117 protein-coding genes, 1 tRNA gene and 2 riboswitches (2 of these 120 cut by a window edge) are annotated in these 115,343 nt (G+C 38.2%); of the genes, 97 read left to right on the top strand and 21 right to left on the bottom strand.

Annotated features, from left to right (window positions below; genetic code table 11):
• The 14 genes from IGJ19_RS05210 to IGJ19_RS05275 all read left to right on the top strand — a co-directional run.
• Positions 1-964, top strand: the 3' portion of a protein-coding gene (locus IGJ19_RS05210) for a cell division site-positioning protein MapZ family protein (RefSeq protein ID WP_430604459.1). The gene continues 1,091 nt to the left of window position 1, outside the view; the window shows 964 of its 2,055 coding nt (coding positions 1,092-2,055); its start codon lies off the left edge, out of view; its stop codon occupies positions 962-964.
• A gap of 287 nt (positions 965-1,251) precedes the next feature.
• Positions 1,252-2,115 (top strand): CvfB family protein, encoded by an 864-nt coding sequence (locus IGJ19_RS05215; protein WP_071866351.1) that lies wholly within the window; start codon positions 1,252-1,254, stop codon positions 2,113-2,115.
• A 105-nt stretch (positions 2,116-2,220) separates the two neighbouring features.
• On the top strand, positions 2,221-2,694 hold the full coding sequence (locus IGJ19_RS05220; RefSeq protein WP_023519469.1) for a Fur family transcriptional regulator: 474 nt from the start codon (positions 2,221-2,223) through the stop codon (positions 2,692-2,694).
• A 96-nt stretch (positions 2,695-2,790) separates the two neighbouring features.
• Positions 2,791-3,678 carry a site-specific tyrosine recombinase XerD gene (gene xerD, locus IGJ19_RS05225; RefSeq protein WP_071866352.1) on the top strand — a complete coding sequence of 296 codons (888 nt, stop codon included), beginning with the start codon at positions 2,791-2,793 and terminating at the stop codon, positions 3,676-3,678.
• Between the two features lie 19 nt (positions 3,679-3,697).
• A complete protein-coding gene (locus IGJ19_RS05230) occupies positions 3,698-4,066 on the top strand; it encodes a GNAT family N-acetyltransferase (protein WP_071866353.1) in 369 nt (122 codons plus the stop codon).
• On the top strand, positions 4,063-4,833 hold the full coding sequence (locus tag IGJ19_RS05235) for a segregation/condensation protein A (RefSeq protein ID WP_269149416.1): 771 nt from the start codon (positions 4,063-4,065) through the stop codon (positions 4,831-4,833). The genes IGJ19_RS05230 and IGJ19_RS05235 overlap by 4 nt, the downstream gene beginning before the upstream one ends.
• Positions 4,817-5,392 carry an SMC-Scp complex subunit ScpB gene (gene scpB / locus IGJ19_RS05240; protein WP_010735780.1) on the top strand — a complete coding sequence of 192 codons (576 nt, stop codon included), beginning with the start codon at positions 4,817-4,819 and terminating at the stop codon, positions 5,390-5,392. The genes IGJ19_RS05235 and scpB overlap by 17 nt, the downstream gene beginning before the upstream one ends.
• A complete protein-coding gene (locus tag IGJ19_RS05245) occupies positions 5,392-6,108 on the top strand; it encodes a pseudouridine synthase (protein WP_010735779.1) in 717 nt (238 codons plus the stop codon). Before scpB ends, IGJ19_RS05245 begins: the two co-directional genes overlap by 1 nt.
• Before the next feature lie 84 nt (positions 6,109-6,192).
• Positions 6,193-6,315: riboswitch (FMN riboswitch) on the top strand.
• Between the two features lie 127 nt (positions 6,316-6,442).
• Positions 6,443-7,054 (top strand): ECF transporter S component, encoded by a 612-nt coding sequence (locus tag IGJ19_RS05250; protein WP_019723230.1) that lies wholly within the window; start codon positions 6,443-6,445, stop codon positions 7,052-7,054.
• 554 nt (positions 7,055-7,608) lie between these two features.
• Positions 7,609-9,132 (top strand): YfcC family protein, encoded by a 1,524-nt coding sequence (locus tag IGJ19_RS05255; RefSeq protein ID WP_065096592.1) that lies wholly within the window; start codon positions 7,609-7,611, stop codon positions 9,130-9,132.
• A gap of 376 nt (positions 9,133-9,508) precedes the next feature.
• Positions 9,509-10,849, top strand: a complete 1,341-nt coding sequence (locus IGJ19_RS05260) for a M20 family metallopeptidase (protein ID WP_142433586.1) — start codon at positions 9,509-9,511, stop codon at positions 10,847-10,849.
• 222 nt (positions 10,850-11,071) lie between these two features.
• A complete protein-coding gene (locus tag IGJ19_RS05265) occupies positions 11,072-11,308 on the top strand; it encodes an addiction module antitoxin (RefSeq protein ID WP_065096590.1) in 237 nt (78 codons plus the stop codon).
• Positions 11,305-11,712, top strand: a complete 408-nt coding sequence (locus IGJ19_RS05270; protein ID WP_071866357.1) for a type II toxin-antitoxin system death-on-curing family toxin — start codon at positions 11,305-11,307, stop codon at positions 11,710-11,712. The genes IGJ19_RS05265 and IGJ19_RS05270 overlap by 4 nt, the downstream gene beginning before the upstream one ends.
• Positions 11,713-11,991: 279 nt before the next feature.
• The gene (locus IGJ19_RS05275) at positions 11,992-12,723 is read left to right on the top strand and encodes an alpha/beta hydrolase (RefSeq protein WP_086334500.1); all 732 of its coding nucleotides are present in this window, start codon (positions 11,992-11,994) and stop codon (positions 12,721-12,723) included.
• A 258-nt stretch (positions 12,724-12,981) separates the two neighbouring features.
• Here the strand turns inward: IGJ19_RS05275 and IGJ19_RS05280 are convergent, their stop codons facing one another.
• Entirely contained in the window at positions 12,982-13,203 is a 222-nt protein-coding gene (locus tag IGJ19_RS05280) for a ferredoxin (RefSeq protein ID WP_010735774.1), read from the bottom strand.
• 29 nt (positions 13,204-13,232) lie between these two features.
• On the opposite strand from IGJ19_RS05280, the gene IGJ19_RS05285 reads away from it, so the two are divergent.
• The 13 genes from IGJ19_RS05285 (at position 13,233) to IGJ19_RS05345 (ending at position 25,029) form a co-directional block, all read left to right on the top strand.
• Entirely contained in the window at positions 13,233-14,252 is a 1,020-nt protein-coding gene (locus IGJ19_RS05285) for a helix-turn-helix domain-containing protein (protein ID WP_142433585.1), read from the top strand.
• Positions 14,239-15,630 (top strand): RecQ family ATP-dependent DNA helicase, encoded by a 1,392-nt coding sequence (locus IGJ19_RS05290; RefSeq protein ID WP_065096586.1) that lies wholly within the window; start codon positions 14,239-14,241, stop codon positions 15,628-15,630. Before IGJ19_RS05285 ends, IGJ19_RS05290 begins: the two co-directional genes overlap by 14 nt.
• A gap of 84 nt (positions 15,631-15,714) precedes the next feature.
• Positions 15,715-16,350, top strand: coding sequence for an SAG1386/EF1546 family surface-associated protein (locus tag IGJ19_RS05295; protein WP_034688017.1), 636 nt, complete (start codon positions 15,715-15,717; stop codon positions 16,348-16,350).
• Between the two features lie 126 nt (positions 16,351-16,476).
• Complete coding sequence (cmk, locus tag IGJ19_RS05300; protein WP_142433584.1) at positions 16,477-17,157, top strand: (d)CMP kinase; 681 nt, start codon at positions 16,477-16,479, stop codon at positions 17,155-17,157.
• A gap of 133 nt (positions 17,158-17,290) precedes the next feature.
• On the top strand, positions 17,291-18,517 hold the full coding sequence (gene rpsA, locus IGJ19_RS05305) for a 30S ribosomal protein S1 (RefSeq protein ID WP_071866361.1): 1,227 nt from the start codon (positions 17,291-17,293) through the stop codon (positions 18,515-18,517).
• 212 nt (positions 18,518-18,729) lie between these two features.
• A complete protein-coding gene (der, locus tag IGJ19_RS05310) occupies positions 18,730-20,040 on the top strand; it encodes a ribosome biogenesis GTPase Der (protein WP_010735768.1) in 1,311 nt (436 codons plus the stop codon).
• A 246-nt stretch (positions 20,041-20,286) separates the two neighbouring features.
• Positions 20,287-20,562, top strand: coding sequence for an HU family DNA-binding protein (locus IGJ19_RS05315; RefSeq protein WP_002290178.1), 276 nt, complete (start codon positions 20,287-20,289; stop codon positions 20,560-20,562).
• A 244-nt stretch (positions 20,563-20,806) separates the two neighbouring features.
• Complete coding sequence (locus tag IGJ19_RS05320; RefSeq protein WP_142433583.1) at positions 20,807-21,853, top strand: hypothetical protein; 1,047 nt, start codon at positions 20,807-20,809, stop codon at positions 21,851-21,853.
• Positions 21,854-23,113, top strand: a complete 1,260-nt coding sequence (locus IGJ19_RS05325) for a tetratricopeptide repeat protein (RefSeq protein ID WP_071866363.1) — start codon at positions 21,854-21,856, stop codon at positions 23,111-23,113. It begins immediately after the preceding gene.
• A 5-nt stretch (positions 23,114-23,118) separates the two neighbouring features.
• Entirely contained in the window at positions 23,119-23,679 is a 561-nt protein-coding gene (locus IGJ19_RS05330; protein WP_071866411.1) for a YpiB family protein, read from the top strand.
• Positions 23,680-24,128: 449 nt separating this feature from the next.
• Positions 24,129-24,557, top strand: coding sequence for a GNAT family N-acetyltransferase (locus tag IGJ19_RS05335; protein ID WP_081277454.1), 429 nt, complete (start codon positions 24,129-24,131; stop codon positions 24,555-24,557).
• Between the two features lie 83 nt (positions 24,558-24,640).
• Positions 24,641-24,904 (top strand): hypothetical protein, encoded by a 264-nt coding sequence (locus IGJ19_RS05340; RefSeq protein WP_065096581.1) that lies wholly within the window; start codon positions 24,641-24,643, stop codon positions 24,902-24,904.
• Entirely contained in the window at positions 24,904-25,029 is a 126-nt protein-coding gene (locus IGJ19_RS05345) for a hypothetical protein (RefSeq protein ID WP_231112550.1), read from the top strand. The genes IGJ19_RS05340 and IGJ19_RS05345 overlap by 1 nt, the downstream gene beginning before the upstream one ends.
• Before the next feature lie 294 nt (positions 25,030-25,323).
• Here the strand turns inward: IGJ19_RS05345 and IGJ19_RS05350 are convergent, their stop codons facing one another.
• Positions 25,324-26,205, bottom strand: a complete 882-nt coding sequence (locus IGJ19_RS05350) for a YitT family protein (RefSeq protein WP_065096580.1) — start codon at positions 26,203-26,205, stop codon at positions 25,324-25,326.
• Positions 26,206-26,452: 247 nt separating this feature from the next.
• Between IGJ19_RS05350 and IGJ19_RS05355 the strand changes: the two genes are divergently transcribed.
• The 8 genes from IGJ19_RS05355 (at position 26,453) to IGJ19_RS05390 (ending at position 34,945) form a co-directional block, all read left to right on the top strand.
• Positions 26,453-26,791, top strand: a complete 339-nt coding sequence (locus tag IGJ19_RS05355; RefSeq protein WP_010735763.1) for a nucleotide pyrophosphohydrolase — start codon at positions 26,453-26,455, stop codon at positions 26,789-26,791.
• Positions 26,792-26,810: 19 nt separating this feature from the next.
• On the top strand, positions 26,811-28,016 hold the full coding sequence (locus tag IGJ19_RS05360; RefSeq protein WP_071866376.1) for a CCA tRNA nucleotidyltransferase: 1,206 nt from the start codon (positions 26,811-26,813) through the stop codon (positions 28,014-28,016).
• Between the two features lie 265 nt (positions 28,017-28,281).
• A complete protein-coding gene (locus IGJ19_RS05365) occupies positions 28,282-28,737 on the top strand; it encodes a hypothetical protein (protein WP_010735761.1) in 456 nt (151 codons plus the stop codon).
• A 229-nt stretch (positions 28,738-28,966) separates the two neighbouring features.
• The gene (locus IGJ19_RS05370; protein WP_071866377.1) at positions 28,967-29,242 is read left to right on the top strand and encodes a hypothetical protein; all 276 of its coding nucleotides are present in this window, start codon (positions 28,967-28,969) and stop codon (positions 29,240-29,242) included.
• 12 nt (positions 29,243-29,254) lie between these two features.
• A complete protein-coding gene (locus IGJ19_RS05375) occupies positions 29,255-31,351 on the top strand; it encodes a cation:proton antiporter (RefSeq protein ID WP_086334507.1) in 2,097 nt (698 codons plus the stop codon).
• Between the two features lie 222 nt (positions 31,352-31,573).
• On the top strand, positions 31,574-33,460 hold the full coding sequence (locus IGJ19_RS05380) for an ABC-F family ATP-binding cassette domain-containing protein (RefSeq protein WP_430604460.1): 1,887 nt from the start codon (positions 31,574-31,576) through the stop codon (positions 33,458-33,460).
• Between the two features lie 10 nt (positions 33,461-33,470).
• A complete protein-coding gene (locus tag IGJ19_RS05385) occupies positions 33,471-34,418 on the top strand; it encodes a thymidylate synthase (RefSeq protein WP_074801154.1) in 948 nt (315 codons plus the stop codon).
• A 14-nt stretch (positions 34,419-34,432) separates the two neighbouring features.
• Positions 34,433-34,945 carry a dihydrofolate reductase gene (locus IGJ19_RS05390; RefSeq protein WP_074801151.1) on the top strand — a complete coding sequence of 171 codons (513 nt, stop codon included), beginning with the start codon at positions 34,433-34,435 and terminating at the stop codon, positions 34,943-34,945.
• 135 nt (positions 34,946-35,080) lie between these two features.
• Here the strand turns inward: IGJ19_RS05390 and IGJ19_RS05395 are convergent, their stop codons facing one another.
• Entirely contained in the window at positions 35,081-36,376 is a 1,296-nt protein-coding gene (locus IGJ19_RS05395) for an ISL3 family transposase (RefSeq protein WP_430604461.1), read from the bottom strand.
• A 356-nt stretch (positions 36,377-36,732) separates the two neighbouring features.
• On the opposite strand from IGJ19_RS05395, the gene IGJ19_RS05400 reads away from it, so the two are divergent.
• The 6 genes from IGJ19_RS05400 to lepB all read left to right on the top strand — a co-directional run bounded on the left by IGJ19_RS05400 (position 36,733) and on the right by lepB (position 40,942).
• A complete protein-coding gene (locus IGJ19_RS05400; protein WP_071866381.1) occupies positions 36,733-37,575 on the top strand; it encodes a DegV family protein in 843 nt (280 codons plus the stop codon).
• Positions 37,576-37,819: 244 nt separating this feature from the next.
• Entirely contained in the window at positions 37,820-38,716 is an 897-nt protein-coding gene (locus IGJ19_RS05405) for an SGNH/GDSL hydrolase family protein (RefSeq protein ID WP_074801148.1), read from the top strand.
• Complete coding sequence (locus tag IGJ19_RS05410; RefSeq protein ID WP_071866383.1) at positions 38,709-39,365, top strand: YpmS family protein; 657 nt, start codon at positions 38,709-38,711, stop codon at positions 39,363-39,365. Before IGJ19_RS05405 ends, IGJ19_RS05410 begins: the two co-directional genes overlap by 8 nt.
• 32 nt (positions 39,366-39,397) lie before the next feature.
• Positions 39,398-39,916 (top strand): peptide-methionine (S)-S-oxide reductase MsrA, encoded by a 519-nt coding sequence (msrA, locus tag IGJ19_RS05415; RefSeq protein ID WP_430604462.1) that lies wholly within the window; start codon positions 39,398-39,400, stop codon positions 39,914-39,916.
• Entirely contained in the window at positions 39,913-40,140 is a 228-nt protein-coding gene (locus IGJ19_RS05420; protein ID WP_071866385.1) for a YozE family protein, read from the top strand. The genes msrA and IGJ19_RS05420 overlap by 4 nt, the downstream gene beginning before the upstream one ends.
• A gap of 250 nt (positions 40,141-40,390) precedes the next feature.
• Positions 40,391-40,942, top strand: coding sequence for a signal peptidase I (lepB, locus tag IGJ19_RS05425; RefSeq protein ID WP_071866386.1), 552 nt, complete (start codon positions 40,391-40,393; stop codon positions 40,940-40,942).
• Positions 40,943-40,993: 51 nt separating this feature from the next.
• On the opposite strand, the gene IGJ19_RS05430 is transcribed toward lepB, so the two are convergent.
• Both IGJ19_RS05430 and IGJ19_RS05435 read right to left on the bottom strand, forming a co-directional pair.
• A complete protein-coding gene (locus IGJ19_RS05430; RefSeq protein ID WP_086334563.1) occupies positions 40,994-41,392 on the bottom strand; it encodes a VOC family protein in 399 nt (132 codons plus the stop codon).
• Between the two features lie 88 nt (positions 41,393-41,480).
• Positions 41,481-41,948 carry a hypothetical protein gene (locus tag IGJ19_RS05435; protein WP_071866388.1) on the bottom strand — a complete coding sequence of 156 codons (468 nt, stop codon included), beginning with the start codon at positions 41,946-41,948 and terminating at the stop codon, positions 41,481-41,483.
• A gap of 212 nt (positions 41,949-42,160) precedes the next feature.
• Between IGJ19_RS05435 and IGJ19_RS05440 the strand changes: the two genes are divergently transcribed.
• From IGJ19_RS05440 to IGJ19_RS05495, 12 genes are all read left to right on the top strand, one after another.
• Positions 42,161-42,805: a helix-turn-helix domain-containing protein gene (locus IGJ19_RS05440; protein WP_071866389.1), complete on the top strand. Its 645-nt coding sequence runs from the start codon at positions 42,161-42,163 to the stop codon at positions 42,803-42,805.
• 773 nt (positions 42,806-43,578) lie between these two features.
• Positions 43,579-44,355: an aminoglycoside phosphotransferase family protein gene (locus IGJ19_RS05445; RefSeq protein ID WP_142433205.1), complete on the top strand. Its 777-nt coding sequence runs from the start codon at positions 43,579-43,581 to the stop codon at positions 44,353-44,355.
• Positions 44,356-44,475: 120 nt separating this feature from the next.
• Positions 44,476-45,336, top strand: a complete 861-nt coding sequence (gene ylqF, locus IGJ19_RS05450; RefSeq protein WP_074799739.1) for a ribosome biogenesis GTPase YlqF — start codon at positions 44,476-44,478, stop codon at positions 45,334-45,336.
• Positions 45,329-46,096 carry a ribonuclease HII gene (locus IGJ19_RS05455; protein WP_074799738.1) on the top strand — a complete coding sequence of 256 codons (768 nt, stop codon included), beginning with the start codon at positions 45,329-45,331 and terminating at the stop codon, positions 46,094-46,096. The genes ylqF and IGJ19_RS05455 overlap by 8 nt, the downstream gene beginning before the upstream one ends.
• 55 nt (positions 46,097-46,151) lie before the next feature.
• Positions 46,152-47,009, top strand: a complete 858-nt coding sequence (dprA, locus tag IGJ19_RS05460; RefSeq protein ID WP_142433204.1) for a DNA-processing protein DprA — start codon at positions 46,152-46,154, stop codon at positions 47,007-47,009.
• A gap of 126 nt (positions 47,010-47,135) precedes the next feature.
• The gene (topA, locus tag IGJ19_RS05465) at positions 47,136-49,214 is read left to right on the top strand and encodes a type I DNA topoisomerase (protein WP_086334565.1); all 2,079 of its coding nucleotides are present in this window, start codon (positions 47,136-47,138) and stop codon (positions 49,212-49,214) included.
• A gap of 22 nt (positions 49,215-49,236) precedes the next feature.
• The gene (gene trmFO, locus IGJ19_RS05470; RefSeq protein ID WP_023519489.1) at positions 49,237-50,562 is read left to right on the top strand and encodes an FADH(2)-oxidizing methylenetetrahydrofolate--tRNA-(uracil(54)-C(5))-methyltransferase TrmFO; all 1,326 of its coding nucleotides are present in this window, start codon (positions 49,237-49,239) and stop codon (positions 50,560-50,562) included.
• Between the two features lie 278 nt (positions 50,563-50,840).
• Positions 50,841-51,737: a tyrosine recombinase XerC gene (xerC, locus tag IGJ19_RS05475; RefSeq protein ID WP_074799737.1), complete on the top strand. Its 897-nt coding sequence runs from the start codon at positions 50,841-50,843 to the stop codon at positions 51,735-51,737.
• 24 nt (positions 51,738-51,761) lie between these two features.
• Positions 51,762-52,310 (top strand): HslVU peptidase proteolytic subunit, encoded by a 549-nt coding sequence (gene hslV / locus IGJ19_RS05480; RefSeq protein WP_010735740.1) that lies wholly within the window; start codon positions 51,762-51,764, stop codon positions 52,308-52,310.
• 11 nt (positions 52,311-52,321) lie between these two features.
• Positions 52,322-53,719, top strand: coding sequence for an ATP-dependent protease ATPase subunit HslU (gene hslU, locus IGJ19_RS05485; protein WP_010735739.1), 1,398 nt, complete (start codon positions 52,322-52,324; stop codon positions 53,717-53,719).
• Between the two features lie 15 nt (positions 53,720-53,734).
• Positions 53,735-54,526, top strand: coding sequence for a GTP-sensing pleiotropic transcriptional regulator CodY (gene codY / locus IGJ19_RS05490; protein ID WP_010735738.1), 792 nt, complete (start codon positions 53,735-53,737; stop codon positions 54,524-54,526).
• 66 nt (positions 54,527-54,592) lie between these two features.
• Positions 54,593-55,468 (top strand): aldose 1-epimerase family protein, encoded by an 876-nt coding sequence (locus IGJ19_RS05495; protein ID WP_430604463.1) that lies wholly within the window; start codon positions 54,593-54,595, stop codon positions 55,466-55,468.
• Between the two features lie 157 nt (positions 55,469-55,625).
• On the opposite strand, the gene IGJ19_RS05500 is transcribed toward IGJ19_RS05495, so the two are convergent.
• Together IGJ19_RS05500 and plsY are read right to left on the bottom strand one after the other, a co-directional pair.
• Positions 55,626-57,062, bottom strand: a complete 1,437-nt coding sequence (locus IGJ19_RS05500) for an IS1182 family transposase (RefSeq protein ID WP_430603680.1) — start codon at positions 57,060-57,062, stop codon at positions 55,626-55,628.
• Positions 57,063-57,149: 87 nt separating this feature from the next.
• A complete protein-coding gene (plsY, locus tag IGJ19_RS05505; RefSeq protein WP_071866395.1) occupies positions 57,150-57,785 on the bottom strand; it encodes a glycerol-3-phosphate 1-O-acyltransferase PlsY in 636 nt (211 codons plus the stop codon).
• A 97-nt stretch (positions 57,786-57,882) separates the two neighbouring features.
• On the opposite strand from plsY, the gene IGJ19_RS05510 reads away from it, so the two are divergent.
• The 7 genes from IGJ19_RS05510 to IGJ19_RS05540 all read left to right on the top strand — a co-directional run bounded on the left by IGJ19_RS05510 (position 57,883) and on the right by IGJ19_RS05540 (position 68,510).
• Entirely contained in the window at positions 57,883-58,308 is a 426-nt protein-coding gene (locus IGJ19_RS05510; protein ID WP_086334566.1) for a CoA-binding protein, read from the top strand.
• Positions 58,309-58,579: 271 nt separating this feature from the next.
• On the top strand, positions 58,580-60,625 hold the full coding sequence (parE, locus tag IGJ19_RS05515; protein WP_023519491.1) for a DNA topoisomerase IV subunit B: 2,046 nt from the start codon (positions 58,580-58,582) through the stop codon (positions 60,623-60,625).
• An 11-nt stretch (positions 60,626-60,636) separates the two neighbouring features.
• Positions 60,637-63,087: a DNA topoisomerase IV subunit A gene (gene parC / locus IGJ19_RS05520; RefSeq protein ID WP_074799735.1), complete on the top strand. Its 2,451-nt coding sequence runs from the start codon at positions 60,637-60,639 to the stop codon at positions 63,085-63,087.
• A gap of 272 nt (positions 63,088-63,359) precedes the next feature.
• The gene (gene pflB / locus IGJ19_RS05525; RefSeq protein ID WP_071866397.1) at positions 63,360-65,591 is read left to right on the top strand and encodes a formate C-acetyltransferase; all 2,232 of its coding nucleotides are present in this window, start codon (positions 63,360-63,362) and stop codon (positions 65,589-65,591) included.
• A gap of 196 nt (positions 65,592-65,787) precedes the next feature.
• On the top strand, positions 65,788-66,549 hold the full coding sequence (gene pflA, locus IGJ19_RS05530) for a pyruvate formate-lyase-activating protein (protein ID WP_019724233.1): 762 nt from the start codon (positions 65,788-65,790) through the stop codon (positions 66,547-66,549).
• 84 nt (positions 66,550-66,633) lie between these two features.
• Positions 66,634-67,560 carry a manganese-dependent inorganic pyrophosphatase gene (locus IGJ19_RS05535; RefSeq protein ID WP_019724232.1) on the top strand — a complete coding sequence of 309 codons (927 nt, stop codon included), beginning with the start codon at positions 66,634-66,636 and terminating at the stop codon, positions 67,558-67,560.
• 98 nt (positions 67,561-67,658) lie between these two features.
• Complete coding sequence (locus tag IGJ19_RS05540; RefSeq protein ID WP_074799733.1) at positions 67,659-68,510, top strand: DUF1803 domain-containing protein; 852 nt, start codon at positions 67,659-67,661, stop codon at positions 68,508-68,510.
• Positions 68,511-68,674: 164 nt separating this feature from the next.
• Here the strand turns inward: IGJ19_RS05540 and IGJ19_RS05545 are convergent, their stop codons facing one another.
• Together IGJ19_RS05545 and IGJ19_RS05550 are read right to left on the bottom strand one after the other, a co-directional pair.
• The gene (locus IGJ19_RS05545; protein WP_071866399.1) at positions 68,675-69,286 is read right to left on the bottom strand and encodes a hypothetical protein; all 612 of its coding nucleotides are present in this window, start codon (positions 69,284-69,286) and stop codon (positions 68,675-68,677) included.
• Between the two features lie 138 nt (positions 69,287-69,424).
• Positions 69,425-69,973, bottom strand: coding sequence for a DUF2179 domain-containing protein (locus tag IGJ19_RS05550; protein ID WP_019724126.1), 549 nt, complete (start codon positions 69,971-69,973; stop codon positions 69,425-69,427).
• A gap of 137 nt (positions 69,974-70,110) precedes the next feature.
• Between IGJ19_RS05550 and IGJ19_RS05555 the strand changes: the two genes are divergently transcribed.
• The 5 genes from IGJ19_RS05555 to IGJ19_RS05575 all read left to right on the top strand — a co-directional run bounded on the left by IGJ19_RS05555 (position 70,111) and on the right by IGJ19_RS05575 (position 74,358).
• A complete protein-coding gene (locus IGJ19_RS05555; protein WP_071866400.1) occupies positions 70,111-70,497 on the top strand; it encodes a hypothetical protein in 387 nt (128 codons plus the stop codon).
• Positions 70,498-70,505: 8 nt separating this feature from the next.
• A complete protein-coding gene (locus tag IGJ19_RS05560) occupies positions 70,506-71,267 on the top strand; it encodes an alpha/beta fold hydrolase (RefSeq protein ID WP_142433202.1) in 762 nt (253 codons plus the stop codon).
• A gap of 160 nt (positions 71,268-71,427) precedes the next feature.
• Positions 71,428-72,396 carry a LacI family DNA-binding transcriptional regulator gene (locus tag IGJ19_RS05565; protein ID WP_010735724.1) on the top strand — a complete coding sequence of 323 codons (969 nt, stop codon included), beginning with the start codon at positions 71,428-71,430 and terminating at the stop codon, positions 72,394-72,396.
• A 62-nt stretch (positions 72,397-72,458) separates the two neighbouring features.
• Complete coding sequence (locus IGJ19_RS05570) at positions 72,459-73,151, top strand: hypothetical protein (protein WP_142433201.1); 693 nt, start codon at positions 72,459-72,461, stop codon at positions 73,149-73,151.
• A 151-nt stretch (positions 73,152-73,302) separates the two neighbouring features.
• Positions 73,303-74,358: a zinc-binding alcohol dehydrogenase family protein gene (locus IGJ19_RS05575; protein WP_086334569.1), complete on the top strand. Its 1,056-nt coding sequence runs from the start codon at positions 73,303-73,305 to the stop codon at positions 74,356-74,358.
• Positions 74,359-74,437: 79 nt separating this feature from the next.
• Here the strand turns inward: IGJ19_RS05575 and IGJ19_RS05580 are convergent, their stop codons facing one another.
• The gene (locus tag IGJ19_RS05580) at positions 74,438-75,103 is read right to left on the bottom strand and encodes a YitT family protein (protein WP_071866403.1); all 666 of its coding nucleotides are present in this window, start codon (positions 75,101-75,103) and stop codon (positions 74,438-74,440) included.
• Between the two features lie 511 nt (positions 75,104-75,614).
• Here IGJ19_RS05580 and IGJ19_RS05585 point away from each other — a divergent pair.
• The 8 genes from IGJ19_RS05585 (at position 75,615) to IGJ19_RS05620 (ending at position 84,125) form a co-directional block, all read left to right on the top strand.
• Positions 75,615-75,830 carry a hypothetical protein gene (locus tag IGJ19_RS05585; protein ID WP_010735720.1) on the top strand — a complete coding sequence of 72 codons (216 nt, stop codon included), beginning with the start codon at positions 75,615-75,617 and terminating at the stop codon, positions 75,828-75,830.
• A gap of 129 nt (positions 75,831-75,959) precedes the next feature.
• Positions 75,960-77,498 (top strand): ABC transporter permease/substrate-binding protein, encoded by a 1,539-nt coding sequence (locus IGJ19_RS05590; RefSeq protein ID WP_071866404.1) that lies wholly within the window; start codon positions 75,960-75,962, stop codon positions 77,496-77,498.
• The gene (locus tag IGJ19_RS05595; protein ID WP_074799730.1) at positions 77,495-78,442 is read left to right on the top strand and encodes an ABC transporter ATP-binding protein; all 948 of its coding nucleotides are present in this window, start codon (positions 77,495-77,497) and stop codon (positions 78,440-78,442) included. Before IGJ19_RS05590 ends, IGJ19_RS05595 begins: the two co-directional genes overlap by 4 nt.
• A 413-nt stretch (positions 78,443-78,855) precedes the next feature.
• Positions 78,856-80,349 (top strand): helix-turn-helix domain-containing protein, encoded by a 1,494-nt coding sequence (locus tag IGJ19_RS05600; RefSeq protein WP_142433200.1) that lies wholly within the window; start codon positions 78,856-78,858, stop codon positions 80,347-80,349.
• A gap of 322 nt (positions 80,350-80,671) precedes the next feature.
• Positions 80,672-82,144, top strand: a complete 1,473-nt coding sequence (locus tag IGJ19_RS05605; protein ID WP_086334571.1) for a helix-turn-helix domain-containing protein — start codon at positions 80,672-80,674, stop codon at positions 82,142-82,144.
• 375 nt (positions 82,145-82,519) lie between these two features.
• Positions 82,520-82,858: an LPXTG cell wall anchor domain-containing protein gene (locus tag IGJ19_RS05610; RefSeq protein ID WP_065096554.1), complete on the top strand. Its 339-nt coding sequence runs from the start codon at positions 82,520-82,522 to the stop codon at positions 82,856-82,858.
• A gap of 41 nt (positions 82,859-82,899) precedes the next feature.
• Entirely contained in the window at positions 82,900-83,502 is a 603-nt protein-coding gene (locus IGJ19_RS05615; RefSeq protein WP_071866408.1) for a hypothetical protein, read from the top strand.
• A gap of 98 nt (positions 83,503-83,600) precedes the next feature.
• Entirely contained in the window at positions 83,601-84,125 is a 525-nt protein-coding gene (locus IGJ19_RS05620) for a hypothetical protein (protein ID WP_071866409.1), read from the top strand.
• 113 nt (positions 84,126-84,238) lie between these two features.
• Here the strand turns inward: IGJ19_RS05620 and IGJ19_RS05625 are convergent, their stop codons facing one another.
• Both IGJ19_RS05625 and IGJ19_RS05630 read right to left on the bottom strand, forming a co-directional pair.
• Positions 84,239-84,853, bottom strand: coding sequence for a LysM peptidoglycan-binding domain-containing protein (locus IGJ19_RS05625; RefSeq protein WP_086334572.1), 615 nt, complete (start codon positions 84,851-84,853; stop codon positions 84,239-84,241).
• A gap of 400 nt (positions 84,854-85,253) precedes the next feature.
• Positions 85,254-85,466, bottom strand: a complete 213-nt coding sequence (locus tag IGJ19_RS05630; protein WP_010735711.1) for a DUF378 domain-containing protein — start codon at positions 85,464-85,466, stop codon at positions 85,254-85,256.
• A gap of 210 nt (positions 85,467-85,676) precedes the next feature.
• On the opposite strand from IGJ19_RS05630, the gene IGJ19_RS05635 reads away from it, so the two are divergent.
• The 3 genes from IGJ19_RS05635 (at position 85,677) to tnpA (ending at position 87,495) form a co-directional block, all read left to right on the top strand.
• Positions 85,677-86,369, top strand: coding sequence for a DNA-directed RNA polymerase subunit omega (locus IGJ19_RS05635; protein WP_071867155.1), 693 nt, complete (start codon positions 85,677-85,679; stop codon positions 86,367-86,369).
• Between the two features lie 97 nt (positions 86,370-86,466).
• A complete protein-coding gene (locus IGJ19_RS05640) occupies positions 86,467-86,742 on the top strand; it encodes a hypothetical protein (protein WP_019724534.1) in 276 nt (91 codons plus the stop codon).
• A 297-nt stretch (positions 86,743-87,039) separates the two neighbouring features.
• On the top strand, positions 87,040-87,495 hold the full coding sequence (gene tnpA, locus IGJ19_RS05645) for an IS200/IS605 family transposase (RefSeq protein WP_100917284.1): 456 nt from the start codon (positions 87,040-87,042) through the stop codon (positions 87,493-87,495).
• Between the two features lie 156 nt (positions 87,496-87,651).
• Here the strand turns inward: tnpA and IGJ19_RS05650 are convergent.
• A tRNA-Leu gene (locus IGJ19_RS05650) sits at positions 87,652-87,734 on the bottom strand.
• A gap of 64 nt (positions 87,735-87,798) precedes the next feature.
• On the opposite strand from IGJ19_RS05650, the gene IGJ19_RS05655 reads away from it, so the two are divergent.
• From IGJ19_RS05655 to nagA, 4 genes are all read left to right on the top strand, one after another.
• Positions 87,799-87,960: a hypothetical protein gene (locus tag IGJ19_RS05655; protein ID WP_169823223.1), complete on the top strand. Its 162-nt coding sequence runs from the start codon at positions 87,799-87,801 to the stop codon at positions 87,958-87,960.
• Positions 87,961-88,094: 134 nt separating this feature from the next.
• On the top strand, positions 88,095-89,312 hold the full coding sequence (locus IGJ19_RS05660) for a pyridoxal phosphate-dependent aminotransferase (RefSeq protein ID WP_019724414.1): 1,218 nt from the start codon (positions 88,095-88,097) through the stop codon (positions 89,310-89,312).
• Positions 89,313-89,747: 435 nt separating this feature from the next.
• Positions 89,748-90,584, top strand: a complete 837-nt coding sequence (locus IGJ19_RS05665) for a helix-turn-helix domain-containing protein (RefSeq protein ID WP_071867154.1) — start codon at positions 89,748-89,750, stop codon at positions 90,582-90,584.
• A gap of 74 nt (positions 90,585-90,658) precedes the next feature.
• A complete protein-coding gene (gene nagA, locus IGJ19_RS05670; RefSeq protein ID WP_071867153.1) occupies positions 90,659-91,807 on the top strand; it encodes an N-acetylglucosamine-6-phosphate deacetylase in 1,149 nt (382 codons plus the stop codon).
• A gap of 94 nt (positions 91,808-91,901) precedes the next feature.
• On the opposite strand, the gene IGJ19_RS05675 is transcribed toward nagA, so the two are convergent.
• Entirely contained in the window at positions 91,902-92,690 is a 789-nt protein-coding gene (locus tag IGJ19_RS05675) for a MerR family transcriptional regulator (RefSeq protein WP_430604464.1), read from the bottom strand.
• A gap of 162 nt (positions 92,691-92,852) precedes the next feature.
• Between IGJ19_RS05675 and IGJ19_RS05680 the strand changes: the two genes are divergently transcribed.
• A complete protein-coding gene (locus tag IGJ19_RS05680; RefSeq protein ID WP_430604465.1) occupies positions 92,853-95,444 on the top strand; it encodes an HAD-IC family P-type ATPase in 2,592 nt (863 codons plus the stop codon).
• Between the two features lie 211 nt (positions 95,445-95,655).
• Here the strand turns inward: IGJ19_RS05680 and IGJ19_RS05685 are convergent, their stop codons facing one another.
• The 4 genes from IGJ19_RS05685 to IGJ19_RS05700 all read right to left on the bottom strand — a co-directional run bounded on the left by IGJ19_RS05685 (position 95,656) and on the right by IGJ19_RS05700 (position 98,615).
• Positions 95,656-96,528, bottom strand: coding sequence for an IS3 family transposase (locus IGJ19_RS05685; RefSeq protein ID WP_142433158.1), 873 nt, complete (start codon positions 96,526-96,528; stop codon positions 95,656-95,658).
• Positions 96,528-97,223 (bottom strand): helix-turn-helix domain-containing protein, encoded by a 696-nt coding sequence (locus IGJ19_RS05690; RefSeq protein WP_115357196.1) that lies wholly within the window; start codon positions 97,221-97,223, stop codon positions 96,528-96,530. The genes IGJ19_RS05685 and IGJ19_RS05690 overlap by 1 nt, the downstream gene beginning before the upstream one ends.
• Before the next feature lie 195 nt (positions 97,224-97,418).
• The gene (locus tag IGJ19_RS05695) at positions 97,419-97,793 is read right to left on the bottom strand and encodes a hypothetical protein (protein ID WP_074799723.1); all 375 of its coding nucleotides are present in this window, start codon (positions 97,791-97,793) and stop codon (positions 97,419-97,421) included.
• A gap of 9 nt (positions 97,794-97,802) precedes the next feature.
• On the bottom strand, positions 97,803-98,615 hold the full coding sequence (locus IGJ19_RS05700) for a DNA/RNA non-specific endonuclease (protein WP_086334574.1): 813 nt from the start codon (positions 98,613-98,615) through the stop codon (positions 97,803-97,805).
• 126 nt (positions 98,616-98,741) lie between these two features.
• Between IGJ19_RS05700 and IGJ19_RS05705 the strand changes: the two genes are divergently transcribed.
• Together IGJ19_RS05705 and IGJ19_RS05710 are read left to right on the top strand one after the other, a co-directional pair.
• Positions 98,742-99,266 (top strand): NfeD family protein, encoded by a 525-nt coding sequence (locus IGJ19_RS05705; protein ID WP_034690200.1) that lies wholly within the window; start codon positions 98,742-98,744, stop codon positions 99,264-99,266.
• 13 nt (positions 99,267-99,279) lie between these two features.
• On the top strand, positions 99,280-100,761 hold the full coding sequence (locus tag IGJ19_RS05710) for a flotillin family protein (protein WP_071867147.1): 1,482 nt from the start codon (positions 99,280-99,282) through the stop codon (positions 100,759-100,761).
• A 49-nt stretch (positions 100,762-100,810) separates the two neighbouring features.
• On the opposite strand, the gene IGJ19_RS05715 is transcribed toward IGJ19_RS05710, so the two are convergent.
• Positions 100,811-101,407, bottom strand: coding sequence for an FUSC family protein (locus tag IGJ19_RS05715; protein WP_071867146.1), 597 nt, complete (start codon positions 101,405-101,407; stop codon positions 100,811-100,813).
• A 109-nt stretch (positions 101,408-101,516) separates the two neighbouring features.
• Here IGJ19_RS05715 and IGJ19_RS05720 point away from each other — a divergent pair, with 109 nt between their 5' ends.
• The gene (locus IGJ19_RS05720; protein ID WP_115357529.1) at positions 101,517-102,476 is read left to right on the top strand and encodes an aromatic acid exporter family protein; all 960 of its coding nucleotides are present in this window, start codon (positions 101,517-101,519) and stop codon (positions 102,474-102,476) included.
• 64 nt (positions 102,477-102,540) lie between these two features.
• Here the strand turns inward: IGJ19_RS05720 and IGJ19_RS05725 are convergent, their stop codons facing one another.
• Positions 102,541-103,500, bottom strand: coding sequence for a Gfo/Idh/MocA family protein (locus IGJ19_RS05725; RefSeq protein WP_260697436.1), 960 nt, complete (start codon positions 103,498-103,500; stop codon positions 102,541-102,543).
• A 196-nt stretch (positions 103,501-103,696) separates the two neighbouring features.
• On the opposite strand from IGJ19_RS05725, the gene IGJ19_RS05730 reads away from it, so the two are divergent.
• The 9 genes from IGJ19_RS05730 (at position 103,697) to purB (ending at position 112,077) form a co-directional block, all read left to right on the top strand.
• Complete coding sequence (locus IGJ19_RS05730; RefSeq protein ID WP_071867143.1) at positions 103,697-104,233, top strand: hypothetical protein; 537 nt, start codon at positions 103,697-103,699, stop codon at positions 104,231-104,233.
• A gap of 14 nt (positions 104,234-104,247) precedes the next feature.
• Positions 104,248-105,048 (top strand): M15 family metallopeptidase, encoded by an 801-nt coding sequence (locus tag IGJ19_RS05735; protein WP_071867142.1) that lies wholly within the window; start codon positions 104,248-104,250, stop codon positions 105,046-105,048.
• Positions 105,049-105,057: 9 nt separating this feature from the next.
• Positions 105,058-105,672, top strand: a complete 615-nt coding sequence (locus IGJ19_RS05740; protein WP_071867141.1) for a glycoside hydrolase family 73 protein — start codon at positions 105,058-105,060, stop codon at positions 105,670-105,672.
• 24 nt (positions 105,673-105,696) lie between these two features.
• Positions 105,697-106,374 (top strand): hydrolase, encoded by a 678-nt coding sequence (locus tag IGJ19_RS05745; protein WP_071867140.1) that lies wholly within the window; start codon positions 105,697-105,699, stop codon positions 106,372-106,374.
• Positions 106,375-106,650: 276 nt separating this feature from the next.
• Positions 106,651-106,748: riboswitch (purine riboswitch) on the top strand.
• An 85-nt stretch (positions 106,749-106,833) separates the two neighbouring features.
• Positions 106,834-107,415 (top strand): xanthine phosphoribosyltransferase, encoded by a 582-nt coding sequence (locus tag IGJ19_RS05750; RefSeq protein ID WP_019723458.1) that lies wholly within the window; start codon positions 106,834-106,836, stop codon positions 107,413-107,415.
• Between the two features lie 2 nt (positions 107,416-107,417).
• Entirely contained in the window at positions 107,418-108,722 is a 1,305-nt protein-coding gene (locus IGJ19_RS05755) for a nucleobase:cation symporter-2 family protein (protein WP_019723457.1), read from the top strand.
• 440 nt (positions 108,723-109,162) lie between these two features.
• Complete coding sequence (gene purE, locus IGJ19_RS05760) at positions 109,163-109,651, top strand: 5-(carboxyamino)imidazole ribonucleotide mutase (protein WP_010735688.1); 489 nt, start codon at positions 109,163-109,165, stop codon at positions 109,649-109,651.
• Positions 109,644-110,768, top strand: a complete 1,125-nt coding sequence (purK, locus tag IGJ19_RS05765) for a 5-(carboxyamino)imidazole ribonucleotide synthase (RefSeq protein WP_181880044.1) — start codon at positions 109,644-109,646, stop codon at positions 110,766-110,768. The genes purE and purK overlap by 8 nt, the downstream gene beginning before the upstream one ends.
• 13 nt (positions 110,769-110,781) lie before the next feature.
• Positions 110,782-112,077 carry an adenylosuccinate lyase gene (purB, locus tag IGJ19_RS05770; RefSeq protein WP_074799714.1) on the top strand — a complete coding sequence of 432 codons (1,296 nt, stop codon included), beginning with the start codon at positions 110,782-110,784 and terminating at the stop codon, positions 112,075-112,077.
• A 142-nt stretch (positions 112,078-112,219) separates the two neighbouring features.
• On the opposite strand, the gene IGJ19_RS05775 is transcribed toward purB, so the two are convergent.
• The gene (locus tag IGJ19_RS05775; protein ID WP_071867138.1) at positions 112,220-112,597 is read right to left on the bottom strand and encodes a hypothetical protein; all 378 of its coding nucleotides are present in this window, start codon (positions 112,595-112,597) and stop codon (positions 112,220-112,222) included.
• A 256-nt stretch (positions 112,598-112,853) separates the two neighbouring features.
• Between IGJ19_RS05775 and purC the strand changes: the two genes are divergently transcribed.
• The 4 genes in view from purC to purL are tightly spaced (at most 3 nt apart) and all read left to right on the top strand, a layout consistent with a single transcriptional unit that may run on beyond the window.
• Positions 112,854-113,585 carry a phosphoribosylaminoimidazolesuccinocarboxamide synthase gene (gene purC, locus IGJ19_RS05780; protein WP_430604466.1) on the top strand — a complete coding sequence of 244 codons (732 nt, stop codon included), beginning with the start codon at positions 112,854-112,856 and terminating at the stop codon, positions 113,583-113,585.
• Between the two features lie 3 nt (positions 113,586-113,588).
• Positions 113,589-113,843, top strand: coding sequence for a phosphoribosylformylglycinamidine synthase subunit PurS (gene purS / locus IGJ19_RS05785; protein ID WP_074799713.1), 255 nt, complete (start codon positions 113,589-113,591; stop codon positions 113,841-113,843).
• Position 113,844: 1 nt separating this feature from the next.
• Positions 113,845-114,519, top strand: coding sequence for a phosphoribosylformylglycinamidine synthase subunit PurQ (gene purQ, locus IGJ19_RS05790; RefSeq protein WP_019724081.1), 675 nt, complete (start codon positions 113,845-113,847; stop codon positions 114,517-114,519).
• A protein-coding gene (gene purL, locus IGJ19_RS05795) for a phosphoribosylformylglycinamidine synthase subunit PurL (protein ID WP_115357534.1) crosses the window boundary here: on the top strand, positions 114,520-115,343 show its start. 1,399 nt of this gene lie beyond the right edge of the window; only the first 824 of its 2,223 coding nucleotides appear in the window; its start codon is at positions 114,520-114,522; its stop codon lies beyond the right edge, outside the window.

The raw sequence follows: 115,343 nt of genomic DNA on the forward strand, positions 1-115,343 counted from the left end.
TGCGTTTTATTTAGATGATGATGAACAGTTCATTCGTACAAGTATGATCAATCAAGACTTGTCAAAATTAAGGGCATCATTGAATGAGGTCAAAGATGAAAAAGGTTATGCAGATCTGGAAAAAACCTTTGAAGATATCCAATCAAAGATCAAACAGATCCAAACGGTCAATGAATGGTTTGTTACACCAGTTATCGCAGATGATCAATTGATTGCAGAACCCAAATTGAAAGCTGACCAAGCAATCCAAAGTTTTGAAACAGAAGATACAGCATTTGGTCAATTGATCGACAAAGCGACAGATGAAGCAACCAAACAGTATCAACAACTTCAAACAGCAAAAGAAAAAACTGCTGTGATCTATGCAGATGGTCAAGTAAAAGATTCAGCAACGAAAGAGCAGTACGAGACAGCAAAAGTAGAAGTGGCGAAAGTAAAAAATGCAGAATTAGTCAAAGCACTTGCGACTGAATTGGATAAAGTCGATGAAGCTTTGACGAAAAAAGAAGAAGCGAAGAAAGCAGAAGAGGCGAAGAAAGCCGAAGAAGCGAAGAAAGCCGAAGAAGCGAAACAAGCGCAGGCACAGGCTGAAGCACAAGCACAAGCAGAGGCAGCTGCTCAACAAACTGAGTCGACACAGACAACGCCAGCGACAAATTCCGCAAACCGTCCAATCATGGAAACAAGAGCCAGTGATGTCGCAGATGCATCTAATCCTGCTTGGGATTGGGCGCCAGGAGTCAAAGAAAGTGTGATCGCAACAAGTATTGCACGAGGATATATCGTTGAAGGTGGTTATCGATTAGAGAAAGCTCGCATCGAAAACGGTGAAGGTTACTACAACCTTTATGCGACTTCAACTAAATCGTCATTGATGAGTGGCATCGGCGAAAGTGCACTACCATTTTATATCGTCACGATCAATTGTAAAACTGGTTGGTTTGGTGGGAACGGTAGCAACTAGATGAGTGTTAGTTTGCTTTAGTATGACATAGAGTTCTATCAACCTAATTTACTATTCCCTCAAAGCGAAACAACAATGGTCCACAAACAATTTTTCTTTCTATCATAACGTCAAGAATAGGCCTTAGAATCCAAAAATATGAGGATATTTTCGGGTTTTATGGCCTATTTCAGTTGAACGCTTGCGTCTCAACCTTTTATAGAGAATCTCTATCCATAAACATGTCGTTATGTTATGATAGCAAAGAAATGTTGGAATACAAAGGCCTTTTAGAAAAGGAGAAAAAGATGAACGAATTATTAGCAAATGTCTTTACCGCAATGGTGATTGACGAAAATGAAAAAAATTATTTTGTCCAGAAAAATGGACAAACTTTCCGTTTAAGTAAAGAGGAAGGGGAGCATACGATCGGCGAAGCAGTCGAAGGGTTTGGTTACCAGAATCAAAAACAAGAAAATCGTTTTACAACGGTGATCCCGAAGAGTCGCATCGGACATTATGCCTTTGGAACAGTCACTTCTTCAAGAAAAGATCTAGGTGTCTTTGTTGATATTGGTTTACCGGATAAAGATTTTGTTGTTTCACTGGATGAGCTACCTACAATGACTGAGTTGTGGCCTAAAAAAGGTGATCAGTTGATGATCGCTTTACGTGTCGACGCGAAAGATCGCATTTGGGGAAGTTTAGCAGAAGAAAGAATCTTCAAATCACTAAGTAAGCAAGGTTCAGAAGAATTGAAAAATAAAAACATCTCAGGAATCGCTTATCGTTTGAAGCTGACGGGAACGTATTTGCTGACGGATGATTTTTATATTGGGTTCATCCATCCTTCAGAACGTTACCGCGAACCACGTTTAGGTGAAAAAGTAGAAGGACGCGTAGTTGGGGCTAGACCTGATGGTGTGTTGAATATCTCTTTGAAACCACGTGCACATGAAACGATTTCTGATGATGCACAAATGATCTTAACGATTTTAGAACGTTCGGCAGATCAACAAATCGCATTCACTGACAAATCAGATCCAGATGAGATCATGCGTGCGTTTGGAATCAGTAAAGGAGCATTTAAGCGTGCGATTGGTAATTTATTGAAACAAGGATTGATCAAACAAGAGGATGGCGTGACGAAATTAGCAAAAAAATCTAATTGAGAATGACTTGCATGTTTTTCTCGTCTAGCTTATAATAATTTTAATCTAGAACGGTTGATTAGATATCTTAATTATAATCATTATAAATTGTTGGGGTTGAGAAAAATGGGCATGAATACAATGTCAGTAATGAAAAAAACAAAACAGCAGCTACATGAATCTGGGTTTAAACTGACCCCACAACGCGAAGCAACCTTGCTCGTCCTCTTAGAGAACGAAAAAGAACACTTGTCAGCAGAAGAAGTTTTCTTTCTAGTCAAAAAGAAAAACTCTGAGATTGGTTTGGCCACCGTTTATCGGACGTTGGAGATTCTAACGGATCTAAAAGTCATCGACAAAGTCAGCTTCAATGATGGTGTGGCTCGGTATGATCTGCGAAAAGAAGGAGCCAAACATTTTCATCATCATCTCCTGTGCTTAGATTGTGGAACGATCGAGGAAGTCGAAGAAGATCTGCTAAGTGAAGTTGAACAAGTGATCGAACAGCGTTACCACTTTTTTGTCAAAGATCATCGTTTGACCTTTCATGGTATCTGCCAAGAATGCTATAATAAGAAAAAAGAAAGAAAGACCGTCTGAATTGATAGACGGCTTTTTCTTTGAAGTGTCTACGAAAAAATAGACTACCGAAACCAAAGGCTATCTGATATGATAAAGAAGCATGAGGTGAGAATGATGGAAGAAGAAATCAATGAATATCTTCGCTATTTAAGTATCGAGCGTGGATTATCGTTCAATACTCGAAAAAGTTATGAACGAGACTTGAATCAATACTTGCACTATCTGAAAGAACACGAGATAACCTCTTGGCAAACAATTGATCGATTTGTCGTCATCCAATACTTAGAAACGTTGCATGCGGAAAATAAGGCTTCTGCAACGATTACACGTATGATCACAAGTTTAAGAAAATTCCATCAATTTTTGCGACAAGAACGGTATACAGAACAAGATCCAATGCAACATATCGAGACACCGAAGAAAGCCCAAAAGTTGCCAAGTACGTTGTCTTTAAAGGAAGTAGAACGACTGATCGAAACACCTGATACATCGAAAAATTTAGGGATCAGAGATCGCGCTATTTTAGAAGTCATGTATGCAACAGGGATGCGTGTGAGTGAGTTAGTCGGACTGAAGTTAGGCGATTTGCACTTGTCTTTAGGGCTGGTCCAAACCTTAGGTAAAGGAGATAAAGAACGAATCATCCCTTTAGGCGATTATGCGATTCAATGGTTAGAACGTTATTTGGATGAGGTTCGTCCTTTACTAGTCAAAAATCCATCTGAAACCCACGTTTTTTTGAATCATCATGGTTCAGGTCTCTCTCGACAAGGAATATGGAAGAATTTAAAACAACTTGTTCGAGAAGCAGGGATCTATAAAGACGTGACCCCTCATACATTGAGGCATAGTTTTGCGACACATTTACTAGAGAATGGGGCGGATTTACGTACCGTTCAAGAACTATTAGGTCATGCAGATATTTCAACGACACAGATCTATACACATATCACGAAAAAAAGAATGACAGATGTCTACAAGCAGCATTTCCCAAGGGCTTAGTTTATAGGATGGTGAGAAAATGTTAACACATTATCGAAAAGAAAACCGAAAAATCGCGATGGGACTATTGAGCTTTCATAAAAAGTTAAATGCAGAATCAAGTTTACTAAAAGAGATCGATACGTATGAATCTGCTGAGGATTATGAACTTTTTTTCTATACACCTGAAGATTCTACAAATATCCAAGGAGTCATTGGTGTTCATTGGAATGATAAAGATCAGATGACGATTCACGATATTTCGTTGAATCCTTCCTACCGGGGGGAGAATATTGGGTTTCAAATGTTGAATGAATTGCAAGCAAAATACCCTGATGTGTTGATCCATCCAACGGATATCACAGAAGCTTATTTAAGTAGATGGATCAAGGAAAATAAGAAAGAGTGAATGATGTGACAGAAATCAATATCAAATTAGATGTCTTTGAAGGTCCATTAGATTTACTCCTTCATCTGATCCAAGATATGTCGATCGATATTTACGATATCCCGATCGCCACTATCACGGAACAATACATGAACTATATCCATACGATGAAGACGCTTGAGTTAGCTGTGGCAGGAGAATATCTCGTCATGGCGGCAACACTGATGGCAATCAAAAGCAAGACTTTATTGCCTATCCAAGAAGTGAGCAATGACGAAGAAGAATTTTGGGAAGAAGATCCTCGTGACGAATTAGTTAATCAGCTGTTAGAATACCGCAAATTCAAATATGCAGCAGAGAAGCTTACTGAAAAGGCAGAAGAACGTAGTTTGTATTTCACAAAAGAACCTTCTGCAATCGATGAGTTATTGGGTCAAGAAAAACCATTGAAGCGTGGACAAGTGAAAAAAATCGATTTATTTCAAGCCATGCAGAAAATTTTAGAACGAAAGAAATTTGCCCAAAAAGAAGAAAAAACGATCGCACCTGATGATGCGACAATCGAAGAACGAATGACATTTATCCAACAGCGCATCGTCTCTCAAAAAAATGGCTGTTTGTTCGAATCTTTTTTTGAAACGCCTTCTAGAAACGAAGTCGTCACAACATTTTTGGCGATCCTCGAATTGATGAAAAATGGACAGATCGTGGCTCAGCAAGAAAAAAATTATGAATCAATCATGCTTTATCCAGCAGTAGGAGATACACAACATGACGAAATTAAGTGAACTTGAAGCAATCTTATTTATAGTAGGAGAAGAAGGAACGACAATCGAAGAATTGAGTGCCTTACTGACCTATACACGAGAAGAAACGACTGCTTTAGTGGCAGAGTTGGCAGCTAGTTATGAAGCAAATGACAACACAGCGTTACATCTTTTTGAAACAGAAAAACAACTCGTGCTGACTACCAAAAAGGAGTTAGCGCCGATCGTCAAAAGATACGCGCAAGGGACATCGAATACCTTGTCACAAGCGGCAGTCGAAACACTAGCAATCATTGCATATAAGCAACCGATCACTAGAAGTGAGGTTGAGTTGATTCGTGGTGTTCAAGTTTCTGGCGCGATCCAACGCTTGACTGCACACCAACTGATCGAAGAAAAAGGGCGAGTCGATGGACCAGGTCGTCCGATCCTTTACGGGACCACAAGTCATTTTTTAGATTATTTTGGTCTGAGATCGCTAAATGAGTTACCCGATATTCAAGATATCGAACGTTCACTGGAAGAAGACGCACCCCTTGATTTATTTTTTGATGGCGTGCATGAAGGAGAAAACATATAATGGAAAGATTACAAAAAGTAATTGCTCACGCAGGAATTACCTCTCGCCGTAAAGCCGAAGAATATATTTTGGCTGGTCGAGTAAAAGTAAATGGTCAAGTCGTCAAAGAACTTGGCGTAAAAGTTGGCAAACACGATACAGTGGAAGTCGACCAAGTGCCGATCTATCAAGAAGAATATGGCTACTATTTACTTTATAAGCCAAAAGGGGTCATTTCTGCTGTAGCAGATGACAAGGGCCGGAAAGTAGTGACAGACCTATTACCAATGGTCAAAGAGCGCATCTATCCAGTTGGAAGACTAGATTATGATACTTCTGGCATACTTTTATTGACGAATGATGGTGATTTTGCGCAACGATTGACGCATCCAAAGCATGAAGTTGATAAAGTATATGTTGCCAAAGTCAAAGGGATCGCCACTAAGTCAGCACTGAATCCATTGACAAAAGGAATCAAAATTGAAGGAAAGAAAACGTCACCTGCAAAGTATGCCATTTTATCTGTTGATCCTCATACGAATCATAGTATCGTAGAATTAACGATCCATGAAGGCCGTAACCACCAAGTAAAAAACATGCTACAAGCCGTCGGGTTACCTGTGCAAAAATTAAAACGAGAAAAATATGGCGAATTGACCTTGCAAGGTTTACGTCCTGGTGAGTATCGTGAGCTGAATAAAAAAGAAATCAGTCAGTTATTGAATCAATCAAAATAAATAACTTACTTTTTGTAAGGTTAAATACCTTGCTTTTTTGTTATGAAATAAGTATAATAAAAAGGTAAACAAAAATTAGATATGGTTCGTCTTCAGGGGCAGGGTGAAATTCCCGACCGGTGGTTATAGTCCACGACCTACTTTTGCGAGTAGCTGAATCGGTGAAATTCCGATACCGACAGTAAAGTCTGGATAAAGAAGATAGAGCTTATTTGGCATACGTATGTACAAATGACTCTAACTCTATTTTCCCCTGCGAAAATAGAGTTTTTTTGTTTGTGTTTACGTGGTTGAATAGTTCGCTGAAGAGGAATCCCAACAGGAGGATTTCAACATGAAGAACACCAGAGTACAAAAAATGGTTGCGGTCGCATTATTTGCTGCAATCGGATTGGTTTTGCAATTTTTCTCATTTCCAATCATGCCAACATTTAGCTTTTTGAAAATCGATTTTAGTGATATCCCAGTTTTGATCAGCATGTTTTTATTTGGTCCGTTAGCGGGGATCGTTACCGCGTTTTTACGTTCGATCTTACATTTGATCATGACCGGTTTTAGTCCGGAGAATCTAGTTGGCGACGTCGCTAGTTTCTTTTCAACAGCGGTCTTTACTTTACCGATTTTCTACATCTTCAAAAGAAACAAATACCAAAAAGGAAAAAATCAAATTTTAGGCGTGATCAGTGGAACACTTGCACTAACCATTTTCATGAGTATTGCGAACTATTTTGTGATCACCCCTCTTTATTTAACATTTTTAGGCCTGAATGCAACCCAAATGTTAGGTATGCCACTGGCAAATTACATTCTGATCGGTATCGTACCTTTTAACTTGATCAAAGGATTTATCGTTAGTGTGGCGTTCCTTGTCTTACACGCCAAACTACTACCTTGGTTGAGCAGAAAACAACACCAGTTAGAAAAACGACATAGCGTGGTAAAATAAAAGTAAACGACTCTTTTTAAAAAACTACGATATATTATAATACAGAAAATACAAGTAAACTTGAAAGTAGTAATTCCTACTTTCAAGTTTTTTTTTACTAAAAAGGGCATTTCCAGTTATTTATATAGAGCCTAGATAGTTTTTTTGGGATGATAACAAATGACCAATCATAGGTATTCTTATAGCTAACACATATTTTTTTAAAGTTTTTCTTAATATTTTGTTATGAAAAAAAATTCAATAACCGACATTGTGTAAGCGTTTTATAAATCGTGTCTGAGTATTTTTTGCCTTTTTGTATAAAAATGTATTTTATACGTTTTAACGTGAAATTCTTCTCCTTTTGTTTGTTAGATGGACCTGATATAATAGACGACGGAAACGCTACAATTAGTATGAATAAAGCATTTCAATTAAATAATCAAAGGAGGGACAATAAACGAGGGTTTTGAATAAAATTTATCGAATCTACTAGTTATTATTTTTGTTCTTATCATCTTTTTGATAAAATACCGATGTGTCAAAGATTTTTGAAACAAGAAAGGAAGAAGAAAATGGAACAAACAACGAAGAAGAAATTTCAAATGCCTTCAGCGTACTCGGTCTTATTCATTATTATTGCCATTATCGCTGTACTTACATGGTTCATCCCAGCAGGACACTACAGTGTGGATGAAGCCGGTAATATCATTGCAGGGTCTTACGAAAGAGTCCAACAAAATCCACAAGGACTTTGGGATATCTTTATGGCTCCAGTCAACGGGATGTTGGGTGTACCAGCGGGTGAGTTAACGAAAGAAACACCTGCGGCAATTCCAATTTCATTCTTTATCTTAATTGTTGGTGGTTTCTTAGGAATTATCAATAAAACTGGCGCATTAGATGCTGGGATCGCAACTGTTGTGAAACGCTTCAAAGGGAAAGAAAAAATGTTGATCCCTGTATTGATGCTTTTATTCGCTTTAGGTGGATCAACTTATGGAATGGCGGAAGAAACGATTCCATTTTACGCATTATTGATTCCTGTTATGATGGCCGTTGGTTTTGATACTGTCACAGCAGTAGCCATCGTGTTGGTCGGATCTCAAGTGGGTTGTTTGGCATCAACAGTTAACCCATTTGCGACAGGAGTTGCATCACAAGCCGTTGGTATTTCAATGGGTGAAGGAATTGGGTTACGTTTCTTTATGTTCGTTGTCTTACTAACAATCTCTATTATTTATGTGTATCGCTATGCGTCGAAGATCGAAAAAGATCCAACCAAATCTTTAGTATATAATCAGCGCGAAGAAGACATGAAACACTTTGATATCGAAGCAATCAATCGTCAAGAAATGATCACGAAAAAACAAAAACATGTGAATGTATTGTTCTTCCTTACTTTTGGTATCATGATCATTAGTTTGATTCCGTGGACAACATTGAATGAAAACTTCACTATTTTTGAGTCATTGACAAATTGGTTAACTGGCCTACCTGTAATTGGAACTGTTTTAGGTAAAAACATGTTGCCTCTAGGCGATTGGTATTTCCCTGAAATCACAATGTTATTCTTAGTAATGTCAATCGTTGTGGCAATCACTTTTGGTATGAAAGAATCTGATTTTGTCAAAGAATTCTTAGCAGGTGCTTCAGACTTGATCGGTGTAGCAATCGTTGTTGCTGTTGCTCGTGGGATCCAAGTAGTGATGAACAACGGTTTGATCACAGATACGATCTTACATTGGGGAGAACAAGGATTAAGCTCATTATCATCAAGTGTCTTCTTGATCCTTACATTTATCTTCTATATCCCTATGTCATTCTTGATTCCATCAACTTCTGGCTTAGCAGCTGCTACAATGGGCATCATGGGACCAATGGGAGAATTTGCTGGTGTCGGTAAAGATCTAGTAATCACTGCTTACCAATCAGCATCTGGATTAGTGAACTTGATCACGCCAACTTCTGCTATCGTAATGGGTGCAATCGCCATTGCTCGCTTTGATATTTCCGTTTGGTGGAAATTCACTGGGAAGTTGATTGCCATCTTATTTGTTGCTATCTGTGTGATCTTAGGTGTAGCAGCAATGTTCTAATTCTAGACAAATGACAGCCAAAGTTCTATGATAAATGAAGAAACACTATCTATTGACTGAATAAAGAGATATGAATCCTTTATTCACCATGTACGATGTATCACTTGTATGTAAGAGATCGTCGGTAGAAACAAGACCTTTGAAAAAACGAGTTACTCTGTTGATGAAATGGTGACTGAAGAATCCAGCGCCAAGAAATAAGCGACAAAACCCGAAACTTGGATTTTGGGTTTTGTCGCTTATTTCCGAAGGCGTGGGCTTTTTCACAGAAAATTTCGTGAATAGTGTCCTATTGCACTCGAGCAGATGTACATGTGGGTCAAAGTAGTATTTTCTGCCGTCATCTTTTTTTTAAAATAATGAGGAGGCAAAGTTGATGAAACAATTTGTAACAGAACAACATCATGAACAAGCATTAGAATCATTAAGTGAGTTGATTAGAATTCCTTCTGTGTTGGATGAATCTGATTCTGGAGAGGGACATCCTTTTGGGAAAAAAGTTGTAGAAGCTTTAGATAAAGTGTTAGAAATCAGTGAAGGATTAGGTTTCAAAACATTTAAAGATCCCGAAGGCTACTATGGTTATGCAGAAGTAGGCTCAGGAGACGAGTTATTTGGTATCTTATGCCATATGGACGTTGTCCCTGGAGGCGATGAAAAAAACTGGGAATCTAAACCTTTTGAGCCAACGATCAAAGATGGCTGGCTAGTTGGCCGTGGCTCTCAAGACGATAAAGGACCTTCGATTGCTGCGATGTATGCAGTGAAAGCATTGATGGATGCAGGGGTAGAATTTAATACGCGCATTCGTTTCATCTTCGGAACGGACGAAGAAAACCTTTGGCGTTGTTTAGATAAATACAATGAAAAAGAAGAAGGAATCACACAAGGCTTTGCGCCAGATGCAGAATTTCCTTTGATCTATGCAGAAAAAGGCTTGCTACAAGCTTACTTGACAGGTCCTGGCACAACTGAATTCTCTGTAAATGCTGGTGGGGCACTAAATGTAGTGCCGGATTCTGCACCATATTCGGGCGAAAAATTGGCAGAAGTAAAAGCAGCGTTAACGAAACACAACTTCGATTTTGAAGATCAAGGTGATTCGATCACAGTGCTAGGAAAAAGTATCCACGCAAAGGATGCCGCAGAAGGTGTCAATGCGATTTCTCGTTTAGCGATCGCTTTATCTGAAGTTTTTGATTTTGCGCCAATCAAGTTTTTAGGTGAATTAGTCCAAGAAAATGCGACTGGTGAAAAAGTAGTCGGAAAGACTGTTGACGAACAATCTGGTGAGTTGACGATGAACTTCGCTAGTCTAGAAATCACACCTGAGCAAACAAAAATCGGGGTGGACATGCGTATCCCTGTAACCTTCAAAAAAGATGAACTTGTCGAAAAAATGACAGAAAAAATCAAAGCATACGATTTATCATATGAAGAATTTGATTTCTTGGATTCATTATACGTTCCTTTGGAGAGCGAATTGATCCAAAACTTATTAGGAACGTACCGTGATGTCACAGGAGATATGACTGAGCCATTTGTTTCTGGTGGAGCAACCTTTGCCCGTACGATGAACCAATGTGTCGCTTTCGGTGCAATGTTCCCTGATACACCAGACTTCATGCACCAAGCCAATGAACGATGGGAATTAAGCAGCATGTACAAAGCGATGGAAATCTACGCAGAAGCGGTTTATCGCTTGTGTGGAAAGTAAACCATAGTTAGTTAAGAAACGAATAAGAGTTATAAAAAATAACCACCACTATTTTGAGAAACTTTGTCAAAGTAGTGGTGGATTTCTTCACCATCTAAACATCCATAATTAAGCAACAAGCGTAATAGCTATTTCACATACTCAGAAATTTGTTGGAATGTAGATACTATGATAATATGTATCTACATATTGAATATATTATAAACAGAAAGGAAAAAATTAATGGATAAAATTCGTAAATACAAAATCAGAAAATCTGGAAATAGTGATGTAACAACAATACCAAATGAAGTAAAAGAGTATATTGGAGTTAAAACTGGAGAGTCCATTAGTTATATATTTGATAAAGATGGGGCAGTTAGGATAGTAAAAGCACAAGAGGAAATTGATATTGATACTATTGTCGACTCTGTGATGAATCAATATGATCAAGCATTGAGAGATTTGGTCGACCTATGATATATTTGACTTCAAAACACATCATAAAGATAAATGCTAAAGTAATTTTAGCATATTCTCAAGGTGAAACAATCGGTATAAAAGATGCAACTGCACTAGATATGGCAATAAATCAACCTGCACAGTCAGTTTTTGGCAGAGATTTGTATCCTACGATATTTGATAAAGCATCTATACTTACAATCAATTTAGCTACAAAGCATCCTTTTCATAATGGTAACAAACGTACAGCATTTGTATCGATGATTACATTTTTGCAAGCGAATGGATATACAACAACTTTTACCCAGCAAGAGGCAGTTAAATTCATTTTAGATATTACTACTAGTAAAAAAGAATTTGATGAATTAAAACGAACTGTCTCGACTTACCTAACTCGGTCAGGAAAAGTTAATCCAAAGTAGTTCCCACATCGATTTTCCAGTTGATTAATCGTTTCCTAGAGTAAATGAGGCGAGTTCATGCACAACAGTGAATACATAAATTGAGTTTAATATAACAATGTAAGAAACCACCACTATTTTGAGAAATTTTGTCAAAGTAGTGGTGGATTTTCATTGTCACTTGTTCCTCCTTACAAAGATATCCAATAATAACATCTTACATAAAATCATTTGCAATTTTACCGTATTTTATTTAGTGTATAAGAGTATCAAATGAAAGTTGACGGAAGGTGATGTTTTTTGAAAATATTCAAAAGAGTCCTGATAGGATTAGTGATCGTACTGGGATTAGGTGCTATCGGAGGTTATTTTTATTGGCAACAAAGTGTGTACGAACCATCGACTCAAGCAGAGCAATCATTTAAACAAGGAATAGATAAAGAGGATTATTTATTATTCGAATCGCAAAAATCGGCGGAACATCCAATGGTGATTTTTTATCCTGGTGCGCTCGTTGAACCAGAAAGTTATAGTATATGGGCAGAACAACTAGCAGAAAATGGCTATACGGTAGCCATTGCTAAAATGCCTTTTGAACTGGCGATCCTGAGTGGCAACAAAGCAGACAAAATCAGAGAGGATTTCAAAGATCAAGATTTTGTGATTGGGGGACATTCTTTAGGTGGCGTGATGGCAAGTCGTTATGCTAATGCAAATCTGGATGACGAACGATTAAAAGGTATTTATTTCATGGCAAGTTATCCGGATGAAAAGGGGACATTGGAAAAAACTGATTTACCGGTCATCAGTATCACCGGAAGTGAAGACAAAGTCATGAACCAAGAAGCAGCTGATGAAGCAAAAGCTTATTTACCTGAACAAACAGAATTTGTTTCCATCGCTGGAGGGAACCACGGCGGATTTGGTAGTTATGGTCATCAAAAAGGTGATGGTGAAGCAACAATCAGTAATGAAGACCAACAAACAGCAATCGTCACGACTATGATGAATTGGCTGAACCAAATCAAGTAAGAACGTCACTTTTCGGACCGGCGAAAAGGAATGATCCGTATATAATTAAAAATTTCACAAGCTGATCGGCGGATACAGACGTCTCAAAGGAAGCTCCTAGAAAAATAGGGCGTCATCCACAAAAAAATTTAAGAATCATTTTCATGGATGACGCCTTATCACTTGAGGGGAATACGATTACCTCATCTATTTTTGTGAGATAGAATAAACAAGTACATCATCGGACAGTCCTGCTAAAAGTTAGTTGTAAGAGAGCGGTCAATTTTCTTTTTCCAATAAGATTGCTCGAACCGGACATTTTTGATAAGCTTTGGTTACGTTGGCTTCTTCTAAAGGCTGAACGAATTGTTGATGTGCTTCTGGTTCTTGTGCAAATAAGACGATTCCTTCTTCATCATAATCAAAGATATCAGGTGCCTCGATTTGACATAGACCACATGCGATACAACGTTCAGGAACTAATTTACATAATAATGACATATTCACCATCCTAACATAAGGGGATTACTATGACTGAGTTTATTTTATCTTTATTTTCTTCAAGTGACAAGTTACGGGCAAGCTCACTCTATCAATTATTAAGTGGCAAGCGTACATCCTCGGTACTACTTTTTGGCTTTTTTCAGCGACTATTAGTTGTTCATGGTTGTTTTCCTTCACTTGAACAAGCAACGTTTGATAAACAGATCCAACAGATGATAGATGAGGGATTATTAAAGTGGGAAGACCGAGAGTTGCAACTGACGAAAAAAGGGGAAATGCGAAGAAAAAAAGAATCCCTCACCGGACTACACTATGATAAGTATGGACGTACAGCTACTACTAGTTGGCGTTTGCTGAAATTCTCTGTACAAGTCGTCTCTCACTTATCCGCCAATGAAACAGCTTATTTACCAGTAGAGACGGGGCCTTTTTATGCGTACCAAGTGAAGAGATGGTTGAAAGAAGCAACGTGTACCAAAACGGAGCTGGTCGCTCAAGTATCAAAGGAACTTTCTACTATTTTTACTCTGATGCCAGACGAACAGGCGAACTTCTTAGCAAACCAATTTTCTGGTAAAAAGCAAACAGGCTTACTCGCGTACCAGCTGACCACTCTTGAAGATGGCGTAGCACAGCAACTATTCCAAGATCAATGTATCCATCGCTTATTAGCGATTATCGAACAGCATTCAGATTTCTTGTTATACGATTTGCTGGCACCGTTGCTAAGACAAAATTATAATCAAAGCATGTTGACGACAAGAGCAATGATTTTATCTGGAGATTCAGTGGATCAGGTGATGAGCAAGCGAGGGTTGAAGAAAGGGACGATCAATGATCATTTGATCGAGTGGGCCATCTTTTTTGATGATTTTCCTTTTGAACGACTGATCCACTCCGAGACAAGAAAATCTTTAGCTTTGTTGGAGCGACCACTTCTTACACTAAGATATAAAGACCTTGAAGAACAAACGATCGATTACGGAGAATTTCGTTTGGTACAAATCGAGACATTTAAAGGAGGGGATAAAAATGGATTTGCTTGATCCATTGAAACAGTATTTTGGTTTTTCCTCTTTTCGCCAAGGACAGGAAGAGATTATTTCCACCTTATTGAATCAGAAAGATGTTTTAGCGATCCTGCCAACTGGTAATGGCAAAAGTTTATGTTATCAGTTGACTGGCTATTTGCAAGATGGGATGGTCTTGATCGTTTCTCCTTTACTCTCTTTGATGGAAGATCAAGTAGGGCAATTGCAAAAACGAGGAGAGAAAAGGGTGGTTGCCTATAATAGCTTACTTACTAGAAGTGAAAAACAGTATGTGTTAGCTCATTTATCCGAATATAAATTTGTCTTTGTCAGTCCCGAGATGTTGCAGCAACCGGAAGTACTTCATGCGCTGAAGCAACAAAAAATTTCGTTGTACGTAGTCGATGAAGCTCATTGTGTCTCACAGTGGGGCATTGATTTTCGACCGGAGTATCAATCTCTCGGAAGAGTCGCAAAAGAATTAGGATCACCAACTACCTTAGCTTTGACGGCAACAGCCACGCGACCGGTACAAGAAGAGATCGAACACATTCTCTTTCGCACAAAACCTGTCATCGTCAAACATTCAGTTAATCGAGAAAATATCTCATTATTTGTCTTTCATACAGATGAAAAAGACCAGCAATTACGTCAGCTGATGGCACAAGCAGACGGGGCAATGATCATTTATTGTGCGACTAAAAAAGAAGTCGAACGTCTTTATCAACTGTTTCGCAAAGACTATGCTGTGGGGTATTATCATGGAGGGCTAGATGCCTCACAACGCCGCCAACTTCAACAACAATTCAGTCAAAATCAACTGCAATTTTTGATTGCGACGAATGCGTTTGGTATGGGGATCGATAAAGCAGACATTCGGTATGTCATCCATTATGATCTACCAGATAGCTTGGAAAATTATATGCAAGAAATTGGTCGAGCAGGCCGAGATCAGCGACCTAGTAGCGCTGTGTTGCTTTACCGACCAGGAGATGAAGGGATCCATTACTTTTTCCAACAATTGTCTAAAGAACAACGCCAGATTTTCGAAGAACATCTGTCAACTGGGCAAACAGAGGCGCCTCAGTTCGATGAGATCCAGCAAAAATGGCTGATGGTAGTAAATGAAATACAAAGTCCTGATACATGGCTTCTGCAATTAAAAAAACAAGAACAAGTGAAAATCAAGCAACTACAACAGATGCTTGCTTATATCCATGAAACGACCTGTAGACGAGAACGTCTGATGGACTATTTCGATGAAACTCTCAAAGAGAAGCCTAAAGACTGCTGTGACCGAGATGGCGCATCATTATTTCTAACTGAAACAGGGCAAATAAGTCCAACCGTAGAAGTAAAAGACTGGCAAACGATTTTACTAAATTTATTTTAAAAAAATGGTGCGAGGTATTTTTTTCGTACAATCAAGATTATCCTATGGTATAATAACTAGGAAAGAATTTAGGAGGTCAATAAGGTGAGTAGAAAAGATAGACATCAATCATCAGAAAATAACGAAACACAAGAACCATGGGAACAACCAATTTACGATACAGAGGATGAAGCATCTTCAAGAAGTACGCAAAGACAGCAAAAGAAAGGGAACACCCTGTTCTTATCACTATTTTTGATTTTATTAGTTTTATGTATTGCGATTCCAGCCGGAGCTTACTTCTGGATCAGAAACGGATCAAGTAACAGTGCTACCGCTGCATCTTCTTCCTCTACGACTTCATCGATCGTAGAAAGTTCGACTGTAGAATCAACTGTAGAATCGACGACAGTTTCTAGTGAACCAACTTCTGATACACAATCAGTTGCTGGAGAAACAACACCAACAAGTGCTGTGACACCAGAAACAACACCATCTTCAACAGTAACAGAGCCAGAACAAACAACACCAAGCAGTGTGGCTCCACAAGAAACAACACCTACTTCAACACCAGAGGCAGGCGCAGGTGTTTCAGGTTCAACCACAGTCGTTCAAGCGGGTGAAGGTCCTAGACAAGTAGCAGAACGCGCAGGCATTACAGTCGATCAATTGTTCCAATTGAACGGAATCGATCCAAACAACTACATGTTATATCCAGGACAAGAACTTAGAGTCCAATAAATGGAGTGAAAAAGATAATACTGAAGAGTTGTTTTTCCTCAGAGTATCTTCATAAAATGTAATTAAATAAGGAGCAGTGGCTTGAGCCACAGCCCCTTTTTTTTGAGAAAAGGGAGTTTATGAAAAATGACACGAATTAGTATCGCAATTGATGGTCCTGCCTCTTCAGGCAAAAGTACGGTAGCTAAAATCATCGCAAATGAATTGAACTACATTTATACAGATACGGGCGCGATGTATCGTGCAGTCACTTACTTGGCAATCAAACATCACATTGCTTTTTCAGATGAAACAGAGTTAGTCGATTTGATCAATGAAAACCCTATTTCATTTGAGCAAATGGCAGATGGACAACATGTCTTTGTAGCTGGGCAAGACGTTACTTCAGATATTCGACAACCAGACGTTACACGAGCGGTCTCTGAAGTAGCTGCGCATTCAAAAGTACGCGAAGCTCTTGTTGCGATCCAGAAAAAAATCGGTGAAGATGGGGGTGTCGTCATGGATGGGCGAGATATCGGTACCGCTGTTTTACCAAAAGCCGAAGTGAAGATTTTCTTGGTAGCCAGCGTATCTGAACGGGCACAAAGACGACACAAAGAAAACCTTGAGAAAAATATTCCGACAGACTTAGAAGAATTGACAAAAGAAATACAAGCACGTGATGAATATGACTCTACTAGAAAAGTTTCACCCCTGAAGCAAGCAGAAGATGCGATACGGATCGATACAACCGGTAAAACGATTCAAGAAGTTGTCCAAGCGATCAAAGAAGTGATTCAACAAAAAGGATATTTTCTTGACTAAATAGAAAAAAAGCGAAGAATCCGACCATTTTAATGGAAAACAAACGAAATCGCTTTATTTTTTTCAAATAATCAATTAAACTATAGGCAGTACCGTAGTTAACGGCAGAATGTTGGTTAGGAGGACAAGTGTTATGACAGAATTTGAACAAAATCAGACAGACCAATCTATGGAAGATGCAATGAATAGCGTTCAAGAAGTGAGCGTTGGCGATGTCGTCAAAGGAGAAGTTTTAGTCATTGAAGACAAACAAGCCATCGTTGGAATCGAAGGAACGGGTGTTGAAGGCGTAGTTCCTGCAAAAGAATTATCTACTTTACCGGTTGAAGATATCAACGAAGTGGTAAAGGTTGGCGATACGTTAGATCTAGTCGTGATCAGCACGATTGGTAAAGACAAAGAAAACGGAAGTTACCTTTTATCAAAACGACGCTTAGATGCGAAAAAAGTTTGGGAGGATATCGAAAAAGATTTCCAAGCTGGAAACATCATCGAAGCACCAGTGACAAATGTAGTTAAAGGTGGTTTAGTTGTCGATGTCGGTGTTCGTGGATTTGTTCCGGCATCAATGGTAGAAGATCATTTTGTCGCTGATTTTTCTGAATACAAAGGAAAAACGATGACATTCAAAATCGTTGAAATCGAACCATCAGAAAATCGCTTGATCCTTTCACACAAAGCAGTCGTTGAAACAGAAAAAGAAGCACAGAAAAAAGAATTACTATCAACTATCCAAGAAAATGACGTGATCGAAGGACGCGTTGCTCGTATCACAGATTTTGGTGCATTTGTTGATTTAGGCGGCATTGATGGATTAGTACACGTTTCTGAGATTTCTCACGGACATGTTGCTAAACCGGGTGATGTTTTAGCTGTTGGCGATGAAGTGAAAGTCAAAGTTCTTTCAATCAATCCAGAACAAGGACGTATCTCATTATCGATCAAAGACACATTGCCTGGACCTTGGACAGATATCGAAACAAAAGCTCCAGTAGGCGCTGTACTTGAAGGTAAAGTGAAACGATTAACTAGCTTTGGTGCCTTTGTTGAAGTATTTCCAACAGTGGAAGGGCTTGTCCACATCTCACAAATCTCACATAAACACATCGCGACACCACATGAAGTGTTGCATGAGGGCGATGATGTCCAAGTGAAAGTTTTAGAAGTCAATCCAGAAGAGCACCGGATTGCATTAAGTATCAAAGCATTAGAAGAAAAACCTGCTTCTGATAAAGAACCAAAAGAAGTTGAGTCTTATGAGTTACCTGAAGAAAACACAGGATTTACAATGGGTGACATCTTAGGCGAAGCCTTAAAAGGGGAAGTAGAAGAAACAGCAACAGATGATTCTGAAAAATAAATGAATGATCGTTCCCGAAGCGCGAATTTACAGCATCAAGGGAAGTTGTACATGTGTAAAACAAGTGGTCTGGGGATTACGTCCCAGACCATTTTCTTTTGTAATAGGTAGTGATCCAGAAAAATACTTGAATGTTCACCGATCTAAGCTTGAAAGTTTGCGAAGTATTCGGTACACTAAGTGAGATTGGAAACATGTGAGGAGGAAAAAATATGGCAAATCCAACAATTGCAATCGTTGGTCGCCCAAACGTCGGTAAGTCGACGATTTTTAACCGTATCGCTGGTGAGCGTATTTCGATTGTCGAAGATACTCCAGGAGTTACTCGTGATCGTATTTATGCTAAAGGGGAATGGTTAGGTCGTGATTTCAGTATTATTGATACTGGTGGGATCGACTTAGGCGATGAACCATTTATGGATCAAATCAAGCACCAAGCAGAAATCGCAATCGATGAAGCAGATGTAATCGTTTGTGTCGTCAGTGGCCGTGAAGGCATCACTGATGCAGATGAAGTCGTAGCAAAAATTTTATATCGTAGCAATAAACCGGTGATCTTAGCCGTTAATAAAGTCGACAATCCTGAAATGAGAAATGATATCTATGAATTTTATGCACTAGGTCTAGGTGATCCCTACCCTGTATCTGGAAGTCATGGATTAGGGATCGGCGACATCTTAGATGAAGCAGTGAAATTCTTTGATGAAGAAGCAGAAGAAGAAGAGGATGATACCATCAAATTCAGTTTGATCGGTCGCCCGAATGTAGGGAAATCTTCCTTGATCAATGCGATCCTAGGTGAAGACCGAGTGATTGTTTCGGACATCGAAGGAACGACACGTGATGCTATCGATACGCACTTCGTCTCAGAAGACGGTCAAAAATTCATGATGATCGATACAGCTGGTATGAGAAAACGTGGTAAAGTTTATGAAACCACAGAAAAATACAGCGTGATGCGTGCCATGCGTGCGATTGACCGTTCAGACATCGTGTTAATGGTCTTGAACGCAGAAGAAGGCATCCGTGAACAAGATAAACGAGTAGCTGGCTATGCGCATGAAGCTGGCCGTGGTGTGATCATCGTTGTCAATAAATGGGACTTAGTCAAAAAAGAAACGAATACGATGCGTGACTTCGAACAAGAGATCCGTGAAGAATTCCGTTACTTAGACTATGCGCCGATTCTGTTTGTTTCAGCTGTGACCAAACAACGATTAGAACGTTTGCCTGAAATGATCGAAGAAGTGAGTATGAACCAAAACTTACGTGTTTCTTCAGCAGTCTTGAATGATGTGATCATGGATGCCGTAGCAATCAACCCGACACCGACAGATAAAGGTAAACGATTAAAGATTTTCTATGCAACACAAGTCGCAGTCAAACCGCCAACCTTTGTTGTTTTTGTTAATGAAGAAGAATTGATGCATTTCTCTTATGAACGCTTTTTGGAAAATCAAATCAGAAAAGCATTTACGTTTGAAGGAACTTCGATCCGAATTATACCACGTCGAAGAAAATAGGCATTTTACCATAGTAGTCCGTTTTTTTCAAAAAAAATAAGCATATTTTTGTATTACGTTTTTATGACTAAAAAAAGCGGTTAAATAATGCCAAAAACCTTGCTATTAAGCGATTCATATGATATCGTGATAACAGAATATTGAAACTTAATCAATATTTCTTATAAACTTCTGGACCACTCAGAAATTTTTTAAACTAAAATGATGTTCCTATCATATCTCTTGTTGGAGGAGGTGAATCTATCCATGGCAAATAAAGCAGAATTAATCGAAAAAGTTGCTTCAGCTACAGATTTAACTAAAAAAGACGCAACTGCAGCAGTTGACGCTGTATTTTCAACTATCCAAGATGCTTTAGCTAACGGCGAAAAAGTTCAATTAATCGGTTTTGGTAACTTTGAAGTACGCGAACGCGCGGCTCGTAAAGGACGTAACCCACAAACTGGTGAAGAAATCGAAATCCCAGCTAGCAAAGTACCTGCATTTAAACCAGGTAAAGCATTGAAAGACGCTGTTAAATAAGACAGTTGAAAAAAGCGCTTGTGGCTACGGCTACAGGCGCTTTATTTTTTATATAGATGGATAAAAGTGGCGGAAAGCAGTAGAAAGGCGACAACCAAATAGTTCAGCAACCGAATGGAACTCTTTACATATCAAATAAAAGAATAGAGTCGATCAAAAAAGGCATGAGTCCATATACTAGTTTTTCTTATTCTTTTTTTATTTTACTTACTAATGGTAAAATAAAAGAAAAGGGGAGGGCAACATGGAGTTATCCTATCGCTACCAACAAGAAGAAACAACAATCTTTTATGGGGAAACATTTGTCAGTCAGTTGAAAAATGAATCGATTGATCAAGCGATTCTTTTTTTGACGAACCAACGTTATTATGATCTATACGCTGAGAAAATGACACAGTCATTCACGAACAAGTTAGCGATTGATTGGTATATTTGTGGCAATACACAGTGTAATCAATTGTCTGAATTGCATAGTCTCTTATCCTATGCGAGACGCTATCCCGAAAATCGACCGCTTTTAGTAATAGGTTTTGGCAATGAGGGAATTATGGAGTTGGCGGGCTTCTTTCAAAAACATACGTATCTTCAGACTACACTTTGGTTGATCCCCGTCTCGATCCGCTCCATGGCACGGGCACTGAATCCTCAATGCGAGATATTACACGGGCCTAACGAATCGGCTCTTCAAACGACGAACCTTCCAGAACGAATCATTTATGATCGGACGATCAGTGAAAAGCAAATCGAAGGGAAACAAATCGATTTTTTGATTTTTATCTGTTGCGGGTTAGTCTGTGATCATCCGTTTCTTCAAAATCTTTACAAAAATTATCCGAATCGCGAAAAATTATTCAATCGTCCTTTTGCTGGTATGCTAGAAGAAATCATTTATTTTTATCAAGAAGACGCTGAACAAGTGACAAATTATGGTAAACTATTTGAGCAAGCTTTTTATCTGACTGAAAATAGTCATTTGCTTTCCGCCAGTATGAAAAAATTTTTAGGTATCTTGATGCAACTTATCTGGAATTCAGAAATCAAGTCGCTTTCTTTCCAATTGAAGAATTTTTTTATCTGGCTGCAACATCTAGGTTATCCGATTACTTGGCCTGAAGAGATATCAAAAATGGATTATCTAGAAAATGTGCTGGTTTTAGCGGAAAAGAGCAAAAAAATTCTCGTTTTGGAAAAAATTGGTATAATAGATGGATATCAATTGCCAAACGAACAAGAACTATTGAAAACAATGGCGTCCTATGAAAGGATCGTTCAAGAGATTAGAGGGATTTAGATGATGACAAATAGTGAAAAAATGCTACAAGCATTAGCAGACGAAAATTTGACAGAGGCAAATGAATACTTGGCAAAAGCGCTCCAAGAAGATCCGGCTGATGTGTTACAGGAATTAGGAGAAGAATTATTAGCCATCGGTTTTTTAGAAGAAGCAAAGGCAATTTTTGAGCATCTGCTAACTGTATCGCCTGAAAATGATGAATGGAATATTCCGTTGGCAGAAATTGCGATCGAAGACAATGAGATCGATCAGGCATTTGACTATTTAGAAAAAATCCAGCAAGATAGTGAATACTATCCGCAAGCATTATTAGCAATCGCCGACTTGTATCAAGTAATCGGTATTCCTGAAGTAAGTGAAGCAAAATTGAAAGAAGCCGCAACATTATTACCTGAAGAACCATTGATTCAATTTGCATTAGCTGAATTGTATTTTTCAGTTGACCGCTTTAATGAAGCTTCCGCACTTTACGAAATGTTGTTAGCGAATGGTATAGAAGAAATTTCTAGTATTTCCATGCAAGAACGCTTAGGACAATCGTTGAGTATGCAAGGGGATTTTGAAGCAGCAATCCCACCACTGGAAGCTGCTTTAGCCGAAGAGCGGACAGATGATCGTCTGTTCCAATTAGCGTTCACGAATCTACAATTACATGAGAACGAAAAAGCTATCAATTATTTGCAAGAATTACGGGAATTGAATCCACAGTATCAATCTTTATACCTTTATCTAGGTCAGGCCCTTCAAGAAGAAGAGATGATCGAAGAAGCACAACAAGTCTTAGAAGATGGTATCAAAGAGAACCCATTCCAAGTAGAACTTTATCACTTAGCTTCGGAAAATGCCTTTCGTCTACATGACAAAGAAAAAGCAGAGAAGTTACTACTTGATGCATTGACCGTCGGTGACAAACAAGATGAAACGTTATTGACGTTGAGTAATCTTTACTTGGATCAAGAACGTTATGAAGACGTTGTTCAAACAGTCAACCAAATGGAAGAAGTTGCTAATCCATATGCAGAATGGAACCTCGCTCATGCCTATAATCAATTAGAAGATTTTGCGGTAGCAGCAGTCCATTATGAACAAGCAGCCCATGAATTAGATCATGAACCAGATTTCTTGAAAGAATATGCTTTATTCTTACGTGAAGAGGGTCAATTAGCAAAAACACGAGAATTATTGGAACAATATTTAACTTATGAACCGGGGGATATGGAGGTCTTGTCGCTATTAGATGATTTAACAGAGAGGTGATGAATATGTTGATTGATGTTAAAGAAAAGAAGAATTTCTTAACTTGGATGGTTAACCATGTCTCTTTCAGTCGCAGAGAAGTATTTTGGATTTTGAACTATCTGGCAAATCATGAAGCAATCTTACACAATGTGCGTTTTGTTGAAGGTGCAAACTTAACAAGACGTGGTTTACAGATCACCGATCTTTCATATGAAGGTGAACCGATGAAGCTATTTTTAGATGGAAAGGAATTTACTGATACTGATCAGATCTTCCATGAAATCCGTCTGAACTGGAAAAATCCACTTTATGTCGAATGCCTTTTTGAAAATGCGTGGCAAACGAAAGAATATTTAGCAATCATCGAAGATAATCCGTTAGCCTCATGGGAAGATGCAATCAGTGAAGAATCAACAGAATTAATCGAGCATTATTTCCAAGAAAAAGAGCAAGCAGCAAAACTAAGCATGCTTTACCAACAGATCGATCAGGCATTAGAAGAAGGCGATAAAGATGCGTTTCTTGAACTATCAGATGAAGTGAACCGCATGATCCTTCAAGCGCCACAGAAGAGTAAGAGCTGAGTGTGGGGAAAGCTGGTCATGGAAGAGTAAAATTTTGATAAGTAAGTATCAATAGTGAAAGTATATATAATAAAGCCTAGGCTTCCTTCCGAGTAATATTCGTAAAGGAAGCCTAGTTTTTATTAAGGTTTTTAGATCAACGAAACATGAATTTCAATAACAAAATTACTTTGATTGCTTCGCTGATTACCTTTGGTTGATCCGTATTAACGAAATGTCCCGAGTTCTTTACATATTATAGAATTTTAGAAGGTGCGGTGTTCTGCTATAAATGTATACATATCTGATTTCAGTGATATTTTCGGACAGAAAAACTAAAGGGTGGTTGAACGTTAAGCTAAATAATACATTCAAGGAGAGACTTATACATGAAAAATCAAGAAATTCTATTCAAGCCTTTTACACCAGCAGATTTACCTATTTTTGAAAGTTGGATATAGAAACCGTTTATCTACAAATGGTTTTGTCCCTATGGAGAGTCTGACAAGCGAGAATGGTTAGAGGAATCGGCTGATATTCCGGTAAACACTAAACCAATTAATCATTTCATTATTTATATAAATGATAAAAAAATCGGATTTGCACAATGTATTGATATATCTTCAGTTCCCGGTTATGCGATGGAAGTTTATAGCGATCTAGTTGGAACGCTTGAGCATACTCAAGCATATGAGTTGAGCTATCTACTCGGTGAAGAATATGTAGTGGGGAAAGGTCTAGGGAAAACGATTATTCGAATGTTGATTGAAGAAGTAAGAAAAAGAGGTGGCCGTCTAGTAATAGCCGATCCTGGAGAAGAAAATATCCCATCTGTCCGTGTTTTGATTAGTAATGGTTTTACTAAATATAAAGACGGGGATTATCGAAAGGTTCTTTAGGATGCGAGCAGTGATTCCCACGCTTAATTTCTACTATAGTATCTATGATCAAATGACAATATGTTATAAAGGATATGCAAAAAATGGAAATAAAGAAGTACACATCAGAATATCAACAACAATTATTTGACTTATTAAAAACTGAAAGAAAAGAATGGGGTTATTGGTTACCAGAGAATCAACCAAACTTTCTTGAAGCAATAGAAGAATCTATTACATTTCTCGTAATCGAAAATGGACAAGTTGTGGGCTTTATGAGGACACTAAATGATTTTGTGGTCTGGATCGGATCGTCGATTTGCTTATTTATAGAGAGCATTGAGGAAAAGAATATGGCAAACAGTTGATGACCTACTTTTGCGAACAGTTTCCTAGCAAAGAAGTCTATGTTTCAGGAGCGAATGATGCGCATCCTTACTATGCTCAATTAGGTTTTGTACCAGAAGGTATCGTTTATCGTGTCAAGGCTTAAAGCTTTTGCATAAACCAAAGAGTGAAAGGATGGGTAATTAATTATCAAGGTGTATGACATCGATAAGGCTATTGATCAAAGAAGATGTGACAGAAGTACCCAACTACGACAAATAAGCGTGAACCCCTGAAAATTTTGAAGAGCCATTTTCGTTCTTCACGCTTATTTATGAAGATAAGCTTGTGGAGTACTATATATTCGGTTTTAGGAAACACAAAATGACTTATCGCCCAGGCACTTCTAAATGAACTGAGAATATCTCTAAGGAGACGAATGAAACTACTTGATTCAAAATCATTCTATCAGTTTTTTAAACCGATTCGTTTGTGGTTTAAGATACGTAAAGCCTTCTCCTTCTACTTCATGGACATTTAGAATCGAAAGAAAGGCATGTTCGTCAATTTCATGAATGATCCGTTTTACTTCATTTAATTCCCTGGCACTTACTACCATATAGATCATTTTTTTATCGACACCAGAAAAACCACCTTCTCCGTGCAAGAATGTGACACCACGTTGTAAGCCAGTCATCAATAAAGGTGCAATTTCCTCACTTTTATTTGAGACCACAAGAATCCCTTTGGCAGAGTAGCCGCCATCAAGGATAAAATCGATGACACGACTAAATACATAGGAAGCGATTAACGTGTACATCATCCGCTTCAAATCGATATAAGTTAATGAAGCAAGTAAAACTATCACATCAAAAGCTAAAAGGGAACGTCCCATAGAGATTCCATGATTTTTTTCAAGTATCCGAGCGAGGATGTCACTTCCTCCTGTAGTACCTCCCATACGATAAACGATCCCGCTGCCGACACCGGCAATCAGTCCTGCAAGTAAAGAGACAATCAGTAAATCATGCTCTAAGTTGATTTGTAAGGGAATCCTTTGCCAAATCCATAAGAAGACAGAAAGCGAGACAGTGCCTAAGACAGTATACGCGAGCGCGCGTTTTCCTAAGATTTTTCCGCCTAGTAGGATCAATGGAATATTGATCAATAAAGTAGAATAAGCTGGGTCGATATGAAAAAGAGCACGCAAAATCAAGGTAATACCTGAAACTCCACCCTCGGCTAGCTGGTTTGCGATATTCAAATAGACTAGTCCAAAAGCATAAATACTTGTTCCTAAAATAATAAAAAAAACTTCTTTCATTGTTTTCAATGATGTCATCGAATCCCCACTTTCTACTATTGATATGATTCATTATGCAACAAGCGGTAAATCCTAGATATAAACCTAGGGATTAGGAAACTAGTTATTCATTTTTTATAGTTATAGAATAGACCAAGTTGGCTTGATGCTAAGAATTTATTAAGTATACCTAACATAATGTAGCATGTATTCTTTGTTTTCACAATTGCACTTCTTGCGGTTTTGCTGTAAAGTTTTTTAGGAAGAGATGATTGGAGGGTTCTTAATGAAAGAAGAGCGTTCACTAAAAAGTATGCAAGAAGAGGTCGATGCGTACATCCAACAATTTAAAGTTGGGTATTTTTCGCCATTGGCGCAAATGGCACGTCTGACCGAAGAAGTAGGTGAATTGGCCCGAGAGGTCAATCATTCATATGGCGAAAAAAGTAAAAAAGCAACAGAACCTAGTAATTCAGTGGCGGAAGAATTAGGCGATGTTCTATTTGTAACGATGATCATGGCAAACTCGTTAGGAATTGATTTGACGACGGTATTTGAAAAAAATATGGAGAAGTTCAATCGAAGGGACCATCATCGTTTTGCCCGAAAAGATGAGGAACAGTGAGAGGATAGAAGGAGTAAAAATGAGACTAAGTGAATTACCGATCGAATATAAAAAAGCAATTCCAGTAATAAGAAAAATCGAGGCAGCTGGATTTGAGGCGTACTTTGTTGGTGGTAGTGTGCGAGACACGTTACTCGGACAAAAAATTCATGATGTAGATATTGCTACTAGTGCGTTTCCAGAAGAAATCAAGCAATTGTTTCCAAAAACGATAGACATTGGGATCGAACATGGAACGGTTCTCGTCTTGCATGAAGAGGAGCAATATGAGATCACGACATTTCGTACGGAATCGACTTATCAAGATTATCGACGACCCGATAGTGTTTCATTTGTTCGTACACTAGAAGAGGATCTAAAGCGAAGAGATTTTACGATCAACGCTTTTGCTTTGAAAGAAGATGGTGAAATCATCGATTTATTCGACGGCTTGGCTGATTTAGAAAATCACGTCTTACGAGCAGTTGGCCGGCCTTTTGAACGATTTCATGAAGATGCCTTGCGAATGATGCGTGGCCTTCGTTTTGTGAGCCAGTTAGGATTCAAATTAGAAGAAGAAACAGCCAAGGCAATCGAAGACAACCATGCCTTATTGGAGAAAATTTCTATTGAACGAATGAATGTTGAATTTATCAAAATGCTTTTAGGGGATTTTCGTAATCATGGCTTGGTCGCATTTGTTGAAACAAAATGTTACATCTATTGTCCACAATTAAAAGAAGATGGTGAGGCATTACTACGATTTGCCGATTTACCATCTATTCCATTAAAAAAAGAAAGTCAAGCTTGGGCATTGTTGCTCAACCAGCTCGGTCGAGCAGAGCAAGAGGTGGCACCTTTCTTAAAAGCATGGAAATGTTCCAACCAAATGATTCGAGAAGTCCAACGTTTGGTCAAAGGATTGGCGAAGCGACAAGAACGACGATTAACACCATTGGAGATTTATCATCTTGGAAAAGACGCATCGTTGGATGTGGAGGAATTAATGATTTACTTCCAACAAACCCCTGACACAACAACTGTGCTAGACATTTATCACGCACTTCCTATCAAGACAATGAGTGAGTTGTCCATTGATGGAAAGGTGTTATTAGCTACGAGTGAGAAAAAACCAGGTAAATGGGTCAGTGAAGCATTAGCACTTGCGGAGTCGGCGGTAGTGAACGGACTGGTACCGAATGAACAAGCTGCGTTATTAACCTATCTGAAAGAGCAACAAGGGTAGTCAATGAAACCGTGGCAATCACTAATTACGTTTGATTGGCGGGCTATTCATATACTGACATGGCTAAAGTAAGGGCATGAGAGTTATCTATAGAAGCGTTTGGCTTTTTTGTAGCATGTTTTTCATGTCCCTCTTCTCTTTTATAGGAGGATTGTTATCAAAAAAGCTGACAGAAAAGCAAACATGAGAGATGACCGCTTTTGTTGTTTTATGCTAAACTAGTAATGAAACAGAATATAATGCGTCAAAAAAGGAGATTTTTTTAATGAGCAAAGAAATGACAGCGCTAAAATTTTATTTCCGTAACGGCGAAACATGGACGATCAATCGTCGTCACATCGGCGACCTTTGGATCAAACAAATCACAACAAGTTTTGGTCGTATCAATGGAAGCGAATTTATCGAGATCCATCCATGTGCCGGTTTTAAAATCGAGATCTTCCATGAAGGAGATTCAGTAGCTACTCATGATATCAATCTAGGTGGTTTGGAAATGGGTATGTTCAATCGTGCTTTGAAATATGAAGATATTGAACGTATGGAAATCTTGTATCGCAATGGTACACCTGATCTAGTATACTTCCCTTACTTGGACAAAGGAACAGAGGGATTAGATAATCAATATCAATCAACAAAAATCAGTGAAAAAACTGGTAACTTATACATTGTGATCAACCCAGAACAACGTGTTGACGATGTTTATGGCGAATATTTCGAATAAGATCGAATGACGTTAAAAAAATAGCACATGCAAAACTTTTGAATAGGTTTTGCATGTGTTTTTCTTTTGTCTTAATTTTATGATTCCAGTTGATATTTTATAGTGATTGGACTAGAATGAGTTTCTGGGATTGAAACAAACACTTCACTGTAAAAGTAAAAAGGTTTTAGTTGCATTCTTAGAACTTTTTGCTATAATTGGTGCAGTTTGAATATAGGAGATCTTGAAAATGAGAGAGAGTTTTGAAGAACAAAAGAAACGACTGGTTGAACACTATGGTACTTTTTCAATGGAAGATCGTCGTCAAATCTTATGTAAGTTGCGTAAAAGAAATATCTTGATGTATCGTCAATTGGGACGCTTGAAACACGAATTGCTCCGTTTAGAATCAAAACGTGTGCAATGTGAGTTAGATGGTCGAGTGACCCAAGCGGAAGTTGTTGAAAACAAAATATTAAAGAAAAAAGAGCAATATTTGAAAGTTCTTGCACAAAATAAAAAATAAAGGGGATCAAGCATGGAATTTGCAGAGTTAGTGATTGTTTTTGCAGTCACGATCACGCTATCCAACATAGCAAGTCGTATCTTGCCGATGATCCCTGCACCACTGATCCAAATATTTCTTGGCGTGGTTTTAGGATTGACCGAATGGGGTGAATCCATCAATTTTGAACCTGAATTATTTTTAGTGATGATCATCGCCCCCTTGCTTTTTAGAGAAGGAGAAAAAGCGGATATCGCCTCGATTTTGAAAAATTTCGATACGATATTGTTTCTCGCTTTTGGTGGGGTGATCTTGACTTTGATTGGCGTCGGAGCAACGTTATCGTTTCTGTTACCAAGTGTCCCTTTAGCCGCGTGTTTCGCTTTTGGTGCAGCACTAGGTCCGACAGATGCGGTGGCAGTCAGTTCGCTGTCCAATCGTGTGAACATTCCGAAAAAAGCCATGCATATTTTGGAAGGTGAAGGGTTACTGAATGATGCATCTGGCGTTACAGCCTTCCAATTTGCCTTAGCCGCTTTGATCACTGGAACGTTTTCTGCGGTCAACGCAGGCGTTACATTGATTTTATCAAGTATTGGCGGGGCAGTCGTCGGCTTTTTACTTGTCTGGATGAAAAGAAAAATTATTGGTCTGATTGAGAAAGCGTCGGCACGTGACGTGACAGGCTACTTGTTGATTGAATTGTTGTTGCCTTTCTTAGCATATGTTTTAGCCGAAGTCTTTCATGTTTCAGGAATTATTGCAGCTGTGGTTGCAGGGGTATTACAAGCCTCAGGATTTAAAAAAATCTCAGTCTTTGATGCGGAGTTGTCAACTTTGTCGAATAGTACATGGACAACGATTGCCTTCACATTGAATGCACTGGTATTTATATTTTTAGGAATCGAACTGACACAAGTCTTTACACCTGTTTGGGGTGACGGTTTATATCCGAATAGTTTGTTGCTAATGATTATCTTATTGATTTCGATCATGCTGTTCATCATTCGCTTCGTTTCAATCAGCTTGTTTTATATATTCAAGGGCGGTTTCCAAAGTCTCAAGAAACAACTGAATGAAGTCTTGATCTTAACCTTCGGAGGCGTAAAAGGAACCGTCAGTTTAGCAACTATTTTTATTTTGCCATTTACGATCAACCAAATGGCATTCAATCAACGTTCATTACTCCTGTTTTTGACCGCAGGTGTTATTCTAGTCACGTTGATTATCGGAATCATTGTCTTGCCGATGTTGACTGAAACAGAAGCAGCAGCAACGACTGATTTAAAAGCATTGATGATCTTGGAAGAAGTGATTGAAACACTACGCTTAGAAAAAGAAGCGGAAGAACCAGGATCAAAAGCTTATTTAGCGATAGAAGCGGTGATTGAGACTTACCAAGAAAGAATCAGTGAGCTCTATTTATCTGATTTGAGTGGCGATGAAAAGCAAGAAGTCCAAGAAATCCAAGCATTGATTTTATCGATTGAGCGAGATGGCTTGGATGAAAGATATCGTTCTGGGAAGCTGTCTTCTAATGGCTATCGTTTTTATTCAAGATTCCTGGCTAACTTTGAACAGTCGATCACAAGTCAAATTTTATCATTCATTGGTTTTTGGTTTATCGTAGTACGTCGACTGATGCGGATCATTCTCCATCCAAAAATGTTTTGGCAACGACGGCAAAGTGATCGCCAAACCATGATTTCTGAGAAAGATATTCAAGAAATTCGAGAGACGTATCAAAAGAATACTCAGTTGATCATTGAAAGTTTGGAGAATCTAACGGATGTTTATGATGAATCGATGATTGGATTCTTCATTGAACAACGAAAAGCTCAAGGGATTCGGATGATGAGTGGTAATCTGATTTCCTCTTGGATGATCCAGCAAGATCGTTTATTTACGAAAAAAATGCTAAGAGGTTATTATTTAGAAAGAAAAGTCATTGATGAATATGAAGTAGCAGAAGCAATCACGACTTTTTCTGCAAATCAATACAGAAGAAATATCAACCTGTTGGAGTCCTATACAATGAATCAGCCGACAGATCGCTTTTCATTTCGCTTTGCTTTCCAAGCGAAAGCAAAGAAATTTCAATTGAAACAAGACCAAAAGAGGAAGTTGTGACAAAGCACAGCTCCTCTTTTTTTATGGTGTTGTGACAGAAGTCGTTTAACCTTAATAATTAAGTTTATCCTGGAAGTCAGGTTTGTGAATCCTGGATATTCAGTTATATGAAATGAGAGAATACGTATCTGCAATGCTACCTAAAAAAAAGAATATTCGAAAAAAACTATCTTTTAAACAATTGTTTTATGTTACAATATCCAAGATAAGGGGGGAGTACTGGTGAAAGAGCTAAAAATAACTGACCTCAAAAAAACATATGGAGAAAAAGAATTATTTAATCAGATCTCCTTTTTGATCCATGAACATGATCGCATCGGTTTGATTGGTACTAATGGAACTGGTAAAACAAGTCTTTTGAATATCATTGCTGGACTTGACAGTGGAGATGGTGATCAGCAGACAGTTTTTTATCCGAATGATTACCGTATCGGTTATTTATCACAAACCGATTCATTTTCAGAAAATGATACGGTCTTACAAGCTGTTTTTCAAGGGAATAGTCCATTGATCCAGACTGTACGACTCTATGAGGAAGCCTTGATTGCATTAGCTGAAAATGGCGATGATGAAGCAGTCCAAAAACGCTATGCATTGGCAGAAGAGCGAATGAATAAAGAGGACGCTTGGACGACGGATACAAATGCCAAGATCATTTTGCAAAAATTAGGGATCAGCCAACTAGAAAAGAAAATCGGTGAGCTTTCGGGTGGACAAAAAAAACGTGTGAGCTTAGCACAGGTTTTGATCGATGAACCTGATCTTTTATTACTTGATGAGCCGACAAACCACTTAGATTATGCAGCGATCGAATGGTTGGAATCTTACTTGAAACAATATCGGGGTGCCTTATTGATGGTGACCCATGATCGTTATTTCTTAGATCGTGTCACGAATCGGATCTTTGAACTTGCCTTTGGGAATCTTTATGAATATAAAGGCAATTATGAAGCTTATCTAATTGAAAAAGCCGAGAGAGATCGTGTCGAAGTCGAACAAGAAGAAAAGCGTAAACGCCTGTATAAGCAGGAGCTTTCTTGGATGCGAGCGGGAGTACAAGCTCGTGGGACGAAACAGCAAGCACGTATCAATCGCTTTGAAGATTTAAAAGAAAACGTATATCAAGTCAATCATGATACGGATATCGAACTAAATATCGCGACACAACGTTTAGGTAAAAAAGTGATCGAGATCAAGGATGGCTCGTATTCGATTGAAGGAAAACCTTTGCTCCAACACTTGGATCTATTGATCCAATCAAGAGAGCGTCTAGGAATCACTGGAGAGAACGGTGCTGGAAAGTCAACGTTGTTAAATATCTTAGCAGGGAAATTATCCTTAGATAGTGGCATCTATACGATTGGCGAAACTGTTCGATTAGCTTACTATACACAGGAAAATGAAAAAATGTCTCCGGACAAACGAATGATTGCTTATCTGCAAGAAGCGGCAGAAGAAGTCCAAACGGCGGATGGAACGCAAATCGGTGTCGCCGAACTTTTGGAGCGGTTCTTGTTTCCTAGATTTATGCACGGAACACTGATCCGTAAACTATCTGGTGGGGAAAAGCGTCGTTTATATTTACTCAAATTATTGATCCAGCAACCAAATGTTCTATTGCTGGATGAGCCAACCAATGACTTAGATATCGCTACTTTAACGATCTTGGAAGATTATTTCCGAACCTTCCCTGGAGCGGTGATCACCGTTTCTCATGACCGTTATTTCTTAGATAAGGTAGTTGATAAACTGTTAGTTTTTCTAGGAGATGGCAAACAAGAGCTTTATTATGGCGATATGTCTAGCTATTTAGCCAAACGCAAAGAAGATCAACAGATTCAACCAGAAAAAGTCAAAGTTAAGATAGAAAAAAAAAAATCTGAGCCAAAGAAAAAGCTTTCTTATATGGAACAGAAAGAATGGGCAACAATCGAAGATGAGATTGCGGAACTAGAGAATCGTTTGGATGAATTGCAAGAGGAGATGAACCATCAAGGGGATGATTTCACACGATTGCAAGAATTACAAAAAGAAGTGACCACAACTGAGGAACTGCTGGAAGAAAAAATGTCACGTTGGGAATATTTAAGTGAATGGGCAGATAATTAGGAGGGAAAAGATGGAGCAAGCATATCTTGATCTAGGGAAAAAGTTGTTATCTGAAGGACATGTAAAAGGTGATCGTACGGGAACAGGAACATTTAGTTTATTCGGTTATCAAATGCGATTTGACCTGCAAAAAGGCTTTCCGTTATTGACGACAAAACGTGTACCTTTTGGTTTGATCAAAAGCGAATTATTATGGTTTTTAAAAGGAGATACGAATATCCGTTATCTTTTACAAAATAATAACCATATTTGGGATGAATGGGCATTTGAACGGTATATCAAAAGTGAGGACTATCAAGGACCGGATATGACAGATTTCGGACATCGTAGTTTGACTGATCCAGAATTCAATAAAGTCTATCAAGAAGAAAGCAAGAAATTCTGTGAAAAGATAGTGGCAGATGAAGAATTTGCAGAAAAACATGGAGATCTTGGTCATATTTATGGCTATCAATGGCGTCATTGGGAAACCAAAGAAGGTAGTTTCATCGATCAAATCAAAGAAGTGATCGATGCTATCAAGCAGACACCTGATTCAAGACGACTGATCGTCTCAGCATGGAATCCAGAAGATGTGCCAAGTATGGCTTTACCTCCTTGCCACACGATGTTTCAATTCTATGTAAATGACAATAAACTAAGTTGTCAGCTGTATCAAAGAAGTGCTGACGTGTTTTTAGGTGTCCCATTCAATATTGCTAGCTATGCTTTATTGACACATCTGATTGCACATGAAACTGGATTAGAAGTTGGTGAATTTATCCATACTTTAGGCGATGCGCATCTTTACTCCAATCACGTAGAGCAAATGAAAGAACAATTGTCTCGTGAAGTTCGTCCATTTCCGAAGCTAGTATTGAATACAGAAAAAAACTCTGTGTTTGATTTTGAAATGGATGATATCAAAGTTGAAGGATATGAGCCGCATCCTTCAATAAAGGCACCTATCGCGGTCTAAGAAAGGATGAGAAAATGTTCGCTGCAATCTGGGCACAAGATGAAAATGGCCTGATCGGAAAAGAAGATAGACTTCCTTGGCATTTGCCGAATGATTTGAAATTTTTTAAGCAAATGACTGAAGCGAATGTATTGATCATGGGACGAAAAACATTTATGGGGATGGGCGGTAAGCCACTACCTAATCGTAAAACGATTGTTTTGACAAGAGACCGTGAGTTTACAGCCGAGGGCGTAATAGTGATGCATGATGTCAATGAAGTATTAGCGTATGAAAAAGAAGCAGATGGAATTTTATTTGTTGCTGGAGGGTCAGCAATCTATGAAGAATTTTTACCTTACTGCACGATTTTGTATCGTACGGTGATCCATCATTCTTTCGAAGGAGATACGTATTTTCCTGCTGTAGACTGGCAAGCATGGTCATTGATCAATATCAGTCCGGGGGAAATAGATGAAAAAAATAGTTATGCACATCAGTTTGAGACGTATAAACGTAAAGAAGAACATACAACCGAAGAGATATAATGTCTCGTTGAACCTATAGATTTAAAGCGGAAGAAACCGAAATGGATTTTTTTGGCTCTTTGTCAATAAGGACTGATGAGTTGCGAAAAATTAAATCTGGGTCAGAATGAACCTCATTCTGGCTCAGATTTTTTGTTATCTAACATTGATTAATTGATTGGTCAAAAAGATTCTAATTTTCATGTTCTCAAATGATCTAAAACCGTAGGATACTCGTTTCATCGTTTTTATGTGGGTATTCTTTGCTTCTATTTTTCCATTGGAGTAAGGATAAATCATCGCATTGGCGATGCCTTCTTCGTAGGTCAGAAGGTTTTGAAGTTTCTCACGAAAGCCGTCATCTAACGTTTCGGGAAGTTCTGCCAATAAGGAGAAAAACAAGTCAGGGTCTTTGTCTCGAAAAGCTTCAACTAATTCATGGAAAAAGGGATACGCCTCCTTTAGGGGCGTAGAAAAGCTAAGCAATCGATCAATCATCATTGCTTCAGTAAGAAATGGGTATTTAGGTGCTCGGAAACTTTTCCATGTTTTATACTCATAGTGGTTAATGTTTGCACGATTTTTTAGCAGAAAGCGCCAGTTCTTTTTCAGTTTTTCTGCATGGCTTTTCTGTCCTGCTTTACGCAGTTCATTCATTTCACGGATACGCAACTCATTGAAAGCTTGATTCATGTGTTTGACAATATGAAACCGATCAATCACTACTTTCGCATTTGGCAGAACGCGTTTGGTAAGCTGGAAGTAGGCGGCGTTCATGTCTGTGACTAAGAATTTTACTTCTTCTGGATTGATGCAGCCCAAGAAATAGTTTGTTAATCGAGGTAATTTACGCGTAGGTAAGATATCAATTAAATTACCTGTTTCTCCATCTGCGCAAATAAAGCTCATTTTATCTTCTATGGAAGTGTGCGAACGAAATTCATCAACCATCAATACTTTGGGGAGAATCCTCTTAGTGGGCTTTGGTAAATAGCTTTTAAACTCTTTCAATGTACGAATAACGGTAGTCAAAGATACCTGACAGCTTTTCGCAATAAAAGATAAAGAGACTTTTTCAGTCAGTAAAGAAGCAATTTTATGTCTGACATGATCCGCAATTGAATGTCTTGGGCGGACAAAATAGCTTTGAGCAGTCCAATGGGTTCGACAGTTTTTACAGGTATAGCGTTGCTTTTTTAAGCGCATAACCATTGGCATATGATTGTATTGTTCAAAGCGGACAATGATTTCCTTCTTCCCATTTTTCACGACAATTGCTTTCCCGTTTCCATCTACCACAGTAGAACCACAACTTCTACAGGTACGAGGATCAGGTGAGAGAATGGCATTAATGACCAATGTCTTTTCCTTATGAAAGATCTCGTAAGAGATCTCAGTAATCATCAAATCTTTATCTATTAATCTCAGCATTTTTTTGATAGAATCATTCATATAGCATATCGTCCTCTCAGTTGTTTATTTTGTGGTGATTTAATCATACTAGAGAACGATATGTTTTTTAATACCTAAAATGAAAATGGGACTGAAGAATCAATTTTGATTCATCAGTCCCATAAATTATAGAGCCATTTTTTTATCATTCAGGTTTCTTCCGCTTATTTTGTCGTTCCATCAAAAAAAGTAGAATAGATAAAGAAAACTGAATAGAATCATGTTATCATAACAAACAATTTATTTTAAACTTGTTTATAACTGAATTTGATGAAAAAACAGAAGTTCTTTGGTATACTGAAAGTGGACCTGCCTGAAAAATGCTAGGCACTTTGTGAAAGAAAGAGTGTGAAATAATGACAAACGTAAAAATAGTAACAGATTCTTCTTGTACAATGGAAAAAGCAGTACGAGATCATTTGAATATTCATGTTATGCCATTATCAATTATGATCGATGGCGTTGTATATCCTGATGACGATCAACTAGGCGGAGAGAAATTCATGGAAATGATGGCTAAATCAAAAGCATTACCTAAAACAAGTCAACCGCCGATCGGCGAATTCATTTCAACGTATGATGAATTAGGCCAAGATGGTAGTGAAGTGATTTCCATCCATATGACGAAAGGGTTAAGTGGAACGGTTGAAGCTGCAAGACAAGCAAGCAACCTAACGAAAACAAACGTCACAGTCATTGATAGTGATACGACTGACCAAGGTTTATCTTTCCAAGTGATTCGTGCGGCTGAAATGGCCAAAGAAGGTAAATCAGCAGAAGAGATCCTTGCTGAAATCGAGAAGATCAAAAATAATACAAAACTTTATATCGGTATCTCCACATTGGATAACTTAGTAAAAGGTGGGAGAATCAGTCGTGCAACTGGTTTACTATCAAGTATGTTGAACATTCGTGTGGTGATGAACTTTGCTCATTCAGAGCTGATTCCTGTCACAAAAGGTCGTGGGAAAAAGACTTTCGACAAGTGGTTCGATAGCTTGAAGAAAGAACTGAAGGCTCTACCGAACGTTCGTCAGATCGGTATCTCACATGCAGGTGCGACAGAGCTTGCTCGAGAGTTTGAAGAAGGCTTGAAACAATTGTTTCCCGATATGGACATCCCAGTATTGCATACAAATCCAGTGATTGCTACCCATACAGGGGAAAATGCTTTTGCAATCATGTATTATACCGATTGATGAATGTAAAATAAGAAATAGAAAGATAGATCATGTGAAGACCAATAGACGTGTTCTTTGTGATCTGTCTTTTTATTCGTTCAAGTGCTACTAGCATAAGGAAGTGAGGAGGAAAAGACATTTTGAGATGCTCCACTTCCTTTAGCAGATGAGAAACAGCCTCTTTCTTTTTTTCAGAAAAGGGCTATTTTTTTAATCGGAATTTTGGTAATATAAGAAACAATCATGGTCTAGAGGTGAAACAATGAAACGAATGAAACAACAGTGGTTGATTGTTTTGATCCCTTTATTCACTGCAGTTTTTCTCTTTGTCGGACTCTCTTTGAGTGTGCCGAAAGCACAGCCTTTGTTAAAACCGGCAGCGTCGGTTACTTCTGAAAGCAATCAAAAAGAAAAGTTACACTATGTAGCAATTGGCGATTCATTAACTGAAGGAGTAGGCGACCAGACGAAACAAGGTGGTTTTGTTCCGTTAGTCGCAAATGACATAAAAGACAGATATGGTTTGACAGCCATTGAAATTGAAAACTACGGTGTAAATGGCGAACGAAGTGATCAAATATTAAAAAGATTGAAAAAAAATGAAGAAATCCAAAAGAATATCGAAACCGCAGACATTATTACATTGACTGTTGGTGGGAATGATTTAATGAAAGTGATCCAAAATAATCTTTTTGGTATCAGTATTCGTTCATTCAATAAACCAATCAAGAATTATCAAGAAAATGTCCAAGCAATCATTGAAGAGATACGAGGGTTAAATAAAGAGGTACCTATCTATATTTTAGGGATCTACAATCCATTTTATTTGAACTTCCCTGAGATCACGGATATGCAAACGATTGTGGATAACTGGAATGAAGGAACACAGCAAGTAGTAAATGAAGCAGAAAATAGCTATTTTATCCCGATCAATGATCTATTGTACCAAGGATTAAATCAAGAGGTCGGAATTACTGAAGCTTCTGATCAGTCAACTTCTAGTGATAGTTCGAACGGGACGAAAAATAATGTGTTATATGAAGAAGATCATTTTCATCCTAATAACTTAGGCTATCAATTGATGGCTAATGCTGTGAGAGATCAATTGATCGAAACGCATGAAAAATGGCTGGTCAAGGAGGGAAACAAGGATGGATAAACGAAGTTCAACAGTTGAAAAAAACAAAAGGCATAACTATTGGAAATACGCATTTCTGATTTTATTAGGCCTGATCATTGGTTCGACGATTTTCTTAGGTACGCGGATATTCGCCAATCGTGAACCTGATTTGCCAGAAGTACCAGCGATTACAGAAAGACAAGGCGACCCGGTATTGACGATCAATACTCAAAAAGAAAAAGTCAACCAACTGATCAGCTTTTTCTTGACAGATTTCCAAGAAGGACAAGATATCAAGTATAAATTTTATTTAGAAAATGAAGCATTGCTTAATGGTACGTTTGAAGTGTTAGGATTCCCTATCGACTTTTACTTGTATTTTGATCCGTATGTAATGGAAAATGGCAATGTTCAGTTAAAAGCAAAAAGTCTATCGATCGGTACATTGAATCTGCCGATCAGAGATGTGATGAATATGATCAAGCGAAATTACAAACTACCTGAATGGATCGAGATCAATACAGAGGATTTAACGATCATGTTACGATTAGATCAATTCCGTATGCAAAATGGAATGTACATCAAAGCGGACAAAATTGATTTAGTCAACGACGATATTCGCTTTAGTTTGTATTTACCAAAAGATTCCTCAACGACGGAAGAAACGACCGAATCTAGTACTAATTAAGTGATATCTCGAGAGTAAGGGAGGAATCAATGATGGAACGAGCAATATTTGCAGGAGGATGTTTTTGGTGTATGATCCAGCCTTTTGATACATTACCAGGCATCCATACGATCATGTCCGGTTATACTGGTGGGCATGTACCAAATCCAACGTACGAACAAGTGAAGGCCAAAACAACAGGACATACTGAAGCAGTAGAAATCTTGTATGATCCTGAATTGATCTCATACGAAGCATTACTTGAGCTTTATTGGCAACAAACGGACCCTACAGACGTTTTTGGTCAATTTGAAGATCGAGGCGATAATTACCGACCTGTGATTTTTTATACTACAGAAGAACAACGTCAAAAAGCTGAAAAAAGCAAACAACAACTTGCAGCAAGTGGTCGCTTTATTGATCCTATCGTTACGACGATCGAGCCAGCGGAGACCTTTTATTTAGCAGAAGATGAGCATCAAGATTACTACAAAAAAAATCCTGAGAACTTTGAGCGTAATCATGCGCGTCGTGCAGCATTTATTGCTGCCAATTGGGAGGGAAATCAATGAATCGCAGCTTCTATCACTATCTGATGACTCTTCGTGGAGGGAAATCTTCTGATGCGTTATCAACTTTTGCAACCGAAGCTGGAAAAGATATCCAGTTTCCGAAACATAGTACAAGTTATGAAGAAATTTCTGATTATTTAGAAATGAATGTTGATTATTTGCCCTCTATGGATATCTTTGATACGGCTTGGGATCATTATTTAGAGAATAATCATCTCACCTGATCAATGGGATCTGGTATGAAGAGTATGACTTAAAAAAAGACGAGACAAGTACTGCTTTGGCAATATTTTTGAATAGCCCTATTTGGTCGAGTGATTTTGGACTATTCAATTATTTCTAAAACATAGTACGTTTGTCCGTCTTTTTTCGCACCTATCTGTAAATGATCATTGAACCATTCGCTTTTTCTGTAGTTATTCTATATAATGAGGGTAATAGGTTAAGATTTTACGAGGGATGGATTGATGGGCTTTGACAAAAAAGCAGCTTTATATTGACCGTTTTTGGTTATTTATTAAATTTTTACTTTGTTCCATAGTGATTGCATTTATTTTACGAGGATTTATATTGATCCCAGTACCAGTGGAAGGGAACTCGATGGAGAATGTCCTTAAACAAGGGGATATGGTCGTTATGGAAAAATTCTCTGAAATCAGACGATTTGATGTGGTCGTTTTCCAACTTTCAGATGGAACCATCTATATCAAAAGAGTCATTGGTTTACCGGGAGAAACCATTAGTTATGAAAAGGATCAACTAAAAATCAACGACCAACTAATCGAAGAACCTTATTTAAGTAAAAATATCCGTTCGGACCACGAAAATGCACCTTATACTACCGATTTTACCTTGGAAGAGTTGACAGGATATACAGAATTACCTGAAGATAGCTATTTTGTTTTGGGGGATAATCGCCGTGTGTCAAAAGATAGTCGTTCATTTGGAACAATATCTAGAGATGAAATTTTAGGAAAAGCGAGATTTGTGTATTACCCATTGAATGAAATCAAATGGATCAGATAAAATAAAAGAAGACTCTCCAATAACTATATGTTGGAAAGTCTTCTTTTTTGATTATATTTTCATCCACATTGGTTCCAATGTATTTCCATCAGGATCTTGTACTTCAAGAGAATACATTTCTTCTTCCGGTATTCCCATATCGACTGTATGGTAGCTACCACCATTTTCTTTTGCAATTTCACCAAAACGTTTGACTTCAGCAGCATTTGCTAAACTAAAAGCAATCAGTGCACCGCTCATTTTTTTTGTGTCAGCGATTTCTTTGTCTTTCAAGAATTTTTTGTAAAAGTCATGTGTCAAGAGCATCACCCAAAATGTGTCATCCCAAACCATCGCGCTTGCTTCTTCAGTCGAAAATTCTTTATTTTGTTTGAATCCTAATTTTGTATAGAATTCGACCGATCGACCCACATCTAGTACAGGAAAATTGACAAAAACCATTGTGTCCATCTTGATACAACTCCTTCCAATTTTCCTCTATCATGCGCTAATTGGTAAGCGTTGTCAAAGTATTTAGCTTGGGGAAGAATTTCTTGTTTTATTGGACGTATCCGCTAAAAGTATAATCAACAGTACTATAAAACTCATAATAAAATCTTGAACTTTGATCTGTCATACTAAGAGTACTAGAAATCGTAGAGCCAGCTGGAACGAAGTGTGTTTTTAAGACGGCATGATTGGCAGAATTTCTCATTCGAATTTCTAAGGTTCCGCGACCTTGATTGTGGAAGGAATAATTATACGTATTTTTTCCTAATATATTGTAGTTAGAATATAAATAATATTTGCCACTATAAGTGCCAGATATTGAACAACGTCCTGACGAAGCTACGTTCCAGTTTGCCGTTGGCACATTGGCTCCTCTGACCAACGAAGGGGTCAAGTTGATTAAACTTGATTCTGTATTTGTGGCTTCAACACTTAATTGATCTGCATCTACTGACTGTTGTGGAATGGACAAACCAAATAATAAGAAAATAGTAGAGAACATAAATAATTTTTTCATAAGTACTCCTTTTTTGTTATTTTTTAGTGAACGTTCACCTCTTGATAATAAGTGTTTTGTTTCACATTTTCAATAGCAAGAATCCTTGTTTTACAAGGTGTCACAGATTGTGACATCGAATAATAAGAAATATATCGATTCGTTTCAATAATTCGCTTTTAAGTTCTTTTATGAAATGGTTATAATGAGAGATAGAATAAGGAGGCGATGTTGTGGATTTTGGTAAAATATTAAAAGAAAAAAGGCATCAAGCAGGAATTACACAGGAAGAATTGGCAAAGAGATTAAATGTTAGTCGTTCAGCTATTTCTAATTGGGAAATCGGCAGAAATTACCCAGACATACATACACTAGTGGAAATATCGACAAGCTTAGGTGTGTCTTTAGACGAACTATTGGAAAATTCTACTATGACTGACACGATGATTGATACTACTAAAGAAATTGAGGTGAATCAGAAAAAAAAGCGAGGAAAATTGTTTTTTGTAGTAGCACTGTGTTCGAGTGTTTTAGTCATGTCAATTTTATTTTTTTCATTTTCTAATCAACCGACGATTGTCTTGAATGCAGTTGAAAATGCCCATTCAGAAGATGTAGCGCTCTTTAACAAAGAAGATATCAAAGATATTACTCTCAAAGACAAGAAAATGACTATTCTTTTTACTATACCTAAAGACAGTGAATATGTTGGCTACTATGTCGACGGAAGTAATCAAAAAGGATTTGTAAATCTTGATATATATAAGACTGCTAATTCTGATGTCAATCAGCGGAAATTAGTCCATGATGGACTGATTGAAGTAGATTTAGATATGTTTTCAAAAGTGAATAAAATTAGTGTGAATTATAAAAAATAAAGCGTATTGCAAGAAGTATTCAAAAATAGCTGTATGAGGACAAATGAAGGTGTTCTATCGTTAGTAAAGGTCATTATGGCAAAATAAAAATCTTCTAAAAAACTTTTAGAAATCAGGTGAATCTTCTTGTCAACGAGCTGTATACTTCGAGTTGGATCAGGTTAAAAAAGTAAGCTTCATGGAACGAATCGTTTAGTCGATTGTTTTACGGAGCTTGCTTTTTTTCTTTACTATGCAAGTTCTTTTTTACATTGATTTCTTTCTATCATGGGCTGATTGATCGTTTGACTTTTTCAAAAACTGTCTCATGACGAACGTTAAAAGATCAACTAGGAATCAGAAACATGAAGTATTCCTCTTGTGAGTAGATCGGACAAAGTATTTTATCATGATTAAGGTATTCCATCCTCATCAAATATTTTTGTCCATTGTATGGTCTGAATAAGCATATTTTGACTTGCAATAAGCACGCCATCAGTCACTTCCTTGATTGCAGCTTCTGTAGTTCACCTTTCTTAAACAAATTCCCCATAAATTAAGCATGGATTTTCTTCTCCAAAGTCTCTCATCCTCTGTTGTTACACTTTCTGAGATAAGAATGAAATGAAGACTTGGATCAATAGTAAATATTTTTAGGAGAGTAAACATTGTCCTTGATTGACTTTAACAGATGGAAACCTGCTTGTTGAATGGATGTCTCTCTTTCTATTTTTTGAACATGAGGTGGAATCAATATGATAAACTGAAGAAAAGAGTTGAAAGTGAGGAGCTAGATGATCGAAAAGAAACCAAAAGGACGAGACGGTGTAGTGATCCAAGAAGAGCAGGTGATTCGTCCTAAGAAAGTCTGGTCGGAGGAGGTCCAAAAATTTTTAAGTTACCTAAGGAACCAAGGTATAACTTATGTGCCAGAACCACTAGGCTATGATGAGAAAGGAAATGAAGTGGTATCTTATCTCGCAGGTGAGGTCTATGATTATCCTTTGCCCCCTCAATTGTTGACGGACAGTGCCATTTGTTCAGCAGGTCGATTGTTAAGAAACTTCCACGACCAGAATCAAGGATACCTTACTTCTTTAAGTGGCACAGAACCGTGGATGCTACATTCATTCGGAGAGCATGAGGTAATGTGTCACAATGATTTTGCGCCATACAACGTGACAACGGAAAATGGTCTAGCCATTGGTATCATTGATTTTGACACGATCACACCAGGACCAAGAATCTGGGATGTAAGTTATGCCGCCTATCGCTGGGTACCTTTAGCGGCAAATCAAGGAGATCCGATCACGGATGAAACGTGTCATCGTTTAAAAAAATTTGTTGAAGCATACAGACTAAATGAGTCTGCGTATCCAGATTTGATCCCCACGATGATCAGACGACTTTCTTATATGATAGATTTCATCACTGACGCAGCAAGTCGCGGAGAAACAAATTTTCAAGCAAATATTCAAGAGGGCCATCTAAAAGAATACGAGCAAGATAGTCAATGGTTGCTCGATAATGAGAAAAAGATTCTTAGAAAGTTGCAAAATGAAGAAACTTGAGAATAAGCCGTTTGATTTTTAGTTTTTTTCTTGTATACTCCTAGAAGTGTAGTTCATTCAAGTACTGTATAAGTAAAAGAGCAAATTTTTAGATTTTAAGTTTTAGAGGAGGAAACACCAATGACTATTCAATGGTTCCCAGGACATATGGCGAAGGCCAGACGTGAAGTTTCAGAAAAGATGAAATATGTTGATATCGTCTTTGAGTTAGTTGATGCACGACTACCTTTGTCTTCACGTAATCCAATGTTAGATCAAATCATCCAACAAAAACCAAGACTTGTTTTATTAAATAAAGCTGATCTAGCTGATCCGCAACAAACGAAATTATGGCAACAATACTTTAGAAATCAAGGACATCAAGCCCTAGCAATCACCGCTCAAGAAAGTAAAGGAATCAAAGCGTTGATCCCTGCGGCAAAAGAAGCACTGAAAGAAAAACGAGAAAGAGACGCAGCTCGTGGCATCAAACCTCGAGCAATCCGCGCGATGGTCCTAGGAATTCCTAATGTAGGGAAATCGACATTGATGAATCGTTTAGTGGGCAAAAAAATTGCACAGACAGGGAATAAGCCTGGGGTAACGAAAGGACAACAATGGCTTCGTTTAGGAAGTGAATTAGAACTATTAGATACACCTGGTATTTTATGGCCTAAGTTTGAAGATGAAGAAATCGGTAAAAAACTAGCCTTGACTGGTGCAATCAAAGACCAATTGGTACACCTTGATGATCTAGCAATTTACGGCTTAGATTTCTTTGCCCGTTACTACCCTAATAAAATCAGCGAACGTTATGGATTATCAATAGAAGAAGAGCAACAAGTTGCACCTGAGTTATTGATGACGATCACGGAACGGAGAGGGTATCGACAAGATTATGACCGTGGGAGCGAGGTAGTTGTTTTTGATATTCGCCAAGGGAAACTAGGTCGCTATACTTTAGATCGCTGTGAAGAAATGGAAGAGACTACTCATGAGTGAATCGATCCAGAGTATCAAAGAAAAACTGAAACAAATCACAACGCTTGATGATCCGATAGTCACACAACTAAGATTAGACACAAGAAAAGGTGTCCAACAAGCATTAGGCTCTTTTGAAAAACGCTTAGCAAAGGAAGCTTTGCTTCGTGAAAAATATGAGACGATGTCCTTCTACGAAAATGAAGGATATGCTCAAGGACATGAAATGATTGCAGGGATCGACGAGGTAGGAAGAGGTCCCTTGGCTGGCCCTGTAGTATCCGCAGCTGTTATTTTACCTAAAGGTGTAGAGATTTACGGATTGAACGATTCCAAGCAATTATCTGAAAAAAAACGTGAAGAACTGTATGAACAGATTCAAGAAAAAGCCCTCTCCATCGGGATTGGTGTGATCGATGAGCAGACGATCGATCGTGTCAATATTTACGAAGCAAGTAAATTAGCGATGTGTGAAGCTGTTAAAGAATTGACACCAGAGCCTACGTATTTATTGATCGATGCGATGACTTTAGATCTGCCGATTGCACAAAATAAATTGATCAAAGGAGATGCCCGTTCAATTTCGATTGCTGCTGCCAGTATCATTGCAAAAGTCTATCGTGACCGTTTGATGAAAGAATACGAGTTACAATATCCTGGCTATGGTTTTGCCAAGAATGCAGGTTATGGAACAAAGGAACACCTCTTAGGATTAGCACAACATGGCATCACGCCAATCCATCGTAAAAGTTTTGCACCAGTCAAACAATATTTATCATAAGCGATGCGCCACTTTTCACGTATCTTATAAAAAAGATTAGAAAAGGTGGCGCTTTATGGTTATATACAATGAATTTATTACAAAGTTGGCATTGGTCAAAGGACTGAGCGGAGAGCAAAAATGGCGTGTGATCCGTCATCTATTGAGTGAAAAGAAAGAATGGTTGTCGGTTGATGATATGTTGACAGTTTCGCACTTCAATCGCTCTAGAGCAAGTTTTTATGACTATTGGAGCCAGATCAACTATACTTGGCGGAACAGAATAGGAGAGAATCCATACATAACTTTTCTTGATCCAATCTACCCTTCACAATTGCTTCATTTGGCAAATCCCCCGATCTTATTATTTTATCGAGGTGATCTTTCGCTGATGAAACGAAAAATGATCGCTGTCGTTGGTGGTAGACAAACATCTGGTTATGCGAGAAAAATCGTAGAGCGAGTGATCACTCCTGTGATTGACCAAGACTATATAGTTGTTAGTGGCTGTGCGAAAGGCGTAGACACTTATGCGCATCAAGTAGCGATCCGCTGTTCAGGCAGAACGATTGCAGTGATCGGTACGGGGATCAATCATAGTTACCCGAAAGAAAATCAGCAGTTGCAACGAGGAATTGCTAGAGATCATCTTTTATTAAGTGAGTTTTTACCAGATGTTGGTCCACAAAAATTTCATTTCCCTATGAGAAATCGTCTGATTGCTGCTTTATCAAGTGGAATCTGTGTGATTGAAGCAAAAGCAAAAAGCGGCTCATTGATCACAGCAGAGCAAGGCTTAGAGATTGGACGTCCGATTTTTTCTGTCCCTGGGAATATTTTGACAGGTCAATCCACTGGTTGTCACCAATTGATCCAAGATGGAGCGATATGTACCTTTTCAGGACAAGATATTCTGGATGAATTGCAATCATAACGATTGATTTATTATTGCTTTCCTTGACAAACGATTTCTGAATGGATATGATAAGCTACGATTTGTAAAAGTCCTTGTAACATATATATAGTAGGAACCCGAAAATGGAAAGGAGTCCATTCAGGAATGGCATATAAATATTTAGTGATCGTAGAATCACCTGCAAAAGCCAAGACGATTGAAAAATATCTTGGCCGTAATTATAAAGTAATGGCTAGTGTAGGACATATTCGTGACTTACCTAAAAGTAAGATGGGGATCGATTTTGAAAATAATTATGAACCGCATTATATCTCGATTCGAGGAAAAGGCGACGTCATCAAAAGTCTAAAAGCAGCGGCAAAAAAAGCGCAAAAAGTTTACCTCGCAAGTGACCCGGATAGAGAAGGGGAAGCAATTGCTTGGCATTTGGCTTATTTGTTAGGCTTGGATCTAAACGATAAGAATCGTGTTGTCTTCAATGAAATCACCAAGGATGCAGTCAAGGCAGCATTTAAAGAGCCACGTACGATCGATGTGGATCTTGTCGATGCGCAACAAGCACGTCGAACGCTTGACCGTATCGTTGGTTATTCGATTAGTCCGATCTTATGGCGTAAAGTAAAAAAAGGCTTGAGTGCTGGTCGAGTCCAATCGATCGCATTGAAAATCATCATTGAACGCGAAAAAGAGATCCGTGATTTTACTCCGGAAGAGTATTGGAGTATTGACGGAAACTTTAAGAAAGAACGTAAGAAGTTCAAAGCAAATTTTTGGGGAGTCGATGGCAAAAAGAAAAAATTGTCTGATGCCGAAACTGTCAAAGAAGTGACTGACCGGATCACTGGTAAAGAGTTTGCCGTGACAAAAGTCGAAAAGAAAGAACGCAAGCGAAATCCTGCGAACCCATTCACGACAAGTAGTTTGCAACAAGAAGCCGCTCGTAAATTGAATTTCAGAACACGTAAAACCATGATGGTGGCGCAACAGTTGTATGAAGGAATCTCACTTGGCAAACAAGGCACGATCGGATTGATCACGTATATGCGTACCGATTCTACACGGATCGCCGATACTGCTAAAGCCGAAGTCGCAATGTTCATCGAAGAAACATACGGAAAAGAATTCTCCAGTCATTCGGAACGTAAAGCAACGAACTCTAAAGGGGCACAAGATGCCCATGAAGCGGTACGTCCAACCAGTGCATTACGTACACCAGATGAGTTGAAACAATACTTGGATAAAGACCAATTGAAATTATATACGTTGATTTGGTCACGATTTGTTGCAAGTCAAATGACACCAGCTGTATTGGATACGATGAAAGTCACGTTGGAACAAAATGATGTAAGATTCATTGCGAATGGCTCAAAAATCAAATTCAAAGGGTTCATGCAAGTGTATGTTGAAGGCCGGGACGATGGGAAAGAAGACAAAGAAAACATTTTGCCAGAGTTAGCAGAAGGCGATACGGTGCAATCTGTCGATATCGAACCGAAACAACATTTCACACAACCGCCTGCACGTTATAGTGAAGCGACGTTGATCCGTGCATTGGAAGAAAATGGGGTAGGTCGTCCCTCGACTTATGCGCCAACGTTAGATACGATCCAACGACGATATTATGTGAAGTTGACACAAAAACGTTTTGAACCAACCGAATTAGGTGAGATCGTCAATTCGTTGATCTGTGAGTTTTTCCCACAAATCGTAGATATCCATTTTACAGCTGAAATGGAAGATGACTTAGACAAAGTCGAAGAAGGGAAAGAAGAATGGATCGAAGTCGTCGATCGTTTTTATAAACCATTTGAAAAAGAATTATCGAATGCCGAAGAAAAAATCGAGAAAATCCAGATCAAAGATGAACCAGCTGGTTTTGATTGTGATTTGTGTGGGCATCCGATGGTGATAAAATTAGGGAAGTATGGTAAATTCTATGCATGTAGTAATTTTCCAGATTGCCGAAACACCAAACCAATCGTCAAGGAAATCGGCGTCACTTGTCCCGTGTGTCATGAAGGACAAGTCATCGAACGTAAATCTAAGAAAAATCGTCTATTCTATGGCTGCTCTCGTTTCCCTGAATGTGAATTCACCTCTTGGGAAAAACCAATCGGCAGAAATTGCCCGAAATGTGACCATTACCTGGTCGAGAAAAAAGTCAAAGGCGGCAAACAAGTGGTTTGTACGAATGGCGATTACGAAGAAGATGTTCAAAAATAAAGAAATGAGAAGAGGTTTTTAGTTGAAAATCGTCAATGTAGTAGGTGCAGGTCTAGCTGGAAGCGAAGCAGCATGGCAAATCGCTCAAGCGGGTGTACCTGTAAAGTTATATGAAATGAGACCAGTTAAGAAGACAGAAGCGCATCATACAGATAATTTCGCTGAATTAGTCTGTTCCAATTCTCTAAGAGGGAATAGTCTGGCGAACGCAGTTGGATTATTGAAAGAAGAAATGCGTCGCTTAGATTCAGTGATCATCCATTCAGCAGATGAAACAGCTGTACCTGCAGGCGGTGCCTTAGCAGTTGACCGCGATTCATTTTCTGAAACCATCACTCGTAAGGTCAAAGAGCATCCTTTAGTTACAGTGGTGAATGAAGAAATCACTGAAATACCAGAAGGAATCACGGTGATAGCTACAGGACCTCTGACTTCTCATCCTTTAGCAGAAAGCATCAAAGCATTCAATGGCTCAGACGGTTTCTATTTCTACGATGCTGCGGCACCGATCGTCGACAAATCAACGATCGATATGGACAAGGTGTATTTAAAATCACGTTATGACAAAGGCGAGGCAGCTTACTTAAACTGTCCGATGACCGAAGAAGAATTTAAAGCTTTCCATGAAGCCTTAGTCAATGCGGAAGTCGCTGAATTAAAATCTTTTGAAAAAGAAAAATATTTTGAAGGTTGTATGCCAATCGAAGTAATGGCGCAACGTGGCTTTAAGACAATGCTATTTGGGCCAATGAAACCAGTCGGCCTAGAAGACCCTAAAACTGGAAAAAGACCTTATGCAGTCATCCAATTAAGACAAGATAATGCAGCCGCTTCTCTTTATAATATCGTTGGTTTCCAGACGCATTTAAAATGGGGCGAACAAAAGCGCGTGTTCCGCATGATCCCAGGATTAGAAAATGCAGAATTTGTCCGCTATGGTGTGATGCATCGCAACAGTTTCATGAATTCACCAGAACTCTTGAAGCCGACTTATCAATCGACCAAACGCGAAGATCTATTTTTTGCAGGACAAATGACGGGTGTAGAGGGCTATGTTGAAAGCGCGGCAAGTGGCTTGCTTGCAGGGATCAACGCTGCTCGCTTAGCGAAAGAATTGGAACCTGTGACGTTGCCACAAGAAACAGCAATGGGAAGTATGGCTTACTACATCACACATGCGGAAGGCAAACATTTCCAACCAATGAATGCAAACTACGGATTATTCCCAGAATTACCTGAACGAATCCGTGATAAAAAATCTCGTTATGAAGCAATTGCACAACGTGCCTTAGCAGCCAATGAAAAAGTGAAGCAAGAAGTCTTGAATAAAGAATTTGCTTCTCGTTAAATGGATGTTATGTAATAAGTCGAAGTGTCTCAGGATGGTGATTGCCATTTTTGAGTACTTCGGCTTATTTCTCGGTTATTGACTGAACTCACGCCAATTTATATAATAACTATGGTTTTTTTAACGTTGGTTCTGGTCAGCTTATCCCTTAATTGTCAAGCAAACGAATTGAATTGTGAACAAACTTAGAAATATTAGTTAAATTCTGACAATTTGTTTGTTTTTTCTCTGGGGCTATGCTAAATTTATTTTGGGATCTAAAGGTAGGTGTAAAAAGAATGAAGCCAACTTTACAAGAAGATTTTTTGCGTTATTTAATCATAGAGCGCGGGTATTCAGAAAAAACCAAATCTGCCTACGAAGAAGATATCAATGATTTTCAACGATTCTTGGCGGAATCGGGGGAATCTGATCTACTGAAAGTCAGCTATTTGGATGTACGAGTTTATCTAAGCTATCTATCTGATAAGTCATACAGTCGAAATTCGGTGAGTCGGAAAATTGCGAGTTTACGCTCATTTTATCAATACCTTCTTCGTGAAGAAAAAATCGCTGAAAATCCATTTTCGTATGTTCATTTGAAGAAAAAAAATGTTAAACTTCCTCGTTTTTTTTATGAGAATGAGATGCAAAGCTTATTCGAAAGTGTGACAGGGGATAGTCCTTTAGCACTAAGAGATCGGGCATTATTAGAAGTACTTTATGGATCAGGTATCCGTTTGAGTGAATGTAGCCAATTGACGATGTCTGCCATCGATTTAGGCTCAGAGGTGATGTTGATCCATGGAAAAGGAAACAAAGAACGCTATGCGCCGTTGGGTTCATTTGCGCAAGATGCTTTGCAAGAGTATTTTGCCAAAGGGCGCAGCGTCTTAATGACGAAATACCATAAGTCACATGACTATGTCTTCGTGAATCATCATGGAGAACCGATCACACCTACTGGAATCGAATATGTATTAAATCAAATCATAAAAAAGAGTAGTTTGGATAGTGATATCCATCCTCACATGTTACGTCATACTTTTGCGACGCACTTATTGAATAATGGTGCCGATATGCGTACAGTGCAAGAACTTTTAGGTCATGCAAATTTATCAACGACTCAAATCTATGCGCATGTCACAAAAGAAAGCTTACAAAAAAATTATCGCTCTTTCCATCCACGAGCGTGATCACATTATTAGGAGGAAATATCTATGGTAGAATCACAGTTTCATTCAACAACCATTTGTGCAGTTGAAAAAAACGGGAAATTTGCGATGGCAGGTGATGGCCAAGTAACGATGGGCGAATCTGTCGTGATGAAGGGCAGTGCGAGAAAAGTACGTCGCATTTACAACGATGAAGTAGTCGTTGGCTTTGCAGGGAGCGTTGCTGACGCTTTTACTTTAGAAGAAAAATTTGAAGGTAAGCTAAATGAATACAACGGAAATCTCCAACGAGCAGCCGTTGAATTAGCCCAAGAATGGCGTACACAACAGTCGATGCAAAAGCTAGAAGCGATGTTGATCGTGATGAATGACAAAGAAATGTTACTCGTTTCTGGTACAGGTGAAGTGATTACACCGGATGATGGGATCTTAGCCATTGGTTCTGGTGGAAACTTTGCGTTAGCTGCCGCACGAGCAATGAAAAACTATGCACAAAATGAGATGAGTGCAAAAGAGATTGCTGAAAATGCGTTGAATATTGCAGCAGACATCTGCGTCTTTACAAATCACAACATTATTGTAGAAGAATTATAGAGGTGAATGACATGTATGAATTAAAACAAACACCAAAACAAATCGTCAGTGAATTAGATCAATATATCATTGGCCAACAAGCAGCAAAAAAATCAGTGGCAGTTGCCCTTAGAAATCGTTATCGACGTCTTCAATTAGATGAAAAGATGCAACAAGATATCACACCTAAAAATATGTTGATGATCGGGCCAACTGGGGTCGGTAAAACAGAGATCGCTCGTCGTTTGGCAAAAATCGTCAACGCACCTTTTGTTAAGGTTGAAGCAACGAAGTTTACTGAAGTTGGTTACGTGGGACGTGACGTGGAATCGATGGTTCGTGATCTTGTCGAAAATGCAATCCAGATCGTTGAAAAAGATCAGTATCTTCGTGTTCGCCCACAAGCCAAGAAAAATGCGGAAAAACAATTAGTGAAGATCCTTGTACCAGGTATCAAAAAAGAACAAAAACAATCAAACAACCAGTTTGAGCAAATGATGAATATGTTCAATGCTTCGCAACAACCAGCAGAAACACAAGAAGAAGTAACGGAAGAGATTCGAGTGAATCGTCGCACGGTGTTAGAGCAATTGCAAAAAGGCTTGCTTGACAATCGAGAAGTGACGATCGAAGTTCAAGATCAAAAGAAACCAGCACCGATGATGAACAATGGACTGGAACAAATGGGGATCGATTTGAACGAAACACTTGGTGCGTTGACGCCAAAGAAAAAAATCGAACGAACAGTGACAGTCAAAGAAGCGTTAGAATTATTGATCAAAGAAGAATCGGCAAAATTAGTCAATGATGCGGATATCCACAGTGAGGCAATCAAATTAGCCGAATCAAGCGGCATCATTTTTATTGATGAAATCGATAAAATCACTTCTAAATCGCAACAATCTGGGGAAGTATCAAGAGAAGGTGTCCAAAGAGATATCTTGCCGATCGTTGAAGGTTCACAAGTCAATACAAAATACGGTACCTTACAAACAGACCACATTTTATTTATCGCTTCAGGAGCGTTCCACTTATCAAAACCAAGCGATTTGATTCCTGAATTACAAGGACGTTTCCCAATCCGTGTTGAGTTAGATGACCTAACTGCTGAAGACTTTGTTAAGATCTTGACTGAACCAAACAATGCGTTAGTCAAACAATATATTGCATTGATTGGTACTGAAAATGTGACTGTCACGTTTACTAAAGAAGCAATCGAACGTATTGCACAAATTGCTTATGATGTGAATCGTGATACCGATAATATCGGGGCAAGACGATTACACACAATATTAGAGAAATTGTTGGAAGACTTGCTATTCGAAGCGCCAGAAATGCAAATGGGAGAAATTACCATTACAGAAGCCTATGTCAATGATAAATTAGGATCAATTGCGGCAAATGAAGATCTAAGTCGCTATATATTATAAAATCGGAGGAAAAAAATGACGGATTTGTTGACGAACACTCGAAAGATAAACAAATTATTGCAACAAAAAAATACGTTTGATATGCAGGCGGATTTACCTTACGATAAAATGGCGGTCACTTTAGGTGCTGTTTTAGACAGCAATACGTATATCATTGGCAGTGAAGGGGTTTTACTTGGTTATAATGAACGGCACGATGTGAACAATGATCGTGTGAAAACAATGTTTGTGCAAAAACAATTTCCTGATGCCTACACAGAAACAGTCGATATGATCACGAAAACAGAATCCAATATCCCAATCACAAGCGATATGACGGCATTTCCATTTGAAAGTCGTGAAAAATATCCTTTTGGATTGACGACAGTTGTGCCGATCTTTGGCGCAGGTGAACGCTTAGGGACGATCATTTTAGCAAGAATGGAACAAGCCTTTAACGATGAAGACCTTGTTTTAGCAGAATACGGCGCAACAGTAGTAGGGATGCAGATCCTTTATCAAAAATCACGAGATATCGAAGCGGACGTTCGTAGTACGACCGCTGTCCAAATGGCGATCAATACGTTATCATACAGTGAATTAAAAGCAGTTCAAGCCATTTTTGATGCTTTAGAAGGTAATGAAGGCCGATTGACTGCCTCAAATATTGCGGACAAGATCGGTATTACTCGTTCGGTCATCGTAAATGCCTTACGTAAACTTGAATCAGCTGGAATCATTGAATCCCGCTCTCTGGGAATGAAAGGCACGTATTTAAAAGTATTGAATGCTCGTTTTAAAGATGAGCTGACGAAGCATAGTTATTAAAAGGAAGATTTTTCAGAGGCTTGCTACTCGAAGAAGTGAATGTCTGAGAAAAGATGGAGGATGACGATGACTGTTATTATTCAAAATGATCAGCTGATTGCTGAAATTTCCGAACATGGAGCAGAATTGATCAGTTTGAAATCAAAAGAACATGATCTAGAATATATTTGGCAAGGCGATCCTAAGTATTGGGGAAGACATGCCCCCGTTCTTTTCCCTATTGTTGGACGTTTGAAAAACGATCAATATGTGTACCAAGGAAAAACGTATTCAATGGGTCAACATGGTTTTGCTCGTGATATGGATTTTGAAGTGGTGGAGCACGAACAAGAACGTGCGAAGTTTGTCCTAAAAAGTACCCCTGAAACAAAAGAGAATTATCCGTTTGATTTTGAATTGGTACTTGTTTATGAATTAGGGGGAGACGGGATCACTGTTCATTATCAAGTTGAAAATATTGGGGAAGAAGAGATGTATTTCTCGATTGGCGGTCATCCAGCATTCAATGTGCCATTAGAAGAAGGTTTAACTTTTGAAGACTTTTATTTGGCTTTCTCTCCTAGAAAATCACGTTTGCGTTTACCATTAGCTGGACCGTTCATCGACATGGAACAAAAAACGATTGGACAAACGAATACCAACCTTGCGTTATTTCGGGAGCTGTTTGACCAAGATGCGTTAGTATTTGAAACAAGAGGTTTGAATGCTTACAGTATCCGTAGTGAAAAGTCTAGTCACAGTGTCACCCTCAGTTACAAAGATATGCCTTACGTTGGGATATGGTCGCCATATCCTAAAGAAGCACCATTTGTTTGTATTGAGCCGTGGTTTGGAATCGCAGATACTGTTTATAGTAATGGGCAGTTGAACGAAAAGGCAGGAATCAATCAATTAGGCGCTCACGAATTATTCAAGACGAAATATTCGATCACTGTCAAGTAAACACAAGTCGATTACATGTGTTTTCTTGATCTAGTTCGATGAAACAAACATGCCTTCTGAACAAATGAACGAATTGTTGAGCAATCGATCAGTCATTTGTTTAGAAGGCATTGTTTTTTATCATTCATCAAAAAGATTATCAGATTGTAGACAAACCTTATGTAAAAATGGGGTTTGTCTTTTTTATATGTATGTTTTCAATAATTAAAGAGAAATAGCTTTGTTTTTCTAAAGAAAAACACTCCTTTCTTGCTCTGCCTTTTTTGATTTTTACTAATTTTTTCATATTTAGGCAGGCAAAAGTAAGCCCAATTTTCATGTGCATTTTTTCAATTCCTATTTGATTCGTATAACGTAATCCGTGAAATTCTTTTGCTGTACCAAAAATTCGTTCAATTGTTTCTTTTCTTTTTCTGTATAGGTCTTTAAAATTTCTTTGGTGACGTATTTCCTCACATCGTTCGATTGCTTTCGCCCAAATATGTCTGGTGATTACTTTTGTATGATTTTTTGAATTTGTACAAGTAGATAGAACAGGACAATTTTTACATTCTTCTGGATTACTTTTGTATTCTAAATATCCTTTTCGATTCGTTGTCGAATAAGTGAGGATCTTATCATTAGGACAGATATAACAATCATAATATTCATCGTAGGCATAGTCGTTCTTCTTGAAATAACCCGCTTTCGTCATGGGTCGCTTATAAGGGAAAACAGGCGTCAGCTTCTCTTCGAGAAGTAATTGAGCGATTGCTGGCGTTTTATACCCAGCATCCATAATCAATTTATCTAGAGTAAAAGCTCCTTTGAGCTTTTTAAATAAAGTAATAAACGTACGACTATCATGTAAGTTTCCTGGGTGGGTCGTATAGCCTAGTATCCAGCCGTTTTTATCACATGCTACTTGTGCGCTATAAGCAAAAACTTCTTTATGCTCACCTTTATGAAACCAACCACTTTCGGGATCAGTCGTACTTGTTTTTTTCATAGCTATTTTAGTTTCTGCGTTGGTTTCTTTTAAGGGCTTTTTTAGGCGTTTTTCTCGATCTTTTTCAATTTCTTTTGTCAATTTTTCCGTATAAAAGAAGGCTTGATCCATCACTTCGACGGATTCTTTCTTGTTTCGATTCGCATGTGCTTTAATATGCGTCCCATCAATAAAAACTTCAGAGGTATCAACGATTCCTTCCATCATACATTGTGCTAAAATCTCATAAAAGATTTGTTCAAATGTAGTGGTTCCTTTGAACCGTCTCGTATAGTTTTTACCAAATGTAGAAAAATGAGGAACTGCATCTTCTAAACCTAACCCCAAAAACCATCGATAAGCGTTGTTCACTTCAATTTCTTTGATGGTTTGTCTCATGCTTTTAATACCAAAAAAATATTGAATCATCGGTAATTTAATTAGAAGAACGGGATCTAAGCTTGGCCGTCCTTGGGTTTCATCATATTTATCTTTTACCAAATCGTAAATAAAAGAAAAATCAATAAACTGATCCATTTGTCGTAATAAATGGTCTTGGGGAACTAAGTCTTCAAGAGCAAAAAAGCCCATCTGTGCACGCTTACTCATATCTTGTTTTGAGAGCATCGGGTTACACCTCCAATTCATAGTTTTATTTTAACGTATAAAAAAAGACAAAGCACTATAAATAAGTACTTTGTCTACAATCTGAGATTATTTCTTTTTGCTACTATTCAAACCGAATGGGATTCGGCTTTCTGTTTTATTTTTGATGCGCTTAATATTGTCTTTATGACGGTAAAAAATAAAAGCGGAGACACCACAAGCAATCAACGTCAAAAGTAAATTTGGTTCTGGTAAGATCGCTGGTGCAATGTATGGTAAGAAGATGGTGGATAAAGTGATCAAGACCGCACTGATCATGCTCGTTAAGCTTACCATGCTCGTGCAGTATAAACTGATCACGAAAATTGCTGATGAATAAAGAAAGAACAGTGGATTGAAGCCTAATAACATACCGGCACTTGTCGCCACTGCTTTGCCACCTTTGAACTTAGCAAAGATCGGAAATGTATGTCCTAAGATCGCACAGACACCAAACCATAGCGGATTGACAGAAGAGACATGGAAAATGACGGGTAAGGCAGTAGCTAATGTTCCCTTTAAGATGTCCATGAATAATACCACTGTTCCAGCGGTTTTACCTAAAACACGAAATGTATTGGTCGTTCCCATATTTCCACTACCGTGTTCGCGGATGTCTTTTTTAAAAAAGATTTTACCAACCCATACTCCAGATGGAATGGAACCCAAAAGATATGCTACAATAAACAATAAGATTATTTTCATTTTTTAACCTCTTTCAAGTTGAAACTAATGTATATTTTAGCATGAAAGAATGCTTCAAACAATCGAAAAAATCGAACGATCGAAAGGAGTCATCCACATGTCATTTAAAAATCCAGAACAAGCGAATATCTTTCGCTATCTTCAAGAAGCAAAAACGATCGCGGTCGTTGGTTTAAGTAATAAACCCGAACGGACAAGTTATCAGATCGCACAATTACTACAAGAACATGGCTATCGTATCATTCCAGTCAATCCGGTATTAGCAGGGGAAGAAGTATTGGGCGAAACCGTTGTCGCACAGTTGACAGATATCAATGAACCTATCGATATCGTGGATATTTTCCGCCGTAGTGAGTTTTTACCAGAAGTAGCAGTAGATTTCCTGAAAACAGATGCGAAAGTCTTCTGGGCACAGTTAGGCATTGAAAATGAAGAGGCTACTGAAATGCTCCAAGCAGCTGGAAGAAATGATATCGTCATGGATCGCTGCATCAAGATCGAATTAGCAAAAATGGAACAATAAACAACAGGAGTAACAGAAGCACATATCCTGATACTCAGTGCCACTTTTACTGGTAAATAGGTTAGCTGGGTGATGAAAAAATGTTTTGACCTGTTATCAAAAAAAGAGTAATTGATCGTTACCATGGGCATGCAGAGAGAGAAGAATGAAAAAAGGGGGAGAGTTGGTTGTTTCTTGTAATTCTGACCTTCCCTCTTTTTTTTTGAGGACTTTTCTAGTATGATAAGCGTGGTGCGGTTATATCGCAAGTATTATTGAAGGAGCGTTTGCCTTGGCAAAAAAAATTAAAAATGAATACAATGATGCCTCGATCCAAGTTCTTGAAGGATTAGAAGCAGTAAGAAAACGACCAGGGATGTATATCGGGTCGACTGATAGCCGAGGCTTGCATCATTTAGTCTATGAAATCGTTGATAATGCCGTAGATGAAGCTTTATCAGGCTACGGAAATGAAATCGCTGTGACGATCCACGAGGATAACAGTGTGACTGTTACGGATAGTGGACGTGGTATGCCTGTAGGTATGCATGCTTCAGGGATTCCAACGGTCGAAGTTATTTTCACTGTGCTACATGCCGGTGGTAAATTTGGTCAAGGAGGATATAAAACTTCTGGTGGACTTCATGGTGTAGGTGCCAGTGTCGTCAATGCTTTATCTAAATGGCTGACAGTGACGATCGTCCGAGATGGTATCGAATACCAACAAACATTCAAACAAGGTGGAAAACCAGACGGAACGTTGAAAAAAATTGGCAAAACGAAGAAAGCCAATGGGACGTCTGTTCATTTCTTACCAGATGATAGTATTTTCTCAACCACGAAATTTTCCTATGATACGTTATCTGAACGTTTAAGAGAGTCTGCATTTCTGTTAAAAGGTGTGAAAATCACTTTGACAGATCTAAGAGGTGACGAAACAGTTCAAGAAGTCTTTCATTACGAAGAAGGAATCAAAGAATTCGTTGCGTATTTAAATGAAGAAAAAGATACGTTGACGCCAGTAGTCTATTTCTCTGGTGAAAAAGAAGGAATCGAAGTAGAAGTTGCCTATCAGTATAACGATGGCTATTCTGAAAATGTCCTATCGTTTGTTAACAACGTGCGAACAAAAGATGGTGGGACGCATGAAGTCGGCATGAAAACAGCAATGACCAAAGCCTATAATGAATATGCTCGTAAAGTAGGCTTGTTGAAAGAACGAGACAAGAACCTAGAAGGTAGTGACTTCCGTGAAGGACTTGCGACAGTCTTGTCGATCCGGGTACCTGAACATTTGCTACAATTTGAAGGACAGACAAAAGAAAAACTGGGTACACCGATTGCTCGTTCCGTCGTTGATAATGTCATGAGCGAACAAATGGGCTTCTACTTGCAAGAAAACAGTGAGATGAGCCAAATGCTGATTCGTAAAGCAATCAAAGCGAGAGAAGCACGGGAAGCCGCTCGTAAAGCCAGAGAAGAAAGCCGTAACGGGAAAAAACGTAAAAAGGGCGAATCATTACTTTCTGGAAAATTGACACCTGCACAATCGAGAAACCCTAAGAAAAATGAATTGTATCTTGTCGAAGGAGATTCAGCCGGTGGATCAGCTAAACAAGGGAGAGATCGGAAATTCCAAGCGATATTGCCACTTCGAGGAAAAGTCATCAATACCGAAAAAGCAAAAATGCAAGATATCTTAAAAAATGAAGAAATCAATACGATGATCTATACGATCGGTGCCGGCGTTGGCCCTGAATTTTCACTGGAAGATTGTAACTATGACAAGATCATCATCATGACCGATGCGGATACCGATGGTGCTCATATCCAAGTCTTATTGTTGACATTTTTCTATCGCTACATGAAACCATTGATCGAAGCAGGAAAAGTTTACATTGCTTTACCGCCTCTATATAAAGTGTCCAAAGGCCAAGGAAAAAAACAAGTAGTCGAGTACGCTTGGACCGATGACGAATTAGCTGCAGTCATTAAGACTGTCGGTAAAGGCTATATGTTGCAACGGTACAAAGGTCTTGGGGAGATGAATGCGGAGCAGTTATGGGAAACAACGATGGACCCAACCTCTCGGACCTTGATCCGGGTGAGGATCGATGATGCTGCGCAAGCAGAGCGACGCGTAACCACCTTGATGGGGGATAAAGTCGAACCACGTCGTAAATGGATTGAAAATCATGTCCAATTCAGCTTAGAAGAAGAACGTAGTATTCTAGACAAAAAAGAAGAAACTGAGACTTCCGCGTCTGTTTCTAATGACCTATTAGAAGAAGAACGCGCAGAAGAAAACAAAAATGAACAATCAGTAGAGGTAGAATAGGAGGTCACCTAATGGAAGAACGTCAAGAAATCCAAGAATTAACGTTAGAAGAAGTGATGGGTGACCGCTTCGGACGTTACTCGAAATATATTATTCAAGAACGTGCTTTGCCGGATATCCGTGATGGTCTGAAACCCGTTCAACGTCGTATTTTATTTGCGATGAATAAAGACGGCAATACGTTTGATAAAGGATTCCGTAAATCAGCAAAATCTGTCGGGAATATCATGGGTAATTATCATCCCCACGGTGACAGCAGTATCTATGATGCAATGGTTCGTATGAGCCAGGATTGGAAACTACGAGAAGTACTCGTAGAAATGCACGGAAACAACGGAAGTATGGACGGAGACCCACCAGCGGCAATGCGTTATACAGAAGCACGCTTATCGAAATTGAGCGGCGAGATGCTTGCTGATATCGAAAAAAATACGGTCGACCTTGTGTGGAACTTTGATGACACTGAAAAAGAGCCGACTGTATTACCAGCGAGATACCCCAATCTATTAGTCAATGGATCAACCGGTATCTCTGCGGGCTATGCTACTGAGATACCAACGCATAATCTCGCAGAAGTCATCGATGGAACGGTCTATATGATCGACCATCCACAAGCCAGCTTAGACAAATTGATGGAATTCATTCCAGGTCCTGACTTTCCAACTGGGGGCATTTTACAAGGAAAAGATGAAATCAAGAAAGCTTATGAAACTGGTCGTGGAAAAGTGATCTTACGCTCGAAAACGGCGATTGAATCCATCAAAGGAAACAAGCAACAAATCGTGATCACTGAGATTCCTTACGAAGTGAACAAAGCGACTCTTGTCAAAAAAATGGATGAGATACGCTTGAACAAGAAAATCGATGGGATCGCAGAAGTTCGTGACGAAAGTGATCGTACGGGTCTACAGATCGTTGTGGAATTGAAAAAAGACGCTAACGCTCAAGGAATCTTGAATTATTTATTCAAGAATACCGAATTACAGATCAACTACAACTTCAATATGGTGGCAATCGATCATATGACCCCTCATCAAGTAGGGTTGAAGGATATTTTAAGTAGTTACATCGAGCACCGCAAACAAGTGATCACCAAACGTAGTCAGTTTGACTTGGAGAAAGCGCAAAGAAGACAACATATCGTTGAAGGGCTGATGAAAGCTCTATCGATTTTAGATGAAGTCATTGCAACGATCCGTGAGAGTAAAGATAAAAAAGATGCGAAGCACAATTTAGTCCAAATGTTCCAATTTACAGAAGAACAAGCTGAAGCCATCGTGACGTTACAGCTTTATCGTTTGACGAATACAGACATTACCGAACTACGCCGTGAATCGCAAGAATTGATTGCTCTGATCACTGAATTAAATAAAATCCTTTCAAACGATAAAGAATTATTTTCTGTCATGAAAAAAGAACTACGTGAAGTCAAGAAGAAATATGCTTCTTCTCGCTTGACGATGATCGAAGATGAAATCGAAGAAATCAAAATCGATACACAAGTATTGGTTGCGCAAGAGGATGTCATTGTCAGTGTCACACGTGAAGGCTATGTGAAACGAACAAGCCTTCGTTCCTATAGTGCATCAAAACCAGAAGAAATCGGTATGCGTGAAGGAGATTATCTTCTATACGCTGGGGAACTGAATACGTTAGATCATTTGTTACTGGTCACCAATAAAGCCAATGTGATCTATCGCCCAGTCCACGAACTACCAGATTTGAAATGGAAAGATGCCGGTGAGCATATCTCACAAACGATAGTGAATCTAGCTGTTGATGAATCGATTTTAGCGGTATTCCCCTATCAGAAGATCGATTCCGAAAAAACATTTGTATTTATCAGTAAAAACGGCTTGATCAAACAGACACGGATGACAGATTTTGAACCATGGCGTACGTATAAGAGTCGTCCATTGAGTGGCATGAAGCTAAAAGCCAGTGAAGATGAATTAGTGGCTGTCTATCTTGAAAAAGAACAAACAGATCGTGATGTTTTCCTTGTTACGCATCAAGGAATGGGCCTACGCTATCCGTTGACTGAAGTGCCAGTCGTTGGAACGAAGGCTGCAGGTGTCAAATCGATCAACTTGAAAGAAGAAGATTATGTCGTTAATGGTTTACTTGTCTTGGCAGAAGGGGATACGCCTGTCGTTATCGTTAGTCAGCGTGGGGCAGTAAAACGAATGCTTGCACAAGAAATCAGCCAGACTTCACGTGCCAAACGAGGTGTGACTGTATTGCGAGAATTGAAGAAACAACCACATCGGGTGATCTATATGTCAGAGGGCCACGCCAAAACGATGACGTTGATCAATCAAAAAGGACAAGAATTACCAATCGATCCGACGGATTATCCAATCGGTGATCGTACGTCCAACGGTTCATTTGTATTAGATGAGAAAAAAGGCGGAGAAGTCCAAATGGTGATTGATTCTCCAACGATGGATATCAAGGAATAACTGTTATAGTTTTTTATGAAATAGCTGGCAACTGTATTATTACAGTTGCCAGCTATTTTTATTTATTAACATAAAATTAAGACTTGCACAAACAAAATATGAATAGATTCACAATAGATAAATGCCTATATAACAACTTTAATAACGACTATTATTTTATATTCGCTTTATTTGTTAACAAAAAAACAAGAAAACCCTTGCATTGGAGGTGACATGTGTTATACTTATCACGTAAAAACTGTTACATAAAACAGAAACGGGAGGTCCATACGATGGAACAATGGAATGGATTTAAAGGAACTAAGTGGAAAGAAGGCGTGGATACACGTGACTTTATCCAAAACAACTATACAGAATACCGCGGTGATGACAGCTTTTTAGAAAAACCCACTGAAGCAACAGAAAATTTGTGGGAAAAATTGCAAAAATTAAACGATATCCAATTTGAACGTAATGGTGTATATGACATGGATACAGATGTCGTATCAACAATCACTTCTCACGAAGCAGGATACCTAGACAAAGATTTAGAACAAATCGTCGGTCTACAAACTGAAACTCCTTTGAAACAAGCATTCATGCCATTTGGTGGCATCAACATGGCGAATCATGCGTTAACAAGTAACGGCTATGAGCCAAAAGAAGAGTTAACACACATTTTCACAGACTGGAGAAAAACACATAACCAAGGTGTATTCGATGCTTATACAGCAGAAATGCGTGCTGCACGTAAAAACAAGATCATCACTGGACTTCCTGACGCTTACGGACGTGGCCGCATCATCGGTGACTACCGTCGTATCGCATTGTACGGAATCGACTATTTGATGGCTCAAAAGAAAAAAGACCATGACAATACAGGCTACCATACGATGAGTGAAGAGGTCATCCGTCTTCGTGAAGAAATCTCAGAACAATATCGTGCATTAGCTCAAATGAAAGAAATGGCTGCAAAATATGGGTATGACATTTCAAAACCAGCTGCCAACGCAAAAGAAGCCGTTCAATGGTTATACTTTGGTTATCTAGCAGCAATCAAATCTCAAAATGGTGCAGCTATGTCGATCGGACGTATCTCTGCATTCTTAGACATTTATATCCAACGTGATTTAGACAACGGTGTGATCACTGAAAAAGAAGCACAAGAATTGATCGATCATTTAGTAATGAAATTACGTATGGTGAAATTTGCACGTACGCCTGAATACAACCAATTGTTCTCTGGCTTCCCGATCTGGGCAACCTTATCAATCGCTGGTATGGGCTTAGACGGACGTTCATTAGTCACAAAAAATGATTTCCGTATGTTGCACACATTGACAAATATGGGACCTTCCCCAGAACCAAACTTGACTGTTTTATACTCAGAAAACTTACCAGAAGGCTTCAGAACGTATGCAAGTAAAATTGCGATCGAAAGTTCTTCGATCCAATTTGAAAATGATAACTTGCTTCGTGAACAATGGGGTTCAGACGACTGTGCGATCGCATGTTGTGTATCTGGAACTGTTGTTGGTAAAGATATGCAATTCTTCGGTGCTCGCGCAAACTTAGCTAAAGCTTTGTTATATGCGATCAACGGTGGTGTGGATGAAATGACAGGCGCACAAGTAGGTCCTGAGTATCGTCCGATCACAAGCGACACATTAGACTTTGAAGAAGTAAAACACAACTTCATGAACATCATGGACTGGTTAGCTGAGCTTTATGTCAATACGCTAAACATCATCCACTATATGCACGACAAATATTCTTATGAAGCAGCACAATTAGCAGTCATGGATACTGACTTGAAACGTACATTTGCGACAGGTATCGCAGGTATCTCTCACGCAGCAGATAGCTTGTCTGCAATCAAATATGCACAAGTTAAACCAATCCGTAATGAAGAAGGGATCACAGTTGACTTTGAAGTAACTGGTGACTTCCCTAAATATGGTAATGACGATGATCGTGCCGATGAGATCGCTGAATGGATCTTAGAATACTTCATGGGTCAAATCAAACGTCATAAAACTTACCGTAATTCAACTCCGACAACTTCATTATTAACGATCACATCAAATGTCGTTTACGGAAAAAATACAGGGAATACACCTGACGGACGTGAAGCTGGTAAACCTTTAGCACCTGGTGCAAACCCAAGTTATCAAGCAGAACAAAATGGGTTACTTGCAAGCTTGAACTCAACTGCGAAATTCAACTATGCACACGCTCGTGATGGTATCTCTAATACACAAACAATCAACCCTTCTGGTTTAGGGAAAGATGAAGAAACAAGAATCGACAACTTACGTAACGTCTTAGACGGTTATTTCTCAAGAGGAGCATACCACTTGAACGTCAACGTATTCAGTAATGACTTATTGCGTGATGCAATGGAAAACCCAATGAAATATCCAAACTTAACGATCCGTGTTTCTGGATATGCGGTTAAATTCCGTGACTTGACAAGAGAACAACAATTAGACGTATTAATGAGAACGTCACACGACAGAATGTAAGACAATCAATGCAGTGTAAAAAGGAAAGGCAAAAGTTCCGCATGAGCTTTTGTCTTCCTTTTTTACAACTATATGAAAAAAGCATATATCTAGTGTTAGAGGCGAGTAGATAGATCTTTTCTTCACAGCGTGTTGAGAAGTCGCAACATTGTCCGTGGCTCATAACGAAAGAAACTAAAGAAAAGAAGTGATTAAAATGGAAGAACAAACTAAAGGCTATGTCCATTCGATTGAAACATTTGGGTCTGTAGATGGACCAGGCGTTCGCTTTGTCGTCTTCATGCAAGGTTGTCGCATGCGTTGTGAATTTTGCCATAACCCAGACACCTGGAATATTGGTGGAGGAAAAGAATATACCGCGGATGCAATTTTAGACCAAGCAGAACGTTACCGTTCTTATTGGGGTAAACAAGGAGGGATCACGATCAGTGGTGGTGAACCTTTATTGCAGATCGATTTCCTGATCGAATTATTCCAAAAGGCGAAAGAACGTGGCATTCATACAACAATCGACACATGTGGAAAACCATTTAGCCATGATGAGCCTTTCTTTTCTCGTTTTGAAGAGTTGATGAACTATACGGACTTACTGTTATTCGATATCAAACATATCGATAACGAAGCACATAAAAAATTAACTCATTGGGGCAATGAAAATATCTTAGAAATGGCTCAGTATCTTTCAGATATCAAGAAACCTGTCTGGATTCGTCATGTGTTAGTCCCAGAACGTAGTGACTATGATGAGTATTTGATCCGCCTTGATGCATTCATCAAAACTCTTGAAAATGTCGATCGTGTGGAAATCCTTCCTTATCATACAATGGGTAAATACAAATGGGAAACGCTTGGTTTGACGTATCCATTAGAAGGAATCGAACCACCGACAAAAGAACGAGTAGAAAATGCAAAACGTCTTCTTCATATCGAAGATTATACAAAGTATTTAACCAGATAGACGCGAACGGAAGGAAGATAAGTATTGCTTCTTTCCGTTTTTTTGCTATTATTGAATAGGAGAAAACAAAAAGGAGCGAGTCAAATGTCAAAAGTTTTAGTTTTTGGTCATCAAAATCCTGATACAGATGCAATTGGAGCAGCGATTGCATTTTCATATTTGCAAAATCAATTAGGAGTAAACGCTGAGCCTGTCGCTTTAGGCACGCCAAGTGAAGAAACACAATTTGCACTAGATTACTTCAAATTAGAGGCGCCTCGAGTGATCACATCGATCAAAGAGGAACAAGCAGATGTCATGCTTGTCGATCATAATGAATTCCAACAAAGCGTGGTAGATATTGCGGAAGCGACGATTTTAGCAGTAGTTGACCATCATCGTATCGCCAACTTTGAAACAGCGAATCCATTGTATTATCGTGCTGAACCAGTGGGATGTACAAGTACGATCATTCTAAAATTATTTAAAGAAAATCAAATTGAGATTCCGAAAGAAATCGCTGGAATCATGTTATCAGCAATCATTTCAGATACATTGTTGTTCAAATCACCAACTTCAACAGAAGCAGATCAATTGGCTGCAAAAGAGCTAGTTGAAATCTCTGGTGTGGACTTAGAAGCGTATGGTTTAGACATGTTGAAAGCAGGTACAAATCTAAGTGATAAACCAGCAGAAGTATTACTTGATCTAGATGCGAAAAGTTTCCCTATGGGTGAAGCAAGTGTTCGTATCGCTCAAGTCAATACAGTTGATCTAAATGAAGTAATGGATCGTCAAGCTGAACTTGAAACTGCCATGCAAACAGAGATTGCGACGAATGGTTATGATCTTTTTGTTCTTGTTGTAACAGACATCTTGAACAGCAACTCAGAATTATTGATTGCTGGCGAAAGAAAAGAACAAGTTGAACAAGCTTTTGGCGTGAAGTTAGAAAACAATCGCGCATTTTTACAAGGGGTCGTTTCACGTAAAAAACAAGTGGTACCTCAATTAACAGAAGTTTTCAATTAGGCAATGAGATTGGAAGAAGGGAGTGGGAGTGTAACCAGTTGACTGGGACCTCCCGCTTTTTTCATTCAAGGTGTCACATAGAAAGCAGGTAAACAGACATGCAATATTTTTATTCTTTAGAGAACAAACGAAAACTAATTGAGCATCCGCTCTTCCAACCAATGATCGACTATTTGATCGAACAAGGCTCACAAGAGGTGATTTTACGCCAACTAAAGAAAGCATTTCCTCAAAAGAAAATGGAACACTTTCTTGATCAAATGATCGATAGTGGATTGATCATCCGAGAAAATCGCCGTTACCGCTGTGCTTTTCCGGTCTATGACCAAGGAGATTTCCAAACAGAGATCAAGCAACTGACTAAAGAATTAATCAATGAATTAATGAAACAACCGGAACACCGCAGAAATCTCTTCTTATCAGAAGAAATTTGGGATTTCTGTCATGAAACAACGTCTCCTTATTTTTATGCAACTACTTTTTCAGTCCCTACGATTGTGCGGTTGGAAGCAGGGAATGAGAACTATCGCTTCAGGACGCTCACCCAAGGAGAAGAAGTGGTATCTTTACCAACGTACTTCCATCTTCAAAAACAGCAAACACCGCTATCGGAGCAATTTCAGGCGCTAGGACAGTTGCTTGGCGATGTGAATGAAACCTATTTTTTTGACCAAATAGAAATAATTATCGAACGGATTTGTGAAAACAAATACAAAAAACGCCGTGAGTCGATTTTTCTAGATGCCTTATTATTAGCGAGGGTTGTTGCTCAGGAAGAGCAGTATCGATTACTCCTGCCTATAACAGAGGATAGGAAAGACGCATTGCTACAAAAATATGAACCTTCAACGGAAACGCCGATGCAAGCCGCCTTTATTAAAGAACAAGCGTTAGTCGAAGTCATGGGGCAATTGGATTTAAAATCTTATTCTTATATCAAGAAAATATGACCTCAACAATTGTCGGGGAACCCACCGACTAAACCGAAAAAAAGTGAGAACAGAAGTAACCTCTTCGAAAAATCAGGCAGCATCCACAAAAATTAGAAAAATAATTTTTGTGGATGCTGCCTGATTTCAAGAGGCTAAACACTCCTGTCCAGATCTCATTGGGATCATGCTGTTTTACGAAAATGCCACATCATATAAGCCAAATTCCCAATAAACAAGATATCTAGAATATTACTAGTGATTTGGATATTAGCAGAATTGATCGATGGCGCAAAGGCTAGGATGAATAGTGCTACGAGACTATAGCAAAAACAGAAAAAGGTGCTGGTTTGTATGACCATCGGCATTCTTAATTGCTTGGTGATCAATGAAAAAATAAAGAAAGTAAATATCGTTAAAATCACAACTAAACCGTTAATAATGAAGAAAAAAAGTGAATCTTGATTAAACGTATAGAGCATAGCTGTTAAAAGGTTCAGTGATTTCAGTATTACGAAAATAACGTTTACTTCATTAAATGTATTCATCTTTTTTTTAGCAAAATAGGCGGCGAAACATAACGAGAAGATCAGGCCGCAGAAAGTAGAAAGAATCAAGAATGTTGGGTTGTCAGTCGATTGGTTTAGCTCGGAGTGGTCAAGCAATAACCAGCCAAATGAGTTGCAAGGGATGCTTGAAGTCTTAAAATAAGCATAAAAGAAAAAAAGCAAAGCATTCAAAACGGCAAAAACAGATCCCCAATGTAGATAGGTCGTTGTTTTTTGTTGTATTTCCATAAGTACTCCCATAAATTTAATGATATACAATATAATAACAAAATGATGAGGAATTGTCGATGGTTTTTAATAAAACAAATAAATAGACGATGGTCGGATGAAATAAATTCATCGGATCATCGTTTATTTTTTGTATATTCATTTCACATTGCTTCGGCGTTTGCGCACTTTCTTTGTCCAGAATCCGCCAGAAATATATTTTGGTTCGTAGGAGATAATAAAAGCACGTTCTTCGACTTCTTTGATCAAGCGATAAAGCTCACGTTCACTTTTACGTGGAGATAAAATCTCTAAGACTAACCGTTCACCTTCTAAACCAGTTGCTGACGTTTGTGTCACTCCAAACCCATTTTGTCGAAGAATGATCGGCAAATTTTTATCCTCTGAAGTATTTGCTGGTAGGATCGTCGTTACCATGATATATCCTAGTGCTAATTTATCCTCAATGGCAATCCCAACACTGATCCCAACAGCATAGCCTAACGCGTAAACGAACAAATTCAATGGATTATCTAAGCGGTCTAAAACCAGAGATAAACCAACGATATAAATAGTGATCTCAACCATACTAACTAATGGAGCGATGTAGCGATAGCCTTTCATGGTCAACATAAAGCGTAAGGTATTTAATGTGATGTAAGCGAAATTGATGAAAAAGATCATCGCTAACATTTTTGGATCGAACATAATAAGAACTCCTTTCAGTAGCGTCTATGTTCATCATATCAGAAATAATGCGATTGAAGAAAAGAATAAACGTTTATTACTTTAAAAAAATGATAAAATGATTATAATAGAATTATAAAGAGAGTCAGGTGAGCGCGATGAAGCGAATGAACAGGGTCATTGGAGTCAGTCATATATGTAGTATTTTTCTTAGTATGTATTTAGGGACCCATGCGATCCAACAACCCATTGAAGCGAATTCCTTGTTATTCCCAATCTCACTAACTGATGGGGTAATATTAAGTATTTTTCTTTTTCTAATGGTGTTTATTGGTAATATTTTTGGTAGTGTGGCTAGCTTCTTTAACATGTCGATTTCTCCAGCCTTATCCATAGGATTAGGAATCATAGGAATATTCGCCATGTTATTCTTTGTCAAAAGGATGGATTTTTATACTATTGCATTTGGGCTACTATGCCTTGTACAAGTCATGCTAAGTTTATGGTTGTCTTTACGGTCAACCAATCTAATGAAAATCAGGTGAATCAATCAGTGAATCCAATTATTTTGAAACGAACCATCAAAAACATACCCGTATTAGAAGTTGTCCAAAAAGAGTTGAAGACAGAGAAAATCCCAGTAGTGATCTACTATCATGGTTGGCAGACAAGCAAGGAGCTTGTATTGACTCAAGGTAGAAAACTGGCTAAAAAAGGGATGCGAGTTTTGCTTCCAGATGCGATGAATCATGGCGAGCGTAAACAACCCGTTTCAAAAATTCCTTCCTTTACTTTTTGGAGTAGTATCTACGGGAATCTATTCGAGTTTGATACATTGATCGAACATCTAAAAAAACGTGAACTTCTTTCAGATAAATTAGCTGTGGGTGGTGTGTCAATGGGTGGAATGACTACTTGTGGATTGCTAGCCAAACACCCAGAAATCACTGGCGGAATTTGTTTGATGGGGTCACCGGCACCACTTGAATATGGCAAAGAAATCTCACGCAGAGCGCAAGAATTTCAATATAAGGTGCCAGATGATTATTTTGACTTGATTTCATGGGTCAACCATTACGATCTATCTTTACAACCAGAAAAATTAGCAGGTCGTCCCTTGTTTTTCTGGCATGGAGAAAAAGATGAAAAGATTCCTTATCAACAAGTGTCTAAATTTGTCGAAAAAAACAAAGACAAATCTTATGGTAAGGGAATCGTCTTTCGTGCTTCTTCGGAAAAACGTCATATGGTAGAAGTCCCATTGATGGAAGAAGCAGCGGATTTTTTGAGTCAAATGATGGAAATGCCCCAATAGTAAGCAGTATATCTAAATAGGAAAAACGTCTATCAAAAGAGGAAATGATTTTCTCTGAGATAGATTTTTTTTTAGAACAATTTGGGAGCTGCTCTTTTTTAGCACGAATCTTTGCTATAATGACTATAGTTATGTAATTAGGCATGGAAGGGGAGATCTTATGCCAACATTGGCAGATGTAGCGAAACGAGCAAATGTCTCAAAAATGACGGTTTCTCGGGTGATCAATCATCCAGAACAAGTCACTGATGAGCTAAAGGAACTAGTTTTTACCGCCATGGCTGAATTGGATTATCGTCCGAATATTGCAGCAAAAGCGTTAGTTTCAAACCGTTCACAGATCATCAAGTTGTTTATTCTTGAGGAAATCGATACCACGGAACCCTATTATATGAATTTACTTATGGGGATTGCCAAAAGGATTGGTAAAGAGCACTATTCCTTGCAATTAGTGACCAACGATGCTTTTGATGTTGGGTCCTGCGATGGTTATATCATCACTGGCGTGCGTCAAAGAGATTTTGATTGGATCAATCGTCTAGAAAAGCCAGTTGTGTTATTTGGTGAAAATCGTATGGGCTATGATTATGTTGATAGCGATAATCAATACGGAACCGCCAAAGCGACACAATATGCCTTAGAAGTTGGTTATCAAACGGTTGTTTATATCGGCATCGATGAAGCAGAACCTTTTGAACTATCTAGAGAAGCGGGCTATCTAAAAGTGATGGAAGAGGCTGGGCTAACTCCGAAAATGCTGCGTTTTGATAATCATTCCACCACACCAGAAAAATATATCACAGAACATTGGGATGAATTTTCAGATAAAACGTGTTTTGTTTGCAGTTCTGATCGCTTAGCGCTTGGTATTGTTCGTGGCATCACACAAGTTGGTGGGCAGTTACCCGATCAATTTGGCGTCATTGGTTTTGATGGCGTATTTCTTGATCAAATCAGTTCCCCAAAACTGACTACCGTTAAACAAGACATCATTCGTATGGGGGAAGTGTGCGGCGAAATGTTATTAAAGAAAATTACTGAAAAAGGAGCAAGCCAAGGATATCGCCACTTTTTCCCAGAATTGATCATTCGTGAAACGACAAGAAAGTTAAATAAGACTAACGCTTAGCTATAGAAAATAGACGATTTGTGCTATTATAAGAGAAAGTCCACTTAAAAAGGATGGTTTACATGACAGAAATCAAACGAAAACATTTTCGCTTTCCTGCATACGATGATCATATAGGGGTAAAGTTAAAAAATGAAAATAGACGTGTGCTGTTTGACGGGCAAGATGATCTGATGACCGATACAAGCGACAAACCATTGTTCGAACAAATCAATGAATTTCATTTTGAAGATTATTCAAAAAATGAAAAAAATCCTCATTCGACAGTCAATGTTCGGCATGCTTCGACACAAAAAGCAAATCTAGCAAAACATAAACAAAATTTGCCAGACTATAGACAGAGTAAAAAAACACAAACAAAACGAAACAGTCAGACGAATTTCGGCTATACTCGTCATGCCAGTCCTTCAGAGCAAAGACCAACACAGGAAAAAACAAGCCAATCACGAAGTGTATTCAATCGTTCGGGAAGAGAACGTTCTTATTTTGTACCTAAGTACGTACCAGCTTCGATCATTCCTGATCCGAAAAAAAATAAAATCTCTGAAGAAGAATTGCTCGCTTCGATCAAAAAAGAAAAGAATGCATATCTTTTATTTGAAACAGAAAATACACCCTATGATGGAAAAAAAGGTGTAACAATGAACCAAGAGAAAAGTTCAAGTAAGAAAACTCACGGAGTATTAGATCGTTCGTTGGAAGGCCTGATCAATGACCAAGGTAATTCCTTGAAAGGCAATGGTTATTTCCAATAAGTAGTGACTACTCAAGTATGAGAAAAAGTTGTTCCTTCAAACATTCAGACAAATAAGAAACAAGCAGGACTTGTGAAAAAATGTCTGGAGGTTGGAGTGGAACAGCTTTTTTTTGACCGACTATATTATTGCAGTAGAAAGGAATAGTAAAATGATAAATAGACCCTCATCAATGAAAAGGTTTGGTTTTACTTGTGAGACCCCTTATCCGCAATTGATTGAAGAAGATATTATGGTACCAAAACCTGGCGAACACGACTTATTGATCGAAGTTGTAGCACTTTCGATCAATCCTGTAGATACGAAGCGAAGAGAAATCGTCAAAGAAAAAACATTTACCGTACTCGGCTATGATAGCGTGGGTTATGTTCGGGAAATGGGCTCGGCTGTAAAGGATTTCAAGCTAAATGACCGTGTCTATTATGCAGGAACGACTCAACGTGAAGGGAGTCAACAAGAGTATCAAATCGTTGATGCACGGATCGTTGCGAAAGCTCCTAAGAATCTTAGTGACGAAGCCGCTGCTGGGATTCCATTGACTGCACTTACTGCCTATGAATTGCTATTTGAAAAGTTTCAATTAGTTCCTCAAGAAAAAGCGAATGAAGGGAAAGAGCTTTTGGTGATCAATGGGGGAGGTGGTGTTGGTTCGATCATGACGCAACTAGCGAAGTGGACGGGGATGAAAGTGTATGCTACCGCTAGTCCTCAAAATTTTGGATGGCTTGAAAAAAATGGCGTAGACGTTCCAATTGATTACCATCATTCTCTTTATGACCAATTAAAACAAGCTGGGAGCGATGGTGTTGACTATATCGCAGTGTTGTATGATATTGAATCCTACCTACCAGAAATAAAAAAAATCATTCAACCTTTAGGGCATATTGGCATGATCGTCAATACAAAAGAGAAAATCGATTGGAATGAATATAAAAATGATTCAATCAGCTTCCATTGGGAGTATGTTTTCACAAAAACAGATCATAATAAAGAAATCGCAACACAAGGCGCGATCCTAGAGACATTGACAAAGTTATTTGAAGAAAATAAACTTCATAGCCACGTAACAACTGTTTACTCAGATGGTATCAACCGAGCTTCACTTGAACAAGCGATGAAGTTGGTGAGTGAAGGTGGCCAACAAGGAAAAGTCGTTCTGTCGGGTGGGTTCAAAACCAGTGGTTCATTGGATCTACAAGACATCTAGTAAGGATTACTATAAAAAGCAACTACCTTCTCAAAATAGAAGACTATTTGAGAAGGTAGTTGCTTTTTATGATAATGGTTCAATCTATATATGAATCTTCCAGAGGCTCTAATTGATTGACTGTTGGGGATGGAGCTGTGATTTTTTTGAAAGGATTAGCGAAGCGGAAGTACTTCACTTTATTCAATGTATAAGATAAAATTGAGCAACTCAAAAGAGTATAGGCAAAATGCGTAAAATCCAAATACAACAAAGACACAACTAAAATCCCAAACGTGATAACAAATAGACTTTTCCCGATATTCACATGATAATATTTTTCAATTGCTTGATAAACGATATCTGTTCCGCCAGTGCTGCCCCCAAAACGAAAAACTAAGCCACAACCGATTCCCGAAAGAATGCCAGTCATTAGACTATTCACTAAAAGATTTCCAACAGCAAAGTGGACATTTAAATTTTCCCATACATGCAAGAAGAAGACTAGAGAAAATGTTCCGACGATCGTTCGAATAAATGCATGTTTTCCAAAAATAAACAAGGAAATCAGCAATAAAGGTAAATTTATGATCAGTGAGGTGATGGAAGGCGCAAAGCCAAATAAATGATTAAGTAAAAGAGCAATTCCTGTGACACCACCGTCAGCTAATTTTGAAGGGAGATTGATTCCGGTTACCGCTAATCCATAAAGAGCAGCCCCCAAAATAATTCCACATAAGTCTAATAAAAATTTTACTTGTTTCATCTCTAACCTCTTTTCTTTTTGAAAATTTTCAGCAATCTTTATATTACACTGAACGACTGTATAAATTCAATAGGTAAATAGAAAAAAATATACATAATGAAGCATATTTAATTTCGGTCAATCACTCCTAGTAAAACAATCATTTAAATCAAAAATGATTCTCTGTAAAAAGATGTAGTGCATAATTTAGGGGATAAAAAAAGAGTGAATAAAAGAGCGTGATAAATAAAAAAAAATATTTAAAGATAAAAAAACATAAATTATTTTATCAAATTTAACGATTATGATGTTAAAACAACCGATTTTTACTTTTTTGGTCACTGACACACAACTTAAAGTATAATAATTATTGAACAAGCCAGTAAACAAGTATCTCCCCCACGAGATTTTAAAAGTTACTGGCTGTTTTTTTTTGTTCAAAATTCCAACTTCTACTTTACAACGGGAACGATTGTTCGTATAATAAAAGAGCGAACAATTGTTCGGTATAAAATAATAGAGGTGATCAGAGATGCAATCAATGAGACGTTTTGGTGCGATGTTGTTGATTTTATTTTTTGGAATTATTATAGGTAATTATGGGTTACAAACAGCATTATTGATTTTTTTACCTTCGTTTGTATTATGGTTTGTGATGTGGGATGAAAAAAAGTATCGACAAAATGAACGAAAACGCAGGTATGAAGAAACCTTCTATCAACATAGAGCTACGTATGATTCAAAATAACTAAATACAAAAACAAAACTTGCAATCACTTCTCACCATCTAGTCGATTGCAAGTTTTTTTTAAAACAACTTAGTTGGGGATTTACTTCGCTATGTTTATACTTAAAGGAGAACAGAAAGGAAGGTCATATGAATACGTTTATCGAAACGCTCAATGAGAGAAAAGAAGAATTATTCGCAGCAACATTTCAGCACTTATCTATTTCATTGATTGCATTATTGATTGCCGCAGTAATTGCGATCCCACTTGCTATTTGGGCAGTCAACCATAAAAGAATGGCAGAATTTTTGTTACAAGTAACGAGTGTACTGCAAACCATTCCCTCACTTGCACTTTTAGGATTATTGATTCCATTTGTAGGGATCGGCACTTTACCGGCGTTGATCGCCTTGATTTTATATGCCTTATTACCAATATTTCAAAGCACTTATATAGGGTTAGCAGAAATCGATCCATCAATCGAAGAAGCAGCAGTTGCTTTTGGGATGTCTCGTTTTCGAAGATTGATCAAAGTAGAGTTACCCATCGCGCTGCCTGTCATAATCTCAGGTATCCGCACTGCGTTGGTATTGATCATTGGGACAGCAACATTAGCAGCCTTGATCGGTGCAGGCGGGCTAGGAACATTTATCTTGTTAGGGATCGATCGGAATACACCTGTTTTAACTTTGATCGGCGCAATCAGTTCTGCCTTGTTAGCCATTGTTTTCAGTAGCTTGATCCGTCTATTACAACACTTGAAACCTCGTTATACGATGATCACTTTAGGCTTGATTTTGACTTTAGTCGCAGGTGCTTCCATATATCAAACTGGTTTCTTGAAACAAGAGAAAATCACGATTGCCGGTAAGCTTGGTGCAGAACCAGATATATTGATCCAGATGTACAAAGGGTTGATCGAAGAAGAAACCGAAGCGGAAGTCGAATTAAAACCGAATTTCGGCAAAACGAGTTTTTTATTCAGTGCTTTAGAAAACAAACAAATCGATATTTATCCAGAGTTTACTGGAACAGTATTAGAGAGTTTGGTTACAGTTCCTGAATCAGTCAAGGACCAAAAATTAACCAAAGAAGAAACTTATCATGAGGCCAATAAACTGTTAAATGAACAGTTCTCAATGACACTTTTAAGTCCGATGGCTTATCAAAACACATATGCTCTTGCTGTTAAACGTGACTTTGCGGATGAACACCAATTAAAATCAATTTCTGATTTAGCTAAAATCGAGAATCAAATCAAGGCAGGATTCACGTTAGAATTTATCGATCGTGCGGATGGGTACAAAGGGATACAGGAACTTTATCAGTTAGATTTTCCGAGTGTCCAAAGCATGGAACCTAGTTTACGTTATCAAGCAATAAATAATGGCGATGTCAATGTTGTGGATGCCTATTCGACCGACAGTGAACTGAAACAATACGATTTAGTCGTCCTAGAAGATGATCGGGGATTGTTCCCTACGTACCAAGGCGCACCATTGATGAATGAAGATTTTGCCAATGACCATCCAGAAGTCGTGGCTGCTCTAGAGAAACTTAGCGGTAAAATAACTGAGGAACAGATGCAAACGATGAATTATCAAGTAAATGTCGAGAAAAAACAACCAGCTGAAGTGGCAAGACAATTTCTGGTTGACCAAGGGTTAGTGAAGGAGGGTAACAATTGACCGAACTGATTGAATTTAAAAACGTCCAGAAAATCTTTAATGATAAATATGCAATTAGACAATTAGACCTTTCGATCAATGAGGGAGAGATCTTTGTATTGGTAGGTCCTTCGGGAAGTGGCAAGACAACTTCACTAAAAATGATCAATGGGCTGTCTTTACCAAGTGTGGGGGAGGTATATTTCAAAGGTAAATCATTAAAGGACTATAACTTGCAAAAAATGCGTTGGCAAATGGGGTATGTCTTGCAACAGATCGCATTGTTTCCAACGATGACTGTCAAGCAGAATATCGAAGTGATCCCTGAAATGTTAGGCTGGGAAAAACAGAAACGATCCGAGACTTCGGATCAGTTACTGGCAAAAGTTGGTTTAGATCCTGATGTCTATCGTGATCGAATGCCACAAGAATTATCTGGAGGAGAACAACAGCGTGTAGGGATCATTCGGGCACTAGCAGCAAATCCAGAAGTGATCTTGATGGACGAACCTTTCAGTGCATTGGACCCTCTATCAAGAACTTCCTTACAGGAGCTCGTTTTGTCACTTCATAAAGAATTAGGTACGACAATTGTTTTTGTTACCCATAACATGGAAGAAGCAATCAAATTAGGGGATCGGATCGCTGTGATGAAAGAAGGGGTATTGATCCAATGTGATACACCAGAGCGATTATTGATGCATCCTGAAAATGACTTTGTTCGTAGTTTCTTCGAGGAATCGATCCAAGACAATGACCAGACAGTTGAACAACTTATTCTTGCTGGCTTTTTTGAGAAAGAGATCACTGAACAACGAAGAGTGGTTCAGATTGATACACCATTAAAACAATTATTTGCTCAATTAGAAAAAGTCGAAAAAGTCAACATCTACAAGCAAGAAATACCTATTGGAGAGATATCTAGAGAAAATGTCTTTGCATTTTTAAGTGGGAAGCAGATTTGATTCATTTGGATGTTTTAGATATGTGATCCATGAATTATTTAGATAACTACACTAAAGAAGGTATAAATCAATAAAAGTTATTTAAAAACGTATTAGAATAACAAATAAAGAAATGATCGAATAAAGGCATAATTTTTTGGATGCTTTTACTCGATCATTTATCATTACGGATATTATTTAGTCAAAAATTAAAAATATCTCACGTTATCTTCATTTTTCTTGTAGACATAAGGTGATTTATATTTTAAAATTATGATTAAGTAATAGTACATATATTTTTGGGGAAATCTTATTTCAATGATAACTTTAAATAAAAATTGAATAATCATATAAGAAAAAAATGGAAAAATCACAGTCGGGTTGTTATTTTTTTGTTTATTACTGTGCTTTTTTATTAGATTTGGGGGAGTAAAATGAAAGGAATATTAAATAAACAAAGTACCAGGCAATTGGCATTATTAGAATTGCTGTGGGAGAATGAATGGTTGACCGTATCAAAAATTGTTCAAGTCATCGGGGGAGTGGAAAAGACGATACGAACGGATATCAAACATTTGAATGAAATAATCAAACCGCTTAAAATTGAAACATCTTTTAAACATGGTGTTTTCTTGGATAAAACACTCGGAGTCTCAAAGACACATCTTTATTCTTTATTTTTACAAAACTGCATCGAATGTCAGATCATTGAAGAAATTTTTATCAATCCGAATCTTACTAAAGGTGAGTTATGTGATTGCTTGTTTATTTCAGAGACACAGTTGAACCGCTTACTGACCAAGCTAAATTCAGTTTTAGATAAATTTTCGATACAAATCAGTCACGAATTGACGATTGAAGGTTCAGAGATAAATATTCGTAAATTATTTGCTAGTTTGATGTATGAAAAATATCTTTCAGCGGAAACGCTTCTTTTAAAAGAAGAGTTTGAATTAATCGATCGATTGATCCAATGTTTTTATGAGGAAAACATAACGATTATTGAAGCGAATGACCAACATCATTTTTTATTAAATAAAATACATTTAAAAGTACTTGCTGCGCTATATCGATGTAAGCAAGGCGCTTTTATTGAAAAAAAAGCAACTGTGTTTAGCTACAAAACGATTTTGAATGATGAAGAATTAAAACGTAAATGCAAAGAATGCTTTGAAATTAAACTGAACGAAGACGTATTATACAACCTATTTGCCAACTATTGCGAACCTTTTAAAGTGACCGGATCTTGTCAACAGTTAGGTATTTTCCAATCATCCTTACATAGTAAAATTGAACGACTGATCAAAGATTTATCCCAACGATTTAATATTGAGTGTTCCCATAGTGATACATTGATTGCTGACATTTTATGGAGTAGTTTTCGAATCACTGGGCCGACTTTTATATTGAATAATGTGATTGAAGAATTTGTTTTGGAATTAATGGGTGAAAATCAAACGATCATGATTGAATTAAGAGAGTGTTTTGCAGAAATATATGAAGAACTTGAACTTAAAGCATTTGATAAGAAAAATATGGTGTATCAATCGATTTATAGTTTGGTTACGCAGTGGTCTGATTTTAGGATCGAGATGAAAAAGACTCATCAGATCAAAGCCGCATTGATCTTGGATGTACCCATCGGTCATTTGCGTATGTTAAAAGAAGAAATCGAAATGCATTTTAGAAGTACATATTCCGTTGATATCTTGTCACCATTTGATCTGTTTAGCCAATCAAAATTAGAAAAATATGACTGTGTGTTGACAGATGTTTGTACAATCCGAGGGTCCGTCGAACAATCGAGGGTCATTGGTATTCCTCATTATTTCGATAATGAGTTCATTCACAAATTGCATACTTTTATTATAAACAGAAAAGAAAGTATCCAGTTATTTAGAAAAGAACTTGTGATGCAATCTATTTAATAATCCAATTTGTTAGATATGCCTAAACTGGCATATCTTTTCTTGTTCTTAATTAATAAAAATCCAATAAACCATTGGTAAATACTCACTTTGAAAATAGTTGTAAATAGAACAATCACTGAATAAATGAGAATACCTTATCTTTATTCAACTATACCAATTTTTTTAATGATGGAATTATTGATATTTTCAATACATTTCCCTATAAGTTCTATCGTTATTTTACCAAGCAGTCGGTAGATTGAGATTATTTTTAGATAAATCACTATGTTAAAAATAATGTAGACGTTCAATATTTTTTGTTTGGAGAGGTGGAAACGAAATGAGAGAAATCTTAGATGGACGTTTGAAACGTCAGTTGAAGATTTTGGAAATATTATGGGATACTCAGTGGATGACGACAGCTGAATTAGCCGAAATGATCGAAAGCTCAGAAAAAACAACTCGAAATGATCTTTCGCAAATCAATGAGATGATTGCACCACTGACAATTGAAACCTCCTTTAGATCAGGAGTATTGCTAAAGAAAAATCTGAAAACACCGAAAGCATTCATCTATTCAAAAATTTTGAGTAAGAGTTTGGAATATACCTTACTTGAAACACTATTTTTTAGAAAAGTAAGTTCAAAAGATGATCTAAGTGATAGTTTATATATATCTGAAACACAAGTATCACGTATTATTAATCGAATTAATCAAGTCATCAGTAAGTATGATTTTAAAATCAATAATCATCTCGATATTGTAGGTAATGAAGGGAATATTAGAGATTTTTTTTCTGCTTTCTTTGCAGAAAAATATAATTTACCTGAGAATCTAATGAAAATCGATGATATCTCTCTGATCACGGATATCATCGAAGTATTTGTAAAAGAGAATACGATCTGGGCATTAGTCAATAATGACAGCCACTTGTTTTTAGGAAATATGAAATTTCATTTATTTATATGTTTTATTCGTTTAAAGCAAGATTATAAGTTGATATCGGGGAATGTACCGTTTATTTTTCAACATTTCGCAAATGAAACAGAACTTTTAGGACGTATCGATGAAAATTTTGCTGTCCATCTAAGAGAAGAAAACCTCCAACAACTTTTCTATGAGTTTTATCAACCGATTCATCCAACTTTACGATTACAATATTTAAATGTCCAAGTTGATGCAGTAAATCAAAAAAATAAACTTAATCAAGTAATAGAATACTTAGAAAATAAGTTTGGTATAGTTTGTGAAAATCGTGATCAATTGATTCATGATATTTATTGGACAACCATGAATATGGTAAGACCCACCTATATTTTACATAATAAGAAACGAGAATTCTTTCAAAACGTAAAAAGAGACAGTCCCACACTAGTTAAAGATCTAGAAGAACGTTTTTTTGAGATTTATCAGACATTAGGATCTGCATTTCATAGCTATCTAGATGAAATGATCCATCAATCCGTCTTCAAGTTGTTGACTTCCTGGTCAGAGCTATGGGTACAAGTACGGAAGCAAAAGATAAAACTCCATGTCGCACTATTATTAGATAGTTCTTATGATCATATGCGTATGCTCAAAGAGGAAATCAAATTTTATTTTCGACATAATATCAATATAGAGATTCTCAACCCTGCGACAAAAATACAAAATGATTATTTAAAAAAGTTTGATTGTCTTCTGACAGATATATATTCCAATGACTACTTTGAAGTGCCTACTCTTGGGATTTCTAACTATTTAGATGAAGCGATCATTGATAAATTGGTCGAGTACTATCACATCAAAGTGGATGAACTTGCTGAGATTTGATCTACTATACAAAAATCAGTTGGCAATTGTTTCAGGATAGTTATTCGATTCCGCGATATCTTACTCAATTATTTCTTTTGGTGGGAATTATTAAGAAAAGTTCAGACTGGTTGGTTAAAATAATATGTTATTTATTTTTTCTTGGTTTCATATGGACTCTATAATGCTATCTTATCACTGTTATATATGGGGTATTAGTCAATAATTGTAAGTCTTGTTTGTATTTGTTACTAAAATAAATAACTATATATTCTTATTTTATTTACCAAACTGGCGGTAAAACTTGGTTTTAAAAGTGTTGGTTTTTTAAGGATAATTGTTTTGTGGGAATCGTGTCGTTTATATTAGGAGGTGAAGGGTAAGATAAAAAAGACGATGTATTACATGATAGGTGTGTTGCTGTTATGCGTTATGAGCCCAACTGTCTATCATGCTCAACAATCAGAAATACAAACAGTTCATGTCGAAGCAACGATCGGTGATTTAGGTAATAGTTCCGAAAATCAAGACGACACAGGGCAGAGTACCCAAAATGAAGAACAGCAAGCTACAGGTCCAACATCAAACAAAAGTGAAGGTTCTTCCTCTAATTTCCCACAAACTGGGGAACGTTTGACCAATGGAATTGCTTTGATCGGTTTATTGCTTACTCTTTTTTCGATAGGATTGTTTTATACGTTCAATCAAAAAGAAGAACGACTACAAAAAATTTAGTGAAATAATATAGGTTATTTCAGCAAGGAGAGAAATTCAATATGAAGAAGCTAAGTAATTTAGCGATTGTATCTACAATTTTATTAAGTGGTTTGGGACTTGGATCAATGAACGCTGCTGCCAATGATTTGGGATGGATTCCTGGACAACCAGATAATACACCGGGGCAAACGATTAAAGGTGATGACAAAGCCGATGTTCAAGTTTCAGGGTGGATCGGAGAATGGGATCCAGTTGATCCAGAAGATAAACGCTATATCGATATCACGATCCCTACGACTGTAAGATATGCAAATGCGATGGCAGAAGATGGAACCCCTCAACCAGAGATCGTTTCACCATTATATGCAATGACAAATAATTCAACTTCACATAGAGTGATGATCGAAGTAGAAAGTTTTGCGGAGACAAGCTCAACTGGGATCACTCAAGATTTGTTCTTTACACCATTAAATGAAGCAGCGGTTCGTTTGCAAAGTGCTTCTGGACAGTTCTTGGATACTCGTACTTATTTGACAACTATTGGGACAGGCCAAACAAAATCCTTGAAATTTGAAGGAGCAATCACTAGTCCATTCCAACAAGATGTTATTGTGACACCTGCATACACGATGTCATTCCATTTTTCTGCATTGGCTAACTAATCTTAGCAAAGTTGATAAGTATTCCATTACCTAATTTAGTAGAAAGAGTCTGAATGAAAGACTTTTCACTTATAATTTGAGAAAGGAGGTTGAGAAAAATGGCACATAGTAATAATATTGAAAAAAAGAATCATAGTAAAAAGAAGAGAACTTATATCTTGTTTTCTTTGCTACTCGTATGTCTTGTAGCAGGGATTGGCGGATACTTTTATTTTAATCAATCTCCTCCTCAAGTAGTGGCAGGGTTGCCTGATTTAGATGATAATCTGTCAAGATTGAGTAATGAAGATATTTTAAAAGCAATGCAAGATCAAGTGGATAAAGACAAAATGCGTATTCTTTTGAAACATGATATAGAGGTTGATAAAGAAGGAAAAGCGAGTGTCGATGTACGTAATAATGGTCAGAATGCATTCAATATCCAAGTAGAATACTATCTAGCATCCAATAATAAACAATTGTATAAATCAGGATTGATTCCTCCAAACAACCGAATAGACTCTATCCCTTTTGAGAATCTACCTGATGCTGGCAGTCATGATGTTAGAATTTTATACAATATTTATAACGAAGAAAAATTGGTCAATACAACAACGATCGATGGTACAATCAATATTAGTTGATCGCTGATTGAAGTTAACATAAATAAAAAATGGAAGGCTCAGAAAATAGATAATCTATTTTCGAGCCTTCCATTTTTTATTTATTTAGCTTTTAACTCAATGTTAAATCGTTCTTAGTACCAACCGTTAGCTAACCAGAAAGCTTGTGCCGCTTCCCAAGAGCCATAACGAGAGGCAACATATTGTTCTGCTACTCTTTCTTGATTGGCAGCAGAGTAGTCACCGTTCAAGTAAGAAGAGTCTAATTGGTAACGGCCGATATAGCGTCCGTTTGTTGCTGTGTAAGAACCGCTAGATTCTTTTTGTGCGATCCATTCTTTGGCATCGTTCGTACCAGTTGAAACAGCTACTTCAGTAGCAGGTGCTTGTTCCACAACGGGCGCTTCTTCTACTACAGGAGCTTGTTCCACTACAGGTGTTTCCACAACTGGAGCTGTTTCTTGAACAGGTTCTACAGGCGCTTGAGTAGCGACAGGAGCAGCTGCTTGTTCACCAGTAGGAATAGTTAATTCTTGACCTGAAAAAATCAGGTGAATGTTTGAGATTGAGTTCGCTTCGGCAATTGTTTGGATCAAGGAGTTGTCACCAACGTATTTTTGAGAAATCGTTGATAAAGTATCACCTGATTGAACAGTGTAGGCTTCGTCTGCGTGTGCAGAAGTACCCATAAATAATGCAGCGCCGGCGGCCAAAGTTGTTCCAAAAAGAATAGTTTTAAGTGATTTCATGAAAGATCTCCTTCGTATTTTAAAAAGTTATTTTGATTAGCTGTTTTCGCTAACGAGTAATACTTTACCATGATGAGACATTTCATAGGTGATAAAAACGTAACAGTTTATGACAAAGCTACCTTTTTTGTAATATTTAACGAAACATATGTAACCGAAAAACGCTTTCTTTCCTTTAATTAAAAGAATGTATGTTCTCGTTTTTTGATAAGAAAAATTAGTTAAGAAAATATTAAGCGGGCAATAAATATGTTTTTTCTATTGTAGAAGATAAAATGGCTGGATATCAATCAATCATAATAGCTATTCTTAAGTCTATAGACGACAATACGAAGAAGTTAATCAATAAAAAAACATGGAGCAAATGTTTGCCCCATGTTCTAAAAAAATCAAATCCCAATTATTGATGTTCTACACGATTGGAGATCATTGGAAAGAATTTCAAACAATAAATAGCACAAATCCCAACAATAATATATATAGCTTTAGCTAAAATAGTCGTAGAGCCGCCTGCAATCGTCGCAACTAAATCAAATTCTAATAAACCGACTAATAACCAGTTCAATCCTCCAACAATCAACAATGTTAAAGCAATCATATCTAAAGTTTTCATTGAAATTACCCCTTTCCTATATGACATACTATTATTATAAAACAATTAAAGAATTTGTACTAAAATATTGCCTGTAATTTAATTTATAGTCCTTTCATTTCAACGTTTTATAGAATTTGAAAATTAAAAATAGATATGTCTTGACAATAGATAAGTAAAAGATTAGATTTAGCTGGTTATAAAATAATAATATTTATTAAGGAGAAGAACATGAAAAAAAAATGGATGATTACTGGATTGATTGCATTGTTGCTAGGGGGGATTGGTTATACAGGCACACGGTTTGCAGGAGAAGTTTTATTCTGGGGTGGGGAATCTGATATCACTAAGATCAACGAAAATTTAGAAAAACTTGATCAACAGTTAACAAACCATAACCAAAAAATCACTGACTTGAATAGTCAATTAGCAATAAAAAATCAAGATCTTCAAAACATACAAACAAAAGCGCAAGAATACCAAACAAAGATCACTGACTTGGAAACGCAAAAAAGCCAATTGGTTGCTGAACATGCAAATTTACAAAACCAATTAACCAGTAAAGAAAACCAACTAAATGACAAACAAATCGAAATCAACAATAAGATCAATGAAATCACTCAAAAAATAAACGAAATCAACACCCTAAATAGTCAATGGAATACTAGACTCCAAGAGATTCAGGGCAAATATACAGAGATGCAAAGTACTGTCAATCAGTTAAACGAGCAAATCAACCAATTAAATCGAGAAAAAACAAATTTACAAACTGATTTAGCAACCACGAAGAAACAATTAGAAACTATTTCAGCAGAAAATAGTAATTTGAGAAGTTATATCGCACAATTAGAAAAAGCGAGAAACGATGCAAAGCAAACGGCGGAAAAATCTCAACAAATCGTTGATCGCCAAGTGAATAAGTAGACGTTAAAGATACTTTTTTTAGAGTTGTTTTTTCAAGGAAAATCACTTGAAAAACGGAACGTTTGTTCGTATAATGGTGATGAGGGGAGAGATGACAATGGAAAGAAAATATGGCACGGTCTCAAAAATCAGAACGATCAAACTAGGGGAACGACCACTGATCCGTTTTACTTTAGGGTCAGAGAATTGCTTGATTGCTAATCATAGTCTTAATTTTATTGCCGATGTCGATGAAGGAATGAAGATATTTGTGAAAGGCTACTATAATAACCGTAAGCAATTTGTCGTCAAAGACTACACGGTATTAGAAAAACCAAACATTGTTGTCGCTTTTGAAAATAGTCTCTTCCCTAAACAGAAGATCATCAAATGAGAGAACAAAAACAATGTTTGATAGCAATGACGAATGGATTACTCTTATATAGGTAGAAAAAAATGTAAATTGACTCGTTGAACTGCCTTGTTTTTCAAATAAAAACAAAAAAACTCATGGCATAAACCATGAGTTTTACTTATTATTGTCTTTAGACCAAGTTGAGCTCGCAAAGCGAGTGAAACAGAAAACCACCTGCTATGCGGGTGGGGAATAAAAGGTTCTACCAAAAAGCCCTTCCTATCGTTAAAATATGATTGTTCAGGTCATATTGATAACGAAAGGAAGGGAAAAGAAATGGCTAATAAAGCAAATAGTTTAGCCCATACAAAGTGGCTGTGCAAATACCACATTGTATTCACACCAAAGTATAGAAGAAAAATCATCTATAATCAATATCGAGCAAGTATTCAAGAAATTATCAAACGACTATGTAAGTATAAGGGAGTAGAAATCTTGGAAGGACATATGATGCCAGATCACGTCCATCTATTATTGAGTATCCCACCAAAAATAAGCGTGTCAAGTTTTATGGGTTATCTTAAAGGAAAGAGTGCATTGATGATTTTTGATAAACATGCAAATTTAAAATATAAATTTGGCAATCGACATTTTTGGGCAGAAGGATATTATGTAAGCACAGTGGGATTGAATGAAGCGACCATAAGGAAATACATTCAAGAACAAGAGAAACATGATATAGCGCTAGATAAATTGAGCGTTCGAGAATACGAGGACCCTTTTAAGGGTTAGAGAGTAGAACAAAAACCTTTTTAAAGGTAGGCAAAAGTGACAAAGGCAATATGGCTTGAACATGAAATGAGAAAGCCAGCGTCTTTAGGCGCTGGCCGGTGTTAAGGGCTTATAGCCCTAGAGCAAACCACCCTTTTGAAGGGTGGTTATGATTTATGCAGACGATGGGATTTGAACCCACACGAGCTTGCGCTCACAAGACCCTCAATCTTGCATGTCTGCCGTTCCATCACGTCTGCAAGAAACAACACTTTAATCATAGCGAGTAACGAAATAGATGTCAAGATATGAAAGAGGAAAATCATGAATAAATATGATGGAGAATTTTCCATTTTAGGAATGGTGGCAGGCATGATCATTGGATCAGCATTCGGACAATTGATCATGGGGATATTCTTAGGTGTGATCATTGGGATCGCTATGGATTGGGCAGCAAATCTTTGGAACGATCGACATGAAAGATAAAAGTAAAAAAAGTTGATTTTCATCTAGGATTTTTTTAAAACGGTGGCAAAAACCAGATGAATGGAGTATGATATGGAAATAAATAGGTATAATCAGAAATTTCTAACTTTTTTGAAACGAGGGATTGGATCACTATGAGAGAATTTGAAAAATCCAACAAATTAGAAGGCGTAAGTTACGATGTCCGGGGACCGGTTCTTGAAGAAGCAGAGCGAATGCAAGAAGAGGGCATCAGTATTTTAAAATTGAATACGGGAAATCCAGCACCATTTGGATTTGAGGCACCAAATGAAGTGATCCGTGATTTGATCATGAATGCTAGAGATTCAGAAGGCTATTCGGATTCAAAAGGGATTTTTTCTGCACGAAAAGCGATTGAACAGTATTGTCAATTGAAAAAATTTCCAAATGTGACGATCAATGATATCTATACTGGTAATGGGGTCAGTGAGCTGATCACGATGTGTATGCAAGGGCTACTGGACAATGGCGATGAAGTATTAGTGCCAATGCCAGATTATCCTTTATGGACAGCTTCTGTTTCTTTGGCTGGAGGAAAACCAGTTCATTATGTATGCGATGAACAAGCCGAATGGTATCCAGATATTGAGGATATCAAATCCAAAGTTACTAGCCGAACAAAGGCAATCGTGATCATCAATCCTAATAACCCAACAGGAGCTTTATATCCGAAAGAGTTATTAGAAGAAATCGTGAAAATCGCACGAGAACATCAATTGATCATTTATTCAGACGAAATCTATGATCGTTTAGTGATGGACGGCTTAGAGCATATCCCGATTGCGACTTTAGCACCTGATCTATTCGTTGTCACATTGAATGGCCTATCTAAATCACATCGTGTGGCGGGATTCCGTGTCGGCTGGATGGTGTTGAGTGGTGACAAATCAAATGTAAAAGGCTATATCGAAGGGTTGAATATGCTTTCCTCTATGCGTCTTTGTTCAAATGTCCTGTCACAACAAATCATCCAAACTGCATTAGGTGGCTACCAAAGTGTGGATGAATTGTTATTGCCAGGTGGACGGATCTACGAACAAAGAGAATACATCTATAATGCAATCAACGATATCCCTGGATTATCAGCAGTTAAACCGAAAGCAGCATTTTATATCTTTCCAAAAATCGATACGAAACGCTTTAATATTACCAATGATGAGCAATTCGTATTAGATTTTCTACACGAGCATAAGATTTTACTGGTTCACGGAGGCGGTTTTAACTGGCCTGATCCAGACCACTTTCGAATCGTTTACTTACCAAAATTAGACGATCTAAAAGTAACGGCGAAAAAAATGCGTGAATTCCTGACAACCTACCAACAAAGATAGGAAATGTCATATTTTGGCTGTTGTGCGTGTGTATTAAGTAGGTAGTTTTAAGCGCAAGCGAGTAACTGACGGGACAAATCAAGATTTTATGAAGTAAGTGAATCACTATAAAAATTGGAATCAACGATTCTTATAGGCGTTTGCTTACTTCACTAAATCAACCGTTTTTGTCTGGGGTTTATTCTCACTTAACACCTGCAATAACCATTTTCGAGTAATAGCCAACGAGTAGTAAAAACGATGTGATTGGCAAGTTTTTTTATAAAGTAAATACGACTTCACCTAAAAGCCGTCCGGATACCGAGGCGTTTTTTTAATGTCAATTTTTGAAAAATGATTCGTTGCTATTGGACTTTTCTTGAAGTTTACAAAGTAGTCAAGTACAATACATGTAGTCATGCGAATACGCATATTTTTTTTGAGAGGGGGATACTTATGGAAGCATTAGTCGATTCCTTTGGTACGATCATCAAAGAAATCCGAAAAGAACAAAAAATGACTCAACAAATGCTTTCACAAGGCATTTGTTCTCAAAGTGTGCTAAGTAGAATCGAAAATAACGAAGAGTTACCAAATGTATTAGTGATGGCCCAAATCTGTCACAGGCTTGGTGTAACGATCGATTATGTAATGAACTTATCCAAGGACAAGATGCGAGCAGCAACTAGACAGTTTGATCTTCTGGACCTTTACTTTTTAAAAAGAGATTATCGTAAATTAGAACAAGAACTAAAATCAGCGAAGGTGACAGAGAATCTCTATTCAGCTGAGGATTTTCAACGGTATTATTATTATTTAGGTGTTTGTGAATTTACATTAAGGAAAAACCTAGTAAAGGCACTTAGTTACTTGAAAGAAGCATTGACTTACTCTAGCCAAAAAGATCGGACACATGTCTGTGATATCGAGATCCAATTGATCAGCTGTATTGGTAAAGTCTATGGGGTTGCAGGGAGAAGTACAGAAGCAAGATATTATTTAAGTCGTAGTGTCCAACTCTTGCATGATACGATCAACGAGCACAACAAAAGCGAATTGACGCAGATTTTTTATAATTATGGTAGTTTTCTATTTCATCAAGGAGAACGCCAAGCAGCTCTTGAACAAGTGAATCAAGGGATTCGTTGGGCACAAGAAAAAAATAGCTATTATTATTTAAATGATTTATTTATTCTAAAAAGTTTGATCTACAAACAGCAAAATGAACTATCAAAAGCATTGTTTTATGAAGAATTAGCTCAAGCAGTAAAAAAGATTGCTAAAAGTATATAAATGGTGTAGACCATTCTTGACTTCTTTCGTAAATAAGAGTAATTTAAAGGTAGATCATCAAAGGAGAGAATAGAATGAGAACTTATATCTATGCTGACAAATTCTTTTTAGCATCTGGTGTGAAAAACACTGGATATCTTGAAATCACTGATGGGCTTTTTGGCGAATATCTTTCAGAAAAACCAACAGGTGAAGTAACGATCATTGATCAAAGCGGTAAATGGATCGCCCCTGGACTTGTAGACACACATATTCATGGGTTTATGAATCACGATGTTATGGATAATGACGCAGAAGGAATCAAAGCCATGTCAGAAGGCTTATTATCTTGTGGGGTAACTGCCTTTTTACCTACAACATTAACCTCTAGTAAAGAACGTCTAAAAGATGTGGCAGAGACGATTGGAAAAATGTACCATGAAGCTCCTGGCGCTAAAATCAAAGGGATCTATTTTGAAGGACCATTCTTTACAGAAGAGCATAAAGGCGCGCAAAACCCAAGTTATTTTGGCGACCCCGATCTGGCAGTCTTCAATGAATGGCAAGAAGCTTCAGGCGGATTGATCAAAAAAATCGCATTAGCACCAGAACGCGCGGGTGTGGAAGAATTTGTAAAACAAGTAACAGATGAAGGCGTTGTCGTTGCTTTAGGTCATAGTAATGCAACGATCAATGAAGCACAAGCAGCTGTTGAAGCAGGTGCAAGTGTATTTGTTCATGCGTTTAACGGGATGCGCGGCTTGAACCATCGTGAGCCAGGTATGGTCGGCGCGTTATTATCATTGGATCACGTATTTTCTGAGTTGATTTGTGACGGTCACCATGTCCACCCAAATGCAGCACAGATCCTGATGGAAAAAGCAGGACATGAACATGTGGCTTTGATCACGGATTGCATGATGGCTGGTGGGATGCCTGATGGTAACTACAATTTAGGTGAGTTCCCAGTAGTCGTAAAAGATGGAACGGCTCGCTTAGAATCTGGAAATCTAGCTGGAAGTATCCTAAGATTAAAAGAAGCAATCAAAAATGTCGTAGATTGGGGCTTAGCTACACCAGAACAAGCAATCATGATGGCTACGTACGTTCCTGCAGTTAGCTGTAAGATCGACGATACATGTGGAAAGATTGCTAAAGGAAGAGATGCTGATTTCATCGTCTTGAATCCTGACATGACCTTAGATGCCACCTATTTAGATGGTGTTGAACGTTATCATGCGTAAAAAAGCATAAATGAACAGCCAAAAGGAAGAAGCAACTCGTAGCTTTACTCTCTTTTGGCTGTTTTTTTGTGCTGTTTTTTAGATAAATAGTTGGTTACTGGATCAATACTTCTAAGCGTGTAATAAATTCATTCTGGTCATTGGTTTCATGGAAATCTACGAGATAGAGTTCATAAAATGGACTTTTTAATTCTAATTGATGTGTTTGTGCATATTTTTTTATTTCTTGAATGCCTGTGACTTGTTGCTCGTAGGCTCCTTGGTAAGTGTAGGTCAAGTATTTCCCGGATGGTAACGTGGACACCTCGTTGATCAAAGAGGCAGTTTCTGGATAGAAATAAAAGACTTGATAGGCAAAAGGATCTGACTCTTCATGTAAGATACTTCCAAATAAATTTTGATTGTTGGCACTGAGGTGTTTCTCATACTTTTTATGCAGCTGTTTCAATGCGTAATCGACATCATCGCTAGTCGTCATTTCATCGTCTTTGATTACTTGACGTAACGGATGTTCCATCACGATCGGTTGATTGAATGGAGTATCTTCCACTTCATAGATCAACTGTAAGCGATCATCTAATAAGGAAATTTTTTCTTTTGATTCTGCAATCAAACGATGCAAAGAGTCAATTTCAAATCGTAAAAGTTCTTTTGTTCGATCGATATTTTTATTATTCAGGTACTCGACGATCTCAGGCAAAGAAACATCAAAATATCGCAGATCGCGAATCGTATTTAGTTGTTCTAATTCTTTGTACGAATAATTTCGATAACCGTTATCGTCATAATCTGGTTGGATCAAACCGATTTTTTCATAGTAACGTAAAGTATGTGGAGTAATATCATATAATTTTGCTAATTCATTGATTTTCAATCGATTCACTTCCGTTTGATTTTATTTATAGTTTATATCTGTCCCTCATTTTACTATTAGTTGATTCAAAAAAGCGAGTATTTTTAAATTATTTACACTGAACTCTTGACCTTAGAGTTACTCTAACCTGTAAGCTGATTATAGATTAGTCATTGTTGGAGGAGAAAAAGTATGGAATGGTATAACAAGTCAACGGAAGAAACAATCAAACAAGTTCAAGTCACAGAATATATCACAGAGAGTGATCGACTGGAACGTCAACAAAAATATGGCAGAAATAAAATGGAAGAAAAGGATCAAACACCAGAATGGCAAAAATTCTTATCTTATTTCCATGATGCGTTGATGTACATCTTATTAGGGGCAGCGATATTGAAAGTAGCAACTGGTGCATTGATGGAAGGTGGCATGATCTTTTTAGTTGTTTTTCTAAATGCGATGATCGGGTACTTCCAAGAACGAAAAGCAGCTTCTTCTTTAGATAGTATCAAAGGATTATTGAGTGATAAAGCAGTGATTTTAGAAGATGGTAAAAAACGAGAGATCGATCCGGCAGACTTGGTTGTTGGCGATCAAGTCGTCTTGACTGCTGGAGATATCGTCCCAGCAGATGTTCGAATCATCGAGTCATTCAATTTGCAAGTGGATGAGGCGATTTTAACAGGAGAAACACATTCTGTCAGCAAAACTGTTGAGAGCTTACCTGAAAATACAGAATTAGCTGAACAAGTAAATATGGCTTTTTCGGGCACAAAAGTTGAGTCTGGTAATGGATTAGGTGTAGTTGTTGAAGTAGGTTCGAATACTCAAATCGGTAAAATCAGCCATTCTTTATCTACTGTTGAGGAACAAGAAACCCCATTATTGAAGAAAATTAAGGAAATGAATACAAGTATATTTAAAGGAATCAGTGCATTGATTTTGTTAATTGCTCTTGTTTCGTATTTTTATTATGGTATGACATGGGGCTATATTGCTACGGCGATCATTGCTTTGATCGTTTCTTCGATTCCAGAAGGCCTGCCGTCGATTTTAACGATCATTTTGTCGATTGGCGTGAATCGAATGGCAAAGAAGAATGCCATCGTAAAAACATTGCCTACAGTAGAAACCTTAGGTGCGATGACGGTTATTTGTTCAGATAAGACAGGGACATTGACAAAAAATGAAATGTCTTTAGTTCACATAGCGACATTAAATGATTGGTATACGCCTGAAACATTTGCGAAAGTATCGCATACAACAGTTGAAGAATATTTGTTACAAGCGATGCATAATTGTCAAGAAACACAATTAGCAGATGGGGCTTGTCCTGCAACAGGAAATGCAACAGAACTTGCATTATTACGTTATACAAATACACAAAAGGCGATAATCCATTCACCTATTGCCAAAATCCCTTTTGATTCAGCGTATAAATACATGGGGACTGTTCATGAGATCAATGGGAAGAATATCTTGTTCGTAAAAGGTGCACCGGATGTATTGATCGAAAAAGCGGGGCAACAAATGGACGCTAGAGGTATGAGCCAATCGATCGATAAAAAACGTTGGCATAAGAAAAATGAGGATTTAGCGAGTCAAGGGCAACGTGTGTTAGCTTTTGCGATGAAAGAAATCGGCGATAAAGACTTATCTCATGATTCACTAGATGAAGCATTGACGATGATTGGCTTATGCGGCGTGATCGACCCACCAAAAGAGTCAGCGATTGAAGCAGTGAAATCGATGCAACAGGCAGGAATACGTGTCAAAATGATCACAGGCGATCATCCACTGACAGCGAAAGCCATCGCAAAACAACTAGGATTGCAAAATCATCAAACAGCAATCACAGGAAAAGAGCTGAATCAACTGTCAGAGCAACAATGGCAACGAGCAGTAAGTGAAAACGATGTATTTGCGCGAACGACACCAGAACACAAATTGGCAATCGTTTCTTATCTACAAGCGCAAGGTGAAATTGTTGGGATGACCGGTGATGGTGTGAATGATGCACCAGCTTTGAAAAAAGCTGACGTCGGGATTGCTATGGGAATCAAAGGGAGCGATGTCAGTAAGCAAGCAGCAGATATGGTTTTAGTCGATGATAATTTTGAGACGATCGCTTATGCAGTCAAAGAAGGACGTCGGATATTCGACAACTTGAAGAAAACGATTCTCTTTTATTTACCAACATGTTTGGCGCAAGGATTATTGTTACTTTTCTCATTGATCGGAAACTACCCATTACCTTTGACGACTGTGCAAATCTTATGGTTGAATCTAGTTGCTTCGATCACCTTGTCCTATGCTTTAGGATTTGAACGGGCAGAAAAACAAGTGATGAGTCGACGACCACGACCATTGAATGAACGGATTTTGTCACGATATGCGTTGATGCGCATTTTATATGTAGGGATGATCTTAACGATCTTAGGCTTAACTGCGATGGAATATGTCTCAAACGATGCACGTCAGACCGTGTTGATCAATGCAATGGTGTTTGGTCAAGCCTTCTATATGATCAATTGTCGTAGGATTAGCGAATTTAGTTTAGATAGAGGATTATGGAAAAATACAGCATTGTTTTATTCAATTGGGATCATGATCTTGCTTCAAGCCGCGATGATCTGGTTCCCACCATTACGAATGGCTTTAGGAACAAACCTACTATCAAGTACGGAAGTCGTCATCAGTCTTTTACCTGGATTACTTTTATTCTTCTTAGTAGAAATTGAAAAATATGTTTTATCAGCTAGAAGTTACAGGGTAGGTGCTTGATCATTCATATTATTGAAATGAAACATATAAAGATAGCAAAGTAACTAGGTGCTTTTTATTCACACTAAACCCAAGTAACATTGGAAGAGACTAGTTTATAAAATAAGTTAGTAAAAACGCCCGAAATGAGAATGAAGTGCCCCCTGTCAAGTAGACAGTAAAAAAACAAAAATGGTATGAAAACAGGGATCGAGTCACTCGATTCCTGTTTTCATGCAGCTTGCTTTCTAAACTCATTCGGCGAAAGCTCATCCAAGGCTTCCGAATAGCGGTAGTTATTATAATACCGCATATATTCACCTACAGATTTCTTTAAGTCCTCAAAATTCTGGTAGCTTTCTTGATAAAATTTTTCTTCTTTAAAGGTTCCCCAAAAATGTTCAATCGGTTGATTATCTAGACAACGCCCCACTCGGGACATACTTTTGGTGAACTTATATGTTGTTTCAAGTTTCTTATAGTCATAAGACGTGTATTGAAACCCACGATCACTATGAAGTAATGGTCTTACTCCAGAGTTCTTATCCATTGCTTTTTTTATCGTATTCATGACAAGTAAATTATTGTTTGAATGACCTAGCTCCCAAGAGACAATCGAATGATCATAGAGATCGATGATTGCACTTAAATAGGCTTTTCTACCATTTCCATAGCGCAATTCAGTCACGTCTGTACACCATTTCTGATTGGGCTTTTTAGCGACAAATTTACGGTTTAATACATTTTCTGCAACATGTGCTTCCATCGATTTTATATAAGTGGGACGCTTTTTTTTGATGACTGCTTTGATACCAATGGCTTTCATTAATCGATAATAACGATTTCGAGAATACTGTTTCTTTAGTTTTCTGTTAATCTGCATTCGAATTTGCCGATAACCAATTGCTCCTTTTTTGCTGTCATATTTCTTCTTAATCTCTTTCGCCAACTTTCGGTTGGCCATTTCCTTTTTGGAAGGTTGCCATTTCACCCATTTATAGTAGGAAGAGCGGGCAATCCCTGCTAACTGACAGAGCTGAGTGATTGAATAGTTCTTCTCTTCATGAAGAGAAGAACTCGTTTGGTAGAGTTCAACGTTCCTCACTAACGTGAGGGATGGTTTCGCCGCCGAACTTCCTGTAACTTTTTTACGAAATCATTCTCCATTTCTAAATGCTTGTTTCGAGCTTCTAACTCTTTTACTCGTAATTTCAGCCGTTCTTCTTCGGTTAAGAACTCGCTTGATCTGTTTCGACCACGATTGTCTTTTAACGCTTCTTCTCCATATTGTTGGTATTTTTTTACCCAAGAATACACTTGTTGATAGGAAATATCGTATTTTTCAATCGACTGAGCGTAATTCAGCTCATTAGCGATGGTGTATTGAGCGATCTCGATACGCTCTTGATAAGTGGTTTTACGTCCTTTTGTCATGGTTTTGGGTACACTGCCTTTACTTGTAAATTTTAGTGTTTCCCCCTTAGTATAACTTGAAATCCATTTTCTTAAAACGGAGTGTGAAGATATTTGAAATAATAGCGTTGCCTGACGAAGAGACATCTCTTTATTGAGGACAGCTAGAATGGCTTTCTGTTTTTGTTCACGATCATACCGCTTCCAGGTTTTCGCCTCTTTTAACCCCTCGAGCCCCTCCTCGTTATATTTATGAATCCAACTTTCTATCGTCCCATTGGAAAGAGAATATTTCTTCGTGATACTGTTTACGCTACAACGACCACCCATCACCTCTGAAATGATCTGATATTTTTCTTTTGGAGAATATGGACTTCTCTTAGACATACAAAAAACTCCTTATAAAGTAGATTTGGAATTTTGTTTTTTTCCTTGTCTACTTTATAGGGAGCATATCAGAATGATCATTTCGGACGTTTTTTTGTACGATATTTTGTTTCATAAACCTAAACATGCGCGATACGTTTTTTTGTTAAATGTTCAAATATAAGCCCCAGTCTGTCATTGTTAATGCGAGCAACCTTAGTTAGTAGAAAAGTTGAAAAATTCGACAATTGGTTTCGAAGAGTTTGCGTATCTTATTAGTAGATCGGCTAAACTCCCATTAAATCGCTGGATTTCTTCTTTTTGGTGAGAGCGGGGAAACAAACAAACCGTTTTTTCATTTGCTAAGAGATAATCACCATCGATCGTGCGAGCAACCAAGTGCAAGGATGAAAGGAGATTCGCAACATCCGCTTCATCCAGTGAGGTATAATCGATTGTTCGCAGAATACTAGCTTTGAAATGTTGGTAAGAAGGGAAAAACACAAGTTCCTCATAATCGAACAGCTCGTTTTCTTCCAGCCATGCGAGTGTTTCTTCTAATGTACGATGTTGCTTCAATTGTTCAAACAATCGTTTCACCTACTTTTTATTTGGTATCAATACCGTAAAATCAATCGTTGGATTATTGCCTGTTCCTTTTGCCTCTAACTCGACACTTTCAGGGATGAGTTCATCGCCAACATAATGTGGAGTAACACGATAGCGTACAGTTTCACCATGATTCAACGCCTTACGGATTTTTAGTTCATAGTAGTTCATGTAAGGATCGTTGACTGGAAATTGAAACAAAGTAACTAGATTTCTTTCGTCGTCGCCACTACCGCCGAACTGTTTAGCGATCAGATGTCCGCGAGAATGATCATATCTGGGACCAGAAATAAATCCAGGAGGACGGATGTCACGGTTTGCGCTGGTTCCTGTATTGATCATTGATTTTTCCAATAAGGCATCCGCACCAGTGGGACGTCCTAATCGATCAAGCTCATGATACTCGATCCATCCTTTGTTTGTTGAGAGTTCAGCCAAATCAAAGGAAGCTGTTCCTAATTCTTGTGGCCCAGGATTGTTTCCAGTCGGTGCTAAGTCTTCTTCTTGTGGTAAGCCGTTGTTTCTTGGTTCAGATGAGTCAGGTATACTACTTGTGATAGTAGCTTCACTTTTGCTTGTACTTTCGACTGGTTTATCAGAAGATTCCATACTATATGTACGCATGTTTGATCGTTGGTCAGTAGAAACTTCCGGTTCACTATCGATTGAAGCAGTATAACTAGATTCACTGTAATCCCTTGAGATCGGTTGTTCTACATTCACTAGATCCATTCCGATAAAGCCAATTGCGCCAAAAACAACTATAGAGATCAAAGTACCCCATAGTTTTTTTAAATTTTTCATTCGTTCACCTCCTTTGTTAGTATAATCCAAAACCAAGCGGACTAAAAGTGAAAACTTTATCCAAAGTAGGTTAATTATATAGGTTAGTATGATATGATAATCTTGTACACAAAGGAGGCGAATGAGATGATAGGAGGAATCGCAATCATCACGATTTACTGGTACGTTTTACTCATATGCGCTGGGGTTGCAGTGTTACTTGTTATTTTTGGAGATGTCTTTGATTTCGATGGACCTATTGATCCGATGCTGATCGTTCCCTGGTTGACTTTTACCAGTTTATTAGGTTATTTAGGTGAATCCTTGACCGACCAGTCCTCGTTAGTGATTTTCGTGATCAGCGCGATTATTGCAACCGTTTTAGTTTTTTTGTTGAATTTTTATATCTTGATGCCGATGAAGCACGCAGAATCGACGCTATCAACTTCTGAAAAAACATTAGAAGGTCAAATCGCGACAGTCGTGACCCCGATACCGATCCAAGGAATGGGAGAAATCCAATTAAAAAGTGTTACTGGTTCAATCAGTCGCCCTGCTTGTTTTTATACGCCCCAAGAGAAAATGATCGGACGTGGCGAAAAGGTTTTGATCATTGAAGTAAGAGACCGTGTTTGTTATGTTACACCGTACGAAAGTATGTTGAAAATGTAAAGGAGTGGAAGAAATGGAAATATCTGGAGTGTTTGTTGCAATTGTTTTAGCAGTGTTGATCGTTTTAATGTTATTGATCGTCTTTGTTGCTAAGTACCAAACGGCAAAGCCTGACGAAGCATTGATCATTAGTGGTAGTTACTTAGGAAGTAAAAATGTCCATGCCGACGAGAGTAACAATAAAATCAAAATTGTCCGCGGTGGAGGTGCATTCGTACTACCAGTTTTCCAACGTTCGAATCGTATCAGTTTATTATCAAGTAAATTAGACGTATCTACCCCAGAAGTTTATACAGAGCAGGGCGTGCCGGTGATGTGTGATGGTACTTCGATCATCAAGATCGGTTCTTCTGTCGAAGAAATTGCGACAGCAGCGGAACAATTTCTAGGAAAAACGCGAGAAGAACTTGAAAATGAAGCACGTGAAGTATTAGAAGGTCATTTGCGGTCGATCCTAGGTTCGATGACAGTAGAAGAAATTTACCAGAATCGTGACAAATTCAGCCAAAGTGTGCAAGAAGTTGCTTCGGTGGATCTAGCAAAAATGGGATTGATCATTGTTTCGTTCACGATCAAAGAAGTCCGTGATAAAAATGGTTATTTGGATTCTTTAGGGAAACCACGGATTGCTCAAGTCAAACGTGATGCAGATATTGCAGAAGCAGAAGCACTTAAAGAAACGCGTATCAAAAAAGCGGAAGCAGAGAAAGAATCTCAAGCCGCAGAATTACAACGCCAAACAGAGATCGCCGAATCTTTAAAAGAAAAAGAATTGAAATTAGCTGCCTATAAACAGGAACAAGATGTGGCACGAGCAAAAGCTGACCAAGCGTATAATTTAGAAAGTGCCAGAGAACAACAACAAGTAATCGAACAAGAGATGCAAGTAAAAGTCGTCGAACGTCAAAAACAAATCGAATTAGAAGAAAAAGAAATCATTCGTCGTGAAAAACAATACGATTCTGAAGTGAAGAAAAAAGCCGATGCGGATCGTTACGCCAAAGAACAAGAAGCCCAAGCGCAAAAAGTCAAAGAAGTGACTGAGGCAGAAGCAGAACAATTTAGAATCGAAGCCTTAGCCCAAGCCCAAGCCAACCAAACTCGTTTAGCTGGACAAGCCGAGGCAGAAGCCACCTTAGCAAAAGGGAAAGCGGAAGCAGAAGCAAAACAAAAAATTGCAGATGCGTTCAAAGAATACGGAGAAGCCGCTGTGCTTAGCATGGTGATCGAAATGTTGCCTCAACTGATGCGTGAAGCGGCACAACCGCTAGGCAATATCGAAAAAATCTCTGTTGTTGACACAGGTAATTCCTCAGGTGAAGCAGGTGGCGCCAATCGAGTGACAAGCTATGCGACAAACTTGTTGTCGACGACACAAGAAACGTTGAAAGAAACAACTGGATTGGACATCAAAGATATCATTGAGAATCTTTCCACTCGTGGAAATTCTAGACAATTGAATGTCTACGAAGGAACAAATGAACCGAAAGAATAACTTAAGAAAGACTCAAAGGATCATGTCCTTTGAGTCTTTTATTGGTTCGCTATTTATTTTCATTTTGCTCACGGATCTGTGCCTTTACTTCTTCCAGATTTTCAAGTAAAGCCTGCTCTTTTTTTCTTAATTCTTCTAAGTCCTCGACAATCTCTTCTTTTTTTTCAACTTCTGGCGGACGCAAGCAAAAATTGATACCGATAGCAATAAATGTCCCGATAAATGTATCGAAAACCCGCTCAATCGCATAGAAGGCTGACTCTCCTTGAGGGATACTTAAAGAGATCAGCAATAATGTTGCAATAGCAGCTATGATCCCAGAATTATTATTGATACCGTCAGATAAGACAATCACAATGATCACTAAAAGTGGGAGAACGATCAGTTCAACTAAAAAATCATTGTGGAAGTAACTTTTTACAAAAAAATAGAAAATACCTAATCCGCCACCAAGTAGATTGCCAATAATACGCGAGCGACCAAAAGAAAAGGTCGTAGTCAAATCTTGGCGCAAGGAAAAAACAGCAGATAGGGCAGCAATCATTGGAATGCCACGATCAAAGAGATGAAAGATCAAAATACATAAGAAAACGGCTAAAGCACTCTTCATTGTACGCATACCAAGTCGAAAGCGTCCAAATTGCATAGTATACTCTCCTTTACGTTCTTTACAATATCATAACTAAACTTACCATGGATTGCTAGTTTTTCATGAACGAATTTAGTATAATTCAATAAAAAGAAAGGAGCCGATCATGCGTATTGGAATGAGAACGGTAAAAACGGTCATCAGTGTATTTGCTTCCATGTTGGTTGCAAACTACTTTTCCTTATTGTTCTGGCCATCTGCCGGTATTATTGCGTTGTTAAGTGTCGGGAATACTCGTCGCTCCACCTTGATGACTGGGATCTATCGAATCGCTGCATTTATTGTCGCTACACTTATTGCCTTTATGTGTTTTACACTTTTGGGCTATCGAATCATCAGTTTCAGTATCTTTCTATTATTTTTTATTCCAATCGCCGTGCGGTTCAAATTGACAGAAGGAATCGTTGTAAACTCAGTCTTGATCACTCATTATCTTAGTGAACAAAGTATGAGTTGGCAATTGATCACAAACGAAGCAGCCTTGATGATCATTGGTGTAGGATTTGCTTTGTTATCTAATGTCTATATGCCAGATAGTAAAAAACGTTTAAAGGAAAATCAAGTGATCATCGAAGAGCGATTTCGTCTTCTTTTGAAGAACATGGCAGACTTTTTGCTTTCTGGCGAAGCCTACGAAAATCAAGGGTTATGCAAAGAATTACAAGTTTATATTCGAGAAAGCCAGGCATATGCACGGAATCACCAAGAGAATAACTTGCTTAGACAAAATCAATATTATGAAACCTATTTTTCTATGCGACGGGCTCAGATCAATGTGATCCAAGATATGCAAGAAAATTTAGCTTATATCCAGGACCCAGTGCCTTATAGCGACCATATATACGGCTTGTTGATCTATACAGCTGAGACATTTTCTGAATCAAATGATGGCAAAGAAATATTGACAAGGATCGAAGAGGTCTATGGAATGTATCGTCAAATGCCATTGCCGACTACGCGAAGTGAATTTGAGGATCGTGCGGAATTGTTTCAGTTTTTACAGTCATTCAAAAGTTTTATTGAAATAAAAGTAGAATTTTCTCAGCAGATGATAGTGGATGCGTAAAGGTGAATAAATAAGACGAAGCGATGAGGTGACCATCCTCTGCTTCGTCTTATTCTTATTCTGTTTATCTGTTACTCTTCCAATGCTCTTGCATATCATCTAAAAGTGCAATCACTTCGGTGGTTAAATACAGGGAACGGTTTGGCAGTTCTCCTTCGATCATTTTTACCATATTTTCAATTTCATAATTCATTGCTTGCGCACGATGGCCACTTTCAATCAGTTCTTTTGTACCATCAGTATAAATGATCTCTGCTTGGTCAGCTCTAGGATAATCATTGATTGAGATATACCCATTTTCAAAAGCAACGATTCCGACTTTTGGCATTTTTGCTTGGAAGGTCAGGCTGATCGTAGCTAGTTCATTTTCTTTATTTTGCAAGATCGTTACAGATTGTTCATCAACACCTGTTTCAAATGGAATCATACGAGAGGCGATGACTTCCGGTTGTGAGCTCAAAAAGAATCGAGCAAATGAAACAGCATAGGTTCCAATATCAAGTAATGCCCCACCTGCTAAATCAGGGTTGAAGAAGCGATTGGTCGGATCAGGTTCTTTGTAACTGCCAAAAGGTGCTTGGATCATCTTTAATGCACCTAACTTGCCTGAATCGATCATTGAACGAAGTTGATGATACAAAGGCATGTTGAAAATCGTCATCGCTTCTGCCAAGATCAGCTCTTTTTGTTCCGCTAATTGGATGGCTTGTTGAAGTTCTGCCTTATTCATCGTGATGGCTTTTTCGCATAAGACATGTTTCCCAGCTTCCAAGGCAGGAAGAATGTAGTCGATATGTTGACGATTCGGAACGGCGATATACACGATATCAACTTCAGCATCTTGCAACATATCATGATAATCGCCATACGCTTTTTTGATAGAATGGCGTGTAGCAAAATCCTGTGCTTTTTCCAAAGTTCGTGATGCAACAGCAACCAATTCACTTGATGTTTGATCGAAGTTTTCTGCAAATTCGTTAGCAATCGATCCTAGACCGACAATGCCCCATTGGTATTTTTTCATTTTTCATCTCTCCTTGACGTGATATATTTAATATAAGGGTATTTAGTTGAATACTCTTGGTTTCGCTATTATTATATCAAAAAAAGGACATCCAATCGTTCTGAAGAATTGCTTTCTAAAAAAAGGTGAAAGAAATGTTCTAATAGATGATTTTTTAACTTAATTTAAGTAGAATAAGAAGGAGGAGGAGATTGCGATGCATCAAGTATACGTTGATCTTATTATGAGTGTTTTACTCGAACAATTTGAAACAGAAGAAAATTTCTTAGATACTTATCTATTGGTGGATGAAACAACTTGGCAAGCTTGGAAGCGTGGTGAACAAAACTTACCATCCGAGGCCATGCAAAAAGTGAAAAATCTTTTTACGGACTATGAATGGATGTTGACGCAAAAAATTCTACGTCAAACCATTATTTTCCCTGAAAAAAGAAACGTTGCAGTAGCCGAATATAAGCAAATCAAAACACGTATTGCTCAGAAATGGGTAAGTAGCGGCAGTGCGAATGTAGAGTTGCTCCCTTTAAAAAATGATCAAATTGTCAATGGATATCTTGACTTGAAAGTCAGTATTCAATATGATGAGTGGGGTTATGATGACATTTTGAACTTTCGATTACCATCAGAAGTTCAAAAGCAAATCGAAGGGGAGAAAATCGAGTTGTTAGATTGGGTAAATGAAAGTCTGGAAGAAACTTACGTTAGTGAGAAAGTGGAACCAGAAAGGGAATGAAAGGATTTTTTTACGTGAATAAAATTTTAGGCGTTATCTCAGTCGTGATCATGATTGTTGCGATGGGCTATCTGGTTGTTAGTGAGAGTCGGACGGATACGAAAGCTCAAGCTGATAATTCAAAGACAGAACAAACAAACACGACGAGTGCGACAGAAGAAAGTACAGAAAAAGCAACAAAAAAACCAACCTCTAGTGATTTGCCAGATGTTAAGTTGGATGATTGGTCGCTGGTATTGGTCGGACCTGATCACAAAATCGAGACAGAAATCGATGAAGCTAACCAATTGGCTGCGCTAGATAATGGCTATTTGATCGACAAACGTATTAAGGCTGATTATGAAGAACTGGCTAACGCAGCTAAAGCTGCGGGCTTTCCTTTAGTTATGGTATCGGCTTACCGCTCCGTTGCGACACAACAAGAGGTGTTCGCTCAAAATGTCCAACAGGTGATGAGTAGTCAGGGAGTCACTGAAGAAGAGGCGACCGCGATTACGAAAAAAACTATGACAGAACCGGGTTACAGTGAACACCATACAGGTTTAGCTGTGGATGTGGTCGATGAAACATGGTATAACAATTATCCCAATACTGTATTGGATGAAAAATATGGTGACGAACCAGGTGCGAAATGGCTTGCGGACAATGCCTCTAAATATGGCTTTATTATCCGTTACCCAAAAGGTCGAGAAGATATTACAAAAATCACTTATGAACCTTGGCACTTACGTTATGTAGGCAAAGAAAGTGCAGAATATATCACATCAAACGATTTAACGATGGAGGAGTACTTGGACCAACTAAAAGAAAAGTAGGAATAAGAGATGGCAAAAAATAAATGGAAAAAACAAAGGCGTAAAAATAATCGCTGGTTTGCTGTAGTTTTAGGGAGTATGTTGATCATGATGGCTTTTGTTTTTTCTTTGAGAAGTTTGTCATCGCCCTACTCTACGGAAGCACAGCAACAAGAAACACTGACTCATCAAGAATTTATCAACGCATTAGTTCCACATGCGAAAGAACTACAACAAGGCTATGGCGTTTTGCCAAGTATCATTATTGGGCAAGCCATCCTTGAATCTGATTGGGGCAATAGTACGCTTGCCAGTAAATATAAGAACTTGTTTGGAATCAAAGCGTTCGGGAACGAAGAAAAAGTCAATCTGGAAACAAAAGAATATATCAATGAAGAATGGATCACCATCCAAGGAGACTTTCGAGTCTATTCTTCGTGGGAACAATCAATGGATGACCACACGGCTTTATTTGTCAATGGTGTCGATTGGAATCCTGCATTGTATGCGAATGTGATCACTGCGACCAATTATATTGAAGCAGCTCATGCGTTACAGGCGGCAGGATATGCGACAGATCCGACATATGCTGATAAAATCATACATGTGATTGAAACTTACCAGTTAAATCAATACGATCAATAATCAGAAAAGAACGGAAGTGGACGGATGGCAGATTTATTTGTTCCAGAAATAATGACAGAATTACGTAAGGATATCGTGAGAGTCCCAGAGGTCATTATGGAAGCAAGTGGTATTAAAATTTTTGGCAAGTTGATACGTTCGATTATCTTCACCACGGATATTGCGATCATCAGAAACACCAATGCAAATGCGGTGATCGCAGTTTATCCTTTTACACCCCATCCGGCGATTACGAAAAGCATCATTGAAGCAGCGGATATCCCTGTGTTTTCAGGTGTCGGCGGTGGCTTGACACAAGGGATGCGTTCGGCATATATGAGCCTTTTTGCAGAAGCACAAGGATCATTAGGCGTAGTCTTGAATGGCCCAACACCAGTAGAGACTGTCCATGATGTCTGTCAAGTGGTTGATATACCGGTAATCAGTACAGTCACGTCTAAATACTCGGAAATCGACGAAAAATTGGCAGCCGGCATTACGATCATCAATATCAGTGCGGGAAAAGATACAGCAGACACTGTTCGCTTTTTCCGAGCAAAGTACCCAGAATTACCGATTATTGCGACTGGAGGTCCCACGGAAGAAAGCATCAAAGAAACGATTGAAGCTGGCGCCAATGCGATCACCTACACACCACCTAGTAGCGGGGAGTTATTCAGCCGCAAAATGGACAAGTATCGAAAAATCGAGAAAACCAATTGAGTACCAAACGAAAATAAATATCATTCAACCAACCATAGATAATAGTTACCGATACAATCTTGGCTTTAGCAACCTTTTCCTTTATGGGATAGGTTGCTTTATTTCATAAATACTATTTTGTTTGCTAGGATGAAACTATGAGGTTTATCAAGAATAATCCAAAGATAAATCCTTCATGAGAAAAACAAGAAATATAGTTGTAAGTTTCAGAAACAAGTGTTAGACTGTTTTCATCGTTTAAAAAATAAACTATTTTATTTCTAAAAATATCATTTATCAATCGAATATCGAACAACTTATATATCGTCATAATAAGGATGACAGTTTCTAGCCAGCACCGTAAATGTTGGACTATAAGTGAAAAAGTAGTGAGACATCTTTTTTGCTTATACATGAGCAGTAGAGATGTTTTTTTCTATGTTGAGTGGCATGAATTTAGCAAGAAAAGGAGTAAATAAAGTGAGAGAATTAGTTGAACGTATCAATAAAGATGGACAAGTCTTGGGTGAAGGCGTGTTGAAAGTAGATAGTTTTGTTACCCATCAGGTAGATCCAGTTTTGATGGAACAAATGGGCCAACGTTTTGCGGAAGTATTTAAAGAACAAGGAATCACTAAAGTGGTGACGATTGAAGCTTCTGGCATCGCCCCCGCTTTATTTGCGGCCAAAGAGCTCGGTGTACCGATGATCTTTGCAAGGAAAGCCAAAAGTTTGACGATGGATGAAGAATTATTGACGGCATCCGTTTATTCATTTACAAAACAAGTAACAAGCACGATATCGATTTCTCGTAAATTCTTGTCTTCTGAAGATAAAGTACTGATTATTGATGACTTTTTAGCCAATGGTCAAGCAGCAAAAGGGTTGATCGAATTGTGTCAACAAGCAGGTGCGAGTGTTGAGGGAATCGGGATCGTCATTGAAAAATCCTTCCAAGACGGTCGTCAACTTCTTGAAGAAATGGGCTTAAAAGTGGTCTCACTTGCCCGCGTTGCATCACTTTCTGATGGTCAAGTAGATTTTCTTGAGGAGGATGCGTAAGCGTGGAGAAAGAAACACAAAATGGAAAAGCAGCTGTCTTAGGGTTACAGCATTTATTAGCGATGTATGCGGGAGCAGTCGCTGTACCGTTATTGATCGGTACGGGGTTAGGATTTAATCAAGAACAAATGACTTATCTGATCTCAATCGATATTTTCATGTGTGGATTAGCAACGCTCTTGCAGTTGACTGTCAACCGGTTTTTCGGGATCGGTTTACCAGTTGTTTTAGGTTGTGCGATCCAAGCAGTTGCCCCGTTGATTTTGATTGGTAGTACAGAAGGTGTCGGTGCAATCTATGGCTCGATTATCGCATCAGGGATTTTTGTTGTGCTAGTTGCTGGTTTCTTTTCAAAGATCAAAAAGCTATTTCCACCGATTGTTACTGGAACAGTGATCACAGTGATTGGCTTGACGTTGATTCCAGTAGCTATCGAAAAAATGGGTGGTGGCAGTGCAACTGCTCCAGGCTTTGGTGATTTGACGAATTTACTATTAGCGTTTGTCACGATCCTACTGATCGTTGGTGTGCAATTATTAGGCAAAGGGTTCATTCGATCGATTGCGGTATTGATCGGTTTGATCGGTGGAAGTATCTTAGCTGCCTTTTTAGGTAGAATCGATCTAGGAGCAATTGGACAAGCCCCTGTTTTTCACGTGCCGCAACCTTTTTACTTTGGGAAACCGACATTTGAAATCTGGTCGATCTTATTGATGATCATCATTTCGATGGTAAGCATGGTAGAATCAACAGGCGTCTATTTTGCCTTAGGAGATATCACTGGAAAAAAAGTTGGAGAAGAGCAACTGAAAAAAGGCTATCGAGCAGAAGGGTTAGCCGTCATCTTAGGTGGTATTTTTAACACATTTCCTTATACAGGCTTTTCACAAAATGTCGGATTGGTACAACTTTCAGGAATCAAAACAAGAAAACCAATTTACTTTTCCGCTTTCTTTTTGATCATCTTGGGTTTATTCCCTAAAATCGGCGCAGTGGCTCAAATCATACCTGAACCAGTTCTTGGTGGCGGGATGTTGGTCATGTTTGGAATGGTGGCGATCCAGGGAATCCGGATGTTGTTAGAAGTAGATTTTACAAATGACAAAAATTTATTGATTGCTGCAGTGTCGATTGGTTTTGGTTTAGGCTTCAATCTGATGCCCGAATTATTCAGCCAGTTACCTGAAACAGTTCAAATGTTCACAGGAAACGGGATCGTTATGAGCAGTATCACAGCAATTGTTTTGAACTTAGTTTTTAACGGACTAAAACAAGACGAGAGAATCATTAAAGAAGCATTGAAGTAATAATATAGATCACTTCTATAAATCATAGCTAGTAACTTAATAGGGTAGAGACTTTTTTAGCTTACAGAAATAAGGCACCATCCACGAAATTTGTTTTTCAAATTTTTGTGGATGGTGCCTTATTTTCGAAAAGATTACTTTTGTTCCTGCCATTTGTTTGGTTTTGGGTGGTGCAAGAAGACGAATGACCCAGACGAATTTTTTATTTGTAGCATAGTCATGAACAGATTCTCCCTACTTTTGGATACATGAAGAAAAAGTGTGATATCCTAAAAAAAAACAAATGATTTGGATCAGAAAAACTTGATTTCAACAAGCAAAAGTCAATTTGTTAAAGACGAACAATAAGCCTTTTTATCTATTTTTCATTCGAATTTATCTTGATTTACAGAGGGGCGATTGATAAAATATAAGTGAATACGAATCGAGAGGAGAAACGAATGGCTGCAAAAATTTCTGTAATAATGGGGAGTATCTCGGATTGGGAAACAATGAAACATGCGTGTGAGATCATTGAAGAATTTGGCGTTTCTTTTGAAAAGAAAGTAGTTTCAGCACATCGAACACCAGATTTGATGTTTTCATATGCAGAAGAAGCTCGAGAAAAAGGTATAAAAGTGATTATTGCAGGTGCGGGAGGAGCAGCTCATTTACCAGGGATGGTTGCTGCAAAGACGACATTACCGGTTATTGGTGTTCCTGTTCAAAGCCGAACATTGAACGGATTGGATTCTTTGCTATCCATTGTCCAAATGCCAGGTGGCGTGCCTGTGGCGACGACAGCGATTGGAAAAGCAGGCGCAATTAATGCTGGTCTACTTGCGATACAGATGCTTTCAATGTATGATTTAGAGTTGGAGGCTGCATTAGCGAAACGACGCGCAATGTCGGTTGAATCTGTAATAGAAAGTAGTGATCAACTTGGTTAAACCATTATTACCAGGCTCGACGATCGGAATCGTCGGTGGTGGACAGTTAGGTCGCATGATGGCGATCAGTGCAAAAGAAATGGGCTTCAAAGTCGGTGTACTTGATCCGATGAATGATTGCCCGGCTGCTCAAGTAGCGGACTGGCACATTGAAAGTTCCTACGATGATACGTTTGCTTTAGAAGAACTTGCAAGACGAACTGAGGTCATCACCTACGAATTTGAGAATGTGAGTGTGGAAGCACTGAATGCGATTTTGCCGATGTCATTTATTCCTCAAGGAACAGATTTATTGGCAATCACGCAAGATCGTCTACTAGAGAAATCATTTTTAGAAACAAATAACATCGTGATCGCTCCACATGCAACGATCGTCAGTCCTACAGATATCCAAGATGCAATCGATGGTATCGGTTATCCTTGTGTCTTGAAAACAACTCGAGGCGGGTATGACGGTAAGGGGCAATATGTACTGAAGAGTCGAGCAGACTTAGCTCCTGCGATGGATCTTTTAAGAGAAGGAACTTGCGTATTAGAAGCTTGGATCCCATTTGAAAAAGAACTATCGATCATGGTCGCAGGCAATGGGCAAGGGCAATATACGACATTCCCAGTTGTTGAAAATATCCACCGTAATAATATTCTCCATGAAACGATTGCGCCAGCAACTGTTTCAGCGGATGTGATCGAAGAGGCAGAAAGAATTGCTAAAGTGATTGCTGAAGCAGTGAGTTTGTCCGGTGTACTGGGCGTCGAAATGTTCTTGACGAAGACTGGTGGATTGTATGTGAATGAATTGGCACCACGTCCACACAATTCAGGCCATTACACCTTAGAAGCATGCGGAATGACACAATTTGATGCGCATATCCGTGGGATTTGCGGTTGGCCTTTACCTAAAAAAGTCCCATTGTTAAGTGATGCAGTCATGGTCAACGTTTTAGGTGAACAACTATTAGAAAGTTACAATCTGATTGCGAAAAAACAAGATTGGAAATTTCATTTCTATGGCAAGAAACAAGCGAAAAAAGGTCGTAAGATGGGACACATCACGATTTTGACAGAAGATATCGAGTCGACAGTAAAAGAAATCGAAAAAACGAATATTTGGGATTAAAGGAGAATAGTTGATGTTAGAACGTTATACACGACCTGAAATGGGCAATATTTGGACAGAGCAAAATAAATATCAAGCATGGTTAGAAGTTGAAATACTTGCTGATGAAGCTTGGGCAGAATTGGGAGAAATACCTAAAGAAGATGTAGTGAAAATCCGTGAACACGCGTCTTTTGATATCGCTCGTATTTTAGAGATCGAGCAAGCGACACGCCACGATGTCGTTGCTTTTACTCGAGCAGTTTCGGAAACACTTGGCGACGAAAGTAAATGGGTCCATTATGGATTAACAAGTACAGATGTGGTTGATACAGCTTATGGTTACCAAATCAAACAAGCAAATGACATTTTGCGCGAAGATTTGAAACGTTTCACAGCGATCATTGGTGAAAAAGCCAAAGAGCATAAGTATACAGTCATGATGGGACGCACGCATGGTGTGCATGCTGAGCCAACGACTTTCGGCCTAAAATTAGCTACTTGGTATTCTGAGATGAAACGAAACATTGAACGTTTTGAACATGCAGCAAAAGGCGTAGAAGCAGGAAAAATCTCCGGTGCTGTTGGTACGTTTGCGAATATCCCTCCGTTCATTGAAGAATACGTGTGTGAAAAATTAGGCATCCGTCCGCAAGAAGTATCCACGCAAGTCTTACCACGTGATCTACATGCCGAATATTTTGCGACGATGTCATTGATTGCGACCAGTATCGAACGCTTTGCGACTGAGATTCGTGGACTTCAAAAATCTGAAACACGAGAAGTCGAAGAATTTTTTGCCAAAGGACAAAAAGGCTCATCTGCTATGCCACATAAACGCAATCCAATCGGTTCAGAAAATATGGCTGGCTTAGCGCGAGTGATCCGTGGGCATATGATTACCGCTTATGAAAATGTTTCATTATGGCACGAAAGAGATATCTCCCATTCTTCTGCAGAACGGATCATTCTGCCTGATACAACGATCCTACTTGATTACATGTTGAACCGCTTCGGCAATATCGTTAAAAATCTAACAGTATTCCCAGAAAACATGAAACGTAACATGGATGCGACATTTGGCTTGATCTATAGCCAACGTGTTATGTTGAAATTGATCGATAAAGGGATGACAAGAGAAGAAGCCTATGATCTTGTTCAACCTAAGACAGCGTATGCTTGGGATAACCAAGTGTCCTTCCGTCCGTTACTTGAAGAAGACGAAGCGATCACTTCTGTTTTGACACCAGAAGAAATCGCTGAAGCATTTGATTACAACCACCATATGAAAAATGTGGATGTCATTTTTGAACGTGTCGGTTTAGCATAAACTACTCAGCAAGAATGTAGGTTAACAATGTTTCACGATTGATCGAGGAAAAGACGAACAATCACTAGCTAGAACTATTTTTTTTAATGAAAGAAAAAAAGAACATCCTTCAGACTAACTTCTGAGGGATGTTCTTTTTGGTTTAAGCATAAGCCATTTGATGCCCCAAATTGAAATGTTGGGAATGTAGAAGATTCAATAATGTTTCAACAAATGTATAGCCAAATTCTTGTTGATCGAAGGTCACGAGCAAGCGGTAATGATGCTTGAATAGCTTTTGCTCATGGATTTGTTTGATCACTAGTTCATGGTTGTTTTGGGTTAAGTAATGGAATGTTCGTTTTCGACACTCCGATTGTCGTTTTGCTGCACGACGAAGTTTTCTAAATGTATAAAAACTTCGATCCTTCATGCAGGCATCAACATCTTTGATAGCAAGCAGATCATTGTACAAGCGTGATTTTTCTTCAACAGATAAATCGAGTAAAAAGCGTTGGGCAGACATACTTGGATCTTCCATTTAGTTACCTCCTTGAAACCTCTAACTGTTTTCTTTAAATCTACTATATCACCAATTAATAAATGTGTAAACGCTTCTTAACGAAGAACAACTATTCTTAATAAAAGTACGAAAGACGAACATTAAGTGTTTTTAATGGTTAAAATGTACACTTTTGTATTGATTTGATTCCTGACCCTTGGTAAAATTTAAAGTGAAAAGACGAACAAATAATGTATGTTTGTAAAACAACGTTAATAAACAAGGAGTCGTAGACATGGAAAAACAGAATTTGCTCTATGAAGGAAAAGCAAAAAGAATGTTTAACACGAATGATGAAACTGTCTTATGGGTGGAGTATTTAGACCAAGTGACTGCCCTCAACGGTGGAATGAAAGACCAGATGCAAGGAAAAGCAGAATTGAACAATCAAATCACAAGTGCTATTTTTGAATACTTATCAAATCAAGGAATAAAAAATCATTTTCTTGAGAAATTGTCAAAAACCGAACAATTGATAAAAAAACGGTCGATCATTCCCTTAGAAGTGGTCGTCAGAAATATTTCAGCTGGAAGTTTTTCAAAACGCCTAGGAGTAGAAGAAGGGCAAGTGCTACCGGCACCAATCGTTGAATTTTACTACAAAAAAGATGAATTAGATGATCCATTCATCAATGATTCACATATTGCTTTCTTAAAGCTAGCAACTCCAGAAGAGATCGCCGAACTAAAAAAACAAGCGTTACTCATCAATGAACAGCTGATCAAACTATTCAAAAAGATCGATTTACAATTAGTCGATTTTAAAGTGGAATTTGGCCGAACGGATATAGGAGAAATCGAATTAGCAGATGAGATTTCCCCGGATACCTGTCGCTTATGGGATATTGCTACAAACAAACATATGGATAAAGATGTCTACCGGCGAAAGATTGGCAACATCATTCCTGTCTATCAAGAAGTGCTCGATCGTTTAAATCAATTATCACTCGAAAATAAAGGAGAATAAATCATGTATTTTGTAAAAGTGTACGTAACATATAAAGACTCAGTATTAGACCCACAAGGAGAGGCAGTTAAAAATGCGGTGCATCGTTTAGGCTACGACAACATTGAAGATATTCGTATCGGAAAGTATTTTGAGATCCAAGTCTCTGCAATTGAAGAAGAAGTAGAAGCAACGATCGAAGCGATTTGCGATCGTTTATTAGCAAATGTCAATATGGAAACGTATCGTTATGAAATCAACAAAATGGAGGAAGTTTAGCATGAAATTTGCCGTGATTGTTTTTCCTGGATCGAATTGTGATGCGGACTTGCTTTGGGCGATCCGTGATGTGATGGGCGCAGAAGCAGACTATGTTCGTTATGACGAATCTTCTCTTGAAGGGTATGACGGAGTATTGATCCCTGGCGGATTTTCTTACGGGGATTACTTACGTTGTGGAGCGATTGCTCGTTTCTCCACAATCATGGATGAAGTGATTCGTTTTGCGGAAGAAGGAAAACCTGTTTTTGGTACATGTAATGGATTCCAAGTGTTGACGGAGGCTGGATTGTTACCAGGCGTATTAAGAAGAAATGATTCACTGCGTTTCATCTGTAAGTCAGCGTCATTGAAAGTCAACAATCAAACATCCTTTACTTCAGAGTACGACAAAAATGAGGTGATCCAGTTGCCGGTGGCCCATGGAGAAGGCAATTATTTTTGTGACGAAGAGACGCTTCAAGAACTGATCGACAACAACCAAATCGTGTTTACCTACGAGGGAGAAAATATCAACGGCAGTGTGGCCAACATTGCAGGGATTACAAACAAAGCAGGAAATGTGTTAGGGATGATGCCCCACCCAGAACGAGCAATGGAAGCATTACTTGGCTCAGAGGATGGCAAACGTTTCTTCGCTTCGCTATTGAAGAATTTCGGAAAGGTGACTGCATAAATGAAAACAATGATGGAGCCAACTGCATTAGAAATCAAAGAACAAAAGATTTATACGCAATGGGGACTGACGGATGAAGAATACCGGATGATCGAAGAAGACATCTTAGGTAGGATGCCTAATTATACGGAGACCGGTTTGTTCTCAGTCATGTGGAGTGAACACTGTTCTTACAAAAATTCCAAGCCGATCTTGAGAAAATTCCCAACAAGTGGGCCGAATGTCTTACAAGGGCCTGGTGAAGGTGCGGGCATCGTTGATATTGGAGACGGACAAGCAGTGGTTTTTAAAGCAGAAAGCCACAATCATCCTTCGGCAGTCGAACCTTATGAAGGCGCAGCAACAGGTGTTGGGGGTATTATTCGTGATATTTTCAGTATGGGTGCACGTCCGATTGCTCTACTTGATTCACTGCGTTTTGGTGAATTAGATAATCCTCGTACAAAATACCTTTTAGAAGAAGTTGTTGCTGGTATCGGAGGGTATGGTAATTGTATCGGCGTACCAACGGTTGGTGGTGAGATCGCCTTTGATCCTTGTTATGAAGGAAATCCATTGGTCAATGCGATGTGTGTCGGGTTGATCGACCATAAAGATATCCAAAAAGGACAAGCATCAGGTGTGGGCAATTCGATCATGTATGTGGGTGCTAAGACAGGTCGGGATGGTATCCACGGTGCGACATTTGCCTCCGAAGAATTTAGTCAAGAAGAAGAACAACAACGTTCAGCAGTCCAAGTTGGCGATCCTTTTATGGAAAAATTATTGTTAGAAGCTTGTTTGGAATTGATTTTTGACCACTCAGACATTCTTGTCGGTATCCA

The sequence above is a fragment of the Enterococcus sp. DIV1368b genome, from assembly GCF_050529595.1.
GTDB classification, from domain to species: Bacteria; Bacillota; Bacilli; order Lactobacillales; family Enterococcaceae; genus Enterococcus_B; species Enterococcus_B mundtii.

Bases quoted from the DNA above. Each gene is read 5' to 3' on its own strand.
- der (WP_010735768.1), top strand. From the start codon at position 18,730: ATGGCAAATCCAACAATTGCAATCGTTGGTCGCCCAAACGTCGGTAAG.
- IGJ19_RS05405 (WP_074801148.1), top strand. From the start codon at position 37,820: ATGAAACGAATGAAACAACAGTGGTTGATTGTTTTGATCCCTTTATTC.
- IGJ19_RS05575 (WP_086334569.1), top strand. From the start codon at position 73,303: ATGATAAATAGACCCTCATCAATGAAAAGGTTTGGTTTTACTTGTGAG.
- IGJ19_RS05625 (WP_086334572.1), bottom strand. From the start codon at position 84,853: ATGAAATCACTTAAAACTATTCTTTTTGGAACAACTTTGGCCGCCGGC.
- tnpA (WP_100917284.1), top strand. From the start codon at position 87,040: ATGGCTAATAAAGCAAATAGTTTAGCCCATACAAAGTGGCTGTGCAAA.
- IGJ19_RS05345 (WP_231112550.1), top strand. From the start codon at position 24,904: ATGACCTACTTTTGCGAACAGTTTCCTAGCAAAGAAGTCTATGTTTCA.
- IGJ19_RS05365 (WP_010735761.1), top strand. From the start codon at position 28,282: ATGAGCAAAGAAATGACAGCGCTAAAATTTTATTTCCGTAACGGCGAA.
- purQ (WP_019724081.1), top strand. From the start codon at position 113,845: ATGAAATTTGCCGTGATTGTTTTTCCTGGATCGAATTGTGATGCGGAC.
- IGJ19_RS05720 (WP_115357529.1), top strand. From the start codon at position 101,517: ATGCGTATTGGAATGAGAACGGTAAAAACGGTCATCAGTGTATTTGCT.
- IGJ19_RS05430 (WP_086334563.1), bottom strand. From the start codon at position 41,392: ATGGACACAATGGTTTTTGTCAATTTTCCTGTACTAGATGTGGGTCGA.
- IGJ19_RS05620 (WP_071866409.1), top strand. From the start codon at position 83,601: ATGGCACATAGTAATAATATTGAAAAAAAGAATCATAGTAAAAAGAAG.
- IGJ19_RS05640 (WP_019724534.1), top strand. From the start codon at position 86,467: ATGGAAAGAAAATATGGCACGGTCTCAAAAATCAGAACGATCAAACTA.
- purC (WP_430604466.1), top strand. From the start codon at position 112,854: ATGGAAAAACAGAATTTGCTCTATGAAGGAAAAGCAAAAAGAATGTTT.
- IGJ19_RS05615 (WP_071866408.1), top strand. From the start codon at position 82,900: ATGAAGAAGCTAAGTAATTTAGCGATTGTATCTACAATTTTATTAAGT.
- nagA (WP_071867153.1), top strand. From the start codon at position 90,659: ATGAGAACTTATATCTATGCTGACAAATTCTTTTTAGCATCTGGTGTG.
- cmk (WP_142433584.1), top strand. From the start codon at position 16,477: ATGACACGAATTAGTATCGCAATTGATGGTCCTGCCTCTTCAGGCAAA.
- IGJ19_RS05540 (WP_074799733.1), top strand. From the start codon at position 67,659: ATGCAATATTTTTATTCTTTAGAGAACAAACGAAAACTAATTGAGCAT.
- IGJ19_RS05270 (WP_071866357.1), top strand. From the start codon at position 11,305: ATGATATATTTGACTTCAAAACACATCATAAAGATAAATGCTAAAGTA.
- IGJ19_RS05455 (WP_074799738.1), top strand. From the start codon at position 45,329: ATGAGTGAATCGATCCAGAGTATCAAAGAAAAACTGAAACAAATCACA.
- IGJ19_RS05660 (WP_019724414.1), top strand. From the start codon at position 88,095: ATGAGAGAATTTGAAAAATCCAACAAATTAGAAGGCGTAAGTTACGAT.
- IGJ19_RS05550 (WP_019724126.1), bottom strand. From the start codon at position 69,973: ATGTTCGATCCAAAAATGTTAGCGATGATCTTTTTCATCAATTTCGCT.
- IGJ19_RS05555 (WP_071866400.1), top strand. From the start codon at position 70,111: ATGAAGCGAATGAACAGGGTCATTGGAGTCAGTCATATATGTAGTATT.
- IGJ19_RS05730 (WP_071867143.1), top strand. From the start codon at position 103,697: ATGCATCAAGTATACGTTGATCTTATTATGAGTGTTTTACTCGAACAA.
- IGJ19_RS05565 (WP_010735724.1), top strand. From the start codon at position 71,428: ATGCCAACATTGGCAGATGTAGCGAAACGAGCAAATGTCTCAAAAATG.
- IGJ19_RS05570 (WP_142433201.1), top strand. From the start codon at position 72,459: ATGACAGAAATCAAACGAAAACATTTTCGCTTTCCTGCATACGATGAT.
- IGJ19_RS05245 (WP_010735779.1), top strand. From the start codon at position 5,392: ATGGAAAGATTACAAAAAGTAATTGCTCACGCAGGAATTACCTCTCGC.
- IGJ19_RS05410 (WP_071866383.1), top strand. From the start codon at position 38,709: ATGGATAAACGAAGTTCAACAGTTGAAAAAAACAAAAGGCATAACTAT.
- IGJ19_RS05445 (WP_142433205.1), top strand. From the start codon at position 43,579: ATGATCGAAAAGAAACCAAAAGGACGAGACGGTGTAGTGATCCAAGAA.
- IGJ19_RS05255 (WP_065096592.1), top strand. From the start codon at position 7,609: ATGGAACAAACAACGAAGAAGAAATTTCAAATGCCTTCAGCGTACTCG.
- IGJ19_RS05600 (WP_142433200.1), top strand. From the start codon at position 78,856: ATGAAAGGAATATTAAATAAACAAAGTACCAGGCAATTGGCATTATTA.
- IGJ19_RS05610 (WP_065096554.1), top strand. From the start codon at position 82,520: ATGTATTACATGATAGGTGTGTTGCTGTTATGCGTTATGAGCCCAACT.
- hslU (WP_010735739.1), top strand. From the start codon at position 52,322: ATGTATGAATTAAAACAAACACCAAAACAAATCGTCAGTGAATTAGAT.
- IGJ19_RS05630 (WP_010735711.1), bottom strand. From the start codon at position 85,466: ATGAAAACTTTAGATATGATTGCTTTAACATTGTTGATTGTTGGAGGA.
- IGJ19_RS05215 (WP_071866351.1), top strand. From the start codon at position 1,252: ATGAACGAATTATTAGCAAATGTCTTTACCGCAATGGTGATTGACGAA.
- IGJ19_RS05265 (WP_065096590.1), top strand. From the start codon at position 11,072: ATGGATAAAATTCGTAAATACAAAATCAGAAAATCTGGAAATAGTGAT.
- IGJ19_RS05435 (WP_071866388.1), bottom strand. From the start codon at position 41,948: ATGAAAAAATTATTTATGTTCTCTACTATTTTCTTATTATTTGGTTTG.
- IGJ19_RS05395 (WP_430604461.1), bottom strand. From the start codon at position 36,376: ATGAATGATTCTATCAAAAAAATGCTGAGATTAATAGATAAAGATTTG.
- IGJ19_RS05590 (WP_071866404.1), top strand. From the start codon at position 75,960: ATGAATACGTTTATCGAAACGCTCAATGAGAGAAAAGAAGAATTATTC.
- plsY (WP_071866395.1), bottom strand. From the start codon at position 57,785: ATGAAAATAATCTTATTGTTTATTGTAGCATATCTTTTGGGTTCCATT.
- IGJ19_RS05635 (WP_071867155.1), top strand. From the start codon at position 85,677: ATGAAAAAAAAATGGATGATTACTGGATTGATTGCATTGTTGCTAGGG.
- IGJ19_RS05290 (WP_065096586.1), top strand. From the start codon at position 14,239: ATGGATTTGCTTGATCCATTGAAACAGTATTTTGGTTTTTCCTCTTTT.
- IGJ19_RS05510 (WP_086334566.1), top strand. From the start codon at position 57,883: ATGTCATTTAAAAATCCAGAACAAGCGAATATCTTTCGCTATCTTCAA.
- xerC (WP_074799737.1), top strand. From the start codon at position 50,841: ATGAAGCCAACTTTACAAGAAGATTTTTTGCGTTATTTAATCATAGAG.
- purS (WP_074799713.1), top strand. From the start codon at position 113,589: ATGTATTTTGTAAAAGTGTACGTAACATATAAAGACTCAGTATTAGAC.
- IGJ19_RS05330 (WP_071866411.1), top strand. From the start codon at position 23,119: ATGTTGATTGATGTTAAAGAAAAGAAGAATTTCTTAACTTGGATGGTT.
- parC (WP_074799735.1), top strand. From the start codon at position 60,637: ATGGAAGAACGTCAAGAAATCCAAGAATTAACGTTAGAAGAAGTGATG.
- IGJ19_RS05700 (WP_086334574.1), bottom strand. From the start codon at position 98,615: ATGAAAAATTTAAAAAAACTATGGGGTACTTTGATCTCTATAGTTGTT.
- IGJ19_RS05690 (WP_115357196.1), bottom strand. From the start codon at position 97,223: ATGTCTAAGAGAAGTCCATATTCTCCAAAAGAAAAATATCAGATCATT.
- IGJ19_RS05715 (WP_071867146.1), bottom strand. From the start codon at position 101,407: ATGCAATTTGGACGCTTTCGACTTGGTATGCGTACAATGAAGAGTGCT.
- IGJ19_RS05385 (WP_074801154.1), top strand. From the start codon at position 33,471: ATGGAGCAAGCATATCTTGATCTAGGGAAAAAGTTGTTATCTGAAGGA.
- rpsA (WP_071866361.1), top strand. From the start codon at position 17,291: ATGACAGAATTTGAACAAAATCAGACAGACCAATCTATGGAAGATGCA.
- codY (WP_010735738.1), top strand. From the start codon at position 53,735: ATGACGGATTTGTTGACGAACACTCGAAAGATAAACAAATTATTGCAA.
- IGJ19_RS05350 (WP_065096580.1), bottom strand. From the start codon at position 26,205: ATGACATCATTGAAAACAATGAAAGAAGTTTTTTTTATTATTTTAGGA.
- scpB (WP_010735780.1), top strand. From the start codon at position 4,817: ATGACGAAATTAAGTGAACTTGAAGCAATCTTATTTATAGTAGGAGAA.
- IGJ19_RS05605 (WP_086334571.1), top strand. From the start codon at position 80,672: ATGAGAGAAATCTTAGATGGACGTTTGAAACGTCAGTTGAAGATTTTG.
- IGJ19_RS05315 (WP_002290178.1), top strand. From the start codon at position 20,287: ATGGCAAATAAAGCAGAATTAATCGAAAAAGTTGCTTCAGCTACAGAT.
- IGJ19_RS05775 (WP_071867138.1), bottom strand. From the start codon at position 112,597: ATGGAAGATCCAAGTATGTCTGCCCAACGCTTTTTACTCGATTTATCT.
- IGJ19_RS05260 (WP_142433586.1), top strand. From the start codon at position 9,509: ATGAAACAATTTGTAACAGAACAACATCATGAACAAGCATTAGAATCA.
- IGJ19_RS05220 (WP_023519469.1), top strand. From the start codon at position 2,221: ATGGGCATGAATACAATGTCAGTAATGAAAAAAACAAAACAGCAGCTA.
- IGJ19_RS05740 (WP_071867141.1), top strand. From the start codon at position 105,058: ATGGCAAAAAATAAATGGAAAAAACAAAGGCGTAAAAATAATCGCTGG.
- IGJ19_RS05580 (WP_071866403.1), bottom strand. From the start codon at position 75,103: ATGAAACAAGTAAAATTTTTATTAGACTTATGTGGAATTATTTTGGGG.
- IGJ19_RS05340 (WP_065096581.1), top strand. From the start codon at position 24,641: ATGGAAATAAAGAAGTACACATCAGAATATCAACAACAATTATTTGAC.
- purE (WP_010735688.1), top strand. From the start codon at position 109,163: ATGGCTGCAAAAATTTCTGTAATAATGGGGAGTATCTCGGATTGGGAA.
- IGJ19_RS05710 (WP_071867147.1), top strand. From the start codon at position 99,280: ATGGAAATATCTGGAGTGTTTGTTGCAATTGTTTTAGCAGTGTTGATC.
- IGJ19_RS05400 (WP_071866381.1), top strand. From the start codon at position 36,733: ATGACAAACGTAAAAATAGTAACAGATTCTTCTTGTACAATGGAAAAA.
- IGJ19_RS05745 (WP_071867140.1), top strand. From the start codon at position 105,697: ATGGCAGATTTATTTGTTCCAGAAATAATGACAGAATTACGTAAGGAT.
- pflB (WP_071866397.1), top strand. From the start codon at position 63,360: ATGGAACAATGGAATGGATTTAAAGGAACTAAGTGGAAAGAAGGCGTG.
- xerD (WP_071866352.1), top strand. From the start codon at position 2,791: ATGGAAGAAGAAATCAATGAATATCTTCGCTATTTAAGTATCGAGCGT.
- IGJ19_RS05420 (WP_071866385.1), top strand. From the start codon at position 39,913: ATGAATCGCAGCTTCTATCACTATCTGATGACTCTTCGTGGAGGGAAA.
- purB (WP_074799714.1), top strand. From the start codon at position 110,782: ATGTTAGAACGTTATACACGACCTGAAATGGGCAATATTTGGACAGAG.
- IGJ19_RS05585 (WP_010735720.1), top strand. From the start codon at position 75,615: ATGCAATCAATGAGACGTTTTGGTGCGATGTTGTTGATTTTATTTTTT.
- ylqF (WP_074799739.1), top strand. From the start codon at position 44,476: ATGACTATTCAATGGTTCCCAGGACATATGGCGAAGGCCAGACGTGAA.
- IGJ19_RS05500 (WP_430603680.1), bottom strand. From the start codon at position 57,062: ATGCTCTCAAAACAAGATATGAGTAAGCGTGCACAGATGGGCTTTTTT.
- dprA (WP_142433204.1), top strand. From the start codon at position 46,152: ATGGTTATATACAATGAATTTATTACAAAGTTGGCATTGGTCAAAGGA.
- msrA (WP_430604462.1), top strand. From the start codon at position 39,398: ATGGAACGAGCAATATTTGCAGGAGGATGTTTTTGGTGTATGATCCAG.
- topA (WP_086334565.1), top strand. From the start codon at position 47,136: ATGGCATATAAATATTTAGTGATCGTAGAATCACCTGCAAAAGCCAAG.
- hslV (WP_010735740.1), top strand. From the start codon at position 51,762: ATGGTAGAATCACAGTTTCATTCAACAACCATTTGTGCAGTTGAAAAA.
- IGJ19_RS05250 (WP_019723230.1), top strand. From the start codon at position 6,443: ATGAAGAACACCAGAGTACAAAAAATGGTTGCGGTCGCATTATTTGCT.
- IGJ19_RS05495 (WP_430604463.1), top strand. From the start codon at position 54,593: ATGACTGTTATTATTCAAAATGATCAGCTGATTGCTGAAATTTCCGAA.
- IGJ19_RS05375 (WP_086334507.1), top strand. From the start codon at position 29,255: ATGGAATTTGCAGAGTTAGTGATTGTTTTTGCAGTCACGATCACGCTA.
- IGJ19_RS05680 (WP_430604465.1), top strand. From the start codon at position 92,853: ATGGAATGGTATAACAAGTCAACGGAAGAAACAATCAAACAAGTTCAA.
- pflA (WP_019724233.1), top strand. From the start codon at position 65,788: ATGGAAGAACAAACTAAAGGCTATGTCCATTCGATTGAAACATTTGGG.
- IGJ19_RS05280 (WP_010735774.1), bottom strand. From the start codon at position 13,203: ATGTCATTATTATGTAAATTAGTTCCTGAACGTTGTATCGCATGTGGT.
- IGJ19_RS05360 (WP_071866376.1), top strand. From the start codon at position 26,811: ATGAGACTAAGTGAATTACCGATCGAATATAAAAAAGCAATTCCAGTA.
- IGJ19_RS05390 (WP_074801151.1), top strand. From the start codon at position 34,433: ATGTTCGCTGCAATCTGGGCACAAGATGAAAATGGCCTGATCGGAAAA.
- IGJ19_RS05545 (WP_071866399.1), bottom strand. From the start codon at position 69,286: ATGGAAATACAACAAAAAACAACGACCTATCTACATTGGGGATCTGTT.
- IGJ19_RS05230 (WP_071866353.1), top strand. From the start codon at position 3,698: ATGTTAACACATTATCGAAAAGAAAACCGAAAAATCGCGATGGGACTA.
- IGJ19_RS05370 (WP_071866377.1), top strand. From the start codon at position 28,967: ATGAGAGAGAGTTTTGAAGAACAAAAGAAACGACTGGTTGAACACTAT.
- IGJ19_RS05725 (WP_260697436.1), bottom strand. From the start codon at position 103,500: ATGAAAAAATACCAATGGGGCATTGTCGGTCTAGGATCGATTGCTAAC.
- IGJ19_RS05535 (WP_019724232.1), top strand. From the start codon at position 66,634: ATGTCAAAAGTTTTAGTTTTTGGTCATCAAAATCCTGATACAGATGCA.
- IGJ19_RS05325 (WP_071866363.1), top strand. From the start codon at position 21,854: ATGATGACAAATAGTGAAAAAATGCTACAAGCATTAGCAGACGAAAAT.
- IGJ19_RS05355 (WP_010735763.1), top strand. From the start codon at position 26,453: ATGAAAGAAGAGCGTTCACTAAAAAGTATGCAAGAAGAGGTCGATGCG.
- IGJ19_RS05655 (WP_169823223.1), top strand. From the start codon at position 87,799: ATGAATAAATATGATGGAGAATTTTCCATTTTAGGAATGGTGGCAGGC.
- IGJ19_RS05705 (WP_034690200.1), top strand. From the start codon at position 98,742: ATGATAGGAGGAATCGCAATCATCACGATTTACTGGTACGTTTTACTC.
- IGJ19_RS05665 (WP_071867154.1), top strand. From the start codon at position 89,748: ATGGAAGCATTAGTCGATTCCTTTGGTACGATCATCAAAGAAATCCGA.
- IGJ19_RS05285 (WP_142433585.1), top strand. From the start codon at position 13,233: ATGACTGAGTTTATTTTATCTTTATTTTCTTCAAGTGACAAGTTACGG.
- IGJ19_RS05320 (WP_142433583.1), top strand. From the start codon at position 20,807: ATGGAGTTATCCTATCGCTACCAACAAGAAGAAACAACAATCTTTTAT.